The following is a 110,538-nucleotide window of genomic DNA, read 5'->3' on the forward strand; positions in this document are numbered from 1 at the left end:
GCAGTAGAGGCAGTAGAGGCAGTAGAGGCAGTAGAGGCAGTAGAGGCAGTAGAGGCAGTAGAGGCAGTAGAGGCAGTAGAGGCAGTAGAGGCAGTAGAGGCAGTAGAGGCAGTAGAGGCAGTAGAGGCAGTAGAGGCAGTAGAGGCAGTAGAGGCAGTAGAGGCAGTAGAGGCAGTAGAGGCAGTAGAGGCAGTAGAGGCAGTATCAGAATCCACTAAAAGAAAAGCCGGGACAAGCCCGGCTTTTTCTTTTATCACTCAGCAGCTGCTTCAGCAGCGGCCGGGCGGTCTACCAGCTCAATGTAAGCCATAGGAGCGTTGTCGCCAGCACGGAAACCGCATTTCAGAATGCGAGTATAACCGCCGGCGCGCTCCAGGTAGCGCGGGCCCAGTTCATTGAACAGCTTAGCCACGATCGCGTTATCGCGAGTACGGGCAAATGCCAGGCGACGATTAGCAACGCTATCAGTCTTGGCAAGGGTGATCAGCGGTTCAACTACACGACGCAGCTCTTTTGCCTTAGGCAGAGTCGTCTTGATGATCTCATGACGAACCAGGGAGCTGGCCATGTTGCGGAACATAGCCTGACGATGGCTGCTGTTCCGGTTCAGTTGACGACCACTCAAACGATGGCGCATGACCTTATCCTTCTAACTAAATCTGTGAAACCCGTAATCTGGATTACTCGTCAGCGATGCTGGCGGGCGGCCAGTTCTCAAGGCGCATGCCAAGAGACAGACCACGGGAGGCCAACACGTCCTTGATCTCAGTCAGGGACTTCTTACCGAGGTTAGGAGTCTTAAGCAACTCAACTTCGGTACGCTGTACCAGATCACCAATATAGTGGATAGCTTCTGCCTTCAGACAGTTCGCTGAACGAACTGTCAGCTCCAAATCATCGACAGGACGCAGCAGAATCGGATCAAACTCGGGTTTCTCTTCTTTCTTCTCGGGCACGCTGACATCGCGCAGATCCACGAAGGCTTCCAGTTGCTCTGCCAGAATAGTGGCTGAACGACGGATGGCTTCTTCCGGATCCAGAGTACCATTGGTCTCCATGTCGATAACCAGCTTGTCCAAGTCGGTGCGCTGTTCCACACGTGCCGCCTCGACATTGTAGGCGATGCGAACGATGGGGCTGAACGCGGAGTCCAGCAGCAGGCGACCGATAGGACGCTCTTCATCATCGTTGTGAACACGAGCAGAAGCAGGCACATAACCACGACCGCGCTGAACTTTCAGGCGCATGCTGATCTCAGCATTTGCACCAGTCAGGTGGCAGATTACGTGCTCCGGGTTTACGATCTCGACTTCATCACCGTGAGTGATATCACCAGCGGTAACGGGGCCTGTTCCAGACTTGGTCAGGGACAGAGTTACCTCGTCCTTGCCTTCCAGCTTCACAGCGATACCTTTCAGGTTGAGCAGGATTTCAAGAATGTCTTCCTGTACACCTTCTTTGCTGCTGTACTCGTGCAGTACTCCGTCGATCTCGACTTCAGTAACCGCACAACCGGGCATAGATGACAGCAAAATACGACGCAGGGCATTGCCCAACGTGTGGCCAAAGCCACGCTCAAGCGGCTCGAGAGTCACTTTCGCGTGAGTCGGGCTAACTTGCTCGATGTCAACTAGCCGCGGTTTAAGAAAATCTGTTACAGAACCCAGCATTGTGTCCTCTCTTTAGAAGCTAGCTTTACTTGGAGTAAAGCTCGACGATCAGCTGTTCGTTAATGTCGGCAGACAGGTCGGAACGCTCCGGCAGGCGCTTGAAGGCACCTTCCATCTTAGCAGCGTCAACCTCTACCCAAGTCGGCTTCTCGCGCTGACCAGCAACTTCCAGGGAAGCTTTGATACGCGCTTGCTTCTTAGCCTTCTCGCGAACGCAGATCACGTCCTCAGGGGATACCTGGAAAGAAGGAACATTCACAACGCGGCCGTTTACCATGATGGCTTTGTGGCTCACCAGCTGACGAGATTCAGCACGAGTGGCGCCGAAGCCCATGCGGTAGACGACGTTGTCCAGACGACCTTCCAGCAGCTGCAACAGGTTTTCACCGGTGTTACCCTTTTGACGGGCAGCGTCGCGGTAGTAGTTGCGGAACTGTTTTTCCAATACGCCGTAGATACGACGTACTTTTTGTTTCTCGCGCAGTTGCACACCGTAGTCGGACAGACGCGCTTTACGCGCACCGTGTTGACCAGGAACGGTGTCAATCTTGCACTTAGAATCAATCGCACGAACACCAGACTTCAGGAAGAGGTCGGTGCCCTCACGACGGCTAAGCTTAAGCTTAGGACCGATATATCTTGCCATCTTCTTTCTCCAACAATCCTAGACCAAGTAGCTACAGCGTTACACGCGGCGCTTCTTGGGAGGACGACAACCGTTGTGCGGGATCGGAGTCACATCAGTAATGTTAGTGATGCGGAAACCAGCCGCGTTCAGAGCGCGGATGGAAGACTCACGACCGGGACCCGGACCTTTGACCATGACTTCCAGGTTCTTCACGCCGTATTCTTTGGCGATCTCACCAGCACGCTCAGCAGCTACCTGGGCAGCAAACGGAGTGGACTTACGGGAACCACGGAAACCGGAGCCACCAGAGGTAGCCCAAGACAGAGCATTGCCCTGACGGTCAGTAATGGTCACGATTGTGTTGTTGAAAGATGCATGAACGTGCGCAATACCGTCGCTCACTTGCTTTTTAACGCGCTTGCGAGCACGAGTCGGAGTTTTAGCCATTTTCTACCTTCCCGTTACTTCTTGATAGCCTTGCGCGGACCCTTACGGGTACGAGCGTTGGTCTTGGTACGTTGACCACGAACAGGCAGGCTACGACGGTGACGCAAACCACGGTAGCAACCCAGATCCATCAATCGCTTGATGTTCATGGAAATCTGACGACGCAGGTCACCTTCGACGGTGAATTTACCTACTTGTTCACGCAGACTCTCGATCTGAGCTTCGTCCAGGTCTTTAATTTTCACATTCTCAGCGATACCGGCTGCGGCACAGATGGCCTTGGAGCGGGTACGACCGACGCCATAAATAGCAGTCAACGCAATGACTGCATGTTTATGGTCAGGAATGTTAATGCCAGCGATACGGGCCACTATTCACTCCTACATATAGTAGATAACGACCACCACAAAGCCCGTGAGCGGATACGTGGCGGTCAACCAATACACAACAAAAGTTGGCTGGCTATATTAGCCAGCACAACTATTTGTTGCAAGTACTAACCGTAAAAAATTAGCCTTGGCGCTGTTTATGCTTTGGCTCGCTGCAAATCACACGCACCACACCGTGACGCTTGATGATTTTGCAGTTACGGCAGATTGCCTTAACGGAAGCACGAACTTTCATTGCTTAACTCCGTAACTACGCCGACCTTTAGCGGCCGTAGCCCTTCAGGTTGGCCTTCCTCAGGACGTCGCCATATTGATGAGACATCATATGGGTCTGAACCTGAGCCATGAAGTCCATGATAACTACCACGATAATCAGCAGCGAGGTGCCACCGAAGTAGAACTGTACGTTCCAGGCAGTCATCAGGAACTGGGGTACCAGACAGATAAAGGTAATATAGAGCGCACCTGCCAATGTCAGGCGAGTCATAACCTTATCGATGTAACGTGCTGTCTGCTCGCCCGGGCGGATCCCCGGGATAAAGGCTCCACTCTTCTTCAGGTTATCTGCTGTCTCGCGGGGGTTGAACACCAGCGCGGTATAGAAGAAGCAGAAGAAGATAATGGCTGCTGCATAGAGCATCTCGTACAAGGGCTGACCCGGCTGCAGGACCATAGAGACCTGTTGCAGAATGTCAGCGATCTTGCCCTCGCCCTGACCAAACCAGGAGGTAATGGTACCCGGGAAGAGGATGATGCTGGATGCGAAAATCGCAGGAATCACACCGGCCATATTCACTTTCAACGGCAGGTGTGTGCTTTGCGCAGCGAATACCTGGCGGCCTTGTTGACGCTTGGCATAGTTAACGACGATACGACGCTGACCACGCTCCACGAACACCACAAAGTAAGTCACAGCGAAAACAATCAAGCCCAGCAACAACAACAGCAGGATGTGCAATTCCCCTTGACGTGCCTGTTCGGCCGTAGCGCCAATGGCATGAGGCAGACCGGCGACGATACCTGTGAAGATAATCAACGAGATACCATTACCAATCCCACGCTCGGTAATCTGTTCACCCAACCACATCAAGAACATGGTACCGGTGACCAGACTCACAACGGCTGTGAAATAGAAGCCCAAACCCGGATGAGTCACGAGTCCTTGCATCATATTCGGCAGACCTGTTGCAATACCAATGGCCTGGAACGTTCCCAAAACCAGCGTGCCCCAACGGGTATATTGGCTAATCTTGCGACGGCCGGATTCACCTTCTTTCTTGAGTTCAGCAAGAGCAGGGTGAACCACAGTCAGCAGCTGGATAATAATCGACGCCGAAATGTACGGCATGATCCCCAGTGCAAGAATAGAAGCACGCGAGAGTGCACCACCACTGAACATGTTGAACATCTCAATGATGGTGCCCTTCTGTTGTTGGAACAACTCGGCCAGTACGGCGGCGTCAATACCAGGGATCGGCACATAAGAGCCTGCACGGAACACGATAATTGCCCCGAGAACGAAGAGCAGACGGCTCTTCAGTTCGCTCAGACCACCTTGTGCTTTAACATCCAATCCTGGTTTCTTAGCCATTGTACTGATTATTCCTCGATTTTACCGCCAGCGGCCTCGATGGCTGCACGTGCACCCTTGGTGACGGACAGACCACGAACGGTCACAGCACGGTCAATGTTGCCAGACAGAACAACTTTAGCGAACACGATGTTTTTGGTAATAACACCGGCTTGCTTCAGAGTGCTCACGTCGACCACATCACCTTCTACCAGGGCGATTTCGTTCAGGCGCACTTCGGCAGAAACCAAAGATTTGCGAGAGAAGAAACCGAACTTCGGCAGACGGATTTTCAAAGGCATCTGGCCGCCTTCGAAACCGTTGCGGACCTTGCCGCCACCGGAACGAGAGGTCTGACCTTTAACACCACGACCACCGGTCTTGCCCAGACCAGAACCGATACCACGGCCCGGACGGTGCTTGACGCGCTTGGAGCCAGCGGCCGGAGACAGAGTATTCAGACGCATGCTTAGCCCTCCACCTTAACCATGTAATAAACCTGGTTGATCATGCCGCGTACGCAGGGAGTATCTTCCAGCTCAACGGTGTGACCAATGCGACGCAGACCCAGACCACGCAGAGTCGCCTTGTGCTTTGGCAGACGGCCGATAGAGCTGCGAGTTTGAGTTACTTTTACAGTGTTAGCCATGTCGCATTACCCCAGAATTTCTTCAACGCGCAGACCACGCTTGGCCGCGATCTGTTCCGGTGATTGACCGTGAACCAGAGCGTCGACAGTTGCGCGAACAACGTTGATTGGGTTGGTGGAACCGTAGGTCTTGGCCAGCACGTTGTGGATACCAGCAACTTCCAGTACGGCACGCATGGCGCCGCCTGCAATGATACCAGTACCTTGGGAGGCCGGCTTCATGAACACGGTGGAACCAGAGTGAACGCCACGCACCGGGTGGTGCAGGGTGCCGTTGTTCAGCTCAACCTTGTTCAGGTTACGCTTAGCCTGTTCCATCGCCTTTTGAATGGCGGCCGGAACTTCACGGGCCTTACCGTAACCGTAACCTACACGGCCGTTACCATCACCCACCACGGTCAACGCGGTGAAGGACATGATACGACCACCTTTAACAGTTTTCGAAACACGGTTTACTGCAATGAGCTTTTCTTGCAGTTCGCCGGCTTGAGATTCGACTTTAGCCATCTTCGACTCCTAGCTTAGAACTGAAGACCAGCGTCACGAGCAGCGGCAGCCAGAGCGGCTACACGACCGTGATACTTGAAACCGGAACGATCGAAAGATACGTTCTGAACGCCTTTGGCAATAGCACGCTCAGCGATAGCCTTACCTACAGCGGTAGCAGCATCTGCGTTACCGGTGTATTTCAGAGCTTCACTGATGGCTTTCTCTACTGTGGAAGCAGAGGCCAGAACTTCGGAACCGTTGGCTGCAATAACCTGCGCATAGATATGACGCGGGGTACGGTGAACAACCAGACGGGTAGCTCCCAGTTCCTGCATCTTTTTCCGAGCACGAGTAGCACGACGGAGACGAGCTGCTTTCTTGTCCATAGTGTTACCTTACTTCTTCTTAGCTTCTTTAGTACGCACTTGCTCGTTGGCATAGCGTACACCCTTGCCCTTGTAGGGCTCCGGAGCGCGGTAAGCACGGATATCGGCGGCGACTTGGCCAACCAGCTGCTTGTCCACACCACGCAGAACGATCTCGGTGGCGGACGGACATTCAGCGGTGACACCAGCCGGCAGCGCATGCTCTACCGGGTGAGAGAAGCCCAGTGCCAGCGCAACAGCATTGCCCTTGATGGAGGCTTTGTAACCTACACCAACCAGCTGCAGCTTGCGCTCGAAGCCTTGGGTAACACCGACTACCATGTTGTTGACCAATGCACGGGCAGTACCGGCCTGAGCGTCAGCACCAGCGATGCCATCGCGCGGGGCGAACTTCAGTACATTGTCTTCTTTGGTCACTTCTACACCGGCGTGGATGGAACGAACCAGGGAACCCTTGCCACCTTTGATGGACAGTTCTTGGCCGTTCAGAGTCACCTCTACGCCAGCAGGAATAGTGACGGGTGCCTTAGCAACGCGAGACATTTCCGACCTCCTATTAAGCGACGTAGCAGATGATCTCACCACCCATGCTTGCCTTGCGGGCAGCACGGTCGGTCATCACACCTTTAGACGTGGACACGATAGCAACACCGAGACCGCCCATGACTTTCGGCAGATCAGTAGTGCGCTTGTAAATACGCAGGCCGGGACGGCTCACGCGTTGGATCAGTTCTACAACCGGCTTGCCCTGGAAATACTTCAGTTCGATTTCCAGTTCCGGTTTCACGTCACCAGCTACGTTGTAGCCAGCGATGTAACCTTCTTCTTTCAGCACTTTGGCGATAGCCACTTTCAGCTTGGAAGAAGGCATGGAAACCGCAACTTTGCTCGCCGCCTGACCGTTACGGATGCGGGTCAGCATATCCGCGATCGGATCTTGCATGCTCATAGTCTAACTCCCGAGATTCTTACCAAGAGGCCTTTTTGAGGCCCGGAATTTCGCCCTTCATGGCATGCTCACGCACCTTGATGCGAGAGAGGCCAAACTTCCGCAGGAAACCGTGCGGACGACCAGTGATGTTGCAACGGTTACGCTGGCGGGACGGACTGGAATCACGGGGCAGCTGTTGCAGTTGCAAGACAGCATCCCAACGCGCTTCTTCAGAAGCGTTCATATCAACGATGATAGCTTTCAGCTCGGTACGCTTGGTCGCGAACTTGGCTGCCAGCTTCGCACGCTTTGCTTCACGTGCTTTCATGGATGTTTTAGCCATAACCCTAACCTTACTTGCGGAATGGGAAGTTAAAGGCAGCCAGCAGAGCACGGCCTTCTTCGTCGGTATTCGCGGAAGTGGTGATGGTGATATCCAGACCACGGACGCGATCGACCTTGTCATAGTCGATTTCCGGGAAGATGATTTGCTCACGCACGCCCATGGAGTAGTTACCACGGCCATCGAACGCCTTGGCGTTCAGACCACGGAAGTCACGGATACGCGGTACGGAGATGCAAATCAGCCGTTCCAGGAACTCCCACATACGCTCGCCACGCAGGGTTACTTTACAACCTATCGGGTAGCCTTCACGAATCTTGAAGCCCGCAACAGATTTGCGTGCTTTGGTGATCAGCGGCTTCTGACCGGAAATGGCAGCCATATCGGCAGCAGCATTTTCCAGCAACTTCTTGTCAGAGATCGCTTCACCAACACCCATGTTCAGGGTGATTTTCTCGATCCGAGGGACTTGCATGATAGTCTTGTAACCGAACTGCTTGGACAGTTCATTTACTACATCGGATTTGTAGTAATCATGCAGTTTCGCCATCGTTAAACTCCAATTACTTCACAAGTTCGCCGGTGGATTTGAAGAAACGGACTTTCTTGCCGTCTTCAATCCGGAAACCAACGCGGTCAGCCTTGCCAGTGGCAGAGTTGAACAGCGCGACGTTAGATACATCGATGGGGGCTTCTTTGGTGACGATGCCGCCAGCCTGACCCAGTGCGGGTACCGGCTTTTGGTGTTTCTTCACCTGGTTGATGCCTTCCACGATTACCTTACCTTTTGCAATCAGGACTTGAGTGACTTTGCCACGCTTGCCCTTGTCTTTGCCGGTAAGAACAATTACTTCGTCTTCGCGACGGATTTTAGCTGCCATCGTTCGACTCCTTACAGTACTTCGGGTGCCAGGGACACAATCTTCATGAACTTCTCGTTACGGAGTTCACGGGTCACCGGGCCAAAAATACGAGTACCGATTGGCTGTTGGTTGTTGTTAAGCAACACAGCCGCATTGTTGTCGAAACGGATGACAGAGCCGTCCGGACGACGAACGCCTTTACGGGTGCGTACGACCACCGCGTTATACACATCACCTTTCTTCACTTTACCGCGAGGAATGGCTTCCTTGATGGAAACCTTGATGATGTCGCCGATGCCGGCATAACGGCGGTGCGAACCACCCAGAACCTTAATACACATTACACTGCGAGCGCCGGAGTTGTCGGCAACACCCAGCATACTTTGCATCTGGATCATCTTAGTGCTCCGCTTTGTTTACTTCTTATCCCTGATGGGATCTGGCTGCCTTCAAAAGGCGCGAAACTATAACACAGCTATTTTTGAAAAGGTAGCCTAAAAAACAAACGGCCCCGATGGGGGGCCGTTTGGGCTAAAAAGTACCGAATTAGGCCTTTTCTACGACAGCAACCAGGGTCCAGGACTTGGTCTTGGACAGCGGGCGGCACTCGCGGATTTCCACGAGATCGCCAGCCTTGCACTCGTTGTTCTCGTCATGCACGTGCAGCTTGGTAGTACGCTTGATGATCTTACCGTAGATCGGGTGCTTTACCTTGCGCTCGATAGCGACGGTGATGGACTTGTCCATCTTGTCGCTGATTACACGACCTTGCAGAGTACGGATCTTGTCAGTCATTACGCACCTGCCTTCTCAGTCAGTACAGTCTTGATACGTGCGACGTCACGACGCACTTGTTTCAGAGTGTGAGTCTGAGCCAGCTGGCCGGTGGAAGCTTGCATGCGCATGTTGAATTGCTCACGCAGCAGACCCAGCAGCTCCTGGTTCAGTTCTTCGACGCTCTTTTGACGCAGATCTTGGGCTTTCATCACATCACCGTCTTAATTACGAAAGTGGTCTGAACAGACAGCTTAGCTGCGGCCAGGGCAAACGCTTCACGCGCCAGAGCCTCAGGTACACCATCCATCTCGTACAGAACCTTGCCAGGCTGGATCGGGCAAACCCAGTATTCCACGTTACCCTTACCTTTACCCATACGAACTTCGAGGGGCTTTTCGGTGATGGGCTTGTCCGGGAACACACGGATCCAGATCTTGCCTTGACGCTTAACGTGACGGGTCATGGCACGACGGGCTGCTTCGATTTGACGAGCAGTCAGTTGACCACGAGATGTCGCCTTCAGGCCAAAGGTACCGAAGGATACTTCGTTACCGGCATTGGCCAGACCGCGGTTACGACCCTTGTGGGTCTTGCGGAATTTAGTACGCTTAGGTTGCAACATTTACCGAATCTCCTTACTTGGCAGCGCGGCGCTTGTTGTCACGCTTGGGCTTCGCAGGAGCTTGCTCTTGAGCAGCGGCAGCATTGACTGCAGCCAGACCGCCCAGAACTTCGCCCTTGAAGATCCAAACTTTAACGCCGATCACACCGTAAGTGGTGTGGGCTTCAGAAGTTGCGTAGTCGATGTCGGCGCGCAGGGTGTGCAGGGGCACACGACCTTCACGGTACCATTCGGTACGCGCGATTTCAGCGCCGCCCAGACGGCCGGAAACTTCCACTTTGATGCCCTTGGCACCCAGGCGCATGGCGTTCTGTACGGCGCGCTTCATAGCACGACGGAACATTACGCGACGCTCCAGCTGGGAAGTGATGCTGTCGGCAACCAGTTTGCCATCCAGCTCCGGCTTGCGGACTTCGGAAATGTTGATCTGAGCAGGCACGCCAGCGATTGCGGCTACAGCTTTGCGCAGTTTTTCAACGTCTTCGCCTTTCTTGCCGATCACGACACCCGGACGAGCGGTGTGAATGGTCACACGGATGCTCTTGGCCGGACGCTCGATAGTGATCTTGGACAAGGAAGCGTTTTTCAGCTCCTTGGTCAGGAACTGGCGTACTTGGAAATCGCTGTACAGGTTGTCAGCGAAGTCTTTGGTGTTCGCGAACCAGGTAGAATTCCAAGGCTTGGTAATACCCAGGCGAATGCCATTAGGATGTACTTTCTGACCCATTGCTTATCTCCCAGCCTTAGCGTCGGATACCACTACAGTGATGTGAGCGGTACGCTTGAGGATACGATCCGCGCGACCTTTGGCACGCGGGCGGATGCGCTTCATGGAGGGACCTTCGTCTACCATGATGGTGGCAACACGCAGGGTGTCGATATCGGCACCTTCGTTGTGCTCAGCGTTGGCAATGGCAGATTCCAGCACTTTCTTCACCAGAACAGCAGCCTTTTTCGGGCTGAAGGTCAGGATGTTCAGAGCCTTGTCTACGGACAGACCACGTACTTGATCGGCTACCAGACGAGCTTTCTGGGCAGAAGTACGGGCATAACGGTGTTTAGCGATAGCTTCCATCATTTATCCCTTAGCGCTTCTTAGCCTTCTTATCAGCAGCATGGCCGCGATAAGTACGAGTCGGTGCGAATTCACCCAGTTTGTGACCGATCATTTCTTCGGTAACGAAAACCGGAACGTGCTGACGACCATTATGGACAGCGATGGTCAAACCGATCATGTTCGGGATGATCATTGAACGACGGGACCAGGTCTTAACCGGCTTTTTATCCCCGCTTTCCACCGCTTTCTCTACCTTCTTCAGCAAGTGCAGGTCGATAAATGGACCCTTCTTGAGAGAACGTGGCATGGTGATTCCTCTATGTTAACAATTACTTGTTACGACGACGTACGATGTACTTGTCGGTACGCTTGTTCTTACGGGTCTTGAAGCCCTTAGCCTTCTGGCCCCATGGGGACACAGGCTGCATGCCCTTGTTACGACCCTCACCACCACCGTGCGGGTGATCAACCGGGTTCATCGCCATACCGCGAACGGTCGGACGAATACCACGCCAGCGGTTAGCACCGGCTTTACCCAGTTGACGCAGCATGTGCTCGGAGTTACCCACTTCACCGATGGTAGCGCGGCACTCGGCCAGAACTTTACGTACTTCGCCGGAACGCAGACGCAGAGTTACATAGTTACCTTCACGAGCCAGGATCTGGATGAAAGTACCAGCGGAACGAGCCAGCTGGGCACCTTTACCAGGCTTCATCTCAACGGCGTGAACGGTAGAACCGACCGGGATGTTGCGCATCGGCAGGGTGTTACCTACCTTGATGGCAGCATCAGCACCAGAGGCGATTGCATCACCAGCTTTCAGGCCTTTCGGAGCCAGGATGTAACGACGCTCACCGTCTGCATACAGCACCAGGGCGATGTTTGCGGTACGGTTAGGATCGTATTCCAGACGCTCAACTTTGGCCGGAATGCCGTCTTTGTCGCGCTTGAAGTCGATCAGACGGTAGTGTTGCTTGTGACCACCACCGATGTGACGAGTGGTGATACGACCGTTGTTGTTACGGCCACCGGACTTGCTTTTGCTGTCCAGCAGAGCGGCGAAGGGCTTGCCCTTGTACAGCTCTTGGTTGACGATCTTGACGACGTGGCGGCGGCCCGGAGAAGTAGGCTTGCACTTAACGATTGCCATTTTTCAGAACTCCTCTTACTCGGCTGCGCCCATGAAGTCGATGTCCTGACCAGCTTTCAGGGTCACATAAGCCTTTTTCCAATCGGAACGACGGCCTACGCGTGCACCTGCGCGCTTGGTCTTACCCTTCATGTTCAGGGTACGGACGGTCTCAACTTCGACCTCGAACAGTTTCGCAACTGCAGCTTTGACTTCCGCCTTGGTGGCATCAACAGCAACTTTGAACACGATAGTGTTCTGCTTTTCTGCGACCATGGTGCTCTTTTCAGAGATGTGCGGAGCCTTCAGAACTTTCAGCAGACGCTCTTCACGGATCATGCCAGCATCTCCTCGATTTGCTTAACTGCGTCAGCAGTCATCAGAACCTTGTCGAAAGCGATCAGGCTGACCGGGTCGATACCGGCAACGTCACGCACGTCAACTTTGTACAGGTTACGAGCAGCCAGGAACAGGTTCTCATCGACTTCAGCAGTCACGATCAGAACGTCAGTCAGTTCCATTTCTTTCAGCTTGGCGATCAGTTCTTTGGTCTTCGGCGCTTCGATGCCGAACTTCTCAACAACGATCAGGCGCTCTTGACGTACCAGCTCGGACAGGATGCTACGGATAGCGCCGCGGTACATCTTCTTGTTTACTTTCTGGCTGTGATCTTGCGGCTTAGCAGCAAAGGTCACACCACCGGAACGCCAGATGGGCGAACGGATGGAGCCAGCACGGGCACGACCAGTACCCTTCTGACGCCACGGCTTTTTGCCGCCACCAGACACTTCAGAGCGAGTCAGCTGCGCACGAGTACCCTGACGGGCACCAGCGGCATATGCAACGACAACCTGGTGAACCAGAGCTTCGTTGAATTCGCGCCCGAAGGTAGTCTCGGAAACTTCAAGAGCGCTCTTGGCGTCTTTCATTACCAATTCCATTACTATCTCCTCAGACGTTACGCTTTGACGGCAGGTTTGACGATCACGTTGCCGTTGGTTGCACCCGGTACTGCGCCTTTGATGAGCAGCAGGTTGCGTTCAGCGTCAACACGAACCAGTTCCAGGTTCTGAGTCGTTACACGCTCAGCACCCATGTGACCAGCCATCTTCTTGCCCTTGAATACACGGCCCGGGGTCTGGTTTTGACCGATGGAGCCAGGTACACGGTGGGACAGGGAGTTACCGTGGGTCATATCCTGGGTACGGAAGTTCCAGCGCTTAACAGTACCGGCAAAACCTTTACCCTTAGATGTGCCGGTAACGTCTACCAGCTTAACGTCAGCGAGAAGATCTACTTTCAGCTCGCTACCAACAGTGAAAGTTTCACCGTTGTTCAGGCGGAATTCCCACAGACCGCGACCGGCTTCTACACCAGCTTTGGCGAAGTGGCCAGCTTCCGGCTTGGTTACGCGGCTGGCTTTCTTGGCGCCAGTGGTAACCTGAATAGCGTTGTAGCCGTCGGTTTCTACAGATTTGACCTGAGTTACACGGTTAGCTTCAACTTCGATAACAGTCACCGGGATAGAAACGCCATCTTCAGTGAAGATGCGAGTCATACCCACTTTGCGACCTACAAGACCGATTGTCATTGTTATCAACCTCTTTCCGTAATTAACCCAGGCTGATCTGGACGTCTACACCAGCTGCCAGATCCAGACGCATCAGAGCGTCAACGGTCTTGTCAGTCGGTTCAACGATGTCTACCAGACGCTTGTGAGTGCGGATCTCGTACTGATCACGCGCGTCTTTGTTGACGTGCGGGGAGATCAGAACGGTGAAACGCTCTTTGCGAGTCGGCAGCGGGATAGGACCGCGAACCTGCGCGCCAGTGCGCTTAGCAGTTTCAACGATTTCCGCAGTGGATTGATCGATCAGGCGATGATCAAAAGCCTTCAGGCGGATACGGATTCTTTGGTTCTGCATTGACAGAGCTCCAATAGATAAAAGAACATAAATCAACACCGCCCGACCGGGATTACTCCCGCCAGAGGTGTGATTTTTCACGTTTCCTCCCATATCGGGAGGACTGTATGGCTGGCAACTCGTAAACGGGAAGCTCAGCAAGCAGACATATCGTCTGGCTGCCTCATGGGCAAGCGGAGAGGATTATACGGATTTTTTCCACTCACGCAAGTGAAGGCGGACAGATTGTGCGCAATTTTATGTGACAGATGGATCTCGCCAACGGCTGGGCAAGCCCTTACCTGGCAGGGGTAACGACAATGTTGCAAACAGGCTGATAGACTGCGCCCTCGCCCCTGTCTGCGGAACCCATCCCATGCTCAAGAATCAGAAGAAAGCCTACCAGTACGGGCTCTGTGCCGTCGCCCTCTGGTCCACGGTGGCCAGCGCCTTCAAGATCTCCCTCGCCTACTTTGAACCGGTACAGCTGCTGCTGGTCGCGGCCTGCACCTCGACCCTGACCCTGGGGTGCATCGTGGCCTGTCAGGGCAAACTGCCGCTACTGCTCGACTACATCAAGAGTCGCCCCCTCTACTACCTCGCTCTCGGGGTCCTGAACCCCTTTCTTTATTACCTGCTGCTGTTCAAGGCATATGATCTGCTGCCCGCCCAGCAGGCGCAGACTCTCAACTACACCTGGGCCATCACCCTCAGCCTGCTGGCCGTTCCCTTCCTCGGTCAAAAGCTGCGCCGCCGCGATGGCGTCGCCATCGTGCTCGGCTATTTCGGCGCCCTGGTGATCGCCACCAGGGGGAACGTGTTCGGTCTGCAGTTCGACAGTCCGCTCGGCGTCACGCTGGCGCTGGTGTCGACCCTGATCTGGGCCGGTTACTGGATCCTCAACACCCGCAATCAGGGGGATCCCGTCGTCAGCCTGCTGCTCGGCTTCCTCATCAGCCTGCCCTTCATCATCGTGGCGACCTGGTTGCTCTCGGACTTTGCCATGACTGCCTGGCAGGGATGGGCTGGCGCCATCTATGTGGGGCTGTTCGAGATGGGTTTCGGTTTCGTGCTCTGGCTGATGGCCCTGCGCCACGCCACCAACACGGCCCCCATCAGCAACCTTATCTTCATCTCGCCGTTTGCCTCTCTGGTGCTGCTCAACCTGTTGATCGGCGAAACCATTCACCCGGCAACCCCCATCGGGCTGGTTCTCATCGTCGCCGCCCTGCTTATCCAGCAACTCAAATATGGCAAGCGCTACCGCAAGGTGAGCGACCCCCACCCCTGACAGACAAAGGGCGTATCCCTCGATACGCCCTGCTTTCAATCCATCCACTCCAGCGGCTGGTTCTTGGGTAGCCGGATCTCCACCTGCAAGCCCCCCAGTTCGGAGCGCCCCAGCCTGATGGTGCCGTGATGCTGGGAGACTATCTTGGCAACGATGGCCAGCCCCAGCCCACTCCCGCCACCGGTGCGCGCCACATTGCCCTGGGTGAAGGGCTTGAGCACCCGGGAGTAGTCCTCTTCTGCGATCCCCGGGCCATTGTCGGAGAGTCGCAGCCGCACCCAGTGGCCATCATCCCTGAGCTCGGCCTGCAACCGGGTCGCGCCATAGCGCAGGGAGTTGCCCGACAGATTGTTGAGGATACGGCGAATGCTGATGGGATGGCAGGCCACACGCACCGCCTCCTCCGGCAGGAGCAGCTCCACTTCCAGTCCCTGATCGGTCTGCATCAGCAACGCATCGTGAATGAGCTGGGTCAGGTCGACGGGCCGGGCATCGAGCCCCTCGTTCGGGCGAATGTAATCGATGAACTGATCAATGATGCCGTTCGACTCATCGATGTCCGCATTGATGCTCTCCTTGAGGTACTCATCCCCCGAGGACATCATCTCGGTTGCGAGACGAATGCGGGTGAGAGGGGTGCGCAAATCGTGGGATACCCCGGCCATCATCAGGTTGCGCTCCTCGATCAGCCCCTTGATGGAGCTCGACATGTGGTTGAAGGTGCGGGTCAGGCGGCGCACCTCCCGCGAGCCCTGCTCCCCCAGGGCATCGGGAAAGTTGCCGCGCGCCACCGCCACGGCCCCCGCTTCCAGATCCTCCAGCGGTCGCACCAGCTGACGGGCAAAACGCCAGGCTGCAAACAGGGTCACCACCAGCAAGACGCTCATATAGAGGATGAGCGGTTCGATGTCGTCATCTTCAATTTCCGTCAGGGGAATGCGCACCCACATCTGGCTGGCCTGGGGAGGCTGGATCCAGATGATGTAGTGATCCTGGATTTCAACTCTGACCCTGGTATCCCCTTTCAATTCGCGGCTGATGCTCTGCTCCAGATAGGGGTAGGGCTTGGAATCATTCAGCCCGTGCTGCTCCGCCTCGCTCTGGGTATAGATGTCGCTGCCAGTGGTCACATAGACCAGCGCCTCGGCATCTTCACTGAGCGCCAGCTGGTTGTTGTCCACCGGAAAGATGAGTTTGACCTGGTTTGCCAGCAGGTGGCTGATCTGCTTGACGGTCGGCGCCAGCAGGTAGTTGTAGAAGGTAACGTAGGAGACGACTTGATAGACCACCAGCACGGCAGCCAGAAACCAGAGCATACGGGAGAACATGCTGCCCACTTTCTTCATGCGTTCTCGCCGTCCGGTACGAACACATACCCCAGACCCCAGACGGTCTGCAGATAGCGAGGCTGGGCCGGGTCCTGTTCCAGCAGGCGGCGCAGGCGGGAGACCTGCACATCGATGCTGCGCTCGGTGGCCGTGTACTCGCGACCACGGGCCAGGTTCATCAGCTTGTCACGGGAGAGCGGTTCGCGAGGATGACTCACCAGCACCTTGAGCACGGCGAACTCCCCGCTGGTCAGGGCAACCGGTTCGCCATCACGGCTCAGTTCACGGGTCGCCAGATTGAGCTGGTAGGCCCCGAAACTCACCATCTTCTCCGCCGCGGAAGGGGCGCCGGGCAGCTCCACGGTATGGCGGCGCAGCACGGCGCGGATCCGGGCCAGCAGCTCACGGGGGTTGAACGGCTTGGGCAGATAATCGTCGGCCCCCATCTCCAGACCGACGATGCGATCCACTTCGTCCCCCTTGGCGGTGAGCATCAAGACAGGGATCTGGTTGCCGGCCTCGCGCAGGCGGCGGCAGATGGAGAGGCCGTCTTCCCCCGGCAGCATCAGATCAAGCACCATCAGGCTGAAGTTTTCACGCGTCAGCAGGCGATCGGCCTGCTCCCCGTTGGCGACACCTCGCACTACAAACCCCTGCTCGGTGAGGTAGCGCTCCAGCAAGGAACGCAGTTTCAGATCGTCGTCCACCACCAGGACCTTGTATTGCTGACTCATTGCCACCTCTCTTTTATGTCTCCCCTCATACTAGAGCCGCCCCCTGCAACCACAAAGCATAAATATGTTACCGGTTATTGCCCTCATTCGGCCCCGGAGCCGGGAAGGATGGATGGCCAGCTCTGCTTTTTGCTCGACAGCGCGGCGACAATGACTAAGATCCCGAGCAACCGGATGCAATTGGCGAGGGAGTGATAACTCCATGAAAACCAAACTCATTACCCGTGAAGGCTACACCAGGCTCCGGCAGGAGCACGACATGCTCTGGCGGGAGGAGAGGCCCGATGTCACCAAAAAAGTGGCCTGGGCGGCGAGCCTGGGTGATCGCAGCGAGAATGCCGATTACCAGTACAACAAGAAACGCCTGCGGGAGATCGACCGCCGGGTTCGCTACCTGCGCAAGTGCCTGGAAGAGCTGACCATAGTCGACTACTCACCCTCCCAGGAGGGCAAGGTCTTCTTCGGCGCCTGGGTCGAGGTGGAAAACGACGAGGGTGAGACCAAGCGCTTTCGCATCGTCGGCTATGACGAGATCTTCGGCCGCAAGGATTACATCTCCATCGATTCCCCCATGGCCCGCGCCCTGCTCAAGAAAGAGGTGGGCGATGAAGCCATGGTGCAAACGCCAGTGGGTGACGCCTGCTGGTACATCAATGAGATCAGCTATCCCAAATAAGCCAGGCCGACCCTCACTGCCAAATCGGCTGACAAGGCCAGGAGAGACCGAGCATGTCCGCCCACCGGGTATGAGAAACGTCATTTCTGCCGGGGTGGCATCCCGCTGCCCGACCCCATATAGTGCTCACACCCGGCGCCTTGCGGCGCCAACCGGCCCGCGCGGCAGTGGCCTGGCAGGTATCTAAAGTATCGCCAGGACAGACCCCCTGTTCGGCGACATAGCCCCACGCTGGCCAGTTAGACAGGACCCGACCAAGAGACCCTCGATGCAAAGCCACGTAATAGAACATCAGATCGCCGGTGAGCTGAATGCCCGCCCGGAACAGGTGCAGGCAGCCGTTCGCCTGCTGGACGAAGGCGCGACCGTTCCCTTCATCGCCCGTTACCGCAAAGAGGTGACCGGCGGTCTGGACGACAGCCAGCTGCGTACCCTGGAGAGCCGCCTCGGCTACCTGCGTGAACTGGCGGATCGCCGCCAGGCGATCCTGCGCTCCATCGAAGAGCAGGGCAAACTGACCCCCGAACTGGCCCGCGAGCTGAACGAGGCCGACAGCAAGACCCGGCTGGAAGACCTCTACCTCCCCTACAAGCCCAAGCGGCGCACCAAGGGGCAGATGGCCATCGAGGCGGGGCTGGAGCCACTGGCGGATTTGCTGCTGGGTGACCCCATGAAGGATCCCGAACAGGAGGCGGTTCGCTTCCTCAATGCCGAGCAGGGGATCACCGACGGCAAGGCTGCCCTCGACAGTGCCCGCTACATCCTGATGGAGCGTTTCGCCGAGCAGGCCGATCTCCTTGAGAAGCTGCGGGACTACCTGTGGCAGAACGCCACCCTGCGTGCCCGCGTGGTGGCAGGCAAGGAGCAGGAAGGGGCCAAGTTCAAGGACTACTTCGAACACGACGAACCCCTGCACAAGGCCCCCTCCCACCGGGTGCTGGCCATGTTGCGCGGCCGCAACGAGGGGATCCTCAACCTGGCGCTGGTCACCGGCGAGGATGAGGGTACCAGCCCCTGCGAGGGTATCATCGCCCATCACCTCAGACTCAACCTGCAAAGTCGCCCGGCCGACAAGTGGCTGCAGGGGGTGGTGAGCTGGACCTGGAAGATCAAGCTCTCCCTGCAGATGGAAACCGAGCTGATCGGCCGCATCCGCGAGTCAGCAGAGGAGGAGGCGATCAAGGTGTTCGCCATGAACCTCAAGGATCTGCTGATGGCGGCACCGGCCGGCATGCGCTGCACCATGGGGCTGGATCCCGGCATCCGCACCGGGGTCAAGGTGGCGGTGGTGGATGCCACCGGCAAGCTGGTCGATCACGCGACCATCTATCCGTTCGAACCCAAGCGCCAGGTTGACCAGAGTCTCAAGACCCTGAGCGAGCTGTGCCAGAAGCACAAGGTCGAGCTCATCAGCATCGGCAACGGCACCGCCTCGCGGGAAACCGACCGCCTAGTGAGCGATCTGTTCGAGCGCTACCCGGCCGCCAAGGCACAGAAGATAGTAGTGAGTGAAGCGGGGGCATCGGTCTACTCCGCCTCCGAGCTCGCCTCCCAGGAATTCCCGGATCTCGACGTCTCCATTCGCGGCGCCGTCTCCATCGCCCGCCGGTTGCAGGATCCCCTGGCCGAGCTGGTCAAGATCGATCCCAAGAGCATCGGTGTGGGCCAGTACCAGCACGATGTCGGCCAGAGCCAGCTGGCCCGCCGCCTCGACGCGGTGGTCGAGGATTGCGTGAACGCGGTGGGGGTGGATGTGAATACCGCCTCGGTCGCCCTGCTCAACCGGGTTTCCGGCCTCTCCCAGACCCTGGCCCAGAACATCGTCGCCTACCGCGACGAGAACGGCGCCTTCAAGAGTCGTCAGCAGTTGCTGAAAGTTGGCCGACTCGGACCCAAGGCATTCGAGCAATGCGCTGGCTTCCTGCGCATTCGGGGCGGCAGCAACCCGCTGGACGGCTCGGCGGTGCACCCGGAATCCTACCCGGTGGTGGAGCGGATCCTCGCCAAGCTGGAGCAGACCGTGGACAGCCTGCTCGGCAACAGCAGCCTGCTGCGCACCCTCAAGCCCACCGACTACACCGATGAGCAGTTCGGGGTGCCCACCGTCACCGACATCATCGGCGAGCTGGACAAGCCCGGCCGCGACCCGCGCCCCGAGTTCAAGACCGCCACCTTCAAGGAAGGGGTGGAGAAAATCAGCGATCTGGTACCCGAGATGGTGCTGGAGGGGGTGGTCACCAACGTCACCAACTTTGGTGCCTTCGTCGACATCGGCGTCCATCAGGACGGGCTGGTGCACATTTCTTCCCTCACCGATCGCTTCGTCAAGGATCCCCGCGAGGTGGTCAAGGCCGGTGACATCGTCCGGGTCAAGGTGCTGGAAGTCGACGTACCGCGCAAACGCATCAGTCTGACCATGCGTCTGGATGAAAAAGCCGGCCAGCCTGCACGCAAAACGGCCGAGCCGCGTCACACTGGCAACGCCCGACCGAAACAGGCGCCCCGTCAGAGCGCTCCGACCGAGGGTGCCATGGGCAACGCCTTCGCGGCTGCCCTGTCGAAACTGAAGAAATAAGCCCCCAGAATGCAAAAAAGCCCCGAAAGGGGCTTTTTCATGCCTGTACTGAGCGGGATCAAACGTCCTGACTCAGGCTATGCGGGGAGGCTGGCCTCACCGCTTGCTGATAGTGCCTGGCAATCACCTGGTTTCGATTGTCCATATAAGCACCGAGCGGGCCTGTGGTTTCCTGCCTGAGGGTCATCAGATCCTTGCGGGCCTGTGCCTCCTTGCCAGAGGCGGCACGGGCCACACTCATGTCTTGTGACGATGGTTCATCGGGAGCCAGCGCAGCGGCACGCACCTGCTGCATCTTGGCGATGGTCGCGGCGGGATCCCCGGGAATGGTCCCCATGTCGATGACCACCTCCCCCCCGGTGGCATAACGCTTGCCATCCGGCCCACGGGAAAACTGGTAGGTAGGGCTCCCCGCATGCTCGCCGCCGGCGGCCTGGTGAGCCTGCTCATGCTTGCGAACTTCGAGATCCCGTTCGACCAGCGCAGCCACCTGACGCTGCTGCTGCTTTTGCTGCTCCTGCTGTTCACCCTCCTGACGTTGTCGACGCTCCCCCTCCTCCCCCGTTGCCTCGACAAAACGGTGCGCCACCATCACGGGGCCGGTCTGGCCGTTCTCTTTCGTGGACGAGGATGGGGCGGCGGGATTGGCCTGGGCGGTCCGGGATCTCTCTTTCTGGGAACCGACGCCGGACTCGGCGTTGGACGCTTCGCTCTGGCGGCTGGGGGGCACCAGTTCTGCGCGGCGGTTGTCAGTCTGTGCCGATTCCGTCTGCGGCTGCAGTTGATTCGGGATGATGGTCGGCAGACTGACGTTGATGTTCATGTCACACCCGGATATCGATCAGGGTGCCCAGCATGTTGCTGGCCGTCTGGATCACCTTGGCGGATGCCCCGGCATGCAGCTCGGCCACCTTGAGATTCACCAGTTCATCCGGCAACTGCACCTGATCACCCGCTGGCGTATTGAGACGGGCGATCTGGCTGGAAGCCTGGCCCGCCAACTGCTCGGCCCGTTGGAACCCCTGCACGCCTGCCGTCATGGCTGATTCGATACGCATTGGCACACTCCTCTGTAGGGTTGGCTAATTATCCATCAACCTGACGAGTTATTGAAGCCTGCCGCTCAAATCTCAGTCAATGAACCGCCGCAGGAGGGTGATGAACTGCTCTGGATGGGAGATGAAGGGAGCATGGGATGCCTTCTCCAGCACCAGACTGTGGCTGGCAGGGTAGCGCGCATCCAGCAAGGGAATGGCGGCCTTCGGCACCAGGGTATCCAGCCTGCCGTAAAGACGCAGCCAGGGCAGATCCAGGCCGATCAGTTCATCCCGCAGATCGACCTCGGCCAGCAGACCCAGACCTGCCTCCAGGGCCGCAAGCCGGGGAGCGGGTCGCTCCGCCAGCCAGTGACGCAACTGGCGAATGTCGTTTCTGGCGTGCTCGCTGCCCATGGCCTGGATCGCGAGGAAGCGCTCTATGGTCTGCATGAAGTCGCCGGCCAGCATCTGGTTGAACCCCGCCAGCACCTTGGGGGCAATCCCGGGCCACTCGTCGCGGGCCATGAAGCAGGGAGAACTGGCTACGGTAATGAGAGAGTGAAGGCGTTCAGGCATGGTCAGCGCCAACTGACTCGCCACCAGACCACCGAGGGACCAGCCGAGCAGATGGCATTTTTCAGGCAATATGGCCGCCACCTGCTCTGCCAGCCAGGGCAGGGTGTAGTCTGTTCCTGCTTGCAGGGGGCTGTTGCCAAAGCCGGGCAGGTCCACCAGATGCAGCCGATAGTGGGCAGCCAGTTCTTGGGCAATAACGTGCCAGACGGCCCCGTTCATGCCCCAGCCATGCAACAACACCAGGTCCGGGCCCTGGCCAAACCGCTCAACCGATACGCTCATCTAGACTCAAGATCCCTGTTTATCTGCTTGGAGCCTGCATGTTAAAGCGGCTGCTCGCCAAAGCAAGTCCGATCCTTGGCACCCAGTCCGACTGGCTCGGTCTGTGCCTGCTCTGTCGCCAACCCTGTGACGAGACGCCTTTGTTGTGCTCCTGGTGCCGCCACGCCCAGCGCCAACACGACAGACGATGCCTGATGTGTGCAGCACCGCTGCCGGAGCAACATCGCGAGAGCGAACTGCTGTGCGGACGCTGCCAGCGCAGACCCGCTCCCTGGGAGCGTTTGCAGGTGATCGGCGATTATCAGGCACCTTATGCCCAACTCATCCCCCGGCTGAAGTATTCCGGTCAGATCCTGCTCGCGCCGCTGCTTGCCCGCCTGCTGGCAGACCATCTGGACCTCGCCAATCCGCCGCAGGTCATCATTCCGGTTCCCCTGCACTGGTGGCGCCAGTGGTGGCGCGGCTTCAATCAGGCAGAAGAAATCGGCCAGGCCCTGAGCGCACTCACCGGCATTCCTTGCGACACCCGCGTACTGCGCCGGACAAGGTCGACCCCGCAACAGACCCGGCTCAGTGCCGGCCAGCGGCGACGCAATCTGCGTGGCGCCTTCGAAATAGAACCTCACCACTACCGGCATGTGGCACTGCTCGATGATGTGGTCACCACGGGCGCCACCGCAGGTCAGCTCACCCGGTTGCTTCATGAGCACGGCGTCACCACGGTAGAGGTGTGGGCCATCTGCCGTACCCTCCGACACCTGAAATAACCGGGCAGGGATCCGGCCCGGGAGGCCGCTGGCGGCATGATTCCGATACGCCCGGGCTCACAGGCTCGCCATCGGCACGCTACCCAAGCCCCGCCAAGCGAGTTATCATGAATACCCTAGTCGTACACTCAGGTTTATGAGGATAGTGATGATCAGCATTTCCGACACCGCCCAGGCCCACTTCCGCAAGTTGCTGGAGAAGCAGCCTGATGGCACCAACATCCGGGTGTTTGTGGTCAATCCGGGAACCCAGAATGCCGAGTGCGGCGTATCCTATTGCCCACCCGACGCGGTCGATCCGGAAGATCAGCACCTGCCCTTCAGCGGCTTCGACTGCCTGGTCGATCCCCTGAGCGCCCCCTTCCTGGTGGATGCCACCATCGACTTCGTCACCGATCAGATGGGCTCTCAGCTCACCCTGAAAGCCCCCAACGCCAAGATGCGCAAGGTGGCCGACGACGCCCCGCTGATCGACCGCATCGAGTACGTGTTGATGTCCGAGGTGAACCCCATGCTGGCCGGTCACGGCGGCAAGGTCACCCTGGTCGAGCTGACCGACGACAAACTGGCCATCCTGCAGTTTGGCGGCGGTTGCAACGGTTGCTCCATGGTCGACTACACCCTGAAAGAGGGGATCGAGAAGCAGTTGCTGGAGAAATTCCCGGGCGAGCTCAACGGCGTCAAGGATGCCACCGAGCACCAGCGCGGCGACCACTCCTACTACTGATTTGCCCCCTTGCGGCAAAGAAAAGGCCCCGCCAGCTGGCGGGGCCTTTTGCATTCTGCGGCTGGCAGATCACTCGTCCTTCTTGTCTCGCGACAGCAGGGCGATGGCCGCCTCTTTCGGGTTCTTGCCCTCGTAGAGCACCTTGAAGATCTGTTCGCAGATGGGCATCTCGACGCCACAGCGGGCCGCCAGCAGATGCACCTCCTTGGTGTTGCGATAGCCTTCCACCACCTGGCCTATCTCGGCCATGGCGGTGTCAACCGACTTGCCCGCTCCCAGCGCCAGACCGAAACGGCGGTTGCGCGACTGGTTGTCGGTACAGGTCAACACCAGATCCCCGAGCCCCGCCATCCCCATGAAGGTCTTGGCATCGGCCCCGAGGGCGGCGCCGAGGCGCTGCATCTCCACCAGACCCCGAGTGATGAGCGCGGTTCTGGCGTTGGCGCCAAAGCCGAGTCCGTCAGAGAGACCGGCACCGATGGCGATGACGTTCTTGACCGCCCCGCCCAGCTGCAGACCGATGAAGTCCGGATTGGTATAGACCCGGAACGAGCGGCCGCAGTGCAGCAGGTGGGAGAGATCGTCGGCAAAGTCGTCGTGGGTCGAGGCCACCGAGATGGCGGTCGGCAGACCGGCAGCCAGCTCGCGGGCGAAGGTCGGGCCCGAGATGACCGCCAGTGGAATGGCATCCCCCAGCACCTCCCGCGCCACCTCTTGCAGCAGACGGCCGCTGTCCGGCTCCAGCCCCTTGGTGGCCCAGGCGATCCGGGTATCCGGGCGCAGGAAGGGTTTGACCCGGGCCAGTACCTGGCCGAACACATGGCTCGGCACCACCAGCAGCAGCACGGGAGCGGCTTGCACCGCCGCCTGCAGATCCGACGTCAGTTGCAGATCGGCCGGGAAGGGGACATCCGGCAAGAATGCCTTGTTGCAGCGATCCTGTTCCAGCTCGGCGACATGGGCAGGGTCGTGACCCCACAGCAGGGTCGGATGACCATTGCGCGCCAGAGAAATGGCAAGGGCGGAGCCATAAGACCCCGCCCCCAGGACCGAGATTGCGATCTGGTCGGCCATTATCAGGCTTCCGCAGTCGCCTGCTGGGCCTGTACCTGCGCCATGTGCTGGGCGAACAGGGCGTCGAAGTTGACCGGTGCCAGGTTCAGCTGCGGGAAGGAACCCTTGCTCACCAGGTTGGACACCGCTTCGCGGGCATACGGGAACAGGATGTTCGGGCAGAAGGCCGCCAGGCAGTGGGCCAGTTGCGGCTCAGGCAGGTTGCCGATGGTGAAGATGCCGGCTTGCTGCACTTCGCACAGGAAGGCGGTCTCGGTTTCCAGCTTGCAGGTGACAGTCAGGGTCAGCACCACTTCATAAACGCTGTCGGCCAGGACATTGGTCTTGGTGTCCATGTCCAGCTTGACGTCCGGCTGCCACTCTTTCTGGAAGATGTGCGGGGTATTCGGGGCTTCGAAGGAGACATCCTTGGTGTAGACACGCTGGATGTGGAATTCCGGTTGCACTTCCTGGTTGTTGATTTCGTCAGCCATTTCGTTTGATTCCTTTTTAAGATAATGAGTGGGCGCAGGCCCTTAAATCAGCGTTTTTTGGTCACCGGCAGATTGTCTGCACGCCATTGGGCCATGCCACCGCTGAGCACATACACCTGCTTGAAACCGGCCTTGCTCAGTTGGCGACCCGCGCCACCAGCGGTCATCCCCGACTCGCACACCACTATGATGGGGGCATCCTTGTGCTTTTCAACAGGGCCCAGATTATTCGCCTGGATCTGGGCGAGCGGCAGGTGATGGGCCCCGGCCAGATGGCCCTTGGCAAATTCATCCTGACTGCGAATGTCCACGACGGTGGCATTTTCACGGTTGATAAGCAGGGTAGCGGCGTGGTTGTTGACCGCCTTCACCGGAGAAAAACGAGCACGCACAGTGGTATACACCAGAGTGCCTGCCAAGCCCAACCAGGCTGCGGTCAGCAGCGGATTGCGGGCCGCGAAATCCAAATACTCTTGCATCTTCTACTATCCAGGGACCAAGACAAGGGCCCGAGTATACATGGGGCCCTGCATAAGATCAGCCATCTTGGCGGCAAAGCGAGAGCAAGCTCCCATCAGGGATGGCTGCCGATTCTTCCTCCTCCAACCGGGCCGAACGAGAGGATGCGCCATGCCGAAAAGAGGGGGAAAACAGAGGAAAACCCGCCGAGGCAGACAAGCCGGCAACATGCCTAAAACAGCGGGATAACAGTTAAAAAGCGAGGCTGGAGAGGGACTTGGCTATCAGGTGACTATTTCGGCAGATGTAGTAATATTACGCTAGTTTCACTTCCCGCAATTCATTCCTATCCGAGAGGACATAGCCTTATGTCAACAGCTAAGAAACCGCTGGTTCTGGTCATCATGGACGGTTGGGGCTACAGCACCAAGCAAGAGTACAACGCCGTTGCTGCTGCCAAGACCCCCAACCTGGATCGCCTGGCCCGTGACTACACCAGCACCCTGATCTCCGGCTCCGGCCTGGACGTGGGTCTGCCGGACGGCCAGATGGGCAACTCCGAAGTGGGCCACACCAACATCGGTGCCGGTCGCGTCGTCTATCAGGAGCTGACCCGCATCTCCAAGGACATCCAGGACGGCGACTTCTTCCAGAACGTCGAGCTGGCCAAGGCTGTCGACGCTGCCGTGACCAAGGGCAAGGCCGTGCACATCATGGGTCTGATGTCCCCGGGTGGCGTACACAGCCACGAAGAGCACATCATGGGCATGATCGAGATGGCCGCCAAGCGTGGCGCCGAGCAGATCTACTTCCACGCCTTCCTGGATGGCCGCGACGTCCCGCCGCGCAGTGCCCAGTCCTCCATCGAGCTGTTCGACGCCCTGTTTGCCCGACTGGGCAAGGGTCGTTTCGCCTCCATGATCGGTCGTTACTACGCCATGGACCGCGACAACCGCTGGGATCGCGTGCAGCAGGCCTATGACCTGATGACCCAGGGCAAGGGCGAATTCACCGCCGACAACGCCACCGACGCGCTGGCCGCCGCCTATGCCCGCGACGAGAACGACGAGTTCGTCAAAGCCACCCGCATCGGCGACGCTGTACCGATGATCGACGGCGATGCGCTGATCTTCATGAACTTCCGCGCCGACCGCGCCCGCGAAATCACCCGCGCCTTCGTCGATACCGACTTCACCGGCTTCGCCCGCACCGCCACCCCGGCCCTGCACTTCGTGATGCTGACCGAATACGCGGCCGACATCAAAACCGCCTGCGCCTATCCGCCCACCGCCCTGGTCAATACCCTGGGTGAGTGGCTGGCCAAGCAGGGCAAGACCCAGCTGCGCATCTCCGAGACCGAGAAGTACGCCCACGTCACCTTCTTCTTCAACGGTGGCGAAGAGGCCTGCTTCACTGGCGAAGATCGCGAAATCGTAGCGAGCCCGAAAGTGGCTACCTATGACCTGCAGCCGGAGATGAGCTCCGAAGAGCTGACCGACAAGCTGGTTGCGGCCATCAAGAGCGGCAAGTACGACGTCATCATCTGCAACTACCCGAACGGCGACATGGTCGGCCACACCGGCGTGTTCGATGCGGCCGTCAAAGCCTGTGAAGCGGTCGACCACTGCATCGGTCGCGTCACCGACGCCCTGGCGGAAGTGGGCGGCGAGTGCCTCATCACCGCCGACCATGGCAACGCCGAGAAGATGATGGACGAAGAGACTGGTCAGGCCCACACCGCCCACACCAATCTGCCGGTTCCCCTCATCTACTTCGGTCGTAAAGCCGAGGTCGCCGAAGGTGGCAAACTGTCCGATCTGGCCCCCACCATGCTGACCCTGATGGGTCTGCCGGTGCCGCCGGAAATGACTGGCAAGCCCCTGATGATTCTGAAATAATCCTGCCCCATGCGGGGATGCGAAATTATTTCACAGAAAACCAGTCGCGTCGGCCTGTTGGCCGGCGCGCTGTTTTTTTGCCTGATCGGCGGTACCGGCACAGCCCAGGCTGCGAACCAGCAGTTGGGGGCCATGCAGTCCCAGATCAAGGAACAGCAACAGACCCTCAAGCTCAGCAAGCAGGAGCTTGCCAAGCTCAACACCCAGCTCAAGGCTGACGAGCAGGCCATTTCGGCTGCCGCCGCCAAACTCGAGCAGACCAGACAGCAACTCCGGCAGAACCAGCAGAAGCTGGCGTCCCTGCAGCAGGACAAGCTGGCACTGGAGCAACAAGCAAAACATCAGAAACAGTTGCTGGCCAAGCAGGCGGAAAGCGCCTTCCAGGCGGGCAACCACGATTACCTCAAACTGCTGCTCAACCAGCAGGATCCGGCCAAGCTGAGCCGCGCCCTCGACTACTTCGACTACCTCAACAAGGCCCGCATCGAGGCCATTGAAGCCCTGCGCGCCACCCGTGACAAGCTGGCCAAGAACCAGCAGGCCACCAGAGAGACCGAGAACCGCCTCCAGACCCTGCTCGGCGAGCAGCAGGAACATCACCAGAGCCTGCTGGCCAGCCAGCAGAGCCGTGCCAAGGTGCGCAACCAGTTGCAGCAATCGGTGCAGGCCGACGAGCAGAAGCTCGACAAGCTGGTCAAGGCGGAGAAGGCGCTCAAGGCGCGGCTGGAAGAGCTGCGTCGTCAGCAGGAAGAAAAGGAACGCCGCGAACGGGCCGAGCGGGAGCGCCTTGCCAAGATCAAGGCCGAGCAGGAGCGCCAGCGCCGTCTGGAGGCCCAGCGCCTGGCAGCCGAACAGAAACGCATTGAGGAGCAGCAGCGGATCGCGGCCCAGCAGCGCCAGGTCGGCGAACAGCAGCGGCTGGCGGCCCAGCAGCAACGCGTCGCCGAACAGCAGGCCAAGGTGGCGCAGCAGCAAGCGGCCGCCCGCAACAGCGCCAAGGCAAGCAGCAACGGCTACGGCGGTCTGAGCACGGGTGGCAACCTGCGCTGGCCGGTGCAGGGCCCCATCCTCATCTCCTACGGCTCGCCACGTACCGCCGAGCTGAAGTGGAAGGGCACCCTGATCGGCGCCAGCGAAGGGACCCAGGTCAAGGCGGTGGCACCGGGACAGGTGGTCTACGCCGACTGGCTCGACGGATTCGGCATGCTGCTGGTCATCGACCACGGCAAGGGCTACATGAGCCTCTACGGCCACAACCAGTCGCTGCTGCGCCAGGTGGGACAAAAGGTGGAGCAGGGTGAGCCCGTGGCCCTGGTCGGCGACAGCGGCGGACAGGAGCGCTCCGGCCTCTACTTCGAGATCCGCTATCAGGGCGAGGCCATCAACCCGACCAAGTGGCTGGCCAGACGCTAAGCCCGCCTTGGCGGTGCCCGAGTGGAGTCCGCTACCTCATCCCCAGCCCTTCTCCCGCGAGGGGGGCAGGGAGCAAAAGACAGCAACACCGCGTCGTTTACCACTTCACCTGACAAAAAGTCTGCATCGCGCAGACTTTTGCTTGCCAGGGGGGGCACCGCCCGCCCCGATGATGAAAACTTACCTCTTTTCCACCCCGCTCAGGGGAAGACCACCAGCCCGATCTGCTCCAGCAGCCCCTGCTGCTGATCTTCATTGATCTGCACCCCGGCGAGGTTGACCCGGCGCAGATCCAGACCGGGCAGATCGCACTGGCGCAGATCGCAGCCTTGCAGGTTGAAGCTGGTCCAGTCGATTTGCCCGAACTCGGAGCCGCTGAGATCCGAGCCCGCCAGGGAGGCGCCCAGCAGGTTGGCCCCCTGCCAGCGGTTTCCGGCAAGCTCGCACCGCTCCAGCAGGCAGCTTTCGAAGTTGGCGTAGCTGAAGTTGTTGCCGGTGAGGTGGGCCTCGCAGAAGTAGCTTTTGGCAGTGATCCGGTTGGCGAAGCTGGCATGGGCGAAGTTGATCCCCATGGCCTGGCAGTTGCGCATCTCCAGCCCAAGACACTGGCTGCGGCCGAAGTCCGCCAGGGTGAGATCGCAGCGCAGGAAGCTCGCCTCCCTCAGATCGCAGCCCTGAAACAGGCAGCCCAGCTCCCGTTCCCTGTCATAGAAGCTGCAGTCGACGAAGCGGCTCTCCCCGAGATCGAGCCAGGAGAAGTGACAGCCGATGAAGCGGCACCCCTGGAACTGCTCCCCCTCCACCTCCTGCTGCTCGAAGTGGACCCCCTCGAAACACCTGCCCTTGATCATCCCCTGGCCCCTGTTGATGGCGTCATATGCTGACATTGCCGTGCAAAAACGGTAATGTTACGTGTAACATTTTTTGCCGGATCCCCAGATGAACGACACCCGCAAGCGCCGCCCTACCCTGCAGGACATTGCCGACCTGACCGGTGTCACCAAGATGACCGTCAGCCGCTACCTGCGCGACCCGTCCGCCGTGGCCGAAGGGACCCGCGAGCGCATCGCCGCCGCGGTGGAGGAGCTCGGCTACATCCCGAACCGGGCGCCGGACATGCTGTCGAACGCCACCAGCAAGGCGATCGGCATCCTGATCCCCTCCCTCTCCAACCAGGTCTTCTCAGCGGTGATCCACGGCATTGAGGCGGTGACCCGGCCCGCCGGCTACCAGACCCTGCTCGCCCACTACGGCTACAGCCCGGAGCGGGAGGAGGAGCAGGTCGCCTCCCTCCTCTCCTACAACGTGGACGGGCTCATCCTCTCGGACACCCAGCACACCGAGCGCACCCGCAAGATGATCGCCACCGCCGGCATCCCGGTGGTGGAGACCATGGATCTGCCCCTCTCCCCCATCGACATGGTGGTGGGCATGGATCACCGGGCCGCCGCCCGGGCCATGGTAACAGAGATGCTGCGCCGGGGACGGCGCAAGGTGATCTACCTCGGCGCCCGGCTCGACGTGCGCACCCAGCTGCGAATGGAAGGCTACTACCAGGCGATGGCCGATTTCGGTCTGACCGGCCAGCACCTGCTGACGGAGCAATCCTCCAGCTTCACCCTGGGGGGAGAGCTACTGGCCCAGGCCATGGCGCGCTTCCCCGACCTCGACGGCCTGTTCTGCACCAACGACGACCTGGCGGTGGGGGCCCTGCTGCAATGCCAGGCCAGGTGGATCCCGGTGCCCCAGCAGGTGGCCATTGCCGGCAGCAACGCCCTCGACATCGGCCACGCCATGACCCCCAAGCTCGCCAGTATCGTCACCCCCCGCGAGACCATAGGTCGCGAAGCCGCCATCATGCTGCTAGCCCGCCTCGGCGGCCAGCCGCTGGCGACCAGGTGCAAGGACATCGGCTTCTCCCTCTATGAGGGGGAAAGCCTCGGCTGATCCCCGGCCATCATGGCGCGTTCGACCGCCATGATGGCGCCTTCTCCCCTCTCCCCTCGCCTCCCCTGGCCTATGCTGGCTCCTCCATCCACCCTGTCAGGAGCAGACCATGCACCACACCGAACGATTGAAAGCCTGCCTGCAGCGCGTCATCTGCGATCCCGCCTTCCCCCTGGCGGAGCTCAACGCCTGGTTCACCCCCGACTACTGCCAGGAGGTGAACGGCGAGCGGCTCGACTACCCGGCGTTTCACCAGCACATCGCCACACTGCGCCGCCATCTGGCCGGGGCGAGCATCGAGTTTGTCGCCACCCTGGCGCAGGGGGAGCGGGTGCACTCGACCCATGTGGTGCGGGCCACCCGCCAGGACGGCGGCACCCTGGTCTGCAAGGTGAGCGGCCTCTTCACCTTTCGCGGCGATCGGATCTGCCACACCGACGAGGTGACCTGTCTGCTGGCAGGCAGCAAGGAGGATGCGGATATCGGCTCGCGGCGCTGACTGCCGGCAACCCGCAGACACCGCCATGGCGGGCAGGAAGGCAGATAATGCGCCCTCAGGCCGCCGGTTCGCGCCGGGCAAGGCGCTGGAGGGCGCGGGACAAGGCGCCGGGATCCTCGTAGCCGAGCCGATCGGCGATCTGGGCCAGCGTGAGCCCCCGGTGCTGCAACTGGCGCGCCCGTCCCAGCACCACCTGCTCCCGCCACTGGCGAAAGCTGCACCCCAGCTGCTGGAGGAAGAGCCGGTTGAGGGTACGCACCGAGGCGCCGCAATCTGCCGCCAGCGCCGTCAGCGTCAGATGGATGGCGGGTGCCTGGCACACCCTGTCCAGCACCCGCAGCAGGCGCGGGTCCAGCGCCCCGGCGAGGGGAATGCGCGCCGCGAGCGGGTCGGCGCGCTCCAGCTCCTGGCCAAGCACCGTCAGATAGGCCCCTTTCACCTCCTCCTCGGCCAGCTCGGACAGGCGGGCGAAGAGGCCCGCCAGCAGCGGGCTGGCCTGCAAGGGGCCGAAGGCGGTACGGGCCGGTGTCGGCACATAGAGGAGGGAGAGTCGGGAGCGGCGCAGCACGCGAAACTCGTGCTCCCACCCCGCCGGAATAAAGCAGATCTGGCCCGCCACCAGCAGTTCTCCCTCCCCTCGCCCCGTGATGATGCCGCCCCCGTCGTGCAGATAGCAGTATTGGGCATGGGGGTGGCAGTGCAGCGCGGTGAAGTGCCCTTGCGGGTAGGATGGATGCAGACAGGACATGAAGGCTCCAGGGGAGAGGGGCGGCCCCCGACCTTAAGCCAGGGCGAGGCCGGAAGCAAACGGCCCACCCCCTCCGGGGGCGGAAAAACAGCAGGCCACCCGGGGGTGGCCTGTTTAATTTTTCTAAACGATATTTGCTTAGCGTTTAACCAATTCAACCGCTTCCCGGGAGAGGCGGGTCACCTCCTCCCAGTTGCCGCTCTTGACGGCGTCTGCCGGCAGCATCCAGGAGCCGCCGACGGTGGCCACACATTTCAGCGCCAGGTAGTCGGCCACGTTTTTCGGGCCGATGCCGCCGGTGGGGCAGAATTTCACCTGGGGCAGGGGCGCCGCGATGGCGGAGAGTGCCTTGGTGCCGCCGTTCGCCTCGGCCGGGAAGAATTTGAGGTGGTCGTAGCCCGCTTCCAGCGCCTGCATCACCTCGGACGGGGTGGCCACGCCCGGGATCAGCGGCGCCGTGCTCTTGGCCGCGTGGGCCAGCAGGGCCGGGGTCATGCCCGGGGAGATGACGAAGCGGGCACCGGCAGCGACGGCGGCATCAAACTGCGCGCAGTTGAGCACGGTACCGGCACCGACCATGGCATCCGGCATCGCCTTGGCGATGAGGGCGATGGCGTCCAGCGCCACCGGGGTGCGCAGGGTGATCTCGAACACCGAGATGCCGCCATCCAGCAGGGCCTTGGCCATCGGCAGGGCCTGCTCCAGGTCGTTGATGACCATCACGGGTACCAGGGGGGAGGCGGCAAACACCTCGGCAGGGGTCACTTTCCAGTTCTGCATAGCTCTTCCTTAGTCAAAGATGGTGGCGCCGCACTCGGCGCTCGATACCGCGCGACGCATCACGCTGAACAGTTCACGGCCCCACCCCTCTTGTTCCAGGGTGAGGTCGATCTCGGCCTGGGTACGGCCGCTCAAATCGGTCAGGCAGTCGAGGCGGCCAGACTCGGCATCCACCCGCAGCAGGTCGCCATCGGCGAGCAGGCCGATGGCCCCGCCGTGCAGGGCTTCCGGGGTGACGTGGATGGCGGCCGGGATCTTGCCGGAGGCGCCGGAGAGGCGGCCGTCGGTGACCAGGGCCACCTTGTGACCCGCCTTCTGCAGGTTGCCAAGCACCGGCATCAGCTTGTGCAGCTCCGGCATGCCGTTGGCGGCCGGGCCGTTGTGGCGCACCACGATGACGGCGTCCTGGTTCAACTCACCAGCCTTGTAGGCCGCCTCCACCGCATGCTGGGAGGAGAAGACCCGGGCCGGGGCCTCGATGACCCGATACTCGGGCGCGACGGCGGAAACCTTGACCACGGCGCGGCCCAGGTTGCCCGCCAGCAGCTTGGTGCCGCCGGTGGCCTGGAACTCGCTGCCAGAGGGGGAGAGCACGCTCGGATCCGCGCTCTCGCCCACCGGTTGCCACACCAGCTTGCCATCCACCAGTGCCGGACGGCTGAGGTAGTCCTGCATCTCGCCGAAGACCGGGGTTGCATCCATGTGGATCAGCCCCTCTTCGGCCAGACGACGCATCAGGCCGGGCACGCCCCCCGCCTGTTCGAAGGCGTTGACGTCCGCCGGGCCGTTCGGGTACATGCGCACCAGGAGCGGCACCACGTCGGAGAGATCGCTCAGGTCGTCCCAGGTCAGCTCCAGCCCGGCGGCGCGGGCCAGCGCCACCATGTGAATGCTGTGGTTGGTGCTGCCGCCGGAGGCGAGCAGGGCCACCAGGCCGTTGACCAGGGCGCGCTCGTCGATCACCGCACTCAGGGGGCGATAGGCCGGGGAGCCCGGGATCATGGCGCTGATGCGGCGGGCCGCTTCCTCGGTGAGGGCGTGGCGCAGCTCGCTGTGCGGATGTACGAAGGCGGAGCCCGGCAGCATCAGGCCCATGGCTTCGAACACCAGCTGGTTGGTGTTGGCGGTGCCGTAGAAGGTGCAGGTGCCCGCCGCGTGGTAGGCGCCGCACTCCATCTTGAGCAGGGCGTCGCGGCCCACTTCACCGGCAGCGTACTGCTGGCGCACCTTCACCTTCTCGTCGTTGCTGATGCCGCTCGCCATGGGGCCGGCAGGCACGAAGGCGGTGGGCAGGTGGGCGTGGGAAAGCGCCCCCATGATCTGGCCCGGGGCAATCTTGTCGCAGATACCGAGCAGCAGGGTGGCGTCGAAGGTGTTGTGGGAGAGGGAGACCGCGGTGGCCTGGGCGATGAGATCCCGGGAGAAGAGGGACATGTCCATCCCCGGCTGACCCTGGGTCACGCCGTCGCACATGGCGGGTACGCCGCCGGCAACCTGGGCACTGTGGCCGAGCTCCGCCAGGGCGCCCTTGATGATGTCCGGGTAGCCCTGATAGGGCTGATGGGCACTCAGCATGTCGTTGTAGGCGGTGACGATGGCCACGTTGGCGCGGGTCATGTCGAGGATCCGCCCCTTCTCGTCACAGCTCGAGGCGGCCACGGCGTGGGCCAGGTTGCCGCAGGAGAGGGAGGCGCGGGTCTTGCCCTGATCGGCCTGGCGCTGGATGCGGGCCAGGAAGCGGGCACGGCGGGCGGTGCTGCGCTCGCGGATGCGGTTGGTCACCTGGGTGATCACGGGATGGGTCATAGCTTTCTCTCCAACTCTATATACGGGCGCGGTCGGCCTCAGCCGGGCGCGCGACATGGCTCATTGCGCCTGCGTCAGCGCGGTGACGGCACGGTCGACCACCTGTTCGAAGGTCCCGTCGATATCGATGCGAAACACGCCGGGCTCGCCATCCGGTCGCTCCAGGGTATCAAACTGGCTTTGTACCATGGCTTCGCGCATGAAATGGCCCTGCCGTGCCCGCATCCGTTCGAGAATGAGGGACTGGCTGCCATCCAGAAACAGGAAACTCACCGAGTCGTTGCCCTCGCGGATCTGGTCGCGGTACTGCTTCTTGAGGGCCGAGCAGACGATGACACCGAGCTCGTTCTTACGCTCCAGGCTGTAGGCCGCATCGCGGATCCGCTCCAGCCAGGGGGCTCTGTCTTCATCGTTGAGCGGGTTGCCCGCCGCCATCTTCTGGATGTTCGCGCGAGGGTGCAGATCATCGCCGTCGATGAACTTGGCCCCCAGGGCATTGGCCACCTTGAGGCCGATGCTGGACTTGCCGCTGCCACACACACCCATCACGATAATGCACTTGCCCGCCATTATTTGACCTCTCTCTCACTTTTCAAAAAACGTTCGCCTGATGGGTTCTAAGCTACCACGTTACCGGTAACATGTTACCGGTAACGTTTCGCAATGTGAAGTGCAGCACAGAAATGTGCAGAACAACAACTAGAACCATTTGAGGACAATTTTATGGACGGAGCAATGAACACACCCGATGTCGCCTATCTGCTCTCGGTAGCGGGCGGAGCCATTGTCATGTTGCTGGTGCTGATCATGCGATTCAAGGTACATGCCTTCGTGGCATTGACCCTGGTCAGCATGCTGACGGCCCTGGCCACCGGGGTCACCTATGACCAGGTGATCCCCACCATGCTGACCGGTTTCGGCGGCACCCTGGCCTCGGTCGCGCTGCTGGTCGGCCTCGGCGCCATGATAGGCCGGATCCTGGAGATGACGGGGGGCGCCAAGGTACTGGCCGATACCCTGATCAACCGCTTCGGCTCCCACCGCGCCCCCTTCGCGCTGGGTGTGGCCTCCCTGCTGTTCGGCTTCCCGATCTTCTTCGACGCCGGTCTCATCGTCATGCTGCCCATCATCTTCAGCGTGGCGAAGCAGTTCGGCGGCTCCGTCCTCAAGTATGCCCTGCCCTCCGCCGGTGCCTTTGCGGTGATGCACGCCTTCCTGCCGCCCCACCCGGGCCCGGTGGCCGCCAGCGAGCTGCTGGGTGCCAACATCGGTCTGCTCACCATCGTGGGCCTGCTGGTCGCGCTGCCCACCTGGTATCTGGGTGCTTACCTGTTCGGGCTCTGGTCCGGCAAGAAGTTTGAGCTGCCCCTGCCCCCGAGCTTCACTGCCAGTGCCGAGCAGCTCTCCGACAAGGCGCCGAGCTTCGGCCAGGTGATCTCCATCCTGCTGCTGCCGCTGGTGCTCATCTTCATGGATACCGGCCTCAATACCCTGAGCGTCATGGGCGTCATCGACAAGGGTGCGGACTGGGTCAACGTGCTGCGCATGGTCGGCAAGACCCCGGTCGCCCTGCTCATCACTGTGCTGTACGCCCTCTGGATGTTCCGCCAGAGCCAGGGCAAGGTGCAGCTCGAGAAGTTCTGCAACGACGCCCTGGCCCCGGTCTGCGCCGTCATCCTGGTCACCGGTGCCGGCGGCATGTTCGGCGGCGTATTGCGGGCGAGCGGCATCGGCACCGCGCTGGCCGACGTCCTCTCCGATACCGGCATGCCGGTGATCCTGGCAGCCTTCCTGGTGTCCGCCGCGCTGCGGGTCGCCCAGGGTTCCGCCACCGTGGCCCTGACCACTACCGCCGCCCTGATGGCGCCGACCGTGGCCGCCACCACCGGCCTGAGCGAGCTGGACCTGACCTTCATCGTCATCGCCATCGCCGGGGGCGCGACCGTACTCTCCCACTTCAACGACTCCGGTTTCTGGCTGGTCAGCCGCTTCCTGAACATGGACGAGAAGACCACCCTCAAGACCTGGACCGTGATGGAGACGCTGCTCGGCACCATCGCCTTCCTCATCGTGGCCACGGCCAGCGCCATCCTCTGACGGAAACACATCGGGGCCGCATCCGTCGGCCCCGATGTGACTCTGCACCGACTTTTTACGGATTCTTGCTTGGGCCCATCGCCACAGATTGCTAGAATTGCCTATTCTTCGCCCCGAGTGGAACGCTTCATCCCGTGATTTCAGGCTTCTCTATGCATTCATCGGCACATTATCGACAGTTGCTGACCCGCTTACCCCAGATCGCGGTCGCCGCGGATCAGTTTCAGGTGCTCAGCAGCGCCAAGGACTTCAAGAGCCGGATCCTGTCGCTCATCGCCCATGCGACCCAGCGCATCTACCTGATCGCCCTCTACCTGCAGGATGACGAGGCGGGACGGGAGATCCTCTCCGCCCTCTATGCCGCCAAGCAGCGCAACCCCGCCCTCGACATCAAGGTATTCGTCGACTTCCACCGCGCCCAGCGCGGCCTGATCGGCAAGGGCAAGCAGGGAGGCAACCACCTGATGTACCAGGCCATGGCCGCCAGCCACCAACACCAGATCGAGATCTACGGCGTGCCGGTCAAGGGCCGCGAGCTGCTCGGGGTGCTGCACCTCAAGGGCTTCATCTTCGACGACACCCTGCTCTACTCCGGCGCCAGCCTCAACGACATCTACCTGCACCAGCAGGAGCGCTACCGCTTTGATCGCTATCACCAGATCCACAGCCCGGCGCTGACCCGCAGCATGGTCAACTACGTGGATGACGTCTTCCTCGGCAGCGAGGCCGTCCAACGGCTGGATCGCACCGGCATCCCTGGCGCCAAGCAGCTCAAAGGGCAGATCCGCCGCTTCAAGCAGCGCCTGCGCACCAGCCAGTACCGCTTCGAGAGCATCCCTGCCAACGCCCGGGAGGTCGCCGTGACCCCCATGGTGGGCCTGGGCAAGCGAGGCAACCAGCTCAACCGGATGATCCGCAACCTGGTGCGGGCTACCGAGCGGGAGATCTTCATCTGCACCCCCTACTTCAACCCCCCCAAGGAGTTGAACAAGGACGTGGAAGGGCTGCTCAGACGCGGCTGCAAGGTGACCATCGTCGTGGGCGACAAGACCGCCAACGACTTCTTCATCCCGCCGGAGGAGAAGTTCTCCACCATAGGCGGCCTGCCCTATCTCTACGAGACCAATCTGCGCAAGTTTGCCGAGCGCAACCAGCACTACATCGACAACGGCCGGCTCAACCTCATGCTCTGGTGCTGCGAGAAGAACTCCTATCACCTCAAGGGGATCTTCGTGGATGAGGAGTGGGCCCTGCTCACCGGCAACAACCTCAATCCCCGAGCCTGGGCGCTGGATCTGGAGAACGGCCTGCTGGTACACGACCAGCACCATCACCTGCGCGAGCAGTTCAGTGCGGAGCGGGAGAACATCCTGGCCCACACCCGCCGCATCAGTCACTTCGACCAGATAGAGCAGATCAAGGATTACCCGGATCAGGTGCGCAAGCTGCTGGCCCGGATCCACAGGGTCAAGGCTCACCTCCTGCTCAAGCGCATCATCTGACCGCCAGGGCGCCCCGTCAGTGAAAAGGCCTGCCGTTTCCGGCAGGCCTTTTTCATGGATGGCCCTCCCCCCGCTCCCTTGCCCACCAGCCCGGAACGGCACAACGCGGCTTGCATCGAGGCCGCAACAACCCCTATCATCTGGACATATTTACAGTGTTTTCGGGCATCTAATTGATGAAATTGGATAAAATCTCTCTCGACAGCCTCAAGGGTGTCGGCAGCAAGATGCTGGAGAAGCTCGAGCGGCTGGGGCTGGCCACGGTACAGGATCTGCTGTTCCACCTCCCCCTGCGCTACGAGGACCGCACCCAGGTGTGGCCCATCGGCGATCTGCCGCCCGGCCTGCACGGTGCCGTCGAGGGCGAGATCCAGGACACCCAGCTGGTGATGGGGCGCCGCCGCATGCTGGTGTGCCGTATCAGCGACGGCACCGGCAGCCTGACCCTTCGCTTCTTCAATTTCACCGCCGCCCAGAAAAACAGCCTGGCCCAGGGCCGCCTTATCCGCTGCTTCGGCGAGACCCGTCCCGGCAAGTACGGCCTGGAGATGGCCCACCCCGAGTACAAGCTGCTCGGCGAGGAGCAGGCCGGCCAGACCGAAGAGGCCCTCACCCCCGTCTACCCCACCACAGAGGGGCTGCGCCAGCTCACCCTGCGCAGCCTCACGGATCAGGCCCTGGCCCAGCTCGACCTCTACGGGGTCGAGGAGCTGCTGCCTGCCGGCCTCTATCCCCAGCAGATCGATCTTGCCGCCGCCCTGAAGCTGCTGCACCGCCCGCCTCCCTCGGTGGCGCTGGCCCTGCTCGAGAGCGGCCAGCACCCGGCACAGCAGCGGCTGGTACTGGAAGAGCTGCTGGCCCACAACCTCTCGGTCTTGAAGGTGCGCGCCCAGGCACAGACCCAGCTGGCCCGTGCCCTCAAACCCGCTCCCGAGCTGGTCCGGCAGCTGCTCGGCGCCCTGCCGTTCACCCCCACCGGCGCCCAGAGCCGGGTGGTGGCGGAGATCGGCCGGGATCTGCAGCAGGGCCACCCCATGATGCGGCTGGTGCAGGGGGACGTGGGCTCAGGTAAAACGCTGGTCGCGGCGCTGGCCGCCCTGCAGGCCATCGGCAACGGCTGCCAGGTGGGGCTGATGGCGCCGACCGAGCTGCTGGCCGAACAGCACGCCATCAACTTCGCCAGGTGGCTGGATCCGCTCGGCATCAAGGTGGGCTGGCTGGCGGGCAAGCAGAAGGGCAAGGCGCGGGAAGAGGCGCTGGCCGCCATCGCGGACGGCAGCGTCAAGATGGTGGTGGGCACCCATGCCATCTTCCAGGAGCAGGTGGTATTCCAGCGCCTCGCCCTGGTCATCATTGATGAACAGCACAGGTTCGGCGTGCATCAGCGTCTCGCCCTGCGAGAAAAAGGAGAGCGGGAAGGGGTGCATCCCCATCAGCTCATCATGACCGCCACTCCCATCCCCCGCACCCTGGCGATGACCGCCTATGCCGACCTCGACACCTCCATCATCGACGAGCTGCCGCCGGGCCGCACTCCCATTACCACGGTCGCCCTGCCGGACAGTCGCCGCCAGGACGTGATCGAGCGGGTGAGGCTCGCCTGCGAGGAGGGCAAACAAGCCTACTGGGTCTGCACCCTGATCGAGGAGTCGGAGGTGCTGGAGTGCCAGGCCGCCGAAGACACCGCCGCCGAGCTGCAAACCCTGCTGCCCGGCCTGCACATCGGCCTGGTACACGGCCGGATGCGCCCCGTCGAGAAACAGCGGGTGATGGAGGAGTTCAAGGCGGGCATACTGCAACTGCTGGTCGCCACCACCGTCATCGAGGTGGGGGTGGACGTGCCCAATGCCAGCCTGATGATCATCGAAAACCCGGAGCGACTGGGGCTGGCCCAGTTGCACCAGCTGCGCGGCCGGGTCGGGCGGGGGTCGGTGGCCTCTCACTGCGTGCTGCTCTATCATGCCCCCTTGTCCAAGACCGCCCAGAGCCGCCTCGGGGTACTGCGGGAGACCAATGACGGCTTTCTCATCGCCCAGCGGGATCTGGAACTGCGCGGCCCAGGCGAGCTGCTCGGTACCCGCCAGACCGGCCTGGCCGATCTCAAGATCGCCGATCTGGTGCGCGACCAGCCGCTCATCCCTCAGGTGCAGAAGATGGCGCGCTTCCTGATGGACAAACACCCGGCTCATGTCGAGCCCCTGATCCGCCGCTGGCTGGGCCTGCGAGACCACTACTCCAATGCTTGACCAAGGCAGATGCAGAAGAGGGTCACCTTGCCTGATGGACAAACACCCGGCTCATGTCGAGCCCCTGATCCGCCGCTGGCTGGGCCTGCGGGACCACTACTCCAATGCTTGACCAAGGCAGATGCAGAAGAGGGTCACCTTGCCTGATGAATAAACACCCGAGCCATGTCGAACCCTTGATACGATGCTGGCTCGGTCTACGGGATCACTACTCGAATGCCTGACCAAGCAACAGAAACAGGAGGAAAGCACTGATGAATTCCTGGCTCCGCGGCCTGCTCTACACCTTTGCCTTCCTGCTGCTCTTTGTCTGGGTCGGTCTCGGCCTGTTCGATGCCGAGCGCGCCAAAGGCCCCATCGCCAACTGGCTCAGCCAGCAGACCGGGGTGCCCGTCACCATAGGCCGACTGGTGTTCAATCCGCTGCACCCCTACACCCTGCTGGCGGAGCAGGTGCGCTATGGGGATGCGGTACAGCTGGAAAAACTCTATCTGGAGATCGAGCACATCGACTGGTTGAACCGGGATGTGCGCATCGCCCACCTGGACCTCATCCGTCCCGTCATCAAGCTGCCGCTCCCCAACCAGTTGCCAAGCCTGCCGGTTCACTCCCTCACCATCAGCGACAGCACCATCGACAACCTGAGCCTGCAGAGCGAGGCCCTGACCCTGCGCGGCCTCAGTGCGTCCCTGAGTGACTGGGAACTGATCGACCCAAGACGCCAGCCCCAGGCCAACCTCACCCTGGGCATCAACCAGCTGGAGACCCCCATGTTCACCCTGGCCCGTCTCAGCCTCAAGGGGCGGCTGGAGGGGCAGGTGCTCAGCACCGACAGACTGACCACCAACCTGTTCGACGGCCTGCTCGAGACCGGCATGGTGCTGAACTGGCCAGAGCGCAGCCTGCAACTGCACGATCTCAAGGCCCGCGCCATGCGCCTCGAGCTTGGTGACATACCCCCTGGCGAGTTCCCCCTGCGCCGCATCACCCTGGACAGGGGTCAACTTGCCCAGGTGAGCATCAATGCCATCGATCAGGAGCTCTCCCTCAACAACTTCAACGGCCAGCTCACCGCCTTCGACTGGCAGGCGGGCAGCCAGCCCAGCGGCTATCTGGCGGGCACCCTGGGCGACATGGGCCGCGGCCTGTTCCAGCTTGAGGCCGTCGAGGGCAAGCTTGCCTTCTCCCCCCGGCAGCTGGATGCCGAGCTGCGGGGCAAGGCATACGAAGGGGAGTTCAACGTCGAGCTGGCCCTCGACACCCAGCAGCAGAAGCTCACCCTGAAGGATCTGGCCCTGAGCGGCATGGACATCAGCTTGCCCCAGGGGTGGTGGCAGGATTGGCAGGGCTGGCGCCCGCAACAGATCGACATCCGCAAACTGGCCTTCGACAAGCTCAAGGTGCTCTCTTTCGACGACACCCTGCCCCTCTCCCTGACCGGCTGGCAACTCTACCTGAACGATCTCGCCCTGCGGGGCAACCAGCCAGGCCCCCTGCTGGGACGTGCCCGCATCGAGAGCAAGTGGTTCGAGCTGGTGTGGGACGGTCTCAGTGCTCGCAACGGCACCCTGGATGGCGAGCTGACCCCCAGCTCCTGGCAGCTCAACACCCTCACCACCTCCCTGCCCGACGAGGGCTCCCTCAACCTGAGCGGCCAGTGGGGCAGGACGCCCGGGCAGGAGAGCCGCCTGCAGTTGCAAGGCAAGCAGCTGGATCTGGAGCAGTGGGGCAAGTTGCTGCACTCCCCCGTCTCCTTCGCGGGCAAGGTGGATCTGGCGGCAGATCTGCAAGCCGACCTCAACGGGCAGCCCGGCGAGCAGACGGCCAACTGGCGCCGGACCCTTCAGGGCAGCCTGAGCCTGGAGAGCAAGGATCCCTTCTGGGACAAGGTCGGCATCGACCCCCTGCTGGATGACTGGTTCAGGGAGCAGACCCCCCCCGATCTGACACCGCAGACGCTGTGGCAGGCGATGCAGCGCGGAGACACCCCCTTCTATCAGATCAGGCTGGATGCCAGGGCGGAGCAGGGCAAGGTGCGGATCGAGCAAGGCGGTGCCTCCACCATCACCCACCTGCTGGCACTGCAAGGGGGTGTCGACCTGGCCGCAGACCAGTGGCAGCTCGACCTCGGGGTCCTGAACAAGGGGCGCTGCGCCGAGCTGCTCGCCCGCTGGCGCGGCCCCCTCAATGCGCCCGACCTGGGCTGGAGTTTCCCCACGGGACAGGACGCCTGTGGCTGGGAGGCGGGTGTGCGCTACCCCGCCCAGGGACGAAGCGGCCCGCTCTGGCGCCCACGGCCACCGGCCGCCCAATAACGAACAAGGCCTCGCGAAGAGGCCTTGTTGCTGTGAACATCAGGGATCAGCGTGCGCCGCGCTTGATGGGCAGTACCACGTACTGACCGACAAACTCCACCGCCAGCTTGCGGCCGCTGAACAGCTGCACCCGCAGGCTGAATTTGGCGGACTCTCCGCCCCTCAGCGGCTCGAGCACGGCGGGCATGCCCTCCCGGGCCACCCGCGCCTCCGGTTCTTCGCTCACCGGCCGGTAATACTTGATGTTGCCCTCGGCCAGCACGGTATCCCCTCCCAGCCCTGCCTCCTTGAGCTGCAACCAGATGAGACCCCAGCCCGCCAGCACGCACTGGCTGTAGATGCTGCCGGCGAACATGGTGTCGTGGACGTTGAGATTGGCCGCCAGGTTGGCCTTGAGGTGGAAGGTCTGGCCATCGTAGTGGGTGATGTGCACCCCCATCTTCTCGCTGATGGGAATGCCCCGCGACCAGCGGGTGGTGAGATCCTGGCACCACTCCGGACGGTACTGGATGGTCTGCATGGGACTCAGGGACTTGATCATCTGGCGGTGAGGGATGCGGCCGAAGGAGACGGGGCCTTCCCCTACCTCGAGGAAGCCGCAGCGGCGATAGAACTCCACCGCCTCCTGGCGGGCGTTCATCACCAGCCGTTTTACCTTCTCGTCGCGGGCAAGCTGCTCGAGATCTTCCACCATGCGGGCGCCCAGCCCCTGGCCGCGAAATTCGGGTCGCAGCGCCATAAAGCGGATTTGGGCTTCATCGCCGCCCACAAAGAGGCGACCCACGGCGATGGGCGTTCCGTCGGGTGAGAGCATCAGCCGGTGAATGGCGACGGTATCGTACTCGTCACGCTCGGAGCCAAGGGGCAGATTGAAGGGTTTGCGCAGTAGTTCCCAGCGCAACTGATAGTAAGCATCCAGCTCCGCTGGTGTTTCTGGGGTGACTACCCGGTACATAAAGCGATCCTTGAGTGTGCGCCGACTGGCAGATGGAAGGACTGACGCAACCATTTCTCCCGGCGCAGCCTGTAGTAGGTATCCAGCTCGGCTGCCGTTTGGGGGGTGACCACCCGGTACATAACAACATCCTTGAGTTACACTGGTCGAAAGCCATCTTGCCGTGCAAATTCATGGACTTCAATCTGCAAGCGTACCAAGCCGATCACTTATTGCACCTCAGTGCCAAACCCGAACGCCGCGTTTCGGTGCTTGAAAATGCCCGTCATCGCTGGCTGGAAATGGACGGCGTGGTGCAATCCGCCATGAGCCTCCACCAGCCGGCCCGCCTCTGTCTGCCTCATCAACGGAGCATCGCGGAGCAGTTGCCAAAGCAGGCAAGCAGGATCCTGGAGCTGGGGCTGGGGCTGGGCGGAGGGGATCTCACCCGTCACCTGGCGGCACGCTGGCCCGATGCCCACCACGACTGCGTGGATCTGGATGCCGAGATCCTCACCCTGTTCCAGCAGTTCTTCCTCCCCTCGTCAGGGGGCTCGCCTCGGCTGCATCACGCCGATGCGCTGCATTTCCTGCACCAGAGCCAGGAGAGCTACGATCTGGTGCTGCTGGATTTGTTCAGCCAGGACGGCAACCCCCTGCTGCTGTTCCAGGCTCCGCTCTATCAGGCGCTGGCTAAACGCCTGAGCGGCACCCTCATCATCAATCTGCTGCCCCGCACCCGGCTCGAACAGGCACAGGCTCTGCGACTGGCAGAGGAGTGGATAGGCCCGACCCACGTCCACGACGTGCCCGGCTACCGCAACGTCATCCTGCACGCGACCCGTCAGCATGGCCAGGGCGGGCGAGCACCGGCAGGGTGAAGAACCTGCGAAGTGTGCAGGCATCGCGTCCTGCCCTGCCTGCCACCCTTATACCTGCAGCCAGAAGGTGACGGGGCCGTCGTTGAGCAACCTGACCTTCATGTCGGCGGCGAAGCGGCCGGTTTCGGTCGGCACGCCGCTCTCCCTGGCGCGGGCCACGAAGTACTCATAGAGTCGCTCGGCATCTGCGGGATGGGCGCCACCGGAGAAGCTGGGTCTCATCCCCTTGCCGGTATCCGCCGCCAGGGTGAACTGGGAGACCACCAGCAGGCTGCCACCCACCTGGCTGACGTTGAGGTTCATCTTGCCGTTCTCGTCCGAGAAGATGCGATAACCGCTCACCTTGTGCAGCAGCTTGTCCGCCTTGGCCTCGTCATCCCCCTGCTCCACCCCGAGCAGCACCAGCAACCCCTGGCCGATGGCCCCGGTCACCTCTCCCTCTACCGTTACGCTGGCCTCGCTGACCCGCTGAATCAGTGCAATCACATCCCTCTCCTCTCAAAACAGCACGACCACCCATCCTGCGGGATGAGCGGTCGTCGATACTACCAATAAATGCCCTGCCCGGGCCAACGCCTTTGTGTCGGGATCCGGTGTGATGGCCGGCCAGCGTCAGGCCAGCTCCTCTGCACCGGGCTTCTCGTACTCCCCTAGGCAGGCGGTGGTCTCGGCCCCCAGCAACACCACCAGCCAGCTCAGATACACCCAGACGAACAGGATGGGAATGGTCGCCAGGGCGCCATAGATGGCCTGGTAGGAGGGGAAGTTGGTGATGTAGATGGCAAAGCCGCGCTTGGCCAGCTCGAACAGGGTGGCCGCCACCAGGGCACCGATGAAGGCGTGGGTCAGCCGCACGCGGCAGTTGGGCACCACGGTATAGATCAGCAGGAAGGTGAGCACGGAGAAGAGGAACGGCAGGCTGCGCAGCAGCAGATAGCCGATACCGAACAGGCTGTCAGCCGCGAACAACCTGAGCGAGAGAATGTAGGAGGAGATGGCGATGCTGGCACCGATGAGCACGGGGCCCAGGGTCAGGATCATCCAGTACATGGCGAATGCCTGGGCCAAGGGCCGGCTTCGGGTGGACCGCCAGATGTAGTTGAGGTTCTTGTCGATGGCCGAGATGAGCATCAGGGCCACCACGATCAGGGCACCGATACCGACGGCCGTGGTGTTGGTGGCGTTGGCCACGAAGCCGTCGATGTACTCCTTGAGCATCTCCCCTGCGGTGGGGACGAAGTTGTGATAGACGAACTGCTCCATCGCCTGCTTCAGGCTCTGGAACACCGGAAAGGCCGACATCATGCCGAACACCACGGCGATCATGGGCACCAGGGAGAGCAGGGTGACATAGGCCAGGTAACCGGCGGTCACCGTCAATCTGTCCTGCTGGAAGCGGCCCCAGACAAACTGGGCGAAGTGGGCACCATCGTGGCGCAAGAAGGAGAGTGCATGGGCCAGACGGCCGCGGATCTGCTGCTGCATCTTGTTTCTCGTAAGCGTGATCATGCAGACATTGTGTCAGATAGGGTGGTCATTTGGCCACCCGCAGACCGGCCGGATGCGCCTCCATCGAGCTCAGGCCCCATGCGCCCTCATGTCGAGCCCATAAAAAAAGAGGCCATAAGGCCTCTCTTTGGTCTGTCGATGAACAGCTATCGATCAAGCACGACCGGCGCGCTTGCGATCCAGTTCGGTCAGCAGCTTTTTACGGATACGGATGGCCTTGGGGGTGATCTCCACCAGCTCATCGTTGTCGATGAACTCGAGAGCCTGCTCCAGGGTCATGCGGATCGGCGGAGTCAGCACCTGGGCTTCGTCGGTACCGGAGGCACGCATGTTGGTCAGCTGCTTGCCTTTCAGGCAGTTGACGGTCAGGTCGTTGGAGCGGGAGTGGATCCCGATCACCTGGCCTTCGTACACTTCGGTCGCGTGACCGATGAACAGACGACCACGATCTTGCAGACCGAACAGGGCGAAGGTCAGGGCCTTGCCGGTGGCGTTGGAAATCAGCACGCCGTTCTGACGCTCACCGATGCTGCCACCCTTGTGCGGACCGTAGTGGTCGAAGGTGTGGTACAGCAGACCGGTACCAGAGGTCATGGTCAGGAACTCGGTCTGGAAGCCGATCAGACCACGGCTCGGGATGATGAAGTCCAGACGGACGCGACCCTTGCCATCCGGGGTCATGTTGGTCATCTCGCCTTTACGCAGGCCGAGCTGCTCCATCACGGAACCCTGATGCGCTTCTTCCACGTCCACAGTGACGGTTTCGAACGGTTCTTGCAGTTCGCCATCCACGGTACGCAGGATAACTTCCGGACGGGATACCGCCAGTTCGTAACCTTCGCGGCGCATGTTTTCGATCAGGATGGAGAGGTGCAGTTCACCACGGCCGGAGACGCGGAACTTGTCCGGATCTTCGGTCTCTTCCACGCGCAGGGCCACGTTGTGGACCAGCTCCTGGTTCAGACGCTCCAGAATGTTGCGGGAGGTGACGAACTTGCCTTCTTTACCGGCGAACGGCGAGGTGTTGACCTGGAAGGTCATGTTCACGGTCGGCTCGTCAACGGAGAGCGGCGGCAGGGCTTCGACGGCACTGTTGTCACAGATGGTGTCGGAGATCTTCAGCTCGCCCAGACCGGTGATGGCGATGATGTCGCCCGCTTGCGCGTCGGTCACTTCGGTACGGGACAGGCCCAGGTAGCCCAGCACCTGACCGACCTTGCCGGTACGCGGTTTGCCGTTGGCACCGACGATGGTGACCTGCTGGTTGGTCTTGACGCGACCACGGGTGATGCGGCCGATACCGATGACGCCCACGTAGGAGTTGTAGTCCAGCTGGGAGATTTGCATCTGGAAGGCACCGTCAACGTCGCCCTTCGGGGCTTCCACGTTGTCGACGATGGCCTGGAACAGGGGTTCCATGTTCTCGGACGGGACGCCCTGATCCAGGGTGGCCCAACCGTTCAGTGCAGAGGCGTAAACAACCTTGAAGTCCAGTTGCTCATCGGTGGCACCCAGGTTGTCGAACAGATCGAAGACCTGATCCATTACCCAGTCAGGACGAGCACCCGGACGGTCGATCTTGTTGATGACCACGATGGGCTTCAGACCCTGGGCGAACGCCTTCTGGGTCACGAAACGGGTCTGCGGCATCGGGCCGTCAACGGCGTCGACCAGCAGCAGCACGGAGTCAACCATGGAGAGCACGCGCTCAACTTCACCACCGAAGTCGGCGTGACCCGGGGTATCCACGATGTTGATGCGGTAGTCGTTCCAACGGATCGCAGTGTTCTTGGCGAGAATGGTGATGCCACGTTCCCGTTCCAGATCATTGGAGTCCATGATCCGTTCCTGACCTTCGCTGGTGCGATCCAGAGTGCCGGATTGCTGCAGCAGCTTATCAACCAGAGTCGTTTTGCCGTGGTCAACGTGCGCAATAATCGCAATATTGCGTAAATTCTCTAACATTCTCGCCTCAAATCACCGGGTAAAATTGGGCGCTAATTGTACTCTCGCCTTTGTGATCTGCCTAGCAGAATTGCAACACATTCACACACAACAAAGGATCAGGATCATGGACCCCGCAGCAAAAGGCTGCTTAGATGGCCTGGATACGCTGGCGCACCATCTCGGCGCACCAAAACGATCCAAGGTTGCACCATTTCAATGCAGCAACCGGCATGAGAACGGGTTTCTCGACAGCCTGAAACGGTGCAAGTGCCCTGAAATCAAGCTGTCACAAACTTGGCACGATACTGGCTTATGTGAATGTGACGACGCATTCACCCAAAGAGTTTTAACACCGGAGGTTACTTAGCATGTCAGCCCAGAACGTTTTGGCCCTGATCCAGGAACACGAAGTCAAGTTTGTTGATCTGCGTTTTACCGACACCAAGGGTAAAGAGCAGCACGTATCCATCCCTTCCCACCAGGTTGACGAAGACTTCTTCGAAGACGGCAAGATGTTCGATGGTTCCTCCATCGGCGGCTGGAAGGGCATCAACGAGTCTGACATGGTGCTGATGCCGGACCCGGCTTCCGCCAAACTGGACCCGTTCACCGAAGAGACCACTCTGAACATCGTCTGTGACGTGCTTGAACCCGCCACCATGCAAGGCTATGACCGTGATCCGCGCTCCATCGCCAAGCGTGCCGAAGATTTCCTGAAGTCCAGCGGCATCGCTGACACCGTGCTGTTCGGGCCGGAGCCGGAATTCTTCATGTTCGACAACATCACCTTCTCCAACACCATGGGCCACAGCTTCGTGAAGATCGAATCCGAAGAAGCTGCCTGGAACTCCGGTACCGACTACGAGCACGGCAACAAGGGTCACCGTCCGTTCGTCAAGGGGGGTTACTTCCCGGTTGCCCCGGTTGACTCCTCCCAGGACATCCGTGCCGCCATGTGCCTGGTGTTGGAAGAGATGGGCCAGGTCGTCGAAGCTCACCACCACGAAGTGGCGACCGCCGGTCAGAACGAGATCGCAACCCGCTTCAACACCCTCACCCTGAAGGCTGACGAAGTACAGGTCCTGAAGTACGTGATCCACAACGTGGCCCACGCCTACAACAAGACCGTCACCTTCATGCCGAAACCCATGTTCGGTGACAACGGCTCCGGCATGCACTGCCACCAGTCCCTGGCCAAAGACGGCGTCAACCTGTTCGCAGGCGACCTGTACGGTGGTCTGTCCGAGATGGCGCTGCACTACATCGGCGGCATCATCAAGCACGCCAAGGCCATCAACGCCTTCGCCAACCCGACCACCAACTCCTACAAGCGTCTGGTGCCGGGCTATGAAGCACCGGTCATGCTGGCCTACTCCGCCCGCAACCGCTCTGCCTCCATCCGTATCCCGGTCGTGCCGAGCCCGAAAGCCCGCCGCATCGAAGTACGCTTCCCGGATCCGGCTGCCAACCCCTACCTGGCCTTCGCTGCCCAGCTGATGGCCGGTCTGGACGGTATCATCAACAAGATCCATCCGGGCGATGCCATGGACAAGAACCTGTACGATCTGCCGCCGGAAGAAGCCGCCGAAGTCCCGACCGTTGCCGGTTCCCTGGACGAAGCGCTGTCCGCACTGGATGCAGACCGTGAGTTCCTGACCCGTGGTGGCGTGTTCAGCGATGACTTCATCAACTCCTACCTGGAACTGAAACAGCAGGATGTTGACCGCGTGCGCATGACTCCGCACCCGCTGGAGTTCGAGCTGTACTACTCCGTCTAATCCGCTTTCCCATGACAAACCCGCCATCTGGCGGGTTTTTTTCATTCTGGCAACGGAAATACCGCCGAACGGGCACGATCATGCAGAAAGATGATCCCGTTCACGGAGCCGTACCACCCTCGGCTGTTCACACCCCGACCCCGTGGTTTTTCTCTGATAGGATTAAGGTGAACCCCGTCAAGGAGAGATGGATGAACACTGTACCCTGGCTGCTGAGCCTCCTGCTGATGGCCTCCTGTTCCGCACAGGCCGCCCGCGTCTACTCCTGGGTCGATCCCCAGGGGGTGACCCACTACACCGATGCCCCCCCTCCCGGCAAGAGCGCAAAAGAGGTGGACCTGCGGGTCTCGCCGCTCATCGGCACAGCCCCCCACTCGGTCCAGGTGGACAACTTCAACAGCCTGACCGGTGTCGATGCCAGGAAAGCCCTGGAAGCGGCTCCCCTGGAGATCGACCTCATCTCTCCGGAACCGGGCAGCACATTGCGCGACAATACCGGCAACATCGTCTTCCAGGGCGAGATCTCTCCCCAGGTCCCGGTGCAATACGATGTGCGCCTGATCCTGAACGGCAAGGCGGTGCCCCTGGTTCACAACAGCCTGGCCATAAGGGTGGAAAACCTCGATAGGGGCGCTTACGAGGCACGGCTCGAGTTGCTCGCCAAAGACGGTACGATCCTTGCTAAATCTAAGCCAACCACCTTTTACCTGCACAGGGCGTCGGTGAATCAGGCTCCCAGAGCCGCCCCCAAGGCCAATTAGGGGTGATGTGACGCACCGATGCGGGTAAACTTGATGCACTATATTGGTGCATTCTAGGTGTACAGCACCGTTTTAGGGAGAAACCTGTGCCAACCCGCTCGGACAACGCCAAGACACTCTTGGACAATCTGCTGACCGCCGTCATTCTCATGGATGAACGTCTCTGCATTCAATTCGTCAACCCGGCGGCAGAGCAGCTGCTTTCCCTCAGCGAACGACGACTGATCGGCATCGAACTGCCCCACCTGCTGGAGCACATCTCTCTCGATCTGCAGCGTTTCAAACAGTGCCTCATTTCGGGGCAGGGCTTCACCGACAGCGAAGTCACCCTGGTGGTGGAGGGGGAGCCCAGGCTGGTAGAGATCAGCGTCAGCCCCATGGCCGATCATGAACAGCGACTGATGGTGGTAGAACTGCGCAAGATCGATCAGCAGAAGAAGATCAGCCAGGAGCTGCAGCAACACGCCCAGCAGCAGGCCGCCAAGGAGCTGGTGCGCGGCCTGGCGCACGAGATCAAGAACCCCCTGGGGGGATTGCGCGGCGCGGCCCAACTGCTGCAAAAGGAGTTGCCCGACCCGGCCTTGCGTGAATACACCGGCATCATCATCGAGCAGGCCGATCGCCTGCGGGTGCTGGTCGACAGGTTGCTCGGTCCCCAGCGTCCCGGCCGTCACCAGATGCACAACGTTCACTCCGTGCTGGAGCAGGTGCGCCGTCTGGTGGACCTGGAGCTGCCGCCGCAGATCCGCATCGAGCGGGACTACGACCCCAGCATCCCCGAATTCGAGATGGAATCGGACCAGCTGCAACAGGCGTTCCTGAACATAGTGCGCAACGCCGCCGAGGCCCTTGGGGATCAGGACGGCCTCATCCGCATCAAGACGCGCACCGCCTTCCAGATCACCATCCATGGCCAGCGCTATCGCCTGGCGGCCGAAATCAAGATCATCGACAACGGCCCCGGCATTCCCGACGCCATTCGCGACACCCTCTTCTATCCCATGATCACCGGCAAGGACGGGGGAACAGGCCTGGGCCTCTCCATCGCCCAGAACCTGATCGATCAGCACAAGGGGCGCATCGACTGCATCAGCTGGCCGGGCCACACCGAATTCACCATTTATTTACCACTTCGCAAGTAAGGGAACCTCATGACAGCAAAAGTGTGGATCGTCGATGACGACAGCTCCATCCGGTGGGTTCTGGAGCGCACCCTTGGCAGCGAAGGCTTCGAATGCGAAAGTTTCGCCGACGGCGAAGCCCTGCTGAGTTCACTGGAGATGCGCTCACCGGACGTGATCCTCTCGGATATTCGCATGCCGGGCATCGACGGCCTGAGCCTGCTGGAGCAGATCCATCGCCGCCAAGCCGATCTGCCCATCATCATCATGACGGCCCACTCGGACCTCGACTCCGCAGTCAACGCCTACCAGCGAGGTGCCTTCGAATACCTGCCCAAGCCGTTCGACATCGACGAAGCGGTCACCCTGGTACGCCGGGCCGAGAACCACCTCAAGGAGCAGCGGACCAAGCGCAAGGCTCGCCAACAGGAAGCCACCACCACCCCGGAGATCATCGGCGAAGCCCCTGCCATGCAGGAGGTGTTCCGCGCCATCGGCCGGCTGTCGCGCTCCAGCATCTCGGTGCTCATCAACGGTCAAAGCGGTACCGGCAAGGAGCTGGTTGCCCATGCCCTGCACAAGCACAGCCCCCGGGCCCACAAGAACTTCATCGCCCTCAACATGGCGGCCATCCCGAAAGATCTCATCGAATCCGAGCTGTTCGGTCATGAGAAGGGAGCCTTCACCGGCGCCAACAACATTCGTCACGGCCGCTTCGAACAGGCCGATGGTGGCACCCTGTTTCTCGACGAAATAGGCGACATGCCGCTGGACGTGCAGACCCGGTTGCTGCGGGTTCTGGCGGACGGGCAGTTCTACCGGGTTGGTGGCCACCAACCGGTGCAGGTGGATGTGCGGATCATTGCCGCCACCCACCAGAATCTGGAGAAACGGGTCGCCGACGGCGAGTTTCGGGAAGACCTGTTCCACCGCCTCAACGTCATCCGCATCCATATTCCGGCCCTCAAGGAGCGCCGGGAGGACATCCCCCAGCTGGCCCAGCACTTCCTGCTGCGAGCCGCCAAGGAGCTGAACGTGGAGGCCAAGAGCCTGCACCCGGATACCCAGACCTACATCAGCCGCCTGCCCTGGCCGGGCAACGTGCGCCAGCTGGAGAACGTCTGCCGCTGGCTGACGGTGATGGCCTCGGGCCAGGAGGTGCTGGTAGGCGATCTGCCCACCGAGCTGCTGACTCCCATCACTAGCACCGCCGAGCCGGGCCAGCCCGCCCTGACCGGTGGCTGGCAGCAGCAGTTGCAGGACTGGGTGGCCGCCAAGCTGGCCCTGGGGGAGACCGATATCCTCGCGGATGCCATGCCCCAGTTCGAACGGATCATGCTGGAGACGGCACTGGATCACACCCACGGTCACAAGCAGGAGGCTGCCCGCCTGCTCGGCTGGGGCCGCAATACCCTGACCCGCAAGCTCAAGGAGCTCGACATTCCCTGAGCCTGCGGGAAAAACGATTCCCATCACGCCTTGAGGGAAAGCCTGACCAATCACACCCCGTTTGCTTGCAAACGGGGTATCTTTTTCAGGCGTCCCGCCTAGAATGGCATGCTTTCCAACCCGACTCGCAGAAGGTGCCCCATGATTGACAGATCCCTCCCCCTGACCGACCTGCATCGCCATCTGGATGGCAACATCCGCCCGCAGACCATTCTCGAGCTGGGACGTCAGCACAACTTCCGACTGCCGGCCGATGAGCTGGAAGCTCTGCGCCCGCACGTGCAGATCGTCGAGAACGAGCCGAGTCTGGTGGCCTTCCTTAAGAAACTGGACTGGGGCGTTGCCGTGCTGGCCGACTACGATGCCTGCCGCCGGGTCGCCTACGAAAACGTGGAAGATCTGCTGCGTGCCGGGATCGACTATGCCGAGCTGCGCTTCAGCCCGGCCTACATGGCGATGACCCACAAACTGCACCCGCAGGGCGTGGTCGAAGCCATCATCGACGGCGTGGCCGCAGGCAGCCGTGACTTTGGCATCAAGACCAATCTCATCGGCATCATGAGCCGTACCTTCGGCACCGAGCAGTGCAAGCAGGAGCTGGATGCCTGTCTGGCTCATCGCGATCGCCTGGTCGCCATCGATCTGGCCGGCGACGAACTGGGCTTCCCGGGCGATCTCTTCACCGACCACTTCCGCCGGGTGCGGGATGCAGGCATGCGGGTCACCGTGCACGCCGGTGAAGCCGCCGGTCCCGAGAGCATGTGGCAGGCCATTCGCGAGCTGGGAGCCGAGCGCATCGGCCACGGCGTCAAGGCCATCCAGGATCCGGCCCTGATGGCCTATCTGGCCGAACACCGCATCGGCATCGAGTCCTGCCTCACCTCCAACCTCCAGACCACCACGGTGGCGAGTCTGGCCGATCACCCGATCCGCCAGTTCCTGGCGGCCGGCGTGCTGGCCTGCCTCAATACCGACGATCCGGCGGTGGAGGGGATCGACCTGCCTCACGAATACGAGGTGGCTGCCCCCGCTGCCGGCATGACGGTGAGCGAAATCCGCACCGCCCAGCAGAACGGCCTGATCCTGGCCTTCCTGAGCGAAGCCGAGAAGGCCGAGCTGAGTGCCCGTGCGGCTCAACGCTGAGCAGGGGTAAAACCCAATAAAAAAACCGCCGAAAGGCGGTTTTTTTATTGTCCCACGACATTGCCCGGCCTAGATCACCCGGGAGAACTGCTGCTGGCGCGCCTTGCTGCGCAGGTAGACATCGAAGCACATGCAGATGTTGCGGATCAGCAGCTGACCGGTGGAGACCACCTCCAGCCCCTCTTCGGTCATGCGCACCAGACCGTCGTCGATGAAGGTCTGCAACAGCTTGAGATCCTCGGCAAAATACTCCTTGAACACCAGGCCGTGGGCCTGCTCCACAGCGGCGAAGTTCAGGGAAAAATCGCAGATGAGGCGCTTGATCACCTCACGACGGATCAGATCGTCCCGATTGAGGGAGCACCCCTTCCACTGGGCATGGCCCAGTGACTCGACCTGGGCGTAGTAGGTTTTGAGATCCTTCTGGTTCTGGGAATAGGCATCCCCCATCATGCTGATGGAAGAGACCCCCAGCCCCAGCAGATCGCAATCCCCCTGGGTGGTATAGCCCTGGAAGTTGCGATGCAGCTTGCCCTCGCGCTGGGCGACGGCCAGCTCGTCATCGGGCTTGGCAAAGTGGTCCATGCCGATGAACTGATAACCCTGGCCGGTCAGGAAGGCAATGGTGTCCTGCAGCATGGCCAGCTTCTCCTGCGGCGCCGGCATGTCCGCTTCTTTCAGCTTGTGCTGGGCGGCAAAACGGCTCGGCAAGTGGGCATAGTTGAAGATGGAGAGGCGGGCCGGGTCGGTCTTGAGCACCTCTTCCAGGGTGTGATGGAAGCTCTCCCGGTTCTGGTGCGGCAGACCGTAGATGAGATCCAGATTGGTGGAGCGGAACCCCAGCTCGCGGGCACGGACCAGCATGGCGCGGATGAAGTCGTTGTCCTGCTCCCGATTGACCGCGACCTGGACCGTCTTGTTGAAGTCCTGAACGCCGAGGCTGATGCGGTTGAAACCGAGCTCCCGCAGCACATCCAGCATGGACAATTCGATCTCGCGGGGATCCACCTCGATGCTGATCTCCCCCTCCTCGGCGAAGTGGAAGTGCTCCCGCAACATGGCCATCAGGCGACGAGTCTGGGGGTCGCTCAGATAGGTGGGTGTACCGCCACCCCAGTGCAGCTGGGTGACCAGTCTCTCCTTGAACAGGGGGGCCTGGGCCTTGATCTCCTGTTCGAGGTAGTCGAGGTATTGATCTGCCTTGTGCTGGTGCCGGGTAATGACCTTGTTGCAGCCGCAGTAGTAGCAGAGCTTGTGACAGAAGGGGATGTGCACGTAGAGCGACAGATTGCGTGCAGGATACTGGCCCGCTGCCTGGACAAAGTCCGGATAGCCGAACCCCTCGTTGAACTCCAGCGCAGTGGGATAGGAGGTATAACGCGGACCACTGTAGTTGTATTTTTCGATCAGGGCCTGATCCCACACAATCTGTTCTGCTTGCACGCTTGCTTCCTCTGTCTTTGTCATGGGCTCACCGGCTTAACTGAAAATCCTTCAGTCTGGCGACATCCTCAAGGATCTGCGCCTCCAGCTCGGCCTCGTAGCCGCTGCGTTCGAGATCCATCTTCATCACTTCATTGCGCTTGAGTGCCCGCCTCGCCTCATGGGTCGGCATCTCCTTCACCTTCTCATAGAGGCCGTAGAGCCCCGGGAACTCGGTGACAAAGGCGCGGCCCCCCTTTATTTGCAAGGCATCCAGCAGATTGGTCAGCCGGATGGCGCCTTCTGAGTAGTCGCACTGACCATCTCGTACCGCGTGGGCGATCACCCTGACACTCTCCAGAATCCGCTCGTTGCGGGCCGCAATGGCGTGCTGCTGCATCTCTTGCTGGCGTTTGAGACGCGCCATCAGGGTGCCGGCATAGACGGCAAGCCCCAGCAAAATCAGGCCACCCAACAGGGCGGCCAGCATCCATCCACTCATCACTTTTTCTTCGGCTCGGGTTTGGCTTCAGGCTGGTAGTCCGCCTGAGAGAAACGCTCCCACAGCTCCTCTTCGGAGGCAGGCTGACTCGGCTCATCAAAATCGGCATCATCAAAATCCATGTCGCCATCTTCGTCATCGTCGTTGTCGATGATGCCGAGCTCGTCCATCAGCTCCTGATAACGGTCAACCCGCTGATCGACCCATGCCTGCTCTGCGGCCTCCAGGGTTTCACCGGCATCCAGACGATCCAGCAAGGCATTGAGGCGATCATCATTCTCGATGGACGCCAGCTCCTGCTCGGGGGTCATCACCACCCGCTTCTCTTTCGCAGGCTTGGTCGCCACCGGCTTGCTGCCCTTCTCGTCGGCAATCAGCGCGATGGGCTTGCGAGAGCCGATGCGTGGATCCTTGGCCTGCTTGGAGCCGCTCTTTTTGCCCGCCTGCTCGACCTGTTGGCGGGAGCCCGCCTTCAGGCCCTTGCGCTTGGCGGCGCGCTTGCGCTCACGACCTTCCTGAGCACTGGCATCTGATTCTTTGCGCTTGCCGGTAGGCTTGCGGTTGGGTTGTTTGGCCGACATGAATGACTCCGACAAATAACTGAATGGAAACCCCCGGAGCGTGTCGTCCGGGGAGGATGCTGAAGCGGGGAACAGTAAATATGGAACAAGAGTGGGATCCCGCACCAATTCGACCACTCTGGGTCGCTAAACACCGCAGGATCGGCATCCTCTGGGCATGTTGCTGGTATTTTGACACAGAATGTCTTGGCGGGTTAATGACCCAATAGAAAAAAGGCAGCCGAAGCTGCCTTTTTCCATCATGCGAGTTCCATTCCCTGGAAGCCAATCGCCTTATCCCTGGGCGAACCACGGCGCATCATTTCGTTGGATCATCCTGATCCTTATTGACCAGTCCTGAGTGTGCGTGTGTTTGTTTGTCTAACCCAAACCGGCGACATCCTGCCTCCCATCGGGGTGGTTGCCTCCCGCAGCCCCGCTCATCCCTGGCGGTCACCATCCTGGCTTTTTGCATCTATTGCTCATCGCATGCTCCGAGCCGACATCCTGTCAAACCGAAGACGGGTCTTGCACCCTCTCTCCGGCCAATCCTTGCTGCCTACTGTAACTTCTTCGCTGGATGACTCAATCAACCAAAGCACATTTCGAACTGGTACAAAGTGATTTTTTATTTCTTAATTCATTGAAAAACAAAAAATAATTAAATATACATGAGCAATCTTTCAGACACGACCAGCCCCGTATATAGAAGATCTCTTACAGCAATGCAGGCTGTTTACGGGCGATCGCTACAACCTCAAAAAAGAACAGGGAACACAATGGTTCCCTGTTCTTTTCAACAAGATAACTAACAGGCTATATCAGTGAAGCCCCGCCACATACTTGGAGAGCGCCTCGATGTCCTGATCCGTCAGCTTCTTGGCCACATCCCGCATCATGCCATTGGGATCGTTGTCGCGGGTCGCCGAACGAAAAGCGCTGAGCTGGGCCTTGATATAGGCGGGATGCTGCCCTGACAGGCTGGGATACTTCGCTTGCTCGACGCCGGAACCCCGTGGGCCATGACAGGCGGTACAGGCGGCCAGGCCTCGCTCCATGTCCCCCCCCATATAAAGCGCCTTGCCTGCGGCAACCACATCATCGGGCACGGCAACCGGCGTCACCTTCTGGCTGGAGAAATAGGCGGCAAGATCGTCCATATCCTGCTCGGACAACGGCAACGCCATAGGTCCCATGACGGGCGCAACCCGACCAGTTTGGCCAGAAGCTGCAGCCTTCAGTTCAACTAATTGTTTTTTGATATATGATGCGTGCTGACCAGCAATCTTGGGATACATGTCGACTGGGCTGTTGCCGTCCGGTCCATGACAGGCCGCACAGACGGCAGCCTTGGTTTGTCCCGCAGCGGCATCGCCCTTGGCTTGTGCCATCCCAGTTACGCCAACCATCAGAGCAAGTGTAATGACTAGGTTCTTCATGGCGTTCCAACTTTCTCGTTATTAGGCTTCCAGATCCCATGCCGCTGAAGGCATGTTAAAATAAACGCGTTCAAGCGACGCCATTTTACACTATTTCACAAAAAAGTAACTCTATAACCCTCTATCTCTATGGGGAATTTACGTTGGATACACAAACTCTGAATTTCAATAAGGTGCATTTTGTGACCAGCGCACCCGACATCCGCCACCTGCCAAATGATGGGGGTGTCGAGATTGCGTTTGCCGGTCGTTCCAACGCTGGCAAGTCGTCTGCATTGAATACCTTGACCAAACACAAGAACCTGGCACGTACCAGTAAGACCCCTGGCCGTACTCAGCTGATCAACCTGTTTGAGCTGGAACCGGGCAAACGCCTGGTCGACTTGCCCGGCTATGGATATGCCCAGGTTCCGTTGGAAATGAAGCTCAAGTGGCAAAAGTCACTGGCTGAATACCTGCAACGACGGGAGTCCCTGAAAGGGCTGGTGATCCTGATGGACATCCGCCATCCGCTCAAGGAAACCGACATGAACATGCTGGAATGGAGTTCACACCGTGAACTGCCGGTGATGCTGTTGCTGACCAAGGCGGACAAGTTAAGCCCGGGGCCCCGCAACAACCAGGTGATCAAGGTTCGTCAGGCGGTGGCAGAACTGGGCCCGCAGATCCAGGTTGAAGCATTCTCTTCTCTGACCAATATCGGCGTCGAGAAGCTGGCCCAGACCCTGAGCGGCTGGTACCTGTCCGAAGCAGACAACGCCCAGGTAGACGACGAAGATAATCAGAACGAGGAGTAAACGACTCCTCTCCCTGGCTGCAATTGGCGGAGTTGGACCTCCGCTGATTGAAAGGCTTTCATGATCCCCCCATCTCCGAGCCCTCCCTCCCCGCCTTCGCCACCTCTGAAGAAAAACCTCAAAAAATATATTTAAATCATACTGATAGCATGTTTAGACGCGAAAAGAATTAACTAATCATCAACCTGATACCGTTTTCATGGATATCGAGTAAAAAATCAGAATGGAAGGCTGTAACAAACGAAACTGAAATTTAATTACACGGTGAGGCAATATAGGGATAAAAATGAGGCCGGTCTTGCCATTGCAAACCGGCCTGAAGAAATGAGTTCAAAAATTTGGGAAAAAGCGAGTTCTCGAGAACAAAGACGATTGGTTTTCCTCAAGAAACGCCTTCATTCTAACAAAGAACGGCAACAATTAAAGCATTTACTCTAAATGTTGTGCATAAAAAAACGCCCCGACGATGACTCATCGGGGCTGCTATTCAGCCACATTCAATTACGTGAAATAAAAGGTCTGAAAGATAGAACATCTTACCTCTGTACCCTACGCCGACAACTGTACAGCAAAGCAGCAGAAAGTGAAAGTAATTTATGTAATTTAGTTTCAATGGTAGGAAAAAGAAAAAATATTCATAATTTTCATGCAGATAAAAAAATCCCCAGTACGAATACCGGGGAGTTATAAAGGTGACTAGCTAGCACTTCCTCAACTATCCAGTTAGTCAGCAGTCCGTTACAGAAGTTCCGCTGCTTTGAGAAAAAACTCAAAAAATTCTGCGAGTGACGGCAAAGTAAAAGTAACTTATTGTTACGCAATGGTTTTATAAAAATGGCACCTGTTCTGCCACACACCCACCGCAGAACGACCGTTTCACATCACACGTGCCGTGCCGCATCACGAGGGATGCCCTTATCCAGCGATGCAAAATCTCTACATCAGATCTGCCGACCGCCCAATAGAGCGCACTAGCTGGTTCACACGACGCCCAGATTGCGCTGCAACTCTCTCAATACCTGCTTGGTGCCGGGCCGGATCCCTCGCCATACGGTAAAGGCCTCAGCAGCCTGCTCGACCAGCATGCCCAATCCATCCATGGTATGGCGCGCGCCATGTTGCTTGGCCCAGCCGATGAAGGCTGTATCCGTTGCGCCATACATCATGTCGTAGATCGCGATGTCCGAGTGGATGAGGGTTGGCGCCAAAGGTGGCAACTCACCTTGCAGACTCGCTGAGGTGGAATTGATGATGAGATCGAACGGCCCCACCAGCTGTTCATAGGATTGAGCAGTGATGCTGCCCAGATCCCTGAACTCCACAGCCAGCTGTTCCGCCTTGGCATGGGTACGGTTGACCACGACGATCTCGCCCGGCGCTTCCGCCAGCAGGGGGGCCAGGGCGCCACGAGCTGCGCCACCGGCCCCCAGAAGCAGGATCCTGCTACCGGCAAGGTTCACTCCGTGAGCCTTGAGATCTGCGACCAGCCCGGCGCCATCGGTATTGTCACCCAGCAGCACACCATCATCAGTCAGTTTGATGGTGTTGACCGCTCCCGCCCGCTTGGCCCTGGGGCTCAGCCGCTCCACCAGCCCGAAGGCTTGCTCCTTGAAAGGTACGGTCACGTTGCACCCCTTCCCTCCTTCGGCGAAGAAGTGGTTCAGAGCGCTGGCAAACTCATCGACGGCAGGTTCTGCCAGACCATACTCCAGCTCTTGCTGGGTCTGCCTGGCAAACAGGGTATGAATGAAGGGAGATTTGCTGTGGCGCACGGGGTGGCCAAAAACCAGATAACGATCCATCAAGGCGTTCCTTTTGAGAGCAATATCCCGATTTAACGGGTTTTCTCATGAAGGAACAAGCCGAATATCGGCCAATAAGAAGAGGCCATCATGGCCCCTCTGGTCACAACCACTCGCGCGGTTTGAGGTAGTCGCTGTAGAGCAATGCCTCCGGGCTACCAGCCTCCGGCTGCCAGTCGTACTCCCAGCGCGCCAGCGGCGGCATCGACATCAGGATGGATTCGGTACGCCCCCCCGTCTGCAGTCCGAACAGGGTCCCGCGGTCGTAGACCAGATTGAACTCCACGTAGCGGCCACGGCGATAAAGCTGGAACGCCCGTTCCCGCTCCCCATAAGCAAGCTCCTTGCGTCGCTCGACAATCGGCAAGTAGGCCGCCAGGTAACCCTCACCCACTGCACGCATGAAGGCAAAGCAGTCGGCAAAGGGCCAGCGGTTCAGGTCATCGAAGAACAGGCCACCCACCCCGCGCGTCTCGCCCCGATGCTTGAGGAAGAAGTAACGATCGCACCAGGATTTGAACTCGGGATAAATGTCGGTGCCGAACGGCTGACAGAGCTCATGGGAGACCTGGTGCCAATGCCTCACGTCCTCTTCGAACGGATAGAAGGGCGTCAGGTCGAAGCCGCCACCAAACCACCAGATCGGCTCCTCCCCCTCTTTCTCGGCGATGAAGAACCGCACATTCGCATGGCTGGTCGGTACATAGGGATTATGCGGGTGGATCACCAGCGATACCCCCATGGCCTCAAACCTGCGGCCAGCCAGTTCGGGACGATGTGCGGTCGCGGATGCCGGCATGGCATCGCCATAGACATGGGAGAAGTTGACCCCACCTTGCTCGATCACCGCCCCCTGGCGCAGCACCCGTGTAATACCGCCACCACCACCTTCGCGACTCCAGGCATCTTCCACAAAGCGCCCGTATCCATCGGCCTGCTCCAGGCCACGGCAGATATCATCCTGCAATTGCAGCAGGAAGGCTTTTACCTGGGCCACATCCGGTTTGCTCATTTTATCTCCTGTCAGACAGGCATCATGCATGCACTGCCTGCACTTCTCGTATTGTCATGACCTCATCGCACAGCCTGCATGAAACCGGGCCGTGCCCAACTCAGGATGGGCGAATGATGGCCCCGGTGCGGGCGTCCTTGATTTCGGACGGGTTGGCTTGCCCCCCGACTTCGCCGGGCAGAATGTAAGCCAGCTGGCTTGCCAGCAGATCGCCAATATCAGCCACCCGGCGAGCGGGATCCTCACCGGTTAGATTGGCACTGGTGGACACCAGCGGTTTGCCAAATGCCCGGCAAAGCCCTTGCACCTGGGGATGGCCTGTGACCCGCACCGCCAGGGTCTCGAACTGACCGGTCAACCAGGACGGCGTCGTCGCGCGAGCGGGCATGATCCAGGTGAAGGGACCAGGCCAGCTCGCCTGCACGCGAGCAAGCTGCTCATCGCTGAGCTGGCTCAGGTCGATGTAGTCCTGCAATTGCGCCAGATCTGCCGCGATCAGGATCAATCCCTTCTCCACCGGCCGCTGCTTGATGGCCAGCAGCCGCTGCACGGCGGCTTCGGAATCAGGATCACACCCCAGACCAAACACGGCTTCGGTGGCATAGGCGATAACCCCTTCTCCTTGAAGGGCGGCAACCGCTTGTTCAAATTCATTTGGCATAGGCACATGCGACAGCCACGCTGCCGCCTCTCATCACTGGATTGTATGTTGAACCGACATGACGGCATCGGGGCCATCACTGCTACGATATGGGCTATATCCCTGCTCCTCTTCAGTCATGCATTTCGGCTCAGACGCTTGAGTGCATCAGTGAACCGAGCAACCGCAGGGAGCTTGAGATGGCGATCAGGTCAGGATCAGGGCAAGTTGGGCGATGTGCATCGGCTCACAACCTCACGCTGACCAGCAATCCGCCTGCCTGATCATGGGCGGCGAGATTATACCCGCTCAATCTGGTGGGAGCATTTCTTTTGCGGGCAGACCCAGCGCAGGTTCCCCCGCACCTTCTTCTCGATCATGATGCCCCAGCCACACTCGGGACAGGGCATGGGAACCGGCTTGTCATTCACCACATACTTGCAGTGAGGATAGGCGTCACACGAGTAGAACTGTTTGCCATAACGGGACGTGCGGCTCACCAGATGACCTTTGCCACACTCCGGGCAGAGGATTTGGGTATCGTCACTCTCCTGAAGGGACTCGATATGCTGACAGGCCGGGTACTGGGTACATCCCACAAACAGACCGTAACGACCCTTCTTGATGGCAAGTGGATGGCCACAATCCGGACAGGACGACCCCTCGAGCACTTTCTCTATATCGCGGCCAGAGGGGGTGAGGGAGCGAATGTAATCGCAAGCGGGATAGGCTGAACAACCAAGGAAGGGACCGTGCTTGCCCTGGCGGATCACCAGTTCAGCACCACACTGCGGACACGGCTCGCGCTCGAAGGCATGTTCGTGGGCAGAGAAGAGGTGGTGATCGATCTTTGACATAGGCCGCGCCTTGAAATCCAGATGGCCTGAATTCTACCAGCGCGGCACCGGGCTGTCAGTGGATGACGCCGTCCGACTCGTCAAACACCAGCTCTTCCATCTGCTGGTAGGCGTTTTCACTGCCTGGCACATTGAACAGCACCATCATGACGACCCACTTCAGATCGTCCAGCTCGATGTCCGGCTTGTCCAGCTCGAGCAACCGTTCGATGCAGATTTCACGGGTTTCGGCATTCAGCACTTGCGCCTGCTCCAGGAACAGCAGAAAACCGCGACATTCAGTACTGAGGCGAACCAGCTCCTGCGGCGCATAGATCCGCATAGAGCCCTGCTGGCTTGCGGTGACATAGACTTCCCGCTCGCTGTCGTGCAGGTTGGCCAGTCGCTCCAGCCAGTTGAGCGCTTTCTCGATCTCGTCCTTGTCGAAACCGGCCCGGCTCAGTTCGTCGGTGAGTTCATCCTGCTCGACCATCACATCTGCATCGCTGTGGATGTAGGTCTCGAAAAGGTACATCAATACATCAAACATGATTCGCCCTCCTCGCTCTGACGTATCCACCGGCTACCGCCATCACTGCACCAACCAGCTCCAGCTCTACCAACCTGCCCAGTACGACATCGACAGGAAGCCGGGCCCGTTCGGCAACGGTATCCACGCTCGTGGTCTCATAATCTACGTTATCCAACAAATCGGCATAAGGCAATTCGCTATTATGCTGCGCCTCGGAAGAACCGTTGGCGGGTCCGGGGGGCAAGACCAGCCTTGGAAACTCTTCCAGGATATCGGCGGCATTCAAGACCAGCTTGGCACCCTGTTGAAGCAGACGGTTGCACCCTGCTGCCTGTGCATTTTGCGGGGCGCCGGGAACGGCAAAGACCTCGCGGCCCTGCTCCAGCGCATAACGGGCCGTGATGAGCGAACCACTCTGTTCTGCCGCTTCCACCACCAGTGTCCCCAGCGACAGACCACTGATGATACGGTTGCGGCGAGGGAAGTGTTCAGCCAGGGGGCCTTGCTGGGGCGCCAACTCGGAAACAAGCAGACCTTCCTGCTCGAGGATCTGCATCGCCAACCCCTGATGACGCTTGGGGTAGAGACAATCCAGACCGGATCCCAGCACCGCCAGGGTGATTCCGCCCGATGCCAGCGCCTGCTGATGGCAGACGCCATCGATGCCCAACGCGAGGCCGGAGGTGATCGCCAGACCACAGCCCACCAACTCGGCACACAAGCGTGTCGCATTGTCTTTGCCGGCATAGGTGGGGTGGCGGGTACCCACCATCGCCAACTGTGGCAGGGAGAGGGATGAGACGTTCCCGCGGCAGTAAAGCAAGAGCGGGGCGCCGGGGATCTCTTTGAGCAGGGCAGGATATGCGGGGTCATCGGGACAGAGGAGGTGATTGCCGGGCTCGGCGGCCCAGCTCAATCCCTGCTCCACGACAGGAAGAGGCCATCTCATCTGCTGAATCTGGACACTCTGCAGACCAAGAGCTCGCAGGGCGCCATCGTCTGAGTCAAACAGAGTTGTGATGTCACCACCCACATGAGCCAACAGGCGAGCGGCGGTGACCGGGCCTATGCCTGTAACGGCATCCAGCGTCAGCCATAGCGACAACCGCTCCAGTGGCAAGGACACGTCAGAAATTACTGACCTGATAACCAGATCCGACCAGATCCTGGCTCTGCAGGATAAGACCGTAACTCAATTTGTCGTAGACCTTGAACAGCATGACTCTGGCAACAGCCTCGGCAGGCAGCGATGACTTGCCGGCAGAATAGAACGCCTTGTCATAGACGGATGAATATTCCCGGTATGACACCTTGCCATTCTTGTCCACCATCTCGGCTCCCGGGCGCAGGATCTCGAGCACATCGCCCGGGGCCACCTGATCACGCTCCCCCTTGTTGATGAGTACCACATCAAACTTGCCCCCACCATGTACCTTGCTCGGCAGCTCGATCACATAGCCGGGGGAAATGGAAGGTGCCGCCTTTGGCATGAACACGGCAGAGATGCTCTCCTGCGACGGCAGCGGCATCACCTTGTCGCCCTGATACACCTCACGCCGGTTATGGGTCAGCGTCACTTTGGTGGTGTCGTGGGCAAGGTACTCCTCTGCCCGCACCGTGCCGACAAAAATTGCCTCCTGACCGAGCGACTCGCCGGTATGCTTGTCCTTGTATGCCACCCCCGGGCGATAGAGGCCATAACTCTGGCCCGGGTTCAGGGCTCCTTTCACATAGAGAATGTCGCCCTCCAGCATCCCGACATGCTTGTCATTGTTGCCGAGCACATAGGGCAGGTCCTTGCTCTGCTGGCTGTTGGCCAGAATGTGGTCGGTCTGCAGGAAGGGCGCTATCTCGCTCAGAGGCAGGGTCGGTATGGGATTGGCCTTGTTTTCATAGCGGTTCTTGGGTGAGAGACGGATGACCTGCTTGCCCCCCTGATTGGCTTTGCCGAGCCGAGGCTCACCATTGACCCAGCTCAGGTGCAGCACGTCACCGGGATAGATCCAGTGGGGATTGGCGATCTGCGGATTGATGTTCCAGAGGCGTGGCCAGAGCCAGGGTTCGGCCAGATACTGGCCCGAGATATCCCAGAGGGTGTCCCCTTTTTGCACCACATAAGTCTCGGGGTAACCGGATTTGAGCGTCAACTGCTGTGCCATGGCGCCACCGGCCAGGGCTGTCGCCAGGCAGGCGACGACGATTTGCTTCAGATACATAACACTCCCTGTTACTTCTGCACGCAAAGTGTTGCTGTTTTTTGTCGGCGTAAATGACTAGAATTACGTCAATATTGACTGCGTTTATATGAAACTAAAGAAAAAATTATGGCCATTCTAGATGTATTGCGTTTCCCCGATGAGCGTCTGCGCACAGTCGCGGCCCCTGTCGAAGCCTTTACACCCGAGTTACAACACATTGTAGATGATATGTTCGAAACCATGTACGCGGAGGAAGGCATCGGCCTGGCCGCGACCCAGGTCGACATTCATCAGCGCATCATCGTCATCGATGTCTCCGAGAACCGCGAAGAACAGCTGGTGTTGATCAACCCAGAGATCCTGGAGCAGTCCGGCAGCACCGGCATCGAAGAGGGCTGCCTCTCCGTGCCCGGCAACCGTGCTCTGGTTCCGCGCGCCGAGTGGGTCAAGGTCAGGGCGCAAGATCGTCACGGCAACACCTTCGAGCTGGAAGCGGACGATCTGCTCGCCATCTGCATACAACATGAGATGGATCATCTGGTCGGCAAGCTGTTTGTGGATTACTTGTCCCCGCTCAAGCGCCAGCGCATTCGTCAGAAGCTGGAAAAGATGGCCCGTGAAGATCGCAAAGTCCTCTGAGGATCCGCTCCATTGAACAAGCTGAAACTGATTTTTGCCGGTACCCCCGACTTCGCCGCCCGTCATCTGGCGGCGTTGTTGTCTTCCGGCCACGAGGTCGTCGCCGTTTATACCCAGCCGGACAAGCCCGCCGGTCGCGGCCAGAAGCTCACCGCCAGCCCGGTCAAGGAGCTGGCGCTGGCCCACGATCTGCCGGTCTATCAACCTGCCTCCCTGCGCAATGAAGCGGCGCAGGCCGAACTGGCTGCTCTGGGTGCCGATCTGATGGTCGTCGTGGCTTATGGCCTCATCCTCCCCAAGGCGGTGCTCGATACGCCGCGTCTGGGTTGCATCAACGTGCACGGATCCCTGCTGCCGCGCTGGCGCGGTGCCGCCCCGATTCAACGCTCCATCTGGGCAGGGGATGCCGAAACCGGCGTCACCATCATGCAGATGGACGTGGGGCTGGACACCGGCGCCATGATCCGCAAGGTAACCTGCCCCATCGCCAGTGATGAGACCTCTGCCAGCCTCTATGACAAGCTGGCCGGTCTGGGCCCGCAGGCACTGGTCGATACCCTGGACGCCATGGCTGCCGGCGACACCGCTGCCGAGCCCCAGGACGATGCGCTGGCCAACTACGCCGAGAAGCTCTCCAAGGAAGAGGCCCGCATCGACTGGTCGATGGACGCCGTTGCCATCGAACGCTGCATCCGTGCCTTCAACCCCTGGCCCATCAGCTGGTTTGAAGTCGCCGGCCAGACCGTCAAGGTGTGGCAGGCCGAGGTCGTCGCACAAGATCACGGCCAGGCAGTCGGCACCCTGCTCAAGGCCGACAAGCAGGGGATCGAGGTTGCCACCGGTCAGGGCGTGCTGCGCCTGCTGACCCTGCAACCTCCCGGCAAGAAGGCCATGTCCGTTTCGGATCTGCTCAACTCTCGCCGCGACTGGTTTGAACCTGGCACGCAACTGATTTGATCTGGATTGAATTGACACAAGCGGGGCCCTGGCCCCGACTTGTGCATCTAAGGTAACGCTATGAAAACACGCGCACAGGCTGCTCTCGTCATTCAACAGGTGCTGGATCAGGGTCAATCTCTCTCCGCCGTTCTGCCTGCTGCCCAGGAGAAGGTCGCCCCTCGCGATCGCGCCCTCCTGCAAGAACTCTGCTACGGCACCCTGCGCTGGCTGCCCCGTCTCGATGCGGCGGTCAGCGAGATGATGGACAAGCCGCTCAAGAACAAGAGCCGCATCTTCCACTACCTCATCCTGGTCGGCCTCTACCAGCTCATCTATACCCGCATTCCGGCTCACGCCGCCGTGGCCGAGACCGTCAACGCCGTCAAGCTGCTCAAGGGTTCTTCTCTGCGCGGCCTCATCAACGGCGTACTGCGCAACTTCCAGCGCAGCGCCGAAGTGATCCTGCTGCGCATCGACCGCGTTCCCAGCGTCCGCCTCGGCCACCCCGAATGGCTCACCAAGCGCCTGCGTCAGGCCTATCCCGATGACTGGGAGTTCATCATGGAGGCCAACAACCAGCGCCCGCCCATGTGGATCCGCAACAACAGCCAGCGCCAGAGCCGCGAGGCCATGCTGGCCCGCATGAGCGAGGCGGGCATCCCGGCCATGGCCGGTGTGGAAGGGGAAGATTGCATCCTGCTGGAGCGCCCCTGCGACGTGACAAAGCTGCCCGGCTTCGAGCAGGGTGACTGCTCGGTGCAGGACGGTGCCGCCCAGCAGGCCGCCGCCCTGCTCGATCCCCAGCCAGGCGAGTGGGTGCTGGACGCCTGCGCCGCCCCCGGCGGCAAAACCGCCCATTTGCTGGAACGCCAGCCGGCCCTTGCCGGCGTGGTTGCCGTCGACGCCGACGACAACCGCCTCAAGCGGGTGCAGGAGAACCTGGATCGCATCGGCCTTCAGGCCCAAGTGATCCACGGTGATGCCAGCACGCCGGATCTGTGGTGGCCACAGGGGCAGTTCGACCGCATCCTGCTGGATGCCCCCTGCTCCGCCACCGGCGTCATCCGTCGTCACCCCGACATCAAGTGGTTGCGCCGGGATCAGGACATCCGCGAACTGGCCGAGCTGCAACGCCGCATTCTCGATGCCCTCTGGGGCAAGCTGAAGCAGGGCGGCACCCTGCTCTACGCCACCTGCTCCGTGTTGCCGGAAGAGAACCGGGAGCAAATCCGCGCCTTCCTGGCCGATACCCCGAATGCCCGCCTGGTACCGTTGCATGCAGAAGACACCCCGGCCTGTCCGGGTCGCCAGTTCCTGCCCGGCGAGGCGGAGATGGACGGCTTCTACTATGCCAAGCTCATCAAGCTGTAGGCCAAACCGGCGGATGGCAGGCCCGGTGACGGGCCGCCTCATTACGAAGCAACAACCTTGAGTAAGATGGCCTTATGAAAATCATCATTCTGGGCGCAGGTCAGGTGGGTGGCACCCTGGCCGAGAACCTCGCCGGCGAGAACAACGACATCACCATCGTCGACACCGACAGCGAGCGCCTGCGCGAACTGCAGGACAAATTCGACCTGCGGGTGGTGAACGGCCACGGCGCCCATCCCAGGGTGCTGCGCGAAGCCGGCGCCCAGGATGCCGACATGCTGGTCGCCGTCACCAACAGCGACGAGACCAACATGGTCGCCTGCCAGGTCGCCTACTCCCTGTTCAACACCCCAAATAAGGTGGCGCGCATTCGGTCCCCCGCCTATCTGGTGGAGCGGGATCGCCTGTTCCTGCCCGAATCCGTCCCCGTGGATCACCTGATCGCCCCCGAGCAGCTGGTGACCGACTACGTGCGTCGCCTGATCGAGTATCCGGGGGCGTTGCAGGTGGTGGATTTTGCCGACGGCAAGGTGGGCCTGGTGGCGGTCAAGGCCTATTACGGCGGCCCCCTGGTGGGCAATGCGCTCTCCACCCTGCGGGAACACATGCCCAACATCGAAACCCGGGTCGCCGCCATCTTCCGCCAGGGGCGCTCCATCCGCCCCCAGGGCACCACCATCATCGAAGCCGATGACGAGGTGTTCTTCGTGGCCGCGGCGGGCCATATCCGCGCCGTGATGTCGGAGCTGCAACGCCTCGAGAGCCCCTACCGGCGCATCATGATCGTCGGCGGCGGCAACATCGGCGCCGGCCTTGCCCGCCAGCTAGAGAAGCGCTACAGCGTCAAGCTCATCGAGCGCAACCAGAAGCGGGCGGAGCAGCTCTCAGAACACCTGGAACACACCATCGTCTTCTGCGGCGATGCGGCGGATCAGGAGCTGCTGGCGGAGGAGCACATCGACCAGATCGACGTCTTCATCGCGGTGACCAACGAGGATGAGGCCAACATCATGTCGGCCCTGCTCGCCAAGAAGATGGGGGCCAAGAAGACCATGGTGCTGATCCAGCGCGGCGCCTACGTGGACCTGGTACAGGGCGGCTCCATCGACATCGCCATCTCCCCCCAGCAGGCCACCATCTCGGCCCTGCTGACCCATGTGCGCCGTGCCGACATCGCCAACGTCTACAGCCTGCGCCGCGGGGCGGCCGAAGCCATCGAGGCGATCGCCCACGGGGACGAGAACACCTCCAAGGTGGTGGGCAAGACAGTGGGCGAGCTCAAGCTGCCCCCGGGCACCACCATAGGCGCAGTGGTGCGCGGTGATGAGGTGCTGATCGCCCACGATCGCACCCAGATACAGCAGGATGACCACGTGGTGATGTTCCTGGTGGACAAGAAGTACATCCCGGAAGTGGAGCGTCTGTTCCAGCCCAGTCCCTTCTTCCTGTAAGCCGGCCATGTCTCTGGCAACGGTATCCGGACCCGGCCCCTTTTCTCAGGAAAGGTCCGGGTCTTTTTTCAATCAACGACCAGGTTTTCTTGCATGATCAAGCTGCATCCCATCGTCTTCACGCTCGGGCTGGTGCTCTCCAAGCTGGCGCTCTTCATGTGGCTGCCCACCCTGCTGGCCCTGCTGACCGGTTCGGAAGGTTTCGTCGAATTTCTCAAGTCGGTCTTGATCACCCATGGTGCCGCCCTGCTCTGCCTCCATTACGGTCGCAAGGCAGAGTTTCACCTCGGCGTGCGGGAGATGTTCCTGCTCACCACCTCGGTCTGGGTGGTCGCCTGCGTCTTCGGGGCCCTGCCCTTCGTCTTCATCACCCATATCGACTTTGCCGACGCCTACTTCGAGACCATGTCGGGGGTCACCACCACGGGATCCACCGTGCTGTCGGGGCTGGACGGCATGGCCCACAGCATCCTGCTGTGGCGATCCATCCTGCAGTGGCTGGGCGGGGTCGGCTTCATCGTGATGGCGGTGGCGGTGCTGCCCTACCTCAACGTCGGTGGCATGAAGCTGTTCCAGACCGAGAGCTCCGATTGGTCCGACAAGAGCGCCCCCCGCGCCAAAACGGTGGCCAACAACATAGTGCTGGTCTATCTGGTGCTCTCCATGCTCTGCTTCCTCGCCTACTGGGTGAGTGGCATGAACCTGTTCGAAGCGGTCAACCACGCCATGACGACCCTCAGCACCGGCGGCTACTCCACCTCCGATCAATCCATGTCCCACTTCTCCCACGCGGCGCACTGGATAGGCACCCTCTTCATGTTCCTCGGCGGTCTGCCCTTCCTGCTCTATGTGCAGGCTCTCTCCCGCCGTGACAACAGCCTGTTCAAGGATGCCCAGGTGCAGGGCTTCTTCTGGCTGATCGTCTGGGTGACCCTGGTCGTCACCTTCTATCTCTGGGTGAGAGACATCTACGGCTTCATGGATGCCTTGCGCATCAGCAGCTTCAATATCGTCTCCGTGCTCACCACCACGGGTTTCGGACTCGGCGACTTCGGCACCTGGGGCCCGCTCACCACCATTATCTTCATCATCCTGCTGGCACTCGGCGCCTGCTCCGGCTCCACCTCGGGCGGGCTCAAGATCTTCCGGGTCCAGGTGGCCTTCGCCCTGTTCAAGAAACAGATGCGCCAGCTGATGCACCCCTCCGCCGTGTTTCCCCAGAAGTACAACGGCCGTCCGGTCAACGACGCCATCATCCGCTCCCTGATCTCCTTCGTGCTGGTCTACTTCGCCATCATCCTGCTCATCGCCGCCCTGCTCGCCGCCATCGGGCTGGACCCCCTGACCGCCATCTCGGGCTCCATCACCGCCGTGGCCAACGTGGGCCCGGGCATGGGGCCTGTCATCGGTCCCAGCACCAACTTCGCCAGTCTGCCGGATGCGGCCAAGTGGATACTGTCGTTCGGCATGCTGCTGGGACGCCTCGAGATCCTGACGGTGGCGGTGCTCTTCTTCCCCTCCTTCTGGAAGCAATAAGCAGCCGTCCAGGCTGTTGCATGAAACGAAAAGGGCAGCCAATGGCTGCCCTTTTCGTTGTCCCGGCGAATGACGATTCCCCTCAGTCCGCCGACTCCTCCCGCTCCAACGCCCGGTCCACCAGCGCGTCCGGCAAGGGCTTGGTCACCTCGACCCCCAGCTCGCGAAAGCGCTCGGCCTGGGCGATCAGGTTGCCACGACCGTTGACCAGCCGGCCCATCGCCTTGTCGTAGCTCTCCTGCGCCTTGTGCAGGCTGCCCCCCATCTGCTGCATCTCCTCCACGAACAGCCGCAGCTTCTCGTAGAGGCGGCCGGCCCGCTCCGCTATCTGGCGCGAGTTCTGGTTCTGCCGCTCGTAGCGCCACAGGTTCTCTATGGTGCGCAGCGCCACCATCAGGTTGGTAGGGCTCACCAGCAGGATGTTGTGTTCCAGCCCGTAGCGCACCAGGGAAGGGTCTGCTTCCAGGGCAGCGAGGAAGGCAGGCTCCACCGCCACGAACATCAGCACATAGTCCAGGGTGCGCACCCCGGGCAACTGCTGGTAATCCTTGCGGCCCAGCTCGCGGATATGGTTGCGCACCGAGGCGACGTGCTCCTTGAGCGCCACCGCCTTCTCCAGATCGTCAGCGGCGTTGTACCAGCGCTCATAGGCGGTCAGCGACACCTTGGCGTCGATGATGATGTCCTTTTCCTGGGGCAGGTGGACGATGACGTCGGGCTGGTAGCGCTTGCCCTTGTTCACCTCGATGTTGACCTGGGTGTGGTACTCATGCCCCTCGCGCAGGCCGCACTCGGAGAGGATCCGCGCCAGCACCACCTCCCCCCAGTTGCCCTGCTGCTTGCTGTCGCCCTTGAGGGCCCGGGTCAGCGCCGCCGCCTCTTCGGTCATGCGGGCGTTGAGCTCGGCAAGGCGCTCCAGCTCGAACTTGAGGTTGTGGCGTTGGGCCGTCTCCTGGGCGTGGGTCTCTCCCACCTGGCGGCGAAAACCCTCGAGCTGCTCCTTGAGTGGAGTCAGCAGGAGATCCATGCTGTTCTGATTCAGTTCGCGGAAGTTTCCAGCATTTTGTTCAAAGATACGATTGGCGAGGTTCTCGAACTGCTGGCTGAGGCGCTGTTCAGCCTCTTGTTGCAGTTGCAGCTTCTCGGCGCTGGCGATGCGCTCGCTGCGCAGGGTCGCCTCGGCTTCCTTGAGACGGGCGGTGAGCTTGAGCAGCAGGGTCTGCTGCTGATCCAGCTTCTGCTGAGCCAGCATCTTCTCGTCCTGCAGCGCGTCCCAGCGATCCTGCAACCCCTGATGACGCTCCTCCAGCAGCAGCGCCTCTTCACGGCCGCTGCGTCGCCCCCACCACCAGCCGAACAGCAGCGCCAGCCCGCCAACCAGCATGGCAGGCCACCAGGTCAGCAGCGGGGTCATCGGCGCCCCCGCTGGCGCAGGAAGAGTTCGAGATAGCGGTTGAGCAGCAACCAGATCAGCACATAGAGCAGATAGGCCGCCAGCACCACCCACTTGTGGCTGTTGACCCCGGTATCCAGTTCACTGAACTCGATACCCTTGAGATGGCAGTAGGCCCACATCAGCAGGGGGAAGACATAGAGCAGAGAAGCACGCCACAGAAATAGCCACATGAGTTCATTCAATCCCGCAAAAAGACCCGCCTAGCTTACACAAGGGCAACCCGGCTTGCGATCCTGCCCGCCGCTATTCTCTGGCTTGCCGGCCCAAAACTGGATAAAATTAACCCCTAATAGGTATAGAGGTGGGCATGACGCATTTTTTCTGTCGCTGGCTGGCACACGCATGGGGGAGCCCCCGCAGACCCGAGGTGGTCTGCCATGAGGCACGCCCGCCCTGGGCCATCGACGAGTCCCAGTTCCTCACCCTCTGCACCCGTTGTGGCGACTGCTTCAAGGCGTGTCCCAACGGCCTCATCAAGCCCGCCGATCGCCCCGAATATGACGGCAGCCCCATCGCCGGTACCCCAGTGCTGGATCTCGCCTGTGGCCAGTGCAGCTATTGCGGCAGCTGCGCCAGAGCCTGCCCCACGGGCGCACTGGATCCGACATTCCGCACCTGATTTAGGAATAAATTTGCCGATAGCGCTCACCCAATACCTCCAAAATGATCTGCTGGTCTCCTGTTAGCTCCGTTACTTGTGGCGGAGCTTCTCCCAGTCGATATTCATGGATGCCACCAAAGCGCAAAAAGATCCAACGGGCCGTCGGCTGCTGGGTCGGTTTCTTTTTCATATCCGCCACACTGCGATTCTGCTCCACTAATCCCTGCCGGATCCGGTGCTCCAACGCTGCGTAAATCATCAGGCTACAGGTCATCACCATGAGCAACGCTTCAATCCGCTCCGGCTTTTTCAGGTACAGTGAGGAGGTTAAAAACTCCGGGCTCTTGAGAAAACGAAAGCCCCGTTCGACATTCTGCTGCGCTTTATAGGTGGCCAAAAGTTCGGCCATGGTCAGCGTATCGCTGTGGTCATTGGTCGCCAGGATGAACACCCCGGTCTGGTTGTGGGCCTCTTCAACGCAAGCCAGGCTAGTTGCCGCCAACCCAGTGATTTGAAACTGATGGCCAATTGGCTCTTCGCCACGCTTGGGTCTGCCACGTCCTGTATAAACGGGTTCACCTACCACTTCGGCATCCAGTTGCAGCAGCATCAAGCTGGCGGTAAAACAGCTCAACTCAGCTTGGGCATCCGCCTCACAAGCAAAGCGTCGGGCACACAATTTGGCGAAGGCTTTGAGCTCGCGGGTACTGTCTTTGAGCAGGTTTTTGGCCAATGTCTGCTGCTCGCGGTGGCTGGCTTGTTCGCTGCGCACCAGCAACCAACGTTGCGCGACCCCGGCATAATTCGCGTGTTGCCAACGGCCATGATAGCCATTGCCCAGAGCGGTCAGCGGTTGTGCACCTATGGTTGCCACGGCCTGCTTTGCCTCATTGAGAGTGACGGGCACCCGGGTCACAAATAGTTGCTGCTGTTGCGCCAGTAATTGCAAGGTATCGGCGCAGTACAGTGCGGCATCGCCGACCAGATAACGGCACTCCTGCGCGGCCTTGAGACTGCTCAAATGGCGACGAACGGTCTGGGCAAAGGCTTTGGTGTCATTACTATTGCCGCTCAGGGCCTGCATATAGACAGGTAGGCCGGCCTGATTTTCACAGATGAGCTCAAGGATCACTTGATTCAGCTCTGGCCGGTGATCACGACTATAACCACGCACCAGTTGCAGCTTACCGACCAGATCCCCATCGGCACAGTCATAGGCGCCATCGACGTGGAAGCTGGTAATATCGAGGTGCACTGCGGTGCTTTTGAGCCCCAGCCGCTCGACAACTTGCGCCGCCATCACCTGATACAAGGCGCTGACATCGGCCTCAAAGAGGGCATCGAGACAGCGACCGAGCACATCATCATTGAGGTCATCAGCACAGATCCCGGGGCCAATCAGGCGCTCAACCGGCTTGTTAGCGAAGAATTGCGGGAACATGTGCAGGGTGCTGCTGTGAAAGCCGAGGCCGTTCACTATCATGGCGACCAAGGCTTCACCATGTGAGACCTTGAAAGGCGGGGTTTTGGGGAGCAAGGCATCGATCATGCGGGCAATGCCCAGTTCCTGGCAGAGTGCGGCGACCAAACCAAGGTGATCGAGGTTACGGATCGAGATAGCGGGTGCGGCCATGATGATCTACCTGCAAAAGAGAGTAATAGATCAGAACGGCCGATCGCCGTCAAGCACTGAAAATAGCAAAATCAGGTGCGGAATGACGGCTGGATCTCTGCCTCGGCCGCCAGGTGCAGACCCGGGTCAGGATAGAGGCGAGCTGCCAGGCCCGTCAGGGCTACTACTGCCTGCTGTGTGAAGATGCCTGCCCCCAGCAGGCGATCAAGGTCGGCAACGAGGGAGTAACCGTCAACATGGCCGCCTGCGATGGCTGCGGCGCTTGCGGCCTCGCCTGTCTGCACGGTGCCATCACCCTTGTGCCCCAGCTCTGATCGCTGGCAATGACAGAGGGGCCCGCAGGCCCCTCTGTCATTCACCGTGGCATCATGCCATGGTCAGAATATTATCCTGCTCTATGCCGAGAAGGTGGCACAGACGAGTGGGATCCCGCACCGCATCCGCTAAAGTGTACTCCCCCAGTACCTCGAGGAAGGCGTGCATGGCGCGGCGCAGAATGCCCTGGATGCGGCAGCCCCCGGAGAGACGGCAGTTTTCGCGCTTGCAGTCCACCGGGCAGAGCACGTGCTCCATGTCCATCACCACATCGCGCAGGTTGATGGAGACGGCGGCACGGCCGAGGCGTATGCCCCCATGCTTGCCACGCACCGTCTCGATGTAACCTTTGATGCCGAGCTGATGCACTATCTTGACCACGTGATTGCGGGAGATGGCGAAGGTGTCGGCCACTTCCGTGATGGTCGACAGGCGATCACCGGGCTGGATGGCCAGGAAGGTCAGGGTACGCAGGGCGTAGTCGGTAAATCGTGTCAGTTGCATGGTCGCACTTGCCTCTTACTACAAGCCAGAAATCAGGACGACAGCCGGTGGCCAAAGAGGGGGTCTGCACATGCGTGCGCACGGGATGGGCTTCTTCGACCGAGTCGTGAAGTCACAAGGGTAAGAGCAGCCCGGGCGGGTGTCGACGAAGATGTACATAAATCGACACTTTCTTTGATTGATCGCAAACTTGCCGCCTCAGCGAGGGGTTTTGGCGGTTTCCGTCGACAAACCCCCACCTCCTCTGCCATCGCCGGAGCCGTTGTCCGGCGAGTTCAGTGGGGCTGTTTCAGCCAGTTGCGCAGCGCCTGGGAGGGGATGGAGCTCTCGGAGGCCACCGCGAAGGCGCCCCAGTCCACGGCGCACTGCAACGCATCGGCCATGGCCATGCCCCGCGCAAGACCGTGGATGAGGCCGCCCGCGAAGGCATCCCCCGCCCCCGTGGTATCCACCACGGAGACCGGTCGCGCCGCCACCCTGACCTGCTCCTCCCCGTGAATGGCCACGGCGCCCGCCTTGCCCTCGGTCAGCACCAGCCATTCGAGCTGATCCCCCGCGAGCTGGCGGGCATGCTGCCAGGGGTCGCTCACCTCGCCGAGATCGGTGCGGGAGGCCACCAGCACGTGGCAAGGGCGGCGGGCCTGCCCCCCCTTGGGATATTGGGCCACCACGAAACTCTTGGCGAGCATCTGGCGCATGTAGCCCACGATGGCGGTACCCGGATAGTTCACATAGAGGCAGTCCACCCCTTCGGTCGGCAGATCCCCCGGCAGATCCGGACGACGTGGGCGCCTGAGGATGGTGCGCTCACCGGTGGCGTCCACCAGCACCAGCAGCTCGCCGGTCTCGCCGCCAAAGCGTTCCACATGGCTGCAATCCAGGCCGTATGAGGCCGCCTGCTCCAGCAGCCAGTCACCGGTGTCGTCCAGCCCGACCCGGGAGGCGATGATCACCTCGTGCCCCGCCCACACCAGTCCGATGCCGGTATTGGCGGCGCCGCCGCCGAGTCTGCGCCCCTGATCCACGTATTGCAGCCGCGCCCCCGCCACCAGGGGTTCGGCCAGGGAGAGCACATGATCACAGTTGAGATTGGCGAGCAGCAGGATGCGGGACATGGAAACCTCGGCGGGAGGAGGCCGGCACCCCGGGGTGCCGGCACAGAAACGGAAGCGGGATCAGTAGACGGGCAGCTCCACCCCTGACAGCAGCTCGTCGATGCGCGCCTGGGTCGGCTGCTGCATCACGTTTTGGATCATCTCCTTGGTGAGATGGGGGGAGAAGGAGCTGATGAAGTCATACATGTAGTTCTGCAAGAGGATGCTCTTGCTGAAGCAGATCTGGGCCGGGCAGGGCTCGAACAGGTGCTCCAGATTGATGGCCACGAGGCCGGGGGCATCGCTATCGTTGGCAACCAGGGAGGAGATGATACCGATGCCAAAGCCTAGCTCCACGTAGCGCTTGATGACACCGGCATCCATCACCGTCATGTAGTAGTTGGGGGTGAGGCCGGCCGCCTGAAACACCTTGTCCTGCACCTGGCGCCCGGTGGCACCGCTCTCGTAGCTGAGGATGGGGTACTGGCAGAGCTGCTCCAGGGTCGGCTTCTTCACCTTGGCCAGGGGGTGATCCTGCGGCACCACCAGGGAGAGGGTCCAAAGGTAGGCGGGCAGCGCGATCAGCTCCTTGTCGAAGCCTATCTCGTGGGCCACGATGGAAAAATCCGAGTATCCCTTGCTGATCTGCTCCTTGGTGGCGGACATCACGGGGTGCAGGTGGAACGAGATCTTGGGGTACTTCTTGGTGAAGTAGGTGACGCTTTTCGGCAACAGGTAACGGGCGATGGTGTGGGTGGTGTGGATGTTGAGGGTGCCCACGGTCGGATCCAGGTACTCCCGGGAGATGGCCTTGATCTTGCTCTCGATATTGAGCATGGCCTCGGCACACTTGATGATCTCCTCCCCCACCGGGGTGATCCGGTGCAGGTGCTTGCCGCGGCGCTCGAAGATGCGCACCCCCAGCTCGCTCTCCAGCAAGCCGATCTGCTTGCTCACCCCAGGCTGGCTGGTATAGAGCGCATCGGAGGCAACGGAGACGTTGAGATTGTGGTCCCGCACCGCGATCAGATACTTCAACTGCTGTAGTTTCAAGGTTGCCCCCTCACAGACTGACGCGGCGCTCGTCGATGGACTAGGCCGCCAAAAATGGCGGCCAGTGTATCATCCGGACTGGGCATATCGCCGCTTGATCCTTCATTTTGCTACAAAATCTAGCATCAGCGCGGTGGATATGACAAACGGGGTTCAGCGCGCGTCGGCCCCGATCGGCAGGATGCCGAGGAACTGCAGCAGCCACTGCATCATGGTGGCGGAATCCACCTCCCCTTCCAGGGAAGAGAGACTGCTCTGGTAATGTGCATCGGGCAGCCTGTCCCGTCGCCGCTCGATCAGGGCCCGGTTGTACGCCACCGAGAATTCCGGGTGCCCCTGGATGGCGACGATGTGATCCCCCTGCAGGAACATGAAGTTGGGGCAGAAGTCGTTGCCCGCGAGCAGGGTCGCCCCCGGCGGAAGCTGCTCCACCTGATCCTGGTGGCTTGCCAGGATGCGGATGGTGTCCAGCCCCGGCGCCATCCAGGGTTTTGTCATCTGCATGGCATGGACAGACACCCCCAGCCCCCATCCCTTGGTGGACTTCATTACCTCCCCTCCCAGCGCCTGGGCGATCACCTGATGGCCGAAGCAGACCCCGGCCAGCTTGACGTTGGCATCGTGGGCCCGGCGGATCCAGTCGCGCAGCGCCAGGATCCAGGGGATGTCACTGTAGGCATCGTGACGCGAGCCGGTGATGAGCCAGGCATCGCATTCGGTCAGATCCAGGGGCAGATCGCCGTCGAGGGCGGACCAGACCCGAAATTCCAGCTCGGGGGCCAACGCCCGGAAACCCTTGATAAACATCTCGGAGTAAACGGGACCAAAATCCCCCACCAAATCGGGGTCCAGCCGGTCACAATCGAGAATACCCAGTCGCATCTGTTACTCCTTGACAGAAGCGCCCCCGCAGACCGGCGGCCTGCGGGGGCAAGAGATTAAAGCCATGGCAGCGAGCCGGCGGCTCACTTCATGGTCGGCATGGAGAACTCGGCGCCGGCGCGCAGGCTCTGGGGCCAGCGGGCGGTCACCGTCTTCATCCGGGTGTAGAAGCGCACCCCATCCGGCCCGTGCATGTTGAGCGGCCCGAAGATGGACCGTTTCCAGCCACCGAAGCTGTGAAACGCCATGGGCACCGGAATGGGAACGTTCACCCCTACCATACCGACCTGAACCCGCGTGGTGAAGTCCCTTGCGGTATCTCCGTCACCGGTGAAGATGGCGGTGCCGTTGCCGTACTCGTGTTCGTTGATGAGGCGCAGGGCCGTCTCGTAGTCCAGGGACCGCACGATGGCGAGCACGGGGCCGAAGATCTCCTCCCGGTAGATGCGCATCTCGGGGCCGACCCGATCGAACAGGCTGCCCCCGATGAAGTAGCCCTCGCCATGGCTCAGACCCCGGCCATCCACCACCAGCTCGGCCCCCTCGGCCACCCCCTGATCCACGTAGCCGCGCACCTTGGCCAGGTGTTCCCGGCTGATGAGGGGCCCCATCTCGTTCTCCGGACTCTGACCGAGGCCGGGGCCGACCCGCAGGGCCGCCACCAGGGGAGAGAGCTTCGCCACCAGGGCATCGGCTGTCTCGTCACCCACCACCACGGCCACCGAGATCGCCATGCAACGCTCGCCCGCCGCACCATAGGCGGCCCCCATCAGGGCGGAAACCGCCTGATCCAGATTGGCATCCGGCATGACCACCATGTGGTTCTTGGCGCCGCCCAGGGCCTGCACCCGCTTGCCGTGGGCCGAGGCGGTGGCATAGATGTACTGGGCGATGGGGGTGGAGCCGACAAACGACACGGCACCGACCCTCGGGTCGGTCAGCAGCACGTCCACCACCTCCTTGTCGCCGTTGACCACGTTGAGCACCCCATCCGGCAGGCCCGCCTGCTTGAGCAGTTCGGCCATGCGCAGGGAGAGGGACGGATCCTTCTCCGAGGGCTTGAGGATGAAGGTGTTGCCGCAGGCCAGGGCCACCGGGAACATCCAGAGCGGCACCATGGCAGGGAAGTTGAACGGGGTGATGCCGGCACAGACCCCCACCGGCTGCATCATGGAGTGACTGTCCACCCCGCGGCCCACGTTGAGAGAGTGCTCCCCCTTGAGCAGATGGGGAATGCCGCAGGCAAACTCCACCACCTCCAGCCCCCGGGTCAGCTCCCCCTGGGCGTCGGAGAAGACCTTGCCGTGCTCGCGGCTGATGAGCTGGGCCAGCTCGTCCCTGTGCTGCTCCATCAGCTCCTTGAAGCGAAACAGCACCCGGGCCCGCACCAGGGGCGGGGTCTGGGACCACTCCCCAAAGGCGCGCTCGGCGCAGGCAATCGCCTCGGCACACTCGTCGGCCGTGCTGAGAACGACGGAGCCTTGCTGCTGGCCGGTGGCCGGATTGAAGATGGCACCGAAACGCTCGCTGCGACTCTCGGTCGTCTCGCCGTCGATGAAGTTGTCGATCCTGTAACTCATAAATCCTCCGTGATGGGTCATCCGTCCTCCCCTCGCCGCGCCGGGGCAGCACAGGGGGATGACGCCCGGGACGAGCGCCATCCTGTGTGATGTGGGGGTCAGTCCTGGGCCTGCAGGGCGTCCTGCAGCAGGGTGAAGAGATCGTCGATCTGGCTGCGCTCGATGATGAGGGGAGGCGACAGGGCGATGATGTCGCCGGTCACCCGGATAAGCGCCCCCTTCTCGAAACAGCGCACGAACACCTCGTAGGCCCGCTTGCCCGGTGCATCCGGCATGGATTCGAGTTCGATGCCCGCCACCAGGCCGTAGTTGCGCACGTCCTTCACGTGCTTGCAGCCCTTGAGGGAATGGGCCGCCTCCTCCCAGTAGCCTGCCAGATCGGCGGCGCGGCTGAGCAGGTTCTCGTTGCGATAGATCTCGAGGGTCGCCAGACCCGCCGCCGCCGCCACCGGGTGACCCGAGTAGGTGTAGCCGTGGAACAGCTCGATGGCCCCCTTGCCCGCCGCCATCATGTCGTCATAGATGTGGTTTTGCACCAGCACGGCCCCCATGGGGATGGCGCCGTTGGTGAGCCCCTTGGCGCAGGTGATCATGTCGGGGATGACGTCGAACTCCTGGGCGGCGAAGGGGGAGCCGAGGCGGCCGAAACCGGTGATCACCTCGTCAAAAATCAGCAGGATGCCGTGTTTGGTACAGATCTCCCGCAGCCGCTTGAGATAGCCCTTGGGGGGCATGATGACCCCGGTGCTGCCGGCGATGGGCTCGACGATGACCGCCGCGATGTTGCTGGCGTCGTGCAGGAAGACAATCTTCTCCAGTTCATCGGCCAGGGTGAGGTCTTCTGCTGGCAATCCCTTGGTGAACGCATTTTTCCCTATGTTGAGGGTGTGGGGCAGATGATCCACCCCGGTCAGCAGGGAGCCGAACCACTTGCGGTTGCCGGGAATGCCCCCCACCGAGATGCCGCCAAAACCCACCCCGTGGTAGCCGCGCTCGCGGCCGATGAGCCGGGTACGGGTCCCCTGACCGCGAGCCCGCTGCCAGGCCAGCGCAATCTTGAGCGCGGTGTCCACGGACTCCGATCCGGAGTTGGTATAGAAGACGTGACCGAATCCCTTGGGGGCGATCTCCACCAGCTGGTTGGCCAGCTCGAACGGCAGGGGGTGGCCCATCTGGAAGGTGGGGGCAAAATCGAGGTGGGAGATCTGCTGGGAGACCGCCTCGGCGATCTCGCGCCGACCATGGCCTGCGTTGCAACACCAGAGTCCGGCAGTGCCATCCAGTATCTTGCGGCCATCCTCTGAGTGATAATACATCCCCTCTGCCGACTTCAGGATGCGCGGCGCCGCCTTGAACTGCTGGTTGGCGGTGAACGGCATCCAGAATGCGGACATGTCGGGGGTATTGATGTCGCTGACAGGTTTCATGGTCACCTCATCCTTAAGGCGTTTAGTAATACCCGGCTCATGCCTATTAAATTAAACACCTGAATCCATAAAAAAGGGCTTTTATCGCCCGGCTTGGTGTCACCCCTCAGGGGTGGTATAAGATATTTAACACAATTTTAATAATAGTAAACAGTCAAGGAGTGTCTATCGATGGATATCGGTCACCGCCTCAAGGCGGTTCGCACCAAGGCGGCCCTCTCCCAGCGCGAGCTGGCAAAACGCTCCGGTGTGACCAACGGCTTTATCTCCCAGATCGAGAAAAATCAGGTGAGCCCCTCGGTGGCCTCCCTGCGCAAAGTGCTGGAAGGCATCCCCATGTCATTGGCCAGCTTCTTCACCGACGAGACGGAGATGGATTCCGAGGTGATCTTCCGTGCGGACGACATGCCGGATCTCGGCACCCACCCCATCAGCTACCGTCTGGTGGGTCACAGCCGCGCCAACCGCGCCATCGGCATGATGCAGGAGATACTGCCCCCGGGCGCCGACACCGGTGACGACATGCTGAGTCACGAAGGGGAAGAGTGCGGCATCGTCATCCGGGGTCAGGTGGAAGTCACCGTGGGCGAGCAGGTTCACCTGCTGGCACCGGGGGATGGCTACTACTTCGACAGCCGCACTCCCCACCGTTTTCGCAACGTGGGGGATCAGGAGTGCGTGCTGATCTCGGCCAACACGCCCGCCAGCTTCTGACGGGCCTTCTCCCGGAACAGCCCGCCGGGATCCCCCCTGCCTAGCCCAGGGATCAGGCCAGCGACACGGGCTCCCGCCCCGCCGCGCGACCCCAGACACCACAGGCCAGGGCGCCCGGTTTGCCCCGCCGTTGGCCCGGGTTGTTCGGGGTCAGTGTTTAATGAATTGTTACAAGATGGATTTACAAGCGGCAGGATGTTTAGCATATTGATACGCGGAGACTGACTTTCTGCCGGTTCAAGGAGTGAACATGAGTGACCTGACCCTGGCCCAGTGGCAACACAAGGCCGCCCATCTGACCCTGCCCTCGCAAGCCTTTATCGACGGCACCTACCGGGATGCCGTCAACGGCGCCACCTTCGATTGCATCAACCCGGCCAACGGCCAACTGCTGACCAGGGTCGCCTCCTGCGACGCCGCCGATGCCGAGCTGGCGGTCAAGGCGGCCCGTGCCGCCTTCGACGACAAGCGCTGGTGCGGCCTCTCTCCCAAGCAGCGCAAGCTCATCATGCAGCGCTTCGCCGAGCTGATGCGCCTGAACCTGGTGGAGCTGGCACTGCTGGAGTCGCTGGATATGGGCAAGCCCATCGGCGACGCCATGGGGTATGACGCCCCCGCCGCCGCGAACTGCATCGCCTGGAACGCCGAGGCGATAGACAAGATCTACGATCAAGTCGCCCCGGTGGAAGAGTCCGCCCTGGCCCTGGTGACCCGCGAGCCCCTCGGTGTCGTGGCTGCCATCGTGCCCTGGAACTTCCCCCTGGTGATGGCCTGCTGGAAGCTGGGCCCGGCGCTCGCCACCGGCAACTCGGTGATCCTCAAACCCTCCGAGAAATCCCCCCTCACCGCCCTGCGCATCGCGGGTCTGGCGAAGGAGGCGGGCATCCCCGACGGCGTGTTCAACGTGCTGCCGGGCTTTGGTCACACCGTGGGCGAGGCGCTGGCCATGCACATGGACGTCGACTGCATCACCTTCACCGGCTCCACCAAGATCGGCAAGCACCTGGTGCAGTGCTCCGGGAAATCCAATCTGAAACGCGCCTTTATGGAGTGCGGCGGCAAGAGCCCCAACATCGTGCTGGCGGATGCACCGGATCTGGACGCCGCCGCCCGCAGCGCCGTCGGCGCCATCTTCTACAACCAGGGGGAAGTGTGCACCGCCGCCTCCCGCCTGCTGGTGCAAAACAGCATCAAGCCCCAGTTCATGGAGCGGCTGCTGGCCCACGCCCGCGAATGGATCTCGGCCAACCCGCTCGACCCCACCACCCGCATCGGCGCCATGGTGGACCACATCCAGATGGAGCAGGTCCTCAACTACATCGCCATCGGCCAGCAGGAGGGCGCCAAGCTGCTGCTGGGGGGCAAGCGCACCCAGCCCGAGGAGGGCGGCTACTACATCGAACCCACCATCTTTGACGACGTGACCCCGACGATGCGCATCTTCCGCGAGGAGATCTTCGGCCCCGTGCTGGCGGTGACCGGCTTCGACACCCTGGAAGAGGCCATCGCCCTTGGCAACGACACCGACTACGGCCTGGCGGCCGCCATCTGGACGGCGGATCTCAACCAGGCGGTGAAAGGGTCGCGCGCCCTGCGCGCCGGCACCGTCTTCGTCAACAACTGGGATGGCGGCGACATGACCATGCCGTTTGGCGGCTTCAAGCAGTCCGGCAACGGGCGCGACAAGTCCCTGCACGCCCTGGAGAAGTACACCGAGCTGAAAAGCACCTGGATCCAGCTCGAATAACGTCATAAATGACGCTTATCAACAAAACAGGGGGGAGAAATCCCCCTTTCTCATTTTTACTCTTTTATCCCCTCGCTCAATCGATATAATCGTCAAATAGCAAGCCATTAAATTTAAAGATAAAAATGCTGTTTTTTCTGGGAAGTGTACTGTTTCTGGTGGTGGGACTGCCGCTGTTGTTCTTCGTGCTGGGTCAGGGGGAAGCCTATGTCACCTGGGGCCCCTGGATCTCCGCCATCGCCCTCATGCTGTGGCTGCTGATGGACGTGGAGAAGATCCGCCGCGGGGGCGGTCGCTGAAGTTGCTCCTGCTGTTAAAATCCCGTCAGACCCATTTATTGTCTTCTTTCCCTGCAAAAGGATCGCTACACTGACTTTTTGCGATGTTTCCCGACATCCGCACTCCAGTGAAGGTTATCCGCATGCAACAACAGATCCAGCGCCAGGGCGTCCTCTATGCCCTCGGCGCCTACACCCTTTGGGGCCTGGCACCCATCTACTTCAAGTCCCTCTCCGCCGTGCCGGCCGCCGAGATCCTGACCCACCGCATGATCTGGTCCTGCGCCCTGCTGATGGTGCTGGTGCTGCTCGGACGCCAGTGGCACAAGGTGCAGGCGGTGCTGCGCCATCCCAAGGTGCTGCTCACTCTGGCCTTCACCTCCGTCACCGTCGGCGGCAACTGGCTGCTGTTCATCTGGGCCATCAACAACGGCCACATGCTGGATGCGAGCCTGGGCTACTACATCAACCCCCTGTTCAACGTGCTGCTCGGCATGGTGTTTCTGAGCGAGAAGCTGCGCCGCCTGCAGTGGTGGGCGGTAGGGCTCGCCTTTGTCGGTGTCGCCGTCCAGCTCATCGCCTTCGGCTCCCTGCCCTGGATAGCCCTGGTGCTGGCCTCGAGCTTCGCCATCTACGGCCTCATTCGCAAGAAACTGGCCCTGGACGCCCTCACCGGCCTGCTCATCGAGACCCTGATCATGCTGCCGCCAGCCGCCTTCTATCTGTGGGGCATCGCCGACAGCCCCACCAGCCACCTCACCCAGAATGACTGGCACCTGAACCTGCTGCTCATCGCCGCGGGCGCCGTCACCACGGCCCCCCTGCTCTGCTTCACCGCAGCGGCCACCCGGCTCAAGCTCTCCACCCTGGGCTTCTTCCAGTACATAGGCCCCAGCCTGATGTTCATCCTGGCGGTGACCCTTTATGGCGAGGCGCTGGCGCTGGACAAGATGATCACCTTCGGCTGCATCTGGAGCGCCCTGGTGCTGTTCAGCCTGGATGGCCTGCGCAGCGGCAAGCGGCGCCAGGAGGCCGGCTGAGGCGCCGGCGCAATAATCTACAAGCCAAGGGGCCGCTTTCGGGGTATCAATAGGGGATGAACGCACCCCAATCCCGCATCCACTACTGGCAATCCCGGCTGCTGCCGGGGGTTGAACTCTCCCACTCCCACCACAGGGAGTTCAGCTATGGCCGCCACGTGCATCTGGACTACCACATCGGTCTGGTGCAGCGGGGCGGCCAGAAGTTCATCCACAAGGGGAACAGCCACAACCTGGTGCGCGGCGAACTCTCCACCGTCAACCCGGACGAAATGCACGACGGCCTCAGCCTGCTGCCGGAAGGGTACGAGGTGCGGGTCTTCTCCATCGCCCCCGAGCAGCTGGCCCGCTGGCTGCCGGAACACCCCGAGCCCTTTTTCCACCAGGGATTGCAGAGCCGCCCCGACCTCTACCAGGGCTTTGCCCGCCTGCACATGCACCTGGACGGCCCCGCCCCCGACGGCCTGCTGGCGGAGAGCCAGTTGCTGGCCCTGCTGGGCGAACTGTTCCGGCTCGCCCCCGAGCGCCACGCCCTGGCGGATCCCCAGCTCAGGTTCCTGCGCGACCATCTGCTGGCCCGGCTGGACGAGCGCCACACCCTGGAGGACCTGGCCGCCCTGTTCGGGCTGGATCGCTTCGCCTTCCTCCGTCAGTTCAAGAAGAAGACCGGCATGACCCCCTATGCCTGGCTCAAGCGGCTGCGCCTCGAACAGGGCAAGCGCCTGCTCGGCAGCGGTCTGCCGGTGAGCGAGGTGGCACTGGCGGTGGGCTTCTTCGATCAGAGCCACTTCCACCACGGTTTTCGTCAGGCCTTCGGGCTCACCCCGGCGGAGTATCGCCAGCAGATGCTGCCCGCCTGAATCGTCGCCGCTGCAATCTTTTACAATCTCCCGTCCCCCGTCCTGCCCCATGCTGTCACCTCCATACCGCTGTCGGAGGTCTTTTATGTTCACCAGCCTGTTTCTGACCCTGGGTCTCGTCCACCTCGTCGCCCTGGCGAGCCCGGGCCCGGATTTCGCGCTCATCCTGCGCACCAGCCTGCACAGGCCCACCGCCCTCGGAGCGGCCCTTGGCATCGCCCTCGCCATCCTGCTCCACGCCACCCTGAGCCTGACCGGCATCAGCCTGCTGATCGCAAGCCAGCCCTGGCTCTTTCTCGCCGTGAAACTGGTGGGTGCCCTCTATCTGGGCTGGCTGGGCTGGGGGGCGCTGAAAGCGGCCTGGCAGGGAAGCGGGGATCTGGCGCTGCGCGCCGGAGGCGAGCGGCCGGGCTGGCGCAAGGGGGTGAAGAGCGGGCTGGCCACCAATCTGCTCAACCCCAAGGCGATGCTGTTCTTCATGGGGCTGCTGGCCGCCATGGTGACGCCCCAGGTGGATGGCCTGACCCGGGGATTGCTGATCCTGGAGCTGTTCCTGCTCTCCCTCGTCTGGTTCAGCGCCCTGGCCTGGAGCCTCTCCACTCCCCGCGCCCAGCACCTGCTCGGCCGCATCCAGCGCCCGCTCAACCTGATGACGGGCCTGCTGTTTGGCGCGGTCAGCCTCTCCATCCTGGTGGATCTGCAGGGGCACTGGCCAGCGGCCTGACCGGCACGTCCTTGTTGGCGGCAAGCAGGGAGGGGCCTTGACGGACGGCGCGACTACTCCCCGCGCCGCATCCCCTTGCGCAGGTAGACGTAACCCTCCCCCGGGCTGCCCCAGCGCTGATGGGCGCCGTTGTCATAGGCCCTGTCCAGCAGTCGGACACTGTCCGGGCCGATCCAGAGGTACTGCACCAGGGTGGTGGCACCGCCAAAATCGGTGGCGCAATGCCCGACCCGGGTCTGTCCTTTGTACTCCCCGCCCGGCTGGCGGGTCAGCCAGATCTCGCACCCTTCGCGCAGGGAGAGTTGCTGCGGGGTGAGGGAGTCGAGCAGCTCGGGCCGACGCCAGGCGCCGGCAAAATCCGTGGCCCTCGGCATGGTCAGTTCGGCCATCAGGATGCGGCCATCGGGCAGGGAGGAGAAGCGGTAGATGCGCTGGCGAAACGGCCGCTGCGCCCGCTCGGTCAGAAACTGCTCCGCATAGACCCAGCGGAAGGGGCCCTCCCCGGGCCAGATCTCCACCAGCCGCAGCTCGGCACTGGTGAAGCGGGCATCGAAGGTGGCCTGCTCCTGGCTGGAAAACTCCCCCGAGAACCAGGAGAGCAGGGGCTCCAGCCTCCCCTGCGTGGCATGGGGGCCGGGGGCCGTCACGAAGGGGACGGGCGCCGCCCAGATCAGGCTGGCGTAAAACAGCCCCAGCAGGGCCGCCATCAGCTGTGTCATCGAATCCTTCCGAGTCGCTTGCATGGCGGCGATTATATGAGCGAACGGTGACAATAACCTCTATCTTGATCAACTCCTTGAAGAGAAAACGAAAAATCCTCTCTGCAGGCGAAAGGAGGCGACGCCCCCCCGCAGGCCACGGGGATGACGGCTATCCTTGCTGCGACCCGTCCCTGTTGCCACCAAGAGGAGTCCCCCATGAACACAGTCACCCTGCATCGCGTGCTCAAGGCCCCGCCACAGCGGGTTTACCAGGCCTTTATCGAGCCGGACGCCCTGGCCAAATGGCTGCCCCCCCATGGCTTCACCTGCAAGGTGGCGGCGCTGGATGCCAGGGTCGGCGGCCAGTTCAGGATGTCGTTCACCCACTTCGCCAGCGGCCACACCCACGCCTTCGGCGGCGAGTATCTCGCGCTGGAGCCGGGCAAGCGCATCCGCTACACCGACCGCTTCGACGACCCCAACCTGCCGGGGGAGATGCAGGTCACCATCACCCTCACCCAGGTGCTGTGCGGCACCGATCTCGCCATCGAACAGGCGGGTATACCGGCGGTCATCCCGGTGGAGATGTGCTACCTCGGCTGGCAGGAGTCCCTGATGCAGCTCGCCACCCTGGTGGAGCCCGAGATCCCCGCCGAGTGACCCGACACGGGGGCTCCCCCGGTGGCCCCCACATAGATACCCCTTGTGAGAGAGGGGCCTGATCAGGTATCTCTGTGGGCAGGGCGGGCTGCGCTCTTGCAGCGACCATCCACCGCCAGGAGCCCCCATGAAACGAGTCTTGATGATGACCATGGCCGCCGCCCTGCTGGGCGGGTGCAGGCGGCCATCACCAACTTCGACCTGACCCGGCCCGACCCCAAGCTGCGGGATCTGCTGCCCGCCAAGATCGCCATCAACGTCACCCGCGAGGTAATAGGCAAGGAGCCCTATCTGCTCAAGGTGGGCAGCATGGCACAGTTGCTCGACGCCCAGAGCGGCAAGCTGCTGGTGCGGGTGATGGACGCTCGCGAGAGCCCGGACACCACCCACAAGGATTCCCCCATCACCGCCCTGGAGATGGAGAAAATGATCGATCAGTGGGCCGCAAGCCGCGCCAAACAACTGGCCGACAACCTGGGGCGCTGAGCCGGGCCGAAAACGACAAAGCCTGCCAGGGGGCAGGCTTTGTTGTCGCTGAAGCGCGGTTTATTGCAGGTTCAGACCGCCCAGGTAATCCCGCTTGCCCAGATCCACCCCGGCCTGGCGCAGCAGGGCATAGGTCATGGTGAGGTGGAAGTAGAAGTTCGGGATGCCGTACTCATGCACGCAGCTATGGCCGTCCATCCCCTTGCCACCGGCCCAGTAGGGGTAGTAGTGGCCGCTCGCATACTGGCTGAAATCCGCCTCCAGCTTGCCTTGCAGGTAGGCGATGGTCTTGGCCACGTGGGCGCGCAGATCCGCCATGGTCTTGGGATCATCCCCCAGCACCGGCGGCTCGCTCAGGCTGGCGGTGGCCACCACGGCGCGGGCGCTGTCACAGCAGATCAGCACCTGCTTGCTCAGGGGCAGCATGTCGACGATGAGGCGCTCATTGAAGAAGTTGTCCACGTTGAATTTCTTTGCCTCGGCGTGGGCCTCGGCCTTGGCCAGACACTGGTCCAGGTTGGTCAGCATCTTGATGAACTGGGCTGCGATATCACGATTCATAATGCACTCTCGGTTGGTTGAAGGCAGTAAAACGAGCGGCTCCACTATAGCGCATCCCCCTTGCAGTTCGAGCCCGAGGGGATGAAAAGCGAGGGCGTCCTCCTTGCCCTGCGACAGGCAGTGGCGATCACCGGCGGGCAGCGAGACCAGAACGCCGCGCCCCGTCGCCGCCCCGAGTCCCTCTTTCCCCTTTTTTTGATCTGTGACAGGCATCTCGTTTTTCGAGGGGCGTAGTCTGGAGCCCGTTGCCCCGGCACGGGCCGGGGCACCCATCCCACAAGGAGAATGCCATGAAGATCTACGATCGAAACCGCAATGTGCTGACCCTGGGCCAACGGGTAATGATTGCCGCCACCGGCGCGGTCGACACCCTCAAGGAGGCGCACACCGACAACCTGACCCCCTATGAGGCGGAACATGAGAAGTGCGTGCTGCTGACGAACAGCCAGGAGCGCTACGCCCCCATCGAGTTGATTAGACTAGGCTGATCCCGTTTTCCGTCACCCTACTCTTTACAATTCACCCGGCCGCACGCCCCGTCGCTGGCCGGGTTTCTCTCTCCGCTCTACTCCTTCTCCGAGCCGCTGCCACCTTATGAGGGCGAGGCGATGCAGCTTGCCGGTATCCAGCCTGATTGCCCCGCTTCGTTGTGAACCCAGAGCCAGCCTGCCAGCTCCCGATCCACCCGTACCCGCTCCCCCACCGCCACATCCAGCTCCCGGGCGGTATAGTCCTGGCGCGCCTGCGCCTCCCCGGCGCCGATCGGGGTCAGCAGGGACAGGGGCGCCCACCCCTCGTTGCCGTCTGCGGTAAAGGTGCGCACCCAGCCCGGAAACTCGTCGTCCTCGTGGCCGATGCGCACCCGCTCTCCGGCCCGAAAGGCGATGGGATTGGGGTAGCAGGTGTGGTGCGCCGTGGTGATCAACGCCAGCATTGTCTCGTCCTCCGACAGGTTCTGTTTGATGACGCCCCGAGTCATACCACAACCCGGGCCCCGTTGCGTCAACCGGGCTCACACCCTCTGGCAGAGGGTGCTCTCCCCCGGGGCGGGCCGACGACCCTGATCCCCACGATTCATTACTATCAGTGAATTTTCATATCATCCGAGTGTCATTTCAGTGAACACATCACCGCCCTAGACTGCTTCTCGAACCTTAACGAGGAGTCTTGTATGAAACTCACCCATATCCCGTTGCTGGCCGGCACCCTCGCCTCGGCCTTCTCTTTCAACACCTTCGCCGGTGACCTGGTCTCGGTGCAGTTCAGCGATGGCCGCCCCGCCGTGACCGGGGTCGAGGCGGTCAACAACGCACTCAACCCCATCGGCGTCAACGTGGTCACCGTCGACATTCCCGAGGCCGCCAGGCCGCTGCTTGAAGCCTCCCACCGCCGCGCGTTGACCAAAGCGGAGCACGGCGCCCTGATTGCGGCCTTCAACCTGAGTCAGGGGGAGCTGCTGGAGCAGGCCAGGCTCGCAGGGCGCGAGCCTGCGGTGCAAGGGGGCGGCGTCGCCACCGAGGAGACCGGCGTCGGCCCCTACCCCAAGGTCTATGACCTGATGGCGCTGGACGAGCGCACCCGCAGCGCCGTGCTCGGCAAATATGGCCGCATGCACGTCAACTCCGCCGAGGACGGCACCGACATCGACGAGGTGATGACGGTGGTCAGCGGCGGCCCGTTCCGCTGGGGCTTTACCCTCAAAGACGGCAGCATCGCCCGCTTCCAGATAGACAAGGTGGGCCTGGAGGACAAGGCCGTGCGGATCAGCTATCACGGGCTCGGCATGCACGCCGGGTTGATGGATGCAAAACAGGGGCTGTTGGTGGCCTTCGCCCACGGCCCCAGGGCATTCACCATGCGCTACCAGGCGGATGTGCCCCACGCGCAGCTGCTCGGCACCAACCCCTGGGCCGATGTCGGCATCACCCTGCCCCCCGCCCCCGGCAAGGTGCAGTAAGCCGGTGCGTGCCATCTGGCGGCGGGGCCCGGGGCTCATCGCCTCTCTTTCGTCTGCGTCTCTGCCGGACCCGCCACGCCCGGAGGGCCATGATCCGGGCCGGTCTGCCACGGGCCACTCTCTGTCTGGGGGGGATGGGGGGTGGACACCCCGGGGATCCGCACTATTGTGATAAAAGTGCGCAATGATGGCGCCATCATTTACCAGTAGTGAATTAACGGGGGCAGGATGAACAAGATCACGGCGCTGAACGTCTTTCGCCGGGTGGTGGAAATGGGCACCTTCAGGGCGGCGGCGGACGACCTGCGCCTCTCCCAGGCGGCGGTCAGCAAGAACATCAACGAGCTGGAAGCCTTTCTCGGCATTGCGCTGATCAACCGCACCACCCGGCGGCTGAGCGTCACCGAATCGGGCATGGCCTATTACGGCCAGATATGCGCCGTGCTGGACAGCCTGGAGGCCGCCGACCAGTCCATCATGGCCGCCTCCTTCACCCCCAGGGGCAGGCTGAGGATCGGCATGCCCATGTCCTACGGGCTGATCCGGCTCAACCCCCTTGTCTGCGAATTCCAGCGCCGCTATCCGGAAATCGGCATCGAGGTGATCCTGAGCGACGCCTACATGGATCTGGTGGATCAGGGGCTGGATGTGGTGATCCGGGGGGCAGGCACCCTGGAGGACTCCACCCTGCGCGCCAAACCCCTGTGCGAGGTGCAGCGGGTGCTCTGCGCCGCCCCCGATTACCTGAAGGAGGCGGGCCAACCCGCCCACCCGGCGGATCTCAAGGGCCACAACTGCCTGCGCTACAGCCTCTCCTCCTCCCCCAACAAGTGGTTCTTCACCCGGGACGCGGAGAGCGTGGCGGTGGAGCTGCCCCCCGCCAGCTTCTGCGCCAACAACGGCATCGCCCTGAAACAGGCGGCGGTGCAGGGGCTCGGGGTGATCCTGGTACCGGATGAATTCGTGTCGAACGACCTGTCGGACGGCACCCTAGTCAGATTGCTCCCCGACTGGCAACCCGACCCCCACGCCCTGTTCGCCGTCTACCCCTTCCACAAGGAGCAGTCCCGCAACGTGCGGCTCTTTATCGAATTTCTCGTCAAGGCGTTTCAGCCGAGGTAAGTCAGACAGGCGGGAGCTTGGGGTTTGTGCCTCTCGGCCACGATACCGATAACCCATCTTATGCGGCGTGTAGGTTCGATTAGCAAAGCGTAATCGGACGATCGCGTCATCGGACAATCGAACGATCGCGTCACCGGTCCATCCCATCATCTGACAACCGCGCGATGGGGCCCACGAGCGGCTCGCCGGGCGGCAAGGCTATGCTTGGCTTTTCGGTCTCAACAAGGGAAAGAGGATGGCCAACTGGCGGCGGGCATGGTGGCCCGGAGGAACCTGGTTCTTTACCGTCAACCTGCTGGAGCGGCGCAACAACCGACTGCTGGTGGAGCAGATTGACCTGCTGCGCCACAGCGTTGCCAAGGTGCAACAGGCTCACCCCTTCACCATTCACGCCTGGGTGGTGCTGCCCGACCATCTCCACTGCATTCTCTCTTTGCCGGAGGGGGACACCGATTTCCCCCTGCGTTGGCGGCTGATCAAAAGCCACTTTTCTCGAGCTTTGCCGATGATCGAACGGCGCAGTCAGACCCGGTTACGCCACGGGGAGCGGGGCATCTGGCAACGCCATTATTGGGAACACCTGATCCGGGATGAGCAGGATTACCGCCGCCATATGGATTACGTCCATATCAACCCGCTCAAGCATGGTCATGTTACGCGGGTGGCCGATTGGCCCTACTCCACCTTCCATCGTTACGTGGCGAGTGGCGCCTATCCGCCGGATTGGTGTGGGTCGGTGGATGGGCTGTTAGGGGGATTGGAGTAAACCTCTCAAGGGTTAAACGTCCGATTACGCGATCGTTCGATTACGCTTCGCTAATCGAACCTACGGTCCCTTGATAAACGCAGAACTCAAGATCAAGTCAGTGTCATTTAACCATATGAATGTATTATAGTTTTGTGCTTCACTGAACGTTGGGATATCACAAATAGTGATATATTTTCATTGACGGCTAGGTCATGATTGTCCATGATTCCGGTTACACATTTGACTCACAAATTGTAAGTTAAGGGTGTAAAAAAGGGCCCGAAGGCCCCTGGTTAGATCTGGTAATACTGCACTTTGGTTGCTTCTGGTGTGCGAGACCAAAAGTAATCGTTGAAATCGTGCGGGACTACACTAAGCAGAAGTAAAAACACAAATCCTACAAGCTTTTGTCTTAAAGCGTCTAGGAACCCTGATATGAGCCACCTGATCCATTTTGGAAGGGTGGCTTTATCATTTGTAGCCTTTGGTGTTGAACGACGTGAACGTCGTGGTCTTTTTGGCATGGATAACCTCCATCATTTGCCATGGGATGAGCACAGTTTTGCCCGGAATGGATTTTGATACTTCGTTTATCACCATGAGTTGCTCCTCAGTTGATGTAAAACCACTATATGTGGTGCTCCTGTTGCTTCGTAACACAAGATAATGGTGCAGAGACATAGTTGCAATGTGTGGATAACTGGCGCGCTGTGGATAAATTGTGAGTCCCACTCTGTCTGTTAGTATCCACTCACACTGAGCGGGCTTTCATTCGTCCGCTCCGCTAAATACAAGTCTCCCGATCAAGGATGGAAAATTTAAATAACTTTTTTTGCTTGCGAAAAGGGTGCTTTTTTAATAGCAAACTTAAGTTGAATATACCTTGTCCAATATGGGGAAAATATTGTTCTTCCACAGCTTAAACACAGCTGTAGGTTCGAATAGCGAAGCGTATTCGGACAATCGCGTATTTAACGTTGTCGCGATAACGAATATAAAAATCAACCCGGCCTAAGCCGGGTTGGTTGTTTCAAAAAGCGGAAAAAATCAGAGCGCTTCCAATCTGGCATACGCCGTCACCAGCCACTTGGCGCCGACGTCGTCGAACTGGATCTGCACCCGGCTCTGCTGGCCGACCCCTTCGAAGTTGAGCACGATTCCTTCGCCGAATTTCGGATGGAGCACCCGCTGGCCGAGCTTGATGCCGCTGGCGTCGAAGCTCTGCTGCACCTCGTTCTGGCTGAAGCGGCCGTACTGGGTGGGTCTGCTGACCTGGGTGCGCAGCCGGATCTCCTCCAGACACTCGGCGGGCATCTCGCGGATAAAGCGGCTCGGCTTGTGGAACATCTCGCGGCCATAGATGCGGCGGCTCTCCGCATAACAGATGTAGAGCTTCTCCATGGCGCGGGTCATACCGACGTAACAGAGGCGACGCTCCTCCTCCAGCCGCCCCGACTCCTCTGTGGATTGCTGGCTGGGGAACATGCCCTCTTCCACACCGACCAGCAGCACCAGGGGATATTCCAGCCCCTTGGCGCTGTGCAATGTCATGAGTTGCACCGCGTCGGCATATTCGTCCGCCTGATTCTCGCCGGATTCCAGCGCCGCGTGGGCGAGGAAGGCGGAGAGATCGCTCATGTCCTCCAGCTCGTCCGGGCGCTGGTACTGGCGGCAGGCGGTAACCAGTTCGTCCAGGTTCTCTACCCGCGCCTGGGATTTCTCGCCCCTCTCCGCCAGATACATCGCCTTGAGGCCGGAGTGCTGGATGACGATATCCGCCTGCTGGTGCAGTGGCAGCAGGGAGACCTGTTCCTCCAGCGCGTCGATGAGATCGACGAAGCCGCGCACCGCATTGCCGGCGCGACCGGTCAGCACCTTGTCATTGAGCAGTGCCTTGGCCGATTGCCACAGGTTCTGGCCCTGATCCCGGGCGTTATTGCGCAATATCTCCAGGGTGCGATCGCCGATGCCCCGGGTCGGGGTGTTGACCACCCGCTCGAAGCTGGCGTCGTCACCACGGTTGTTGATGAGCCGCAGATAGGCCATGGCGTCCTTGATTTCCTGGCGCTCGAAGAAGCGCAGGCCGCCATAGATGCGATAGGGCATGGCGTCCTGCATCAGCGCCTCTTCCAGCACCCGGGACTGGGCGTTGGAGCGATAGAGGATGGCGCAGTCGGCGAGCAGACCCCCCTTCTCTTTCCAATCCTTGAGGCGGCCAACCACGAAGCGGGCCTCGTCCACCTCGTTGAAGGCGGCATAGAGCGAAATCGGCTCCCCCTCGGCGCCCTCGGTCCACAGCTCCTTGCCAAGGCGCTCCGAGTTGTTGGCGATGACGCTGTTGGCGGCTTTGAGGATGTTGGCGGTGGAGCGGTAGTTCTGCTCGAGGCGAATGGTCTCGGCGCCCTGATAGTCGGTCAGGAAGCGCTGGATGTTCTCAATCTTGGCGCCGCGCCAGCCGTAGATGGACTGGTCATCGTCGCCGACGATCATCACCTTGCCGGTGTCGCCGGCCAGCATCCGCAGCCAGGCGTACTGGATGCCGTTGGTGTCCTGGAACTCGTCCACCAGGATGTTCTGGAAGCGATCCCGGTAGTGCTCGAGGATGTGGGGCTTGTTCAGCCACAGCTCGTGGGCGCGCAGCAGGAGTTCTGCGAAGTCCACCAGCCCGGAGCGATCGCAGGTCTCCTGATAGGTCTTGTAGATCTGCTGATAGGTGCGGGTGACGGGGTCGCCGTAGAGATCGATGTCGCCGGGGCGCAACCCCTCGTCCTTCTTGCCGTTGATGTAGCCCATCACGGCGCGGGGGGCCCAGTGCTTCTCGTCGAGGTTGAGCGCCTTGAGCACCCGTCGAATGAGGCGGTACTGGTCGTCGGAGTCGAGGATCTGGAAATCCTGCGGCAGCCCTGCATCCAGATGGTGGGCCCGCAGCAGTCGGTGGGCGATGCCGTGGAAGGTGCCGATCCACATGCCGCGCACGCCGTCGCCGATCACTTTTTCGACCCGGCCGCGCATCTCGGCCGCCGCCTTGTTGGTAAAGGTGACCGCGATGATGGAGAAGGGTGAACAGCGTTCCACCTGCATCAGCCAGGCGATACGGTGCACCAGCACCCGGGTCTTGCCCGAACCGGCACCGGCCAGCACCAGCAGGTTGCAACGGGGGGCCGCCACCGCGTCTCTTTGCTTGTCATTGAGCCCGTCGAGCAGGGTTGAAACGTCCATCACCACTCCTGTTTATTTATACAGGCGGGGATTATACGGCCTGAGCCGCCAGAGACCAAGCCGTGAGCAGCCGGGGGCCAGCCCGCCCGCCAACGTGGCGTCGATGAGGCCGCAGGGCTGGTGCCGATGGAAGCCAGTTTTTTCATCAGGGGAGGAAAACGGTTGCGCCTAACGTCATGAATCCAAACACAAATGTCGATCGAGCCCTATTAATCCCGGAATTTAATTCTGCAAAAACACCATAAAACAAACACTTATAAGGCAATTTGCTTATATTTCAAACCGTTAACGCAAACGTTTTTCCTCTATGATCCCCTTGACCAACGGGCTGGCTCACTTACAGTTAGCCAGCGTGCTTTATGACCTGCCAAGACAGGTTGTGGACCCTCACATAACAATCAAGGATACGATCGTGACTAAAGTGCTCAAGCTGGCCACCGTGGCCGCCCTCACCCTCGCTGCCCTGTCCGCCCAGGCAGCCTCCGAGCCCGCCGTCATCTATGACACCGCAGGCAAATTCGACAAGTCCTTCAACGAAGCCGTGTTCCGCAACGGCGTCGAAGTCTACAACAAGGACAAAGGCGTCAAGGTCAAGGAGTTCGAGCCCCAGAACGAAGCCCAGCGTGAGCAGGGTCTGCGTCGTCTGGCCAGCCGTGGCAACGGCCCCATCGTCGCCGTCGGCTTCAACATGGGTTCCGCGGTAGAGAAGGTTGCCACCGAGTTCCCGAACACCCAGTTCACCATCATCGACATGGTGGTCGACAAGCCGAACGTCCAGTCCCTCATCTTCAAGGAGCATGAAGGTTCCTTCCTAGTGGGTGCCCTGGCAGCCATCGCCTCCAAGACCGGCAAGGTCGGCTTCGTGGGCGGCATGGACATCCCGCTGATCCGCAAGTTCCAGTGCGGCTATGAGCAAGGCGCCAAGTACATCAATCCGAAGATCGACGTCTATCAGAACATGACCGGCTCCACCCCGGCAGCCTTTGCTGACCCCGCCAAGGGTGCAGAACTGGCCAAGTCCCAGTTCGCCAAGGGCGCCGACGTGGTCTATGCCGCCGCCGGTGGCACCGGTATCGGTGTCTATCAGGCTGCCAAGGACGAAGGCAAGCTGGCCATCGGTGTGGATTCCAACCAGAACCACCTGCAACCGGGCACCATGCTGACCTCCATGGTCAAGTCCGTGGGTCTGGCCGCGTACAAAAGCTGGGATGACGCCGCCAAGGGCAGCTGGAAGCCGGGCATCCAGTCCCTGGGTCTGGCCGAAGGCGGGGTTGACTGGGCGCTGGACGAGAACAACGCCAAGCTGATCACCCCGGAAATGAAAGCCAAGGTCGAGAGCATCAAGGCCGACATCATCGCCGGCAAGATCAAGGTGCACGACTACATGAGCGACAACTCCTGTAAGTACTGATCCTGCAAATACCGAGTCACTGCTACGACTCTCAACCAGTGATGACCGGCCCGCACGGGCCGGTTTTTAGTCTCTACTTCATGACCCGCAAGGACTGCATCATGGACCAGACAGATCGCTATGCCATCGAATTAAGGGGTATCGATAAGCGGTTCGGCGACGTGTACGCCAACAAGCAGATCGACCTTCAGGTTCGTAAAGGCAGCATTCACGGCATCGTCGGCGAAAATGGCGCCGGCAAGTCGACCCTGATGAGCATCATTTACGGTTTCTACCACGCCGACAAAGGCGAGATGCTGATCGACGGGAATCCGTTCAAACCCCATGGCTCCCAAGATGCGATTGCCGCCGGGGTGGGCATGGTGCACCAGCACTTCATGCTGGTGAACAACTTTACCGTATTGGAAAACGTCATCCTGGGGGCCGAGAACGGCTGGCGCCTGGGCAAGAGCCTGGCGGCCGCCGAGAAGCTGCTGGGCGAGCTGGCACGGGACTATGGTCTCGAGGTGCCGCTGCACGAGAAGGTCGAGGATCTGCCGGTGGGCCTGCAACAGCGGGTCGAGATCCTCAAGGCGCTCTATCGCGGTGCCCGCATCCTGATCCTCGACGAGCCCACCGGGGTGCTGACCCCGCAAGAGGCGGATCACCTGTTCGAGGTGCTGAAAAAGCTGCGGGATCAGGGGGCGACCGTCATCCTCATCACCCACAAGCTGCGGGAGATCCTGGCCATCACGGATCAGGTCTCCATCATGCGCCGGGGGGAGATGGTGGCCCATGTCGCCACCAAAGACACCGACAAGGAGCAGCTCGCCGAGCTGATGGTGGGCCGCAAGGTGCGCCTCAAGGTCGACAAGGGCACCGCCCAGCCGGGCGAGGCCAAGCTCAAGGTCGAGGGCCTCTCTTACGTCGATGACGCCGGGGTGGAACGGGTCAAATCCGTCAGCTTCGAGGTGCGGGCGGGGGAAGTAGTCGGCATCGCCGGGGTCTCCGGCAACGGCCAGTCCGAGCTGCTCAGCATGCTCGGCGGCATCCTCAAGCCCAGCAAGGGCGGCTTCACCATCGCCGGGGCGCAGCGCCACGAGGTGAGCCAGAGCCACCCGGCCGATCCGGAGCAGGTGCGCAACTTCGGCCTCGGCCACATCCCGGAAGACAGGCACAAGATGGGGCTCATCAACCGCTTCGAGGCGAAAGAGGCCTTTATCCTCGGCTATCACCGCCGTGCCCAGTACAACAAGGGCTGGCTGCAGGACAAGGAGGCGATCCGCCAGGATTGCCAGGCCAAGATGGAGAAGTGGGACGTGCGCCCGCCGAGCCCGGAGCACAAGACCGCCAACTTCTCCGGCGGCAACCAGCAGAAGCTGGTGATCGCCCGGGAAGTGGAGCAGGACCCGGATGTGCTGCTGGTCGGCCAGCCGACCCGGGGCGTCGATATCGGCGCCATCGAGTACATCCACCAGCAGATCATCACCATGCGTGACAAGGGCAAGGCGGTGCTGCTGGTGTCGGTGGAGCTGGACGAGATCATGAGCCTCTCCGACCGCATTCTGGTCATCGCCGATGGCCGCATCGTCGGCGAGCTGGACGGCGCCAGGGCGGATGAACGCACCATAGGCCTGATGATGGCGAACATAGTTCCTGACGACGTGGCGGCAAGCCAATCACAAGGAGCCACATCATGAAGGTCACAACCACTTGTAACGGATTCGGCCTGATGATGGCGAACATAGTCCCCGACGATATCAAGGAGGCCCATTCATGAGCCAAGCACGTGTTCCTGCCTGGATATCCGTGGGCGTGCTGCCCGCAGTCAATATCCTGCTGGCCTTCCTGGTGTCGGCCATCCTGTTCTATTACCTCGACATCAGTCCCATCGAGGCAGCCGAAATCATGTGGTACGGCGCCTTCGGCACCGGCGAGGGGATAGGCTTCACCCTCTATTACGCCACCGGTTTCATCTTCACCGGTCTGGCGGTGGCGGTGGCCTTCCACGCCGGCCTGTTCAACATCGGCGGTGAGGGACAGGCCTATATCGGTGGCCTCGGGGTCGGTCTGGTCTGTCTGCTGCTCGGGGACGTGCTGCCGTTCGCCCTCTTACTGCCGCTCGCCATCATCGCCGGCGGCCTGTTCGGCGCGGCCTGGGCCTTCATCCCGGCCTGGCTGCAAGCCAAGCGGGGCAGCCACATCGTCATCACCACCATCATGTTCAACTTCATCGCCGCCTCCCTGATGGCCTACCTCTTGGTCGACGTCTTCAAGCCGCCAGGATCCATGGCCACCGAGAGCAAGGTGTTCGCCGTGGCGAGCTGGCTGCCGAAGATGAGCGAGCTGGCGGCCGGTTTCGGCATCGCCATGCCCAACAGCCCCCTCAACATCAGCTTCTTCTGGGCGCTGATCTGTGCGGCCCTGGTGTGGGTCTTCATCTGGCATACCCGCTGGGGCTACGAGATCCGCTCCGTGGGCGCAAGCCAGAGTGCCTCCGCCTATGCGGGCATCTCCTACCCCAAGGTGGTGATCCTGGCCATGGTGATCTCCGGCATGCTGGCGGGCTTCTTCGCCCTCAACGTGCTGCAGGGTGAGCTGCACCAGATCAAGCTCAACTTCGTGGAGGGCTTCGGCTTCACCGGTATCGCGGTGGCGCTGATGGGGCGTAACCACCCGGTCGGCGTCATCATAGCCAGCCTGCTGTTCGGCTTCCTCTACCAGGGCGGCGCCGAGCTCAGCTTCGAGTTCGGGGTGGACCGCAACATCGTCGTGGTGCTGCAGGGTCTGGTGATCCTGTTCTGTGGCGCCCTGGAGCACATGCTGCGCCCGCGCATCGAGCAGGCCTATCTGACCTTTGCCAACCGCCCGGCCGCCCAAGTGAAAGGAGCCTGATCATGTTCGAAATGCTGATCCTGATGCTGGATGCGACCATCCGCACCGCACCGCCACTGATCCTGGCGGCCATGGATGACGGGGATGTTTTGCGAGCCGAAGGGAGTCCAAGCCATGTTTGAAATGCTGATCCTGATGCTGGACGCGACCATTCGTACCGCGCCTCCGCTCATCCTGGCGGCCATGGCCGGGATGTTTTGTGAACGCTCCGGGGTGGTCAACATCGCCCTGGAGGGCAAGCTGCTGGCCTCCGCCTTCGCCAGTGCGGCGGCCGCCGCCGTCACCGGTTCCGCCTGGATTGGGCTGGGGGTCGGGGTGGGGATCTCCATCCTGTTCGCCCTGCTGCACGGCTTCGCCACCATCACCCACCGGGGTGATCAGGTGGTGAGCGGCATGGCCATCAACATCCTGGCGGCCGGTCTCACCGTGACCCTGGGGCGCTACTGGTTCGATCAGGGGGGCCAGACCCCGGCGCTCTCCGGCGCGGCGCGCTTTGCCCCCATCGACCTGCCCTATGCCAAGGAGCTCTATGACGTGCCCGTCATCGGCCAGCTCTACAGCGAGCTCTTGAGCGGTCACTCCCTGCTGGAGTACGTGGCGTTCGCCGCCGTGCCCCTGGCCTGGTGGGTGCTGTTCCGCACCCGCTTCGGCCTGCGGCTGCGGGCGGTGGGCGAGGCACCGGCGGCGGTGGATACCGCCGGTATCTCCGTGGTGCGGATGCGCTATACCGCCCTCATCATCGGCGGCCTGCTGGCCGGCATTGGCGGCACCTACCTGGCAGTGGCCCAGACCGCCCAGTTCATCCCCAACATGAGCGCGGGCAAGGGCTTCATGGCGCTGGCGGCCCTGGTGTTCGGCAAGTGGCGCCCCTGGAACGCCATGGCGGCCTGTCTGCTGTTCGGCTTCCTCGACGCGGTCGCCATCCGGCTGCAAGGGGTCAGCATCGGCGATTTCCCGATCCCGGTGCAGGCCATCGAGGCGCTGCCCTACATCCTGACGGTCTTCCTGCTGGCCGGTTTCATCGGCAAGGCGGTGGCCCCCAAGGCCCTCGGCACCCCCTACGTCAAGGAGCGGGAATAGCCCCGCCCTTCATGCCATGCAAAAGGCCCGCACATGCGGGCCTTTTCTTTGAGATATCCAGGATGTTCTTGGCTGAATAGAAAAATAACCCGGCCTTGTCAAAGAACGGGTTATTCCTTCATCAGCACAACATATCAATAAACCTGTAATTAGCCGGGTAATTTATCGGCTAGAACCATACTTTCTTATTGATAATATAGGTCTGCTCAAATTCTTCATCTGACTTGGAGATATAAACAACAAATTCGATGAAGGCAATGATCCCGATAACAACCGACGGCAAACCAAGCAGAATGAAACCAAGCAGAAATATCAGCAGCATGATCACACCTTGTTTGGTGTAACCCAGGTAGAACTTGTGAGCACCGAAAGCGCCCAGGAAAAATGCAAACAGCGCAGCTGCGACCTTCTTGGAAGAACCAGCATTAGAGGCTATGGCATAGATGGCTTTTGCATGCTCGCCTTCAATAGAAAAATCAACTTTCAAGCCACTCTTCGGGAGCTGATTCCCTTTCCATTCAATAATGTCAAACTGATATCTATTACTATCATCCCCAGAAATCAAACCAGTACGAGCTGATTCATTAAAATCAATAACCGTGCCTTTCATTATTATCTGTCCTTTAGCAATAAGAGGATAAAGACCCGGTATGAGCAGGTCTATTGCGTTTGACAGGCTACAACAACAAAGGCTCATTTGAAACAAAAATTCATTTATGAATACTAGTATTCTACCAACCCATTCAAGCCTCTTTCTTATACCTGTATCGCCCCTATCAGCCGATGGGCCGTACCAGGGCGGGTTGGTGGGGATCGCTGAGGCGCTCGGCCAGATAGTCCACCAGCAGCCGCACCTTGGGGGAGAGGTGGCGGTTGTGGGGATAAAGGGCCCAGATCCCCTCCTCGGGGGCCCGCAGCTCCGGCAGCAGCTCGATGAGCTCCCCCCGGGCGAGGTGGTCGCTCACGTAGTAGTCCGGCAGCTGGATGATGCCGATCCCCTTGATGGCCGCATCCAGCAGGGCGTGGCCGCTGTTGCACTGAAGCAGACCGCGTACCCGCACGCTGTGGGGTTTACCGTTCAGGGTGAAGTGCCACTCGTCCCCGTTGCCCACCAGGCAGGTGTGACGGGCCAGCTCCGAGAGACTGTTGGGCATGCCGTGGCGGGCGGTGTAGGCGGGGGAGGCGCACACATAGGGAACCCGCTGCGCCAGCTTGCGGGCCACCAGGGTCGAATCCTTGAGGTGGCCGAGGCGGATCGCCAGATCGAACCCCTCGTGCACCAGATCCAGCAACTGGTTGGTGAGGTTGAGGGTCACCTCCAGCTGGGGGAAGCGCACCATGAAGTCGTTCACCAGGGGGGCGATGCGGCTCTCGCCGTAGGAGACCGGGGCCGTGATGCGCAAGGAGCCCTGGGGCACCGCCTGATGGCGTCCCACCGCCAGCTCCGCCTCGTAGAGGTTGTCCAGCAGCTGGCGGCAGTGGCGAAAATAGATCTCCCCGAGTTCGGTGAGACGCACCTGGCGGGTGGTGCGCAACAGCAGCTTGGCCTGCAGCCTGTCTTCGAGCTGCGCCACCTGGCGGCTCACCTGGGCCACCGACACCCCGAGCTTGCGCGCGGCCGGGGTAAAGCCCCCCTGCTCCGCCACGCTGACAAATTCACAGACCCCTTCCCAGCCGAACATTATTACCTGTGTGTAAAAGTGATTTGATACTTAGCGTTATTATCACCAAATCGGCGGGAAACTACACTGGATCTCCGAACTCATTTCCGTTCATCCAACCACTACGAGGACGTCATTCATGGCACAGGTTCAGAGCATCAAGTGTAAAGCCGCCATCGCCTGGGGACCGGGTCAGCCCCTCTCCATCGAAGAGGTCGAGGTCATGCCGCCCCAGGCTGGCGAGGTGCGGGTGCGGATCGTCGCGACCGGCGTCTGCCACACCGATGCCTTCACCCTCTCCGGTGAAGATCCGGAAGGAGTCTTCCCCTGCATCCTGGGCCACGAGGGTGGCGGCATCGTCGAATCCGTCGGCGAGGGCGTCACCAGCGTCAAGGTGGGCGATCACGTGATCCCGCTCTACACCCCCGAGTGCGGCGAGTGCAAGTTCTGCAAGTCCGGCAAGACCAACCTGTGCCAGAAGATCCGCGCCACCCAGGGCAAGGGGCTGATGCCGGACGGCACCACCCGCTTCTCCAAGGATGGCCAGCCCATCTACCACTACATGGGCACCTCCACCTTCAGCGAATACACGGTACTGCCCGAGATCTCCATCGCCAAGGTGGACCCGGCCGCCCCCCTGGAAGAGGTCTGCCTGCTGGGCTGTGGCGTCACCACCGGCATCGGCGCAGTGATGAACACCGCCAAGGTGAAAGAGGGTGAGAGCGTCGCCATCTTCGGGCTGGGGGGCATCGGCCTCTCCGCCATCATAGGCGCGCGCCTGGCCAAGGCCGGCCGCATCATCGCCATCGACATCAACGAGAGCAAGTTCGAGCTGGCCCGCAAGCTGGGCGCCACCGACTGCATCAACCCGAACACGTTCGACAAGCCTATCCAGGAGGTGATCGTCGAGATGACCGACGGCGGCGTCGACTTCTCCTTCGAGTGCATCGGCAACGTCAAGGTGATGCGCGCGGCGCTGGAGTGCTGCCACAAGGGCTGGGGCGAATCCGTCATCATCGGCGTGGCCGGTGCGGGCCAGGAGATCAGCACCCGCCCGTTCCAGCTGGTCACCGGCCGGGTGTGGCGCGGCAGCGCCTTCGGCGGCGTGCGCGGTCGCAGCGAGCTGCCGAGCTACGTGCAGCGCTACATGCAGGGTGAGTTCAAGCTGGACGACTTCATCACCCACACCATGCCCCTCGAGCAGATCAACGAGGCGTTCGATCTGATGCACGAAGGCAAGAGCATCCGCACCGTTATCCACTACTGATCCCATGAGCGCCCCGCCCATCGATACATGGGCGGGGGAAGGAGTCCTTCGATGAATCTGGACATCATCAGCAGCAACAAGAGCTTCGACGGCTGGCACAAGCAGTATCGCCACCGCTCCAATGTGCTCGATTGCGAGATGCGCTTCGCCATCTATCTGCCACCCCGAGCCCTCACCGGCCAGAAGGTGCCCGTGCTCTACTGGCTCTCCGGCCTCACCTGCACCGACGAGAACTTCATGCAGAAGGCGGGAGCCCAGCGCATCGCCGCCGAGCTCGGCATCGCCCTGGTGGCACCGGACACCAGCCCCCGCGGCGAGGGGGTGGCGGACGATCCCGGCTACGACCTCGGCATGGGGGCTGGCTTCTACGTCAACGCCACCCAGCACCCCTGGCGCGACCACTACCAGATGTACGATTACGTCACCCGGGAGCTGCCCGATCTCATCGAGACCCACTTCCCGGTCTCGACGAAGCGCGCCATCAGCGGCCACTCCATGGGGGGCCACGGTGCGCTGATCGCCGCCCTGCGCGAGCCCGGTCGCTACCGCTCGGTGTCGGCCTTCAGCCCCATCAGCCACCCGAGCCGCTGCCCCTGGGGCCAAAAGGCGCTCGGCGCCTACCTCGGCAACAACCCCTTGCTGTGGCAGGAGTGGGATGCCTGCCAGCTGCTGCGCCATCACGACAGCCCGCCCCTGCCGACCCTGGTGGACGTGGGGCTGGACGACCCCTTCCTGGCGGAGCAGCTCGGCATCGATACCCTGGCCGAGGTGGCCGGTACCAAGGGCTGGCCCCTCGAGCTCAACCGTCACCCCGGCTACGACCACAGCTACTACTTCGTGGCGAGCTTCATCGAGGCGCACCTGCGCTTCCACGCCCGCCATCTGGGCGAACCGGCCTGAGGCTGACCCGCTCGTGTCCGACCCGTCAGCGGGCGGCCATTCACCCGGAAACAGGAGACAAGGATGCCTCTCTTCACCACATTGCTGGCCATGCCGGACCAGTTCGAGCGGCTGCTGGCACAGGTCCCCACCGACCGTCTGGACTGGGAACCCGCCAACTGGGCCGGGATCCCCTCCGAGCGTTTCAGTGCCAGGGGGCACCTCTGCCACCTGCTGGACATCGAAGTGCTGGGCTATCAGGTGCGGTTTCGTCGCACCCTGGCGGAAAGCCTGCCGGAACTCGCCTCCCTCGATGGCTATCAGCTGGCGCTGGACCATGATTACCCCCGGCAGGATACCGCCAGGCAGCTCGACCGGTTTCGCACCGCCCGCCTGCAGACCGTCGAATGGCTGAAGAAGGTGCCGTCCGACGCCTGGCAGCGCCGCGCCCGCTATGGCGGCTATGGGGAGGTGACCCTGGACGGTCTGGTGCGCCTGCTCGTCAGCCATGACCACCAGCACCTCGCCGGCATGCAGTGGCTGCTGATGCGCCTGAACGCCGATCTGGGCCTCGCACTCCCCCTCGAGTGAGGCGTCGCTCAACAGTGTCGTATCCTGCAAAAAAGGCCCCGAGGGGCCTTTTTCATTGTTGCGGTGATGGGATCAGCTCCCCAACCGGCTCACCTGACCCGAACCCGCGATCTCGCTGGTCAGCGCTGGGCTGCCCCAGTAGTTGACCGCACCGGCACCGGCGATCTCTATCTTGAGCTGCGACTGGGCCCGCACCTCGACCTCGCCACTACCGGCGATGCTCACCTCGACCTCCTCGCTGGTGAGCCCGGCCCCCTTGACGCCACCAGCGCCGGCAATGTTCAGCGTCATCACCCGGGCGGAGCCCTGCCCCAGATCCAGGTTGCCCAGCCCGGCGATGTTGCCCTCCAGCCGATCCAGCGTCAGCCCGCTGGCGACGATGTCCCCCGTGCCCGCCAGGGAGAGCACCAGATCATCCCCCTTGAAGTCGCGCAAGGCGCCGTTGCCAACCCCCGCCAGTGCCAACTCGTGCAGCGTCGGCAGGGTGATGGTGATCTCCAGCGGCTGGGTGGGGTCGAGCCGGTAGCCATCCTTGACCTCGATCTCCAGCTTCTCCCCCTTCTCGGTGAGTACCAGATAGGGCAGCAGGTTGGCCTCCCCCTTGACCTTGAGGGTGTGGCTCTCTCCCGCCACCAGGTACAGGTTGGCGGGCACGCCCGCCAACACCCGGGTCACCGCATGCCCAAGGGGATGCTGCTGCTCCACCACGGCCCCCTCCCCGCGCACCTTGACGTCATCCTGCCAGCTGCATCCGGTCAGTCCCAGGGCCAGCACCACTCCCAGCATCCATTTCATCCCGCTACTCCTCGTTTCCTCTTTGCCGCACGGCGCGGCAGGTGAGTGGCAATAAGCAAACCCTGTGCCATATGGCTAACATCATGATTTATCTATCCATTTCAATATTTCGAGGCTCGAAGGGTCCATAACAAAGAGTCATTCAGACCACAATCTGGTCAATCTGACCACACCCGAAGGAGGGCGTTGACCCATTTTTTTGGTTGCCGCCCCGGTTCGTTGAGCCAATAGTGATACCTGGTGCGTATAGAGCACTCCATCGCTGCTTCACCCGCCAGAATCAACAAGGAGTCAGAGCGTGACCCAAGCCAGCCACTCATTCGTTCATCCGGGCCTGCCTGCCCCCACCCGCACCCCGCTGCTGACCGGCGACGATCCCGACCACAAGCGCCGCGAGCTCCTCGCCTACTTCTGCCAGACCTTCGATCTCTACGACTCGCTGTTCGACTGCCTGGCCGACGAGCGGGCCTGGTTCAACAAGGCGATCCCCCTACGCCACCCGCTCATCTTCTACTACGGCCATACCGCCGCCTTCTTCGTCAACAAGCTGCTGGCGGCCCGTCTCATCGAGGGTCGGATCGACCCCCGCATCGAGGCCCTGGTCGCCATCGGGGTGGACGAGATGAGCTGGGACGATCTGGACGAAACCCACTACGACTGGCCCACTGTGGCCGAACTGCGCGCCTACCGCGGCCGGGTGCGGGATCTGGTGTGTGATTTCATCGAGCGAATGCCGATCGAGCTGCCCATCCATTGGCAAAGCCCGGCCTGGGTCATCCTGATGGGCATAGAGCACGAGCGCATCCACCTCGAGACCTCCAGCGTGCTGATCCGCCAGCTGCCCCTGGCCTGGGTGCGCAGCCAGCCCCAGTGGCCGGTCTGCCCCGAGGCGCGCCACGATCTCGCCGCCGTCCCCGTCAACACCCTGCTGCCGGTGGCCGGCGGCCAGGTGCGTCTCGGCAAACAGGATGCCACCTACGGCTGGGACAACGAATACGGCGAGCGCCACATCGAGCTGGCCCCCTTCCAGGCCAGCCGCATGCTGGTGAGCAACGCCGAATACCTGGCCTTCGTGCAGGCGGGCGGATATGAAGCGCCCGCCTGGTGGGACGACGAGGGCCGGGGCTGGCGCCAGTATGCCAACGCCCGCATGCCCACCTTCTGGGTCGGCGATCCCAATGAACCCGAGCAGTTGCAACTGCGGCTGATGACCGAGCAGGTCCCCATGCCCTGGGACTGGCCGGTGGAGGTGAACCAGCTGGAGGCCGCCGCCTTCTGCCGCTGGAAGGCGGATCAGACCGGCCTGCCCGTCCAGTTGCCAAGCGAGGGGGAGTGGATGCTGCTGCGGGAGCAACTGGCCGGCGATCAGCCGGACTGGATGGAGGCCCCCGGCAACATCAACCTGGCACGCTTCGCCTCCTCCTGCCCGGTGGATGCCTGCCCCCAGGGCAGCTTCTTCGATCTGGTGGGCAACGTCTGGCAGTGGACCAGCACCGCCATCGACGGCTTCGAGGGGTTCAAGGTGCACCCCCTCTACGACGACTTCTCCACCCCCACCTTCGACGGCAAGCACACCCTCATCAAGGGCGGGAGCTGGATCAGCACCGGCAACGAGGCGCTCAAGTCCTCCCGCTACGCCTTCCGTCGCCACTTCTTCCAGCACGCGGGCTTCCGCTACCTGGTCTCACGCCATCAGGAGCCCGTCATCGTGAATCCTTATGAAACCGACACGCTCGTCGCTCAGTACCTCGACTTCCAGTACGGCCCGAGCCACTTCGGGGTCGCCAACTACGCCGAGGCTCTGGCCGGTCTTGCCAGCGAGCTCTGCGGCCGCCATGAGCGGGCGCTGGATATCGGCTGCGCCACCGGCCGCGCCAGCTTCGAACTGGCTCGCCGCTTCGCCCACGTGGACGGGGTGGACTACTCGGCCCGCTTCATCGACGTGGCCCTGACCCTGGCAAGACAGGACAGCTTCCGCTATGCGGTGCCGGTGGAAGGGGATCTGGTGGAATATTGCGAGGCGCGCCTCTCCCGCCACGAGCTTGGTCGCGAGCAGAGCGAGCGGGTCCACTTCAGCCAGGGGGATGCCTGCAACCTCAAGCCCAAGTACGGCGACTACGATCTGGTGCTCGCCTCCAACCTCATCGACCGACTGCGGGAGCCCGCCCGCTTCCTGCGGGACATTGCGCCGCGCCTTCGCAGCGGCGGCCTGCTGGTGCTCACCAGCCCCTACACCTGGCTGACCGACTACACCCCCAAGGCCAACTGGCTCGGCGGCATCCGGGAAAACGGCGAGGCCCTCGGCACCTATCAG

117 protein-coding genes and 3 pseudogenes (1 of these 120 only partly in view) are annotated in these 110,538 nt (G+C 61.1%); 48 read left to right on the forward strand and 72 right to left on the reverse strand.

Annotated features, from left to right (window positions below; translation table 11 throughout):
• Positions 1-253: 253 nt before the first annotated feature.
• The 28 genes from rplQ to rpsJ all read right to left on the reverse strand — a co-directional run bounded on the left by rplQ (position 254) and on the right by rpsJ (position 13,876).
• Complete coding sequence (gene rplQ / locus C2U37_RS06130) at positions 254-637, reverse strand: 50S ribosomal protein L17 (RefSeq protein WP_005307999.1); 384 nt, start codon at positions 635-637, stop codon at positions 254-256.
• Positions 638-680: 43 nt separating this feature from the next.
• On the reverse strand, positions 681-1,670 hold the full coding sequence (locus C2U37_RS06135) for a DNA-directed RNA polymerase subunit alpha (RefSeq protein WP_005307997.1): 990 nt from the start codon (positions 1,668-1,670) through the stop codon (positions 681-683).
• Between the two features lie 25 nt (positions 1,671-1,695).
• The gene (rpsD, locus tag C2U37_RS06140; RefSeq protein WP_010672568.1) at positions 1,696-2,316 is read right to left on the reverse strand and encodes a 30S ribosomal protein S4; all 621 of its coding nucleotides are present in this window, start codon (positions 2,314-2,316) and stop codon (positions 1,696-1,698) included.
• A 39-nt stretch (positions 2,317-2,355) separates the two neighbouring features.
• Complete coding sequence (gene rpsK / locus C2U37_RS06145; protein WP_005319702.1) at positions 2,356-2,745, reverse strand: 30S ribosomal protein S11; 390 nt, start codon at positions 2,743-2,745, stop codon at positions 2,356-2,358.
• 14 nt (positions 2,746-2,759) lie between these two features.
• Positions 2,760-3,116 carry a 30S ribosomal protein S13 gene (rpsM, locus tag C2U37_RS06150; protein WP_005307991.1) on the reverse strand — a complete coding sequence of 119 codons (357 nt, stop codon included), beginning with the start codon at positions 3,114-3,116 and terminating at the stop codon, positions 2,760-2,762.
• A 139-nt stretch (positions 3,117-3,255) separates the two neighbouring features.
• Positions 3,256-3,369, reverse strand: coding sequence for a 50S ribosomal protein L36 (rpmJ, locus tag C2U37_RS06155; RefSeq protein ID WP_005319705.1), 114 nt, complete (start codon positions 3,367-3,369; stop codon positions 3,256-3,258).
• A 27-nt stretch (positions 3,370-3,396) separates the two neighbouring features.
• Positions 3,397-4,725 (reverse strand): preprotein translocase subunit SecY, encoded by a 1,329-nt coding sequence (gene secY, locus C2U37_RS06160; protein ID WP_010672567.1) that lies wholly within the window; start codon positions 4,723-4,725, stop codon positions 3,397-3,399.
• 8 nt (positions 4,726-4,733) lie between these two features.
• Positions 4,734-5,171, reverse strand: a complete 438-nt coding sequence (rplO, locus tag C2U37_RS06165; protein WP_005307987.1) for a 50S ribosomal protein L15 — start codon at positions 5,169-5,171, stop codon at positions 4,734-4,736.
• Positions 5,172-5,173: 2 nt separating this feature from the next.
• Positions 5,174-5,353, reverse strand: coding sequence for a 50S ribosomal protein L30 (gene rpmD / locus C2U37_RS06170; protein ID WP_005307985.1), 180 nt, complete (start codon positions 5,351-5,353; stop codon positions 5,174-5,176).
• Between the two features lie 6 nt (positions 5,354-5,359).
• Complete coding sequence (gene rpsE / locus C2U37_RS06175; protein WP_005340605.1) at positions 5,360-5,860, reverse strand: 30S ribosomal protein S5; 501 nt, start codon at positions 5,858-5,860, stop codon at positions 5,360-5,362.
• 14 nt (positions 5,861-5,874) lie between these two features.
• On the reverse strand, positions 5,875-6,228 hold the full coding sequence (gene rplR / locus C2U37_RS06180) for a 50S ribosomal protein L18 (protein WP_010672566.1): 354 nt from the start codon (positions 6,226-6,228) through the stop codon (positions 5,875-5,877).
• A gap of 9 nt (positions 6,229-6,237) precedes the next feature.
• The gene (gene rplF / locus C2U37_RS06185) at positions 6,238-6,771 is read right to left on the reverse strand and encodes a 50S ribosomal protein L6 (RefSeq protein ID WP_010672565.1); all 534 of its coding nucleotides are present in this window, start codon (positions 6,769-6,771) and stop codon (positions 6,238-6,240) included.
• Between the two features lie 13 nt (positions 6,772-6,784).
• On the reverse strand, positions 6,785-7,177 hold the full coding sequence (gene rpsH / locus C2U37_RS06190; protein WP_010672564.1) for a 30S ribosomal protein S8: 393 nt from the start codon (positions 7,175-7,177) through the stop codon (positions 6,785-6,787).
• A 19-nt stretch (positions 7,178-7,196) separates the two neighbouring features.
• Complete coding sequence (gene rpsN, locus C2U37_RS06195) at positions 7,197-7,502, reverse strand: 30S ribosomal protein S14 (RefSeq protein WP_005331161.1); 306 nt, start codon at positions 7,500-7,502, stop codon at positions 7,197-7,199.
• Between the two features lie 10 nt (positions 7,503-7,512).
• Positions 7,513-8,052: a 50S ribosomal protein L5 gene (gene rplE / locus C2U37_RS06200; RefSeq protein WP_005331162.1), complete on the reverse strand. Its 540-nt coding sequence runs from the start codon at positions 8,050-8,052 to the stop codon at positions 7,513-7,515.
• 13 nt (positions 8,053-8,065) lie between these two features.
• A complete protein-coding gene (gene rplX / locus C2U37_RS06205; protein ID WP_005307977.1) occupies positions 8,066-8,383 on the reverse strand; it encodes a 50S ribosomal protein L24 in 318 nt (105 codons plus the stop codon).
• An 11-nt stretch (positions 8,384-8,394) separates the two neighbouring features.
• A complete protein-coding gene (gene rplN, locus C2U37_RS06210; protein ID WP_005307975.1) occupies positions 8,395-8,763 on the reverse strand; it encodes a 50S ribosomal protein L14 in 369 nt (122 codons plus the stop codon).
• Between the two features lie 148 nt (positions 8,764-8,911).
• Positions 8,912-9,160, reverse strand: a complete 249-nt coding sequence (gene rpsQ / locus C2U37_RS06215; protein WP_005307966.1) for a 30S ribosomal protein S17 — start codon at positions 9,158-9,160, stop codon at positions 8,912-8,914.
• A complete protein-coding gene (rpmC, locus tag C2U37_RS06220) occupies positions 9,160-9,351 on the reverse strand; it encodes a 50S ribosomal protein L29 (RefSeq protein ID WP_005307965.1) in 192 nt (63 codons plus the stop codon). The genes rpsQ and rpmC overlap by 1 nt, the downstream gene beginning before the upstream one ends.
• Positions 9,351-9,764: a 50S ribosomal protein L16 gene (rplP, locus tag C2U37_RS06225; protein WP_010672562.1), complete on the reverse strand. Its 414-nt coding sequence runs from the start codon at positions 9,762-9,764 to the stop codon at positions 9,351-9,353. Before rplP ends, rpmC begins: the two co-directional genes overlap by 1 nt.
• A gap of 13 nt (positions 9,765-9,777) precedes the next feature.
• Positions 9,778-10,491: a 30S ribosomal protein S3 gene (gene rpsC / locus C2U37_RS06230; RefSeq protein WP_005331168.1), complete on the reverse strand. Its 714-nt coding sequence runs from the start codon at positions 10,489-10,491 to the stop codon at positions 9,778-9,780.
• Between the two features lie 3 nt (positions 10,492-10,494).
• Entirely contained in the window at positions 10,495-10,839 is a 345-nt protein-coding gene (gene rplV / locus C2U37_RS06235; protein ID WP_010672561.1) for a 50S ribosomal protein L22, read from the reverse strand.
• A gap of 10 nt (positions 10,840-10,849) precedes the next feature.
• Positions 10,850-11,128 (reverse strand): 30S ribosomal protein S19, encoded by a 279-nt coding sequence (rpsS, locus tag C2U37_RS06240; RefSeq protein WP_005307960.1) that lies wholly within the window; start codon positions 11,126-11,128, stop codon positions 10,850-10,852.
• A 22-nt stretch (positions 11,129-11,150) separates the two neighbouring features.
• On the reverse strand, positions 11,151-11,972 hold the full coding sequence (gene rplB, locus C2U37_RS06245) for a 50S ribosomal protein L2 (protein ID WP_010672560.1): 822 nt from the start codon (positions 11,970-11,972) through the stop codon (positions 11,151-11,153).
• A 15-nt stretch (positions 11,973-11,987) separates the two neighbouring features.
• Positions 11,988-12,290 (reverse strand): 50S ribosomal protein L23, encoded by a 303-nt coding sequence (rplW, locus tag C2U37_RS06250; protein ID WP_005307955.1) that lies wholly within the window; start codon positions 12,288-12,290, stop codon positions 11,988-11,990.
• Positions 12,287-12,892: a 50S ribosomal protein L4 gene (gene rplD, locus C2U37_RS06255; RefSeq protein ID WP_005340616.1), complete on the reverse strand. Its 606-nt coding sequence runs from the start codon at positions 12,890-12,892 to the stop codon at positions 12,287-12,289. Before rplD ends, rplW begins: the two co-directional genes overlap by 4 nt.
• Before the next feature lie 17 nt (positions 12,893-12,909).
• On the reverse strand, positions 12,910-13,542 hold the full coding sequence (gene rplC / locus C2U37_RS06260) for a 50S ribosomal protein L3 (protein ID WP_010672559.1): 633 nt from the start codon (positions 13,540-13,542) through the stop codon (positions 12,910-12,912).
• 22 nt (positions 13,543-13,564) lie between these two features.
• Positions 13,565-13,876: a 30S ribosomal protein S10 gene (gene rpsJ, locus C2U37_RS06265; RefSeq protein ID WP_005307944.1), complete on the reverse strand. Its 312-nt coding sequence runs from the start codon at positions 13,874-13,876 to the stop codon at positions 13,565-13,567.
• Between the two features lie 355 nt (positions 13,877-14,231).
• Here rpsJ and C2U37_RS06270 point away from each other — a divergent pair, with 355 nt between their 5' ends.
• Complete coding sequence (locus C2U37_RS06270) at positions 14,232-15,146, forward strand: DMT family transporter (protein ID WP_104452026.1); 915 nt, start codon at positions 14,232-14,234, stop codon at positions 15,144-15,146.
• A 35-nt stretch (positions 15,147-15,181) separates the two neighbouring features.
• Here C2U37_RS06270 and envZ read toward each other — a convergent pair whose 3' ends face one another.
• A complete protein-coding gene (gene envZ, locus C2U37_RS06275; RefSeq protein WP_010672557.1) occupies positions 15,182-16,492 on the reverse strand; it encodes a two-component system sensor histidine kinase EnvZ in 1,311 nt (436 codons plus the stop codon).
• Positions 16,489-17,208: an osmolarity response regulator transcription factor OmpR gene (ompR, locus tag C2U37_RS06280; RefSeq protein ID WP_010672556.1), complete on the reverse strand. Its 720-nt coding sequence runs from the start codon at positions 17,206-17,208 to the stop codon at positions 16,489-16,491. The genes envZ and ompR overlap by 4 nt, the downstream gene beginning before the upstream one ends.
• A 202-nt stretch (positions 17,209-17,410) precedes the next feature.
• Between ompR and greB the strand changes: the two genes are divergently transcribed.
• Both greB and C2U37_RS06290 read left to right on the forward strand, forming a co-directional pair.
• Positions 17,411-17,884 (forward strand): transcription elongation factor GreB, encoded by a 474-nt coding sequence (greB, locus tag C2U37_RS06285; RefSeq protein WP_039039492.1) that lies wholly within the window; start codon positions 17,411-17,413, stop codon positions 17,882-17,884.
• A 268-nt stretch (positions 17,885-18,152) separates the two neighbouring features.
• A complete protein-coding gene (locus tag C2U37_RS06290; protein ID WP_104452027.1) occupies positions 18,153-20,459 on the forward strand; it encodes a Tex family protein in 2,307 nt (768 codons plus the stop codon).
• A 58-nt stretch (positions 20,460-20,517) separates the two neighbouring features.
• Here the strand turns inward: C2U37_RS06290 and C2U37_RS06295 are convergent, their stop codons facing one another.
• From C2U37_RS06295 to bioH, 3 genes are all read right to left on the reverse strand, one after another.
• Positions 20,518-21,282: a putative metalloprotease CJM1_0395 family protein gene (locus C2U37_RS06295; RefSeq protein ID WP_104452028.1), complete on the reverse strand. Its 765-nt coding sequence runs from the start codon at positions 21,280-21,282 to the stop codon at positions 20,518-20,520.
• 1 nt (position 21,283) lies between these two features.
• A complete protein-coding gene (locus C2U37_RS06300; protein WP_104452029.1) occupies positions 21,284-21,517 on the reverse strand; it encodes a flagellar biosynthesis protein FlgE in 234 nt (77 codons plus the stop codon).
• A gap of 72 nt (positions 21,518-21,589) precedes the next feature.
• Positions 21,590-22,354 (reverse strand): pimeloyl-ACP methyl ester esterase BioH, encoded by a 765-nt coding sequence (gene bioH, locus C2U37_RS06305; RefSeq protein WP_104452030.1) that lies wholly within the window; start codon positions 22,352-22,354, stop codon positions 21,590-21,592.
• Positions 22,355-22,392: 38 nt separating this feature from the next.
• Between bioH and C2U37_RS06310 the strand changes: the two genes are divergently transcribed.
• The gene (locus tag C2U37_RS06310; protein WP_041212175.1) at positions 22,393-23,121 is read left to right on the forward strand and encodes a ComF family protein; all 729 of its coding nucleotides are present in this window, start codon (positions 22,393-22,395) and stop codon (positions 23,119-23,121) included.
• 148 nt (positions 23,122-23,269) lie between these two features.
• Positions 23,270-23,848: a Fe-S biogenesis protein NfuA gene (nfuA, locus tag C2U37_RS06315; RefSeq protein ID WP_010672549.1), complete on the forward strand. Its 579-nt coding sequence runs from the start codon at positions 23,270-23,272 to the stop codon at positions 23,846-23,848.
• Between the two features lie 69 nt (positions 23,849-23,917).
• On the opposite strand, the gene gpsA is transcribed toward nfuA, so the two are convergent.
• From gpsA to C2U37_RS06330, 3 genes are read right to left on the reverse strand one after another with little or no spacing between them, the layout of a single operon-like run.
• Positions 23,918-24,922, reverse strand: a complete 1,005-nt coding sequence (gpsA, locus tag C2U37_RS06320; RefSeq protein WP_010672548.1) for an NAD(P)H-dependent glycerol-3-phosphate dehydrogenase — start codon at positions 24,920-24,922, stop codon at positions 23,918-23,920.
• A 2-nt stretch (positions 24,923-24,924) separates the two neighbouring features.
• Positions 24,925-25,395: a protein-export chaperone SecB gene (secB, locus tag C2U37_RS06325; protein ID WP_010672547.1), complete on the reverse strand. Its 471-nt coding sequence runs from the start codon at positions 25,393-25,395 to the stop codon at positions 24,925-24,927.
• Between the two features lie 47 nt (positions 25,396-25,442).
• The gene (locus tag C2U37_RS06330; RefSeq protein WP_010672546.1) at positions 25,443-25,874 is read right to left on the reverse strand and encodes a rhodanese-like domain-containing protein; all 432 of its coding nucleotides are present in this window, start codon (positions 25,872-25,874) and stop codon (positions 25,443-25,445) included.
• Between the two features lie 348 nt (positions 25,875-26,222).
• On the opposite strand from C2U37_RS06330, the gene gpmM reads away from it, so the two are divergent.
• Both gpmM and C2U37_RS06340 read left to right on the forward strand, forming a co-directional pair.
• On the forward strand, positions 26,223-27,752 hold the full coding sequence (gpmM, locus tag C2U37_RS06335) for a 2,3-bisphosphoglycerate-independent phosphoglycerate mutase (protein ID WP_052816405.1): 1,530 nt from the start codon (positions 26,223-26,225) through the stop codon (positions 27,750-27,752).
• Positions 27,753-27,761: 9 nt separating this feature from the next.
• A complete protein-coding gene (locus C2U37_RS06340) occupies positions 27,762-29,165 on the forward strand; it encodes a peptidoglycan DD-metalloendopeptidase family protein (protein WP_039039497.1) in 1,404 nt (467 codons plus the stop codon).
• 200 nt (positions 29,166-29,365) lie between these two features.
• Here C2U37_RS06340 and C2U37_RS06345 read toward each other — a convergent pair whose 3' ends face one another.
• Complete coding sequence (locus tag C2U37_RS06345; RefSeq protein WP_104452031.1) at positions 29,366-30,016, reverse strand: Qnr family pentapeptide repeat protein; 651 nt, start codon at positions 30,014-30,016, stop codon at positions 29,366-29,368.
• A gap of 88 nt (positions 30,017-30,104) precedes the next feature.
• Here C2U37_RS06345 and C2U37_RS06350 point away from each other — a divergent pair, with 88 nt between their 5' ends.
• Both C2U37_RS06350 and C2U37_RS06355 read left to right on the forward strand, forming a co-directional pair.
• Positions 30,105-31,112, forward strand: a complete 1,008-nt coding sequence (locus tag C2U37_RS06350; RefSeq protein WP_039039499.1) for a substrate-binding domain-containing protein — start codon at positions 30,105-30,107, stop codon at positions 31,110-31,112.
• A gap of 109 nt (positions 31,113-31,221) precedes the next feature.
• A complete protein-coding gene (locus C2U37_RS06355) occupies positions 31,222-31,611 on the forward strand; it encodes a nuclear transport factor 2 family protein (protein ID WP_104452032.1) in 390 nt (129 codons plus the stop codon).
• Positions 31,612-31,666: 55 nt separating this feature from the next.
• On the opposite strand, the gene C2U37_RS06360 is transcribed toward C2U37_RS06355, so the two are convergent.
• The 4 genes from C2U37_RS06360 to C2U37_RS06375 form a co-directional block, all read right to left on the reverse strand.
• Positions 31,667-32,359 (reverse strand): helix-turn-helix domain-containing protein, encoded by a 693-nt coding sequence (locus C2U37_RS06360; RefSeq protein WP_104452033.1) that lies wholly within the window; start codon positions 32,357-32,359, stop codon positions 31,667-31,669.
• Between the two features lie 138 nt (positions 32,360-32,497).
• A complete protein-coding gene (locus C2U37_RS06365) occupies positions 32,498-33,139 on the reverse strand; it encodes a bifunctional 4-hydroxy-2-oxoglutarate aldolase/2-dehydro-3-deoxy-phosphogluconate aldolase (protein ID WP_039039502.1) in 642 nt (213 codons plus the stop codon).
• 9 nt (positions 33,140-33,148) lie between these two features.
• Positions 33,149-34,945: a phosphogluconate dehydratase gene (gene edd / locus C2U37_RS06370; RefSeq protein WP_039039503.1), complete on the reverse strand. Its 1,797-nt coding sequence runs from the start codon at positions 34,943-34,945 to the stop codon at positions 33,149-33,151.
• Positions 34,946-35,005: 60 nt separating this feature from the next.
• Entirely contained in the window at positions 35,006-35,515 is a 510-nt protein-coding gene (locus C2U37_RS06375; RefSeq protein WP_039039504.1) for a gluconokinase, read from the reverse strand.
• Between the two features lie 165 nt (positions 35,516-35,680).
• Between C2U37_RS06375 and C2U37_RS06380 the strand changes: the two genes are divergently transcribed.
• From C2U37_RS06380 to C2U37_RS06395, 4 genes are all read left to right on the forward strand, one after another.
• Positions 35,681-37,042 carry a GntP family permease gene (locus C2U37_RS06380; protein ID WP_223918078.1) on the forward strand — a complete coding sequence of 454 codons (1,362 nt, stop codon included), beginning with the start codon at positions 35,681-35,683 and terminating at the stop codon, positions 37,040-37,042.
• Between the two features lie 152 nt (positions 37,043-37,194).
• A complete protein-coding gene (pssA, locus tag C2U37_RS06385; protein WP_185975490.1) occupies positions 37,195-38,544 on the forward strand; it encodes a CDP-diacylglycerol--serine O-phosphatidyltransferase in 1,350 nt (449 codons plus the stop codon).
• A 176-nt stretch (positions 38,545-38,720) separates the two neighbouring features.
• Entirely contained in the window at positions 38,721-40,790 is a 2,070-nt protein-coding gene (gene recG / locus C2U37_RS06390) for an ATP-dependent DNA helicase RecG (protein WP_185975491.1), read from the forward strand.
• 254 nt (positions 40,791-41,044) lie between these two features.
• The gene (locus C2U37_RS06395) at positions 41,045-43,105 is read left to right on the forward strand and encodes an AsmA-like C-terminal region-containing protein (protein WP_104452036.1); all 2,061 of its coding nucleotides are present in this window, start codon (positions 41,045-41,047) and stop codon (positions 43,103-43,105) included.
• Positions 43,106-43,151: 46 nt separating this feature from the next.
• Here C2U37_RS06395 and C2U37_RS06400 read toward each other — a convergent pair whose 3' ends face one another.
• A complete protein-coding gene (locus C2U37_RS06400; RefSeq protein ID WP_010672532.1) occupies positions 43,152-44,060 on the reverse strand; it encodes a bifunctional GNAT family N-acetyltransferase/hotdog fold thioesterase in 909 nt (302 codons plus the stop codon).
• 173 nt (positions 44,061-44,233) lie between these two features.
• Here C2U37_RS06400 and C2U37_RS06405 point away from each other — a divergent pair, with 173 nt between their 5' ends.
• Positions 44,234-44,920, forward strand: a complete 687-nt coding sequence (locus C2U37_RS06405; RefSeq protein WP_104453195.1) for an SAM-dependent methyltransferase — start codon at positions 44,234-44,236, stop codon at positions 44,918-44,920.
• Positions 44,921-44,968: 48 nt separating this feature from the next.
• Here C2U37_RS06405 and dtd read toward each other — a convergent pair whose 3' ends face one another.
• The 3 genes from dtd to typA all read right to left on the reverse strand — a co-directional run bounded on the left by dtd (position 44,969) and on the right by typA (position 48,394).
• Positions 44,969-45,406, reverse strand: coding sequence for a D-aminoacyl-tRNA deacylase (dtd, locus tag C2U37_RS06410; protein WP_039039510.1), 438 nt, complete (start codon positions 45,404-45,406; stop codon positions 44,969-44,971).
• A gap of 126 nt (positions 45,407-45,532) precedes the next feature.
• Entirely contained in the window at positions 45,533-46,405 is an 873-nt protein-coding gene (locus tag C2U37_RS06415) for a virulence factor BrkB family protein (RefSeq protein ID WP_039039511.1), read from the reverse strand.
• 177 nt (positions 46,406-46,582) lie between these two features.
• Complete coding sequence (gene typA / locus C2U37_RS06420; RefSeq protein ID WP_104452037.1) at positions 46,583-48,394, reverse strand: translational GTPase TypA; 1,812 nt, start codon at positions 48,392-48,394, stop codon at positions 46,583-46,585.
• A gap of 350 nt (positions 48,395-48,744) precedes the next feature.
• On the opposite strand from typA, the gene glnA reads away from it, so the two are divergent.
• The 5 genes from glnA to add all read left to right on the forward strand — a co-directional run bounded on the left by glnA (position 48,745) and on the right by add (position 54,628).
• Positions 48,745-50,154 carry a glutamate--ammonia ligase gene (glnA, locus tag C2U37_RS06425; protein WP_010672526.1) on the forward strand — a complete coding sequence of 470 codons (1,410 nt, stop codon included), beginning with the start codon at positions 48,745-48,747 and terminating at the stop codon, positions 50,152-50,154.
• Positions 50,155-50,345: 191 nt separating this feature from the next.
• Positions 50,346-50,915, forward strand: a complete 570-nt coding sequence (locus C2U37_RS06430) for a DUF4124 domain-containing protein (RefSeq protein ID WP_010672525.1) — start codon at positions 50,346-50,348, stop codon at positions 50,913-50,915.
• 86 nt (positions 50,916-51,001) lie between these two features.
• A complete protein-coding gene (glnL, locus tag C2U37_RS06435) occupies positions 51,002-52,057 on the forward strand; it encodes a nitrogen regulation protein NR(II) (protein WP_103858173.1) in 1,056 nt (351 codons plus the stop codon).
• A 9-nt stretch (positions 52,058-52,066) separates the two neighbouring features.
• Positions 52,067-53,485: a nitrogen regulation protein NR(I) gene (gene glnG, locus C2U37_RS06440; RefSeq protein ID WP_010672523.1), complete on the forward strand. Its 1,419-nt coding sequence runs from the start codon at positions 52,067-52,069 to the stop codon at positions 53,483-53,485.
• 141 nt (positions 53,486-53,626) lie between these two features.
• Positions 53,627-54,628 carry an adenosine deaminase gene (add, locus tag C2U37_RS06445; protein ID WP_104452038.1) on the forward strand — a complete coding sequence of 334 codons (1,002 nt, stop codon included), beginning with the start codon at positions 53,627-53,629 and terminating at the stop codon, positions 54,626-54,628.
• Between the two features lie 69 nt (positions 54,629-54,697).
• Here the strand turns inward: add and hemN are convergent, their stop codons facing one another.
• From hemN to C2U37_RS06465, 4 genes are all read right to left on the reverse strand, one after another.
• Positions 54,698-56,071: an oxygen-independent coproporphyrinogen III oxidase gene (gene hemN, locus C2U37_RS06450; protein ID WP_104453196.1), complete on the reverse strand. Its 1,374-nt coding sequence runs from the start codon at positions 56,069-56,071 to the stop codon at positions 54,698-54,700.
• A gap of 28 nt (positions 56,072-56,099) precedes the next feature.
• Positions 56,100-56,540, reverse strand: coding sequence for a DUF2489 domain-containing protein (locus tag C2U37_RS06455; protein ID WP_104452039.1), 441 nt, complete (start codon positions 56,538-56,540; stop codon positions 56,100-56,102).
• Between the two features lie 11 nt (positions 56,541-56,551).
• Positions 56,552-57,133: a Der GTPase-activating protein YihI gene (gene yihI / locus C2U37_RS06460; RefSeq protein ID WP_039039515.1), complete on the reverse strand. Its 582-nt coding sequence runs from the start codon at positions 57,131-57,133 to the stop codon at positions 56,552-56,554.
• A gap of 800 nt (positions 57,134-57,933) precedes the next feature.
• On the reverse strand, positions 57,934-58,551 hold the full coding sequence (locus C2U37_RS06465; RefSeq protein ID WP_039039516.1) for a c-type cytochrome: 618 nt from the start codon (positions 58,549-58,551) through the stop codon (positions 57,934-57,936).
• Between the two features lie 143 nt (positions 58,552-58,694).
• On the opposite strand from C2U37_RS06465, the gene yihA reads away from it, so the two are divergent.
• Positions 58,695-59,348, forward strand: coding sequence for a ribosome biogenesis GTP-binding protein YihA/YsxC (gene yihA / locus C2U37_RS06470; protein ID WP_042015244.1), 654 nt, complete (start codon positions 58,695-58,697; stop codon positions 59,346-59,348).
• 980 nt (positions 59,349-60,328) lie between these two features.
• Here yihA and aroE read toward each other — a convergent pair.
• The 7 genes from aroE to C2U37_RS06510 form a co-directional block, all read right to left on the reverse strand.
• Positions 60,329-61,150, reverse strand: coding sequence for a shikimate dehydrogenase (aroE, locus tag C2U37_RS06480; protein WP_042882253.1), 822 nt, complete (start codon positions 61,148-61,150; stop codon positions 60,329-60,331).
• Between the two features lie 103 nt (positions 61,151-61,253).
• Positions 61,254-62,162, reverse strand: a complete 909-nt coding sequence (gene hemF, locus C2U37_RS06485) for an oxygen-dependent coproporphyrinogen oxidase (protein ID WP_041214091.1) — start codon at positions 62,160-62,162, stop codon at positions 61,254-61,256.
• A gap of 100 nt (positions 62,163-62,262) precedes the next feature.
• Entirely contained in the window at positions 62,263-62,823 is a 561-nt protein-coding gene (locus C2U37_RS06490; RefSeq protein ID WP_042882251.1) for a Sua5/YciO/YrdC/YwlC family protein, read from the reverse strand.
• 278 nt (positions 62,824-63,101) lie between these two features.
• The gene (locus tag C2U37_RS06495; protein ID WP_042015238.1) at positions 63,102-63,659 is read right to left on the reverse strand and encodes a DNA topoisomerase family protein; all 558 of its coding nucleotides are present in this window, start codon (positions 63,657-63,659) and stop codon (positions 63,102-63,104) included.
• Positions 63,660-63,714: 55 nt separating this feature from the next.
• The gene (locus tag C2U37_RS06500; RefSeq protein ID WP_010672510.1) at positions 63,715-64,188 is read right to left on the reverse strand and encodes a DUF494 family protein; all 474 of its coding nucleotides are present in this window, start codon (positions 64,186-64,188) and stop codon (positions 63,715-63,717) included.
• A complete protein-coding gene (gene dprA, locus C2U37_RS06505) occupies positions 64,181-65,296 on the reverse strand; it encodes a DNA-processing protein DprA (protein ID WP_069784173.1) in 1,116 nt (371 codons plus the stop codon). Before dprA ends, C2U37_RS06500 begins: the two co-directional genes overlap by 8 nt.
• Position 65,297: 1 nt before the next feature.
• Positions 65,298-66,386, reverse strand: a complete 1,089-nt coding sequence (locus C2U37_RS06510) for a LysM peptidoglycan-binding domain-containing protein (RefSeq protein ID WP_039039523.1) — start codon at positions 66,384-66,386, stop codon at positions 65,298-65,300.
• Between the two features lie 108 nt (positions 66,387-66,494).
• Here C2U37_RS06510 and def point away from each other — a divergent pair, with 108 nt between their 5' ends.
• From def to C2U37_RS06535, 5 genes are all read left to right on the forward strand, one after another.
• On the forward strand, positions 66,495-67,007 hold the full coding sequence (def, locus tag C2U37_RS06515; protein WP_010672507.1) for a peptide deformylase: 513 nt from the start codon (positions 66,495-66,497) through the stop codon (positions 67,005-67,007).
• A gap of 12 nt (positions 67,008-67,019) precedes the next feature.
• Entirely contained in the window at positions 67,020-67,964 is a 945-nt protein-coding gene (gene fmt, locus C2U37_RS06520; RefSeq protein WP_104452041.1) for a methionyl-tRNA formyltransferase, read from the forward strand.
• Positions 67,965-68,024: 60 nt separating this feature from the next.
• Positions 68,025-69,317, forward strand: a complete 1,293-nt coding sequence (rsmB, locus tag C2U37_RS06525) for a 16S rRNA (cytosine(967)-C(5))-methyltransferase RsmB (protein ID WP_104452042.1) — start codon at positions 68,025-68,027, stop codon at positions 69,315-69,317.
• A 74-nt stretch (positions 69,318-69,391) separates the two neighbouring features.
• Positions 69,392-70,768 (forward strand): Trk system potassium transporter TrkA, encoded by a 1,377-nt coding sequence (gene trkA, locus C2U37_RS06530; RefSeq protein ID WP_010672504.1) that lies wholly within the window; start codon positions 69,392-69,394, stop codon positions 70,766-70,768.
• 93 nt (positions 70,769-70,861) lie between these two features.
• Positions 70,862-72,304: a TrkH family potassium uptake protein gene (locus C2U37_RS06535; protein ID WP_010672503.1), complete on the forward strand. Its 1,443-nt coding sequence runs from the start codon at positions 70,862-70,864 to the stop codon at positions 72,302-72,304.
• An 82-nt stretch (positions 72,305-72,386) separates the two neighbouring features.
• On the opposite strand, the gene rmuC is transcribed toward C2U37_RS06535, so the two are convergent.
• On the reverse strand, positions 72,387-73,718 hold the full coding sequence (rmuC, locus tag C2U37_RS06540) for a DNA recombination protein RmuC (RefSeq protein WP_104452043.1): 1,332 nt from the start codon (positions 73,716-73,718) through the stop codon (positions 72,387-72,389).
• Entirely contained in the window at positions 73,715-73,930 is a 216-nt protein-coding gene (locus C2U37_RS06545) for a hypothetical protein (protein ID WP_010672501.1), read from the reverse strand. Before C2U37_RS06545 ends, rmuC begins: the two co-directional genes overlap by 4 nt.
• A 137-nt stretch (positions 73,931-74,067) precedes the next feature.
• On the opposite strand from C2U37_RS06545, the pseudogene C2U37_RS06550 reads away from it, so the two are divergent.
• Positions 74,068-74,361 (forward strand): annotated as a pseudogene (locus C2U37_RS06550) (4Fe-4S dicluster domain-containing protein); the annotation flags it as partial.
• A 19-nt stretch (positions 74,362-74,380) separates the two neighbouring features.
• On the opposite strand, the gene C2U37_RS06555 reads toward C2U37_RS06550, so the two are convergent.
• Positions 74,381-75,994 carry an IS1634-like element ISAs25 family transposase gene (locus tag C2U37_RS06555; RefSeq protein WP_049636888.1) on the reverse strand — a complete coding sequence of 538 codons (1,614 nt, stop codon included), beginning with the start codon at positions 75,992-75,994 and terminating at the stop codon, positions 74,381-74,383.
• 89 nt (positions 75,995-76,083) lie between these two features.
• Between C2U37_RS06555 and C2U37_RS06560 the strand changes: the two are divergent.
• Positions 76,084-76,308: pseudogene (locus C2U37_RS06560) on the forward strand (4Fe-4S dicluster domain-containing protein); the annotation flags it as partial.
• A 52-nt stretch (positions 76,309-76,360) separates the two neighbouring features.
• Here C2U37_RS06560 and C2U37_RS06565 read toward each other — a convergent pair.
• From C2U37_RS06565 to C2U37_RS06590, 6 genes are all read right to left on the reverse strand, one after another.
• The gene (locus C2U37_RS06565; protein WP_010672499.1) at positions 76,361-76,813 is read right to left on the reverse strand and encodes an Rrf2 family transcriptional regulator; all 453 of its coding nucleotides are present in this window, start codon (positions 76,811-76,813) and stop codon (positions 76,361-76,363) included.
• 275 nt (positions 76,814-77,088) lie between these two features.
• Positions 77,089-77,928 carry a PfkB family carbohydrate kinase gene (locus C2U37_RS06570; RefSeq protein WP_104452044.1) on the reverse strand — a complete coding sequence of 280 codons (840 nt, stop codon included), beginning with the start codon at positions 77,926-77,928 and terminating at the stop codon, positions 77,089-77,091.
• Between the two features lie 60 nt (positions 77,929-77,988).
• A complete protein-coding gene (locus C2U37_RS06575; protein WP_104452045.1) occupies positions 77,989-78,960 on the reverse strand; it encodes a LysR substrate-binding domain-containing protein in 972 nt (323 codons plus the stop codon).
• 153 nt (positions 78,961-79,113) lie between these two features.
• Positions 79,114-79,842, reverse strand: coding sequence for a glutamine amidotransferase-related protein (locus C2U37_RS06580; RefSeq protein ID WP_104452046.1), 729 nt, complete (start codon positions 79,840-79,842; stop codon positions 79,114-79,116).
• An 83-nt stretch (positions 79,843-79,925) separates the two neighbouring features.
• Positions 79,926-81,422, reverse strand: coding sequence for a CoA-acylating methylmalonate-semialdehyde dehydrogenase (locus C2U37_RS06585; RefSeq protein ID WP_104452047.1), 1,497 nt, complete (start codon positions 81,420-81,422; stop codon positions 79,926-79,928).
• Between the two features lie 98 nt (positions 81,423-81,520).
• Positions 81,521-82,849, reverse strand: coding sequence for an aspartate aminotransferase family protein (locus C2U37_RS06590; protein WP_104452048.1), 1,329 nt, complete (start codon positions 82,847-82,849; stop codon positions 81,521-81,523).
• A gap of 171 nt (positions 82,850-83,020) precedes the next feature.
• Here C2U37_RS06590 and C2U37_RS06595 point away from each other — a divergent pair, with 171 nt between their 5' ends.
• From C2U37_RS06595 to C2U37_RS06615, 6 genes are all read left to right on the forward strand, one after another.
• Positions 83,021-83,563 (forward strand): cupin domain-containing protein, encoded by a 543-nt coding sequence (locus tag C2U37_RS06595; protein WP_010672493.1) that lies wholly within the window; start codon positions 83,021-83,023, stop codon positions 83,561-83,563.
• 250 nt (positions 83,564-83,813) lie between these two features.
• Positions 83,814-85,310 carry an aldehyde dehydrogenase gene (locus C2U37_RS06600; protein WP_039039526.1) on the forward strand — a complete coding sequence of 499 codons (1,497 nt, stop codon included), beginning with the start codon at positions 83,814-83,816 and terminating at the stop codon, positions 85,308-85,310.
• 125 nt (positions 85,311-85,435) lie between these two features.
• The gene (locus C2U37_RS24840; RefSeq protein ID WP_010672491.1) at positions 85,436-85,609 is read left to right on the forward strand and encodes a hypothetical protein; all 174 of its coding nucleotides are present in this window, start codon (positions 85,436-85,438) and stop codon (positions 85,607-85,609) included.
• A gap of 122 nt (positions 85,610-85,731) precedes the next feature.
• Complete coding sequence (rarD, locus tag C2U37_RS06605; RefSeq protein WP_104453197.1) at positions 85,732-86,628, forward strand: EamA family transporter RarD; 897 nt, start codon at positions 85,732-85,734, stop codon at positions 86,626-86,628.
• Between the two features lie 56 nt (positions 86,629-86,684).
• Positions 86,685-87,488, forward strand: a complete 804-nt coding sequence (locus C2U37_RS06610) for an AraC family transcriptional regulator (protein WP_010672489.1) — start codon at positions 86,685-86,687, stop codon at positions 87,486-87,488.
• 85 nt (positions 87,489-87,573) lie between these two features.
• Positions 87,574-88,212: a LysE family translocator gene (locus C2U37_RS06615; RefSeq protein WP_010672488.1), complete on the forward strand. Its 639-nt coding sequence runs from the start codon at positions 87,574-87,576 to the stop codon at positions 88,210-88,212.
• A gap of 53 nt (positions 88,213-88,265) precedes the next feature.
• On the opposite strand, the gene C2U37_RS06620 is transcribed toward C2U37_RS06615, so the two are convergent.
• The gene (locus C2U37_RS06620; RefSeq protein WP_041212148.1) at positions 88,266-88,931 is read right to left on the reverse strand and encodes a chromophore lyase CpcT/CpeT; all 666 of its coding nucleotides are present in this window, start codon (positions 88,929-88,931) and stop codon (positions 88,266-88,268) included.
• A 198-nt stretch (positions 88,932-89,129) separates the two neighbouring features.
• Here C2U37_RS06620 and C2U37_RS06625 point away from each other — a divergent pair, with 198 nt between their 5' ends.
• Both C2U37_RS06625 and C2U37_RS06630 read left to right on the forward strand, forming a co-directional pair.
• A complete protein-coding gene (locus tag C2U37_RS06625; RefSeq protein ID WP_042882233.1) occupies positions 89,130-89,573 on the forward strand; it encodes an SRPBCC family protein in 444 nt (147 codons plus the stop codon).
• Positions 89,574-89,744: 171 nt separating this feature from the next.
• Positions 89,745-90,059: pseudogene (locus C2U37_RS06630) on the forward strand (DUF3313 family protein); the annotation flags it as partial.
• Positions 90,060-90,119: 60 nt separating this feature from the next.
• Here C2U37_RS06630 and C2U37_RS06635 read toward each other — a convergent pair.
• Positions 90,120-90,620: a DUF1993 domain-containing protein gene (locus C2U37_RS06635; protein WP_039039533.1), complete on the reverse strand. Its 501-nt coding sequence runs from the start codon at positions 90,618-90,620 to the stop codon at positions 90,120-90,122.
• 290 nt (positions 90,621-90,910) lie between these two features.
• Here C2U37_RS06635 and ydfZ point away from each other — a divergent pair, with 290 nt between their 5' ends.
• Entirely contained in the window at positions 90,911-91,108 is a 198-nt protein-coding gene (gene ydfZ, locus C2U37_RS06640; protein ID WP_010672483.1) for a putative selenium delivery protein YdfZ, read from the forward strand.
• A 104-nt stretch (positions 91,109-91,212) separates the two neighbouring features.
• On the opposite strand, the gene C2U37_RS06645 is transcribed toward ydfZ, so the two are convergent.
• Positions 91,213-91,554, reverse strand: a complete 342-nt coding sequence (locus C2U37_RS06645; protein WP_042864616.1) for an SH3 domain-containing protein — start codon at positions 91,552-91,554, stop codon at positions 91,213-91,215.
• A gap of 237 nt (positions 91,555-91,791) precedes the next feature.
• On the opposite strand from C2U37_RS06645, the gene C2U37_RS06650 reads away from it, so the two are divergent.
• The 4 genes from C2U37_RS06650 (at position 91,792) to C2U37_RS24570 (ending at position 95,029) form a co-directional block, all read left to right on the forward strand.
• Positions 91,792-92,577: a hypothetical protein gene (locus tag C2U37_RS06650; protein WP_104452049.1), complete on the forward strand. Its 786-nt coding sequence runs from the start codon at positions 91,792-91,794 to the stop codon at positions 92,575-92,577.
• Between the two features lie 228 nt (positions 92,578-92,805).
• Entirely contained in the window at positions 92,806-93,699 is an 894-nt protein-coding gene (locus C2U37_RS06655; protein WP_104452050.1) for a LysR family transcriptional regulator, read from the forward strand.
• A 235-nt stretch (positions 93,700-93,934) separates the two neighbouring features.
• Positions 93,935-94,465 carry an REP-associated tyrosine transposase gene (locus C2U37_RS06660; protein WP_104452051.1) on the forward strand — a complete coding sequence of 177 codons (531 nt, stop codon included), beginning with the start codon at positions 93,935-93,937 and terminating at the stop codon, positions 94,463-94,465.
• A 417-nt stretch (positions 94,466-94,882) separates the two neighbouring features.
• A complete protein-coding gene (locus tag C2U37_RS24570) occupies positions 94,883-95,029 on the forward strand; it encodes a hypothetical protein (RefSeq protein ID WP_158656235.1) in 147 nt (48 codons plus the stop codon).
• 465 nt (positions 95,030-95,494) lie between these two features.
• Here the strand turns inward: C2U37_RS24570 and uvrD are convergent, their stop codons facing one another.
• Positions 95,495-97,666, reverse strand: a complete 2,172-nt coding sequence (gene uvrD / locus C2U37_RS06665) for a DNA helicase II (protein WP_104452052.1) — start codon at positions 97,664-97,666, stop codon at positions 95,495-95,497.
• A gap of 412 nt (positions 97,667-98,078) precedes the next feature.
• Here uvrD and C2U37_RS06670 point away from each other — a divergent pair, with 412 nt between their 5' ends.
• The 4 genes from C2U37_RS06670 (at position 98,079) to C2U37_RS06685 (ending at position 103,031) form a co-directional block, all read left to right on the forward strand.
• The gene (locus C2U37_RS06670; RefSeq protein WP_041212138.1) at positions 98,079-99,077 is read left to right on the forward strand and encodes a BMP family lipoprotein; all 999 of its coding nucleotides are present in this window, start codon (positions 98,079-98,081) and stop codon (positions 99,075-99,077) included.
• A gap of 101 nt (positions 99,078-99,178) precedes the next feature.
• Positions 99,179-100,756, forward strand: a complete 1,578-nt coding sequence (locus tag C2U37_RS06675; protein WP_104453198.1) for an ABC transporter ATP-binding protein — start codon at positions 99,179-99,181, stop codon at positions 100,754-100,756.
• A gap of 76 nt (positions 100,757-100,832) precedes the next feature.
• The gene (locus C2U37_RS06680) at positions 100,833-101,951 is read left to right on the forward strand and encodes an ABC transporter permease (protein WP_042864622.1); all 1,119 of its coding nucleotides are present in this window, start codon (positions 100,833-100,835) and stop codon (positions 101,949-101,951) included.
• Between the two features lie 114 nt (positions 101,952-102,065).
• Complete coding sequence (locus C2U37_RS06685) at positions 102,066-103,031, forward strand: ABC transporter permease (protein ID WP_010672471.1); 966 nt, start codon at positions 102,066-102,068, stop codon at positions 103,029-103,031.
• Positions 103,032-103,200: 169 nt separating this feature from the next.
• Here C2U37_RS06685 and C2U37_RS06690 read toward each other — a convergent pair whose 3' ends face one another.
• The gene (locus tag C2U37_RS06690; RefSeq protein WP_033131364.1) at positions 103,201-103,641 is read right to left on the reverse strand and encodes a TM2 domain-containing protein; all 441 of its coding nucleotides are present in this window, start codon (positions 103,639-103,641) and stop codon (positions 103,201-103,203) included.
• 166 nt (positions 103,642-103,807) lie between these two features.
• Positions 103,808-104,713 carry a LysR substrate-binding domain-containing protein gene (locus C2U37_RS06695; protein ID WP_039039541.1) on the reverse strand — a complete coding sequence of 302 codons (906 nt, stop codon included), beginning with the start codon at positions 104,711-104,713 and terminating at the stop codon, positions 103,808-103,810.
• Between the two features lie 118 nt (positions 104,714-104,831).
• Between C2U37_RS06695 and C2U37_RS06700 the strand changes: the two genes are divergently transcribed.
• From C2U37_RS06700 to C2U37_RS06710, 3 genes are all read left to right on the forward strand, one after another.
• Positions 104,832-105,959, forward strand: a complete 1,128-nt coding sequence (locus C2U37_RS06700; RefSeq protein ID WP_010672469.1) for an S-(hydroxymethyl)glutathione dehydrogenase/class III alcohol dehydrogenase — start codon at positions 104,832-104,834, stop codon at positions 105,957-105,959.
• 51 nt (positions 105,960-106,010) lie between these two features.
• Positions 106,011-106,859 (forward strand): S-formylglutathione hydrolase, encoded by an 849-nt coding sequence (gene fghA, locus C2U37_RS06705; RefSeq protein WP_104452053.1) that lies wholly within the window; start codon positions 106,011-106,013, stop codon positions 106,857-106,859.
• Positions 106,860-106,922: 63 nt separating this feature from the next.
• A complete protein-coding gene (locus C2U37_RS06710) occupies positions 106,923-107,429 on the forward strand; it encodes a DinB family protein (protein WP_104452054.1) in 507 nt (168 codons plus the stop codon).
• 72 nt (positions 107,430-107,501) lie between these two features.
• On the opposite strand, the gene C2U37_RS06715 is transcribed toward C2U37_RS06710, so the two are convergent.
• A complete protein-coding gene (locus tag C2U37_RS06715) occupies positions 107,502-108,224 on the reverse strand; it encodes a head GIN domain-containing protein (RefSeq protein ID WP_104452055.1) in 723 nt (240 codons plus the stop codon).
• Positions 108,225-108,522: 298 nt separating this feature from the next.
• On the opposite strand from C2U37_RS06715, the gene ovoA reads away from it, so the two are divergent.
• Positions 108,523-110,538, forward strand: the 5' portion of a protein-coding gene (ovoA, locus tag C2U37_RS06720; RefSeq protein ID WP_104452056.1) for a 5-histidylcysteine sulfoxide synthase. 132 nt of this gene lie beyond the right edge of the window; the window shows 2,016 of its 2,148 coding nt (coding positions 1-2,016); its start codon is at positions 108,523-108,525; its stop codon lies off the right edge, out of view.

Origin of the sequence: Aeromonas sp. ASNIH1 (assembly GCF_002934285.1) — a bacterium.
In the GTDB taxonomy this organism is placed as follows: Bacteria; Pseudomonadota; Gammaproteobacteria; order Enterobacterales; family Aeromonadaceae; genus Aeromonas; species Aeromonas caviae.

What these genes read in the sequence shown, in the direction of transcription:
- rplQ (WP_005307999.1), bottom strand. Translation starts at nt 637, where the DNA reads ATGCGCCATCGTTTGAGTGGTCGTCAACTGAACCGGAACAGCAGCCAT.
- C2U37_RS06135 (WP_005307997.1), bottom strand. Translation starts at nt 1,670, where the DNA reads ATGCTGGGTTCTGTAACAGATTTTCTTAAACCGCGGCTAGTTGACATC.
- rpsD (WP_010672568.1), bottom strand. Translation starts at nt 2,316, where the DNA reads ATGGCAAGATATATCGGTCCTAAGCTTAAGCTTAGCCGTCGTGAGGGC.
- rpsK (WP_005319702.1), bottom strand. Translation starts at nt 2,745, where the DNA reads ATGGCTAAAACTCCGACTCGTGCTCGCAAGCGCGTTAAAAAGCAAGTG.
- rpmJ (WP_005319705.1), bottom strand. Translation starts at nt 3,369, where the DNA reads ATGAAAGTTCGTGCTTCCGTTAAGGCAATCTGCCGTAACTGCAAAATC.
- secY (WP_010672567.1), bottom strand. Translation starts at nt 4,725, where the DNA reads ATGGCTAAGAAACCAGGATTGGATGTTAAAGCACAAGGTGGTCTGAGC.
- rplO (WP_005307987.1), bottom strand. Translation starts at nt 5,171, where the DNA reads ATGCGTCTGAATACTCTGTCTCCGGCCGCTGGCTCCAAGCGCGTCAAG.
- rpmD (WP_005307985.1), bottom strand. Translation starts at nt 5,353, where the DNA reads ATGGCTAACACTGTAAAAGTAACTCAAACTCGCAGCTCTATCGGCCGT.
- rpsE (WP_005340605.1), bottom strand. Translation starts at nt 5,860, where the DNA reads ATGGCTAAAGTCGAATCTCAAGCCGGCGAACTGCAAGAAAAGCTCATT.
- rplR (WP_010672566.1), bottom strand. Translation starts at nt 6,228, where the DNA reads ATGGACAAGAAAGCAGCTCGTCTCCGTCGTGCTACTCGTGCTCGGAAA.
- rplF (WP_010672565.1), bottom strand. Translation starts at nt 6,771, where the DNA reads ATGTCTCGCGTTGCTAAGGCACCCGTCACTATTCCTGCTGGCGTAGAG.
- rpsH (WP_010672564.1), bottom strand. Translation starts at nt 7,177, where the DNA reads ATGAGCATGCAAGATCCGATCGCGGATATGCTGACCCGCATCCGTAAC.
- rpsN (WP_005331161.1), bottom strand. Translation starts at nt 7,502, where the DNA reads ATGGCTAAAACATCCATGAAAGCACGTGAAGCAAAGCGTGCGAAGCTG.
- rplE (WP_005331162.1), bottom strand. Translation starts at nt 8,052, where the DNA reads ATGGCGAAACTGCATGATTACTACAAATCCGATGTAGTAAATGAACTG.
- rplX (WP_005307977.1), bottom strand. Translation starts at nt 8,383, where the DNA reads ATGGCAGCTAAAATCCGTCGCGAAGACGAAGTAATTGTTCTTACCGGC.
- rplN (WP_005307975.1), bottom strand. Translation starts at nt 8,763, where the DNA reads ATGATCCAGATGCAAAGTATGCTGGGTGTTGCCGACAACTCCGGCGCT.
- rpsQ (WP_005307966.1), bottom strand. Translation starts at nt 9,160, where the DNA reads ATGACTGACAAGATCCGTACTCTGCAAGGTCGTGTAATCAGCGACAAG.
- rpmC (WP_005307965.1), bottom strand. Translation starts at nt 9,351, where the DNA reads ATGAAAGCCCAAGATCTGCGTCAAAAGAGCGTCGAAGAACTGAACCAG.
- rplP (WP_010672562.1), bottom strand. Translation starts at nt 9,764, where the DNA reads ATGTTGCAACCTAAGCGTACTAAATTCCGCAAGACCCACAAGGGTCGT.
- rpsC (WP_005331168.1), bottom strand. Translation starts at nt 10,491, where the DNA reads ATGGGTCAGAAAGTACATCCTAATGGCATTCGCCTGGGTATTACCAAG.
- rplV (WP_010672561.1), bottom strand. Translation starts at nt 10,839, where the DNA reads ATGGAAGCTATCGCTAAACACCGTTATGCCCGTACTTCTGCCCAGAAA.
- rpsS (WP_005307960.1), bottom strand. Translation starts at nt 11,128, where the DNA reads ATGCCACGTTCTCTCAAGAAGGGTCCATTTATCGACCTGCACTTGCTG.
- rplB (WP_010672560.1), bottom strand. Translation starts at nt 11,972, where the DNA reads ATGGCAATCGTTAAGTGCAAGCCTACTTCTCCGGGCCGCCGCCACGTC.
- rplW (WP_005307955.1), bottom strand. Translation starts at nt 12,290, where the DNA reads ATGATCCGTGAAGAGCGTCTGCTGAAAGTTCTGAAGGCTCCGCACATC.
- rplD (WP_005340616.1), bottom strand. Translation starts at nt 12,892, where the DNA reads ATGGAATTGGTAATGAAAGACGCCAAGAGCGCTCTTGAAGTTTCCGAG.
- rplC (WP_010672559.1), bottom strand. Translation starts at nt 13,542, where the DNA reads ATGACAATCGGTCTTGTAGGTCGCAAAGTGGGTATGACTCGCATCTTC.
- rpsJ (WP_005307944.1), bottom strand. Translation starts at nt 13,876, where the DNA reads ATGCAGAACCAAAGAATCCGTATCCGCCTGAAGGCTTTTGATCATCGC.
- C2U37_RS06270 (WP_104452026.1), top strand. Translation starts at nt 14,232, where the DNA reads ATGCTCAAGAATCAGAAGAAAGCCTACCAGTACGGGCTCTGTGCCGTC.
- envZ (WP_010672557.1), bottom strand. Translation starts at nt 16,492, where the DNA reads ATGAAGAAAGTGGGCAGCATGTTCTCCCGTATGCTCTGGTTTCTGGCT.
- ompR (WP_010672556.1), bottom strand. Translation starts at nt 17,208, where the DNA reads ATGAGTCAGCAATACAAGGTCCTGGTGGTGGACGACGATCTGAAACTG.
- greB (WP_039039492.1), top strand. Translation starts at nt 17,411, where the DNA reads ATGAAAACCAAACTCATTACCCGTGAAGGCTACACCAGGCTCCGGCAG.
- C2U37_RS06290 (WP_104452027.1), top strand. Translation starts at nt 18,153, where the DNA reads ATGCAAAGCCACGTAATAGAACATCAGATCGCCGGTGAGCTGAATGCC.
- C2U37_RS06295 (WP_104452028.1), bottom strand. Translation starts at nt 21,282, where the DNA reads ATGAACATCAACGTCAGTCTGCCGACCATCATCCCGAATCAACTGCAG.
- C2U37_RS06300 (WP_104452029.1), bottom strand. Translation starts at nt 21,517, where the DNA reads ATGCGTATCGAATCAGCCATGACGGCAGGCGTGCAGGGGTTCCAACGG.
- bioH (WP_104452030.1), bottom strand. Translation starts at nt 22,354, where the DNA reads ATGAGCGTATCGGTTGAGCGGTTTGGCCAGGGCCCGGACCTGGTGTTG.
- C2U37_RS06310 (WP_041212175.1), top strand. Translation starts at nt 22,393, where the DNA reads ATGTTAAAGCGGCTGCTCGCCAAAGCAAGTCCGATCCTTGGCACCCAG.
- nfuA (WP_010672549.1), top strand. Translation starts at nt 23,270, where the DNA reads ATGATCAGCATTTCCGACACCGCCCAGGCCCACTTCCGCAAGTTGCTG.
- gpsA (WP_010672548.1), bottom strand. Translation starts at nt 24,922, where the DNA reads ATGGCCGACCAGATCGCAATCTCGGTCCTGGGGGCGGGGTCTTATGGC.
- secB (WP_010672547.1), bottom strand. Translation starts at nt 25,395, where the DNA reads ATGGCTGACGAAATCAACAACCAGGAAGTGCAACCGGAATTCCACATC.
- C2U37_RS06330 (WP_010672546.1), bottom strand. Translation starts at nt 25,874, where the DNA reads ATGCAAGAGTATTTGGATTTCGCGGCCCGCAATCCGCTGCTGACCGCA.
- gpmM (WP_052816405.1), top strand. Translation starts at nt 26,223, where the DNA reads ATGTCAACAGCTAAGAAACCGCTGGTTCTGGTCATCATGGACGGTTGG.
- C2U37_RS06340 (WP_039039497.1), top strand. Translation starts at nt 27,762, where the DNA reads ATGCGGGGATGCGAAATTATTTCACAGAAAACCAGTCGCGTCGGCCTG.
- C2U37_RS06345 (WP_104452031.1), bottom strand. Translation starts at nt 30,016, where the DNA reads ATGATCAAGGGCAGGTGTTTCGAGGGGGTCCACTTCGAGCAGCAGGAG.
- C2U37_RS06350 (WP_039039499.1), top strand. Translation starts at nt 30,105, where the DNA reads ATGAACGACACCCGCAAGCGCCGCCCTACCCTGCAGGACATTGCCGAC.
- C2U37_RS06355 (WP_104452032.1), top strand. Translation starts at nt 31,222, where the DNA reads ATGCACCACACCGAACGATTGAAAGCCTGCCTGCAGCGCGTCATCTGC.
- C2U37_RS06360 (WP_104452033.1), bottom strand. Translation starts at nt 32,359, where the DNA reads ATGTCCTGTCTGCATCCATCCTACCCGCAAGGGCACTTCACCGCGCTG.
- C2U37_RS06365 (WP_039039502.1), bottom strand. Translation starts at nt 33,139, where the DNA reads ATGCAGAACTGGAAAGTGACCCCTGCCGAGGTGTTTGCCGCCTCCCCC.
- edd (WP_039039503.1), bottom strand. Translation starts at nt 34,945, where the DNA reads ATGACCCATCCCGTGATCACCCAGGTGACCAACCGCATCCGCGAGCGC.
- C2U37_RS06375 (WP_039039504.1), bottom strand. Translation starts at nt 35,515, where the DNA reads ATGGCGGGCAAGTGCATTATCGTGATGGGTGTGTGTGGCAGCGGCAAG.
- C2U37_RS06380 (WP_223918078.1), top strand. Translation starts at nt 35,681, where the DNA reads ATGAACACACCCGATGTCGCCTATCTGCTCTCGGTAGCGGGCGGAGCC.
- pssA (WP_185975490.1), top strand. Translation starts at nt 37,195, where the DNA reads ATGCATTCATCGGCACATTATCGACAGTTGCTGACCCGCTTACCCCAG.
- recG (WP_185975491.1), top strand. Translation starts at nt 38,721, where the DNA reads ATGAAATTGGATAAAATCTCTCTCGACAGCCTCAAGGGTGTCGGCAGC.
- C2U37_RS06395 (WP_104452036.1), top strand. Translation starts at nt 41,045, where the DNA reads ATGAATTCCTGGCTCCGCGGCCTGCTCTACACCTTTGCCTTCCTGCTG.
- C2U37_RS06400 (WP_010672532.1), bottom strand. Translation starts at nt 44,060, where the DNA reads ATGTACCGGGTAGTCACCCCAGAAACACCAGCGGAGCTGGATGCTTAC.
- C2U37_RS06405 (WP_104453195.1), top strand. Translation starts at nt 44,234, where the DNA reads ATGGACTTCAATCTGCAAGCGTACCAAGCCGATCACTTATTGCACCTC.
- C2U37_RS06415 (WP_039039511.1), bottom strand. Translation starts at nt 46,405, where the DNA reads ATGCAGCAGCAGATCCGCGGCCGTCTGGCCCATGCACTCTCCTTCTTG.
- typA (WP_104452037.1), bottom strand. Translation starts at nt 48,394, where the DNA reads ATGTTAGAGAATTTACGCAATATTGCGATTATTGCGCACGTTGACCAC.
- glnA (WP_010672526.1), top strand. Translation starts at nt 48,745, where the DNA reads ATGTCAGCCCAGAACGTTTTGGCCCTGATCCAGGAACACGAAGTCAAG.
- C2U37_RS06430 (WP_010672525.1), top strand. Translation starts at nt 50,346, where the DNA reads ATGAACACTGTACCCTGGCTGCTGAGCCTCCTGCTGATGGCCTCCTGT.
- glnG (WP_010672523.1), top strand. Translation starts at nt 52,067, where the DNA reads ATGACAGCAAAAGTGTGGATCGTCGATGACGACAGCTCCATCCGGTGG.
- add (WP_104452038.1), top strand. Translation starts at nt 53,627, where the DNA reads ATGATTGACAGATCCCTCCCCCTGACCGACCTGCATCGCCATCTGGAT.
- C2U37_RS06455 (WP_104452039.1), bottom strand. Translation starts at nt 56,540, where the DNA reads ATGCTGGCCGCCCTGTTGGGTGGCCTGATTTTGCTGGGGCTTGCCGTC.
- yihI (WP_039039515.1), bottom strand. Translation starts at nt 57,133, where the DNA reads ATGTCGGCCAAACAACCCAACCGCAAGCCTACCGGCAAGCGCAAAGAA.
- C2U37_RS06465 (WP_039039516.1), bottom strand. Translation starts at nt 58,551, where the DNA reads ATGAAGAACCTAGTCATTACACTTGCTCTGATGGTTGGCGTAACTGGG.
- aroE (WP_042882253.1), bottom strand. Translation starts at nt 61,150, where the DNA reads ATGGATCGTTATCTGGTTTTTGGCCACCCCGTGCGCCACAGCAAATCT.
- hemF (WP_041214091.1), bottom strand. Translation starts at nt 62,162, where the DNA reads ATGAGCAAACCGGATGTGGCCCAGGTAAAAGCCTTCCTGCTGCAATTG.
- C2U37_RS06490 (WP_042882251.1), bottom strand. Translation starts at nt 62,823, where the DNA reads ATGCCAAATGAATTTGAACAAGCGGTTGCCGCCCTTCAAGGAGAAGGG.
- C2U37_RS06495 (WP_042015238.1), bottom strand. Translation starts at nt 63,659, where the DNA reads ATGTCAAAGATCGATCACCACCTCTTCTCTGCCCACGAACATGCCTTC.
- C2U37_RS06500 (WP_010672510.1), bottom strand. Translation starts at nt 64,188, where the DNA reads ATGTTTGATGTATTGATGTACCTTTTCGAGACCTACATCCACAGCGAT.
- C2U37_RS06510 (WP_039039523.1), bottom strand. Translation starts at nt 66,386, where the DNA reads ATGTATCTGAAGCAAATCGTCGTCGCCTGCCTGGCGACAGCCCTGGCC.
- def (WP_010672507.1), top strand. Translation starts at nt 66,495, where the DNA reads ATGGCCATTCTAGATGTATTGCGTTTCCCCGATGAGCGTCTGCGCACA.
- rsmB (WP_104452042.1), top strand. Translation starts at nt 68,025, where the DNA reads ATGAAAACACGCGCACAGGCTGCTCTCGTCATTCAACAGGTGCTGGAT.
- trkA (WP_010672504.1), top strand. Translation starts at nt 69,392, where the DNA reads ATGAAAATCATCATTCTGGGCGCAGGTCAGGTGGGTGGCACCCTGGCC.
- C2U37_RS06535 (WP_010672503.1), top strand. Translation starts at nt 70,862, where the DNA reads ATGATCAAGCTGCATCCCATCGTCTTCACGCTCGGGCTGGTGCTCTCC.
- rmuC (WP_104452043.1), bottom strand. Translation starts at nt 73,718, where the DNA reads ATGACCCCGCTGCTGACCTGGTGGCCTGCCATGCTGGTTGGCGGGCTG.
- C2U37_RS06545 (WP_010672501.1), bottom strand. Translation starts at nt 73,930, where the DNA reads ATGTGGCTATTTCTGTGGCGTGCTTCTCTGCTCTATGTCTTCCCCCTG.
- C2U37_RS06555 (WP_049636888.1), bottom strand. Translation starts at nt 75,994, where the DNA reads ATGGCCGCACCCGCTATCTCGATCCGTAACCTCGATCACCTTGGTTTG.
- C2U37_RS06565 (WP_010672499.1), bottom strand. Translation starts at nt 76,813, where the DNA reads ATGCAACTGACACGATTTACCGACTACGCCCTGCGTACCCTGACCTTC.
- C2U37_RS06570 (WP_104452044.1), bottom strand. Translation starts at nt 77,928, where the DNA reads ATGTCCCGCATCCTGCTGCTCGCCAATCTCAACTGTGATCATGTGCTC.
- C2U37_RS06580 (WP_104452046.1), bottom strand. Translation starts at nt 79,842, where the DNA reads ATGCGACTGGGTATTCTCGATTGTGACCGGCTGGACCCCGATTTGGTG.
- C2U37_RS06585 (WP_104452047.1), bottom strand. Translation starts at nt 81,422, where the DNA reads ATGAGTTACAGGATCGACAACTTCATCGACGGCGAGACGACCGAGAGT.
- C2U37_RS06590 (WP_104452048.1), bottom strand. Translation starts at nt 82,849, where the DNA reads ATGAAACCTGTCAGCGACATCAATACCCCCGACATGTCCGCATTCTGG.
- C2U37_RS06595 (WP_010672493.1), top strand. Translation starts at nt 83,021, where the DNA reads ATGGATATCGGTCACCGCCTCAAGGCGGTTCGCACCAAGGCGGCCCTC.
- C2U37_RS06600 (WP_039039526.1), top strand. Translation starts at nt 83,814, where the DNA reads ATGAGTGACCTGACCCTGGCCCAGTGGCAACACAAGGCCGCCCATCTG.
- C2U37_RS24840 (WP_010672491.1), top strand. Translation starts at nt 85,436, where the DNA reads ATGCTGTTTTTTCTGGGAAGTGTACTGTTTCTGGTGGTGGGACTGCCG.
- rarD (WP_104453197.1), top strand. Translation starts at nt 85,732, where the DNA reads ATGCAACAACAGATCCAGCGCCAGGGCGTCCTCTATGCCCTCGGCGCC.
- C2U37_RS06610 (WP_010672489.1), top strand. Translation starts at nt 86,685, where the DNA reads ATGAACGCACCCCAATCCCGCATCCACTACTGGCAATCCCGGCTGCTG.
- C2U37_RS06615 (WP_010672488.1), top strand. Translation starts at nt 87,574, where the DNA reads ATGTTCACCAGCCTGTTTCTGACCCTGGGTCTCGTCCACCTCGTCGCC.
- C2U37_RS06620 (WP_041212148.1), bottom strand. Translation starts at nt 88,931, where the DNA reads ATGACACAGCTGATGGCGGCCCTGCTGGGGCTGTTTTACGCCAGCCTG.
- C2U37_RS06625 (WP_042882233.1), top strand. Translation starts at nt 89,130, where the DNA reads ATGAACACAGTCACCCTGCATCGCGTGCTCAAGGCCCCGCCACAGCGG.
- C2U37_RS06635 (WP_039039533.1), bottom strand. Translation starts at nt 90,620, where the DNA reads ATGAATCGTGATATCGCAGCCCAGTTCATCAAGATGCTGACCAACCTG.
- ydfZ (WP_010672483.1), top strand. Translation starts at nt 90,911, where the DNA reads ATGAAGATCTACGATCGAAACCGCAATGTGCTGACCCTGGGCCAACGG.
- C2U37_RS06645 (WP_042864616.1), bottom strand. Translation starts at nt 91,554, where the DNA reads ATGCTGGCGTTGATCACCACGGCGCACCACACCTGCTACCCCAATCCC.
- C2U37_RS06650 (WP_104452049.1), top strand. Translation starts at nt 91,792, where the DNA reads ATGAAACTCACCCATATCCCGTTGCTGGCCGGCACCCTCGCCTCGGCC.
- C2U37_RS06655 (WP_104452050.1), top strand. Translation starts at nt 92,806, where the DNA reads ATGAACAAGATCACGGCGCTGAACGTCTTTCGCCGGGTGGTGGAAATG.
- C2U37_RS06660 (WP_104452051.1), top strand. Translation starts at nt 93,935, where the DNA reads ATGGCCAACTGGCGGCGGGCATGGTGGCCCGGAGGAACCTGGTTCTTT.
- C2U37_RS24570 (WP_158656235.1), top strand. Translation starts at nt 94,883, where the DNA reads ATGAGCCACCTGATCCATTTTGGAAGGGTGGCTTTATCATTTGTAGCC.
- uvrD (WP_104452052.1), bottom strand. Translation starts at nt 97,666, where the DNA reads ATGGACGTTTCAACCCTGCTCGACGGGCTCAATGACAAGCAAAGAGAC.
- C2U37_RS06675 (WP_104453198.1), top strand. Translation starts at nt 99,179, where the DNA reads ATGGACCAGACAGATCGCTATGCCATCGAATTAAGGGGTATCGATAAG.
- C2U37_RS06680 (WP_042864622.1), top strand. Translation starts at nt 100,833, where the DNA reads ATGAGCCAAGCACGTGTTCCTGCCTGGATATCCGTGGGCGTGCTGCCC.
- C2U37_RS06685 (WP_010672471.1), top strand. Translation starts at nt 102,066, where the DNA reads ATGTTTGAAATGCTGATCCTGATGCTGGACGCGACCATTCGTACCGCG.
- C2U37_RS06690 (WP_033131364.1), bottom strand. Translation starts at nt 103,641, where the DNA reads ATGAAAGGCACGGTTATTGATTTTAATGAATCAGCTCGTACTGGTTTG.
- C2U37_RS06695 (WP_039039541.1), bottom strand. Translation starts at nt 104,713, where the DNA reads ATGTTCGGCTGGGAAGGGGTCTGTGAATTTGTCAGCGTGGCGGAGCAG.
- C2U37_RS06700 (WP_010672469.1), top strand. Translation starts at nt 104,832, where the DNA reads ATGGCACAGGTTCAGAGCATCAAGTGTAAAGCCGCCATCGCCTGGGGA.
- fghA (WP_104452053.1), top strand. Translation starts at nt 106,011, where the DNA reads ATGAATCTGGACATCATCAGCAGCAACAAGAGCTTCGACGGCTGGCAC.
- C2U37_RS06710 (WP_104452054.1), top strand. Translation starts at nt 106,923, where the DNA reads ATGCCTCTCTTCACCACATTGCTGGCCATGCCGGACCAGTTCGAGCGG.
- C2U37_RS06715 (WP_104452055.1), bottom strand. Translation starts at nt 108,224, where the DNA reads ATGAAATGGATGCTGGGAGTGGTGCTGGCCCTGGGACTGACCGGATGC.